We start from the raw sequence: 115,343 nt of genomic DNA, 5'->3' as shown, positions 1-115,343 counted from the left end.
GAATGGCTCTATGCCGCGATGAAGGCGGAGACCGACATGGGCGAGCGCCAGGTCCAGCGGCTGTGCAAGGAATATTTCGCCGGCCCGCCGACGCACCTGCGGCGCAAGTTCCGCGCGATCGGCGCGGCGATGCGCATCTATCAGGGCGCGCCGCTCGGCGACGTGATCGGCCCCTTCGCCGATCAGTCGCACATGATAAACGAGATAAAGCACTTCACCGGCCACACCCCGACGACGTTGCGCGACGATATCGATCCGATCCTGGCGGTGACGCTCGACAATGAGAGCTTCCATTTCCTGCCCGATGTGATCCCGGAAACGGTTGACGTGCGCCGCCGCTGAGACCACATGCCAATCGGATCAACTTCGTCCGATTGGATTCGATGCGTCTCTCCAGCCTTGCCGACTATGCCGTAGTCATGATGGCCGCCGCCGCGCGCCATTGCGGCGCGTCGTGCCGGCTGAACGCGACGTCGCTGGCCGAGGAGACCGGGCTGCCGCTGCCCACCGTGCAGAAGCTGGTGAGCAGGCTTTCGGCCGCCGGGCTGATCGAGAGCGCGCGCGGCACCGGCGGCGGCTTCCGCCTGGCGCGGCCGCCCGTGGCGATCTCGCTGGCCGATATCGTCGAGGCGATCGAGGGGCCGATCGCGATGACCGCCTGCGTCGAGAGCGGCCGCCACGATTGCTCGGTCGAGAGCACGTGCCGGGTCAAGCCGCACTGGAATGCCGTGAACGGCGCGGTAAAGGGCGCGCTCGCGGGGGTCTCCCTCGCCAGTCTGAGTAGGAGTGCCTGATGGCCACCAAGAATGCCGAGGCACTCGCTGCCGCCAACAAGAAATATGAATGGGGCTTCTCCTCGGACGTCGAGCAGGAGTTCGCGCCCAAGGGGCTGAGCGAGGAAACCGTCCGCTTCATCTCCGCCAAGAAGGGCGAGCCGGAATGGATGCTCGACTGGCGGCTGAAGGCGTATCGGATGTGGGAGACGATGGAGTTGCCCGAATGGGCCAAGCTCCAGATCCCCGAGATCGATTACCAGGACGCCTATTATTACGCCGAGCCCAAGGCGAAGAAGGCGATCGGCAGCCTGGACGAGCTCGATCCCGAGATCCTGCGCGTCTATGAGAAGCTGGGCATCCCGATCGAGGAGCAGAAGGTGCTCGCCGGCGTCGAGGGTGCGCGCAAGGTCGCGGTCGACGCGGTGTTCGACAGCGTATCGGTCGCAACCACCTTCCGCGAGGAGCTGAAGGCCGCGGGCGTCATCTTCCTGTCGATCTCGGAAGCGATCCGCGAATATCCCGATCTGGTGAAGAAGTGGCTGGGCAAGGTCGTGCCCCAGCGCGACAATTATTTCTCCGCGCTCAACTCGGCGGTCTTCTCCGACGGGACGTTCGTCTATGTGCCCGAGGGCGTGCGCTGCCCGATGGAGCTTTCCACCTATTTCCGCATCAATGCCGAGAATACCGGCCAGTTCGAGCGCACGCTGATCGTCGCCGACAAGGGCGCATACGTCTCCTATCTCGAAGGCTGCACCGCGCCGATGCGCGACGAGAACCAGCTCCACGCCGCCGTGGTCGAGCTGGTCGCGCTGGACGATGCCGAGATCAAATACTCGACCGTGCAGAACTGGTACCCCGGCGACGAGAACGGCGTCGGCGGCATCTTCAACTTCGTCACCAAGCGCGCCTTGTGCGCCGGCACCAACTCGAAGGTGAGCTGGACCCAGGTGGAGACCGGCAGCGCGATCACTTGGAAATACCCCTCGTGCATCCTCCAGGGCGACGGATCGGTCGGCGAATTCTATTCGGTGGCGGTCACCAACGGCCACCAGCAGGCCGATACCGGCACCAAGATGCTGCATATCGGCAAGAACACGCGCTCGACGATCGTCTCGAAGGGCATTTCGGCGGGCAAGTCGAACAACACGTACCGAGGGCGCGTGCTGGTGAATGCGAACGCGGAGAATGTCCGCAATTTCACCCAGTGCGACAGCCTGCTGCTCGGCGACCAGTGCGGCGCGCACACCGTGCCGTATATCGAGGTCAAGAACCCCTCCGCCCAGATCGAGCATGAGGCCACCACCTCCAAGATCAGCGAGGACCAGCTCTTCTACGCGATGCAGCGCGGCCTCGACCAGGAGGCCGCCGTGGCGCTGATCGTCAACGGCTTCGCCAAGGAGGTGCTCCAGCAACTCCCCATGGAATTCGCCGTCGAGGCGCAGAAGCTGCTGGGGATCAGCCTTGAAGGCTCGGTCGGGTGATCCTCGCCGCGCTCGCCCTTTTCGCGCAGGACGTCCCCGCGCCCGCCCAGGACGTGCCGGAGAACGAGGACATCGTCGTGCGCGCCACCTTCGGCCACACGACGATGCTGTTCGACAAGGGCGCCGACGGCAAGCTGCGCAACTGCCGGATCATGGTCTCCAGCGGCAGCCAGAGGCGCGATACCGCAGCCTGCCAGCAGACGCCGGTCTGCTATGCGAAGACCGCCGACGAAGTGACCGACTGCATCGACTTCACCGTGCTCGACATGGCGGAGGCGAACGGCGTTTCGGCCGCGGCCAGGCCGGCAAGCCCCGGCGCGCCGCAGACCTTCACCCTGCCGAAGCTCACCCAGCCCAAGCCCGCGCTGCTGGCCGGCCAGGCCGGCCCGCTCGAAAATACCGAGGAGAGCAAGGAGACCGAGCGCCAGCGCGTCAAGCTGCCGCCCTTGCCCAGGCCGCCCTCGGACGGCCCCGTCGTGCGCTTCGGCCCCGCGCCGGAGTCGCAGCCATGAGCGCCGGTCAGCGCCGCGCAAGCAATGCGGCGGTAGGAATGGATGCGAGGCGGATATCCGCGCCTCCAGGAGTGATGAAATGATGTTCGGCGTACTCGCATTGCTCGCGGCCCAGGCGGCTCCCGGCGTGCCGATCGACAATTCCGGCCAGATCGGCGTGGCGACCAACCATGCCCGCTGCATCGTCCGCGCGGTGGGAAGGGCCCCGGCGGACGCGGCCGCGCGCGCGGCGAAGGTGCAGGCGGCGGTATCGCAATGCCGCAGCTTCCTCGACGCCGATTATGCCGCCGGCCGGCTGACGCTCAACGGCAAGCCCTATGAGAAGAGCTGGTGGCGCAAGGTGCAGGTGACGCTCGATGCGGTCCAGGCCGGCGTCGCCGCGGCGATCACCTCGCCCGCGCAATACAAGATCAACTGGCAATTGCCGGACGGTTCGGTGGTGGACGCCTATGACGTTCCCAATCCCGTCACGGTGCGCCTCGTCACGGTGGCTCTCTGAACATGCTGAAAATCCAAGACCTTCATGCCGAAATCGACGGCAAGGAAATCCTGAAGGGGCTCAGCCTCGAAGTGAACGCGGGCGAGATCCATGCGATCATGGGGCCGAACGGCGCGGGCAAGTCGACGCTCGGCTATACGCTGGGCGGCCGCCCCGGCTATATGGCGACGGCCGGTTCGGTGACGTTCGAGGGGCAAGACCTGCTTGCGCTGGCGCCGAACGAGCGCGCCGCGGCGGGGCTGTTCCTCGGCTTCCAATATCCGGTCGAGATCCCCGGCATCTCCAATGTCCAGTTCCTGCGTGAGGCGCTCAATTCGCAGCGCCGCGCCCGGGATGAGGCGCCGCTGTCGGGCGGCGAGTTCCTCAAGCTCGCCCGCGCCCAGGCCGATGCGCTGGGCATGGACCAGGAGATGCTCAAGCGCCCGGTCAATGTCGGTTTCTCGGGCGGCGAGAAGAAGCGCAACGAGATGGTCCAGATGGGCATCATCGCGCCGAAGCTCGCGATCCTCGACGAGACCGATTCCGGCCTCGACATCGATGCGCTCAAGGCGGTGGGCGACGGCATCAACCGCATCATGCGCGCGCCCGACAAGGCGGTGATCCTGATTACCCATTACCAGCGGCTGCTCGATTATGTGAAGCCGGACTTCGTGCATGTGCTGGCCGAAGGGCGCATCGTCCGCTCGGGCGGGGCGGAGCTCGCGCTCGAGCTGGAGCGCGAAGGCTATGGAGCGCTGGCGGCATGAGCGGCTTCCGCGCCGGAGGCGCCGCCAATCATCGTAGCGTCGTGGCGTCGTTGCGCGAGGAAGACAGATTCGCGCTACGCCGCGACGGCGCAACGAGGTCGGAATCGTGACGACGCTCGATCTCCCTTCGCCGCGCCTGGAGGAATGGCGCTGGTCGGACATGGCCGCGCTGCGCGCGGCCGCCGAAGCGGAACCGCGTGCTTCCGCGATCGCCCCCGCCGATCTGTTCCTCGATATCGAAGGCCCGCGCCTGCTCTTCGTCGACGGCATGTTCGAGCCCGCGCACAGCCGCCCGGGCCGCGTGCAGGTCGGCCGCATCGTGCCCGAGACCGCGCATCCGCTCGGCAGGCAGGCGGAGGGCGAGGGCTGGTCGCTCCATCTCGGCCGCGAAGAGGCGGTGACGCATATCCAGGTCGTCCATCTCGGATCGGGCGGCGAGAACCATGTCCCCGCGCGGCTGGTGCTGGAGGAGGATGCGGTCGCCTCGGTGGTCGAGACCTATGCGGGCGCTGGCTGGGCGAACCGGCTGACGACCATCCTGCTCGGCAAGGGCGCGCGGCTGATGCGCTCGGTGCGGCTGGTGCAGGACGAAGGCTTCGTCTCGATCCGCGACGAAGCCGAGATCGGCGAGGCGGCGAGCCTGGTGTCGATCTTCCTCGGCGCCGGCGGCATGGGCAGCCGGATCGACGGCGCGCTGACGCTCACCGGCAAGGGCGGCTTCGCCGAGATGGGCGGCGCGCTGCTCACGCGCGGCACGCAGAAGCAGGAAGCCGCCGTCACCGTGCGGCATGAGAATATCGAGGGCACGTCGCGCCAGCTCTGGCGCGCGGTCGCGGCCGATCGCTCGGCGGCGAGCCTTGCCGCCCGCGTCGAGGTCGCGCGCGGCGCGCAGCAGACCGATGGCGAGCAATCGCTGCGCGGCCTGCTCCTCCAGCGTTCGGCGACGGTGAACCTCAAGCCCGAGCTCGAGATCTTCGCCGACGACGTGAAGTGCGCGCACGGCGCCACCGTGGGGGAACTCGACAAGACGGCGATGTTCTACCTCCAGAGCCGCGGCCTCGAAGAGGCCCGCGCCAAGGCGCTGCTCACCCGCGCCTTCGTCGCCGATGCGTTCGCGCGGATCGGCGAGGGAGACGCGAGCCCTTTGGTTCGTCCGGGGGACGAACCTGCTCGCGTCTCGGTGCGCGAGGCGTTCGTGGCGGACGCGGACAAATGGCTGGAGGCTGCGCTGTGAACGGCTTCCAAAATAGGATTTCGCCTGACAGGCTCGCGGCAATGCATTCCATTCGCCCCATTCTTCCCATTCACCCTGTCGCCGGCTCAGGCCGATGCTCGATTCCGTCGCTCCGGGGCGGAAGGTTTTTTCGCAATATACGTGTCAACCGTGTCAACCTGACGGGGGGGGCGGCATGACGACCGCGCTCGATACCCGCCCCCTCGATCTGCTCGCCGATTTCCCCGCGATCCCGGCCGGCTGGGCCTATCTCGATACCGCCGCCACCGCGCAGAAGCCGAAGCCGGTGATCGATGCGATCACGCGCGGCTATGGCGAGACCTATGCCACCGTCCATCGCGGCGTCTATCAGCGCTCGGTGGACATGACCTTCGCGTTCGAGGCCGCGCGCGAGCGCGTCGCGAAGTTCCTCGGCGGCGCCGCGCGCGAGATCATATTCGTCCGTGGCGCGACCGAGGGGATCAACCTCGTCGCCCAATGCTGGGCCGGCACGCACCTGAAGGCCGGCGACCGCATCCTGCTCTCCACGCTGGAGCATCATTCGAACATCGTGCCGTGGCAGATGGTCGCCGAGCGCGTCGGCGCCGCGATCGACGTCGTGCCGCTCACCGCCGATCAGCGCATCGATCTCGACGCGATGGCGGCGATGCTCACGCCCGCGCACAAGCTGGTCGCGCTCGCCCATGTCTCGAACGTGCTCGGCTCGGTGCTCGATGCGCGCCGCGCCGCCGATCTGGCGCATGGCGTCGGCGCGAAGATCCTGCTCGACGGCTGCCAGGCCGTGCCGCGCATAGCCGTCGACATGGCCGCGCTCGATTGCGACTTCTACGTCTTCTCGGGCCACAAGCTCTACGGACCCACCGGCATCGGGGTGCTCTGGGGCCGCTACGAGCTGCTCGACGCGATGCCTCCCTATCAAGGGGGCGGATCGATGATCGATCGCGTCACTTTCGCCAGGACCACCTATGCCCCGCCGCCGGGCCGGTTCGAGGCGGGGACGCCGCACATCGTCGGCGTGGTCGGGCTCCATGCCGCGATCGACTATGTCGACAGCATCGGTCTCGATCGCATCCACGCCCATGAAATGGCGCTGGTCCGCCAGACGCGCGAGGCGCTGTCGAAGCTCAACAGCGTGACGTTGTTCGGCCCCGAGGACAGCGCCGGAATCGTCAGTTTCGCGGTGGAGGGGGTGCATCCGCACGACGTCGCCACCATCTTGGATGAAGGCAATGTGGCGATCCGCGCCGGCCATCACTGCGCGCAGCCGCTGATGGACGCGCTGGGGGTGCCGGCGACGGCACGGGCGAGCTTCGGGGTCTATAATGGCGCGGACGACATCGCCGCGCTGGTCGCAGGTATCGAGCGCGTAACGCGTATTTTCGGGTAGGGATTTTCGGGTGAACGAGGAACGCAAGATCATAGTCGAGGAAGTCGATGCCGTCGCGGCGCCGGCCAAGGCGCGCGTGGAGGATGTCCAGGAGACGTTCGAGCGCAAGCGCGACTATCTCGCCGGTTTCCTGTCGCAAAAGCCCGAGCCGCATCCCGAGGGCGAGCCCGGCGGCGCGCTGTACGAGGGCGTGATCGAGGCGCTCAAGGAAATCTACGATCCCGAGATTCCGGTGAACATCTACGATCTCGGCCTAATCTACGGCGTCGAGGTGACCGCCGAAGGCCATGCCGCGGTGACGATGACGCTCACCACGCCGCATTGCCCGGTGGCGGAATCGATGCCCGGCGAGGTTGAGCTGCGCGTCGGCTCGGTGCCGGGGATCGCCACCGCCGACGTCAATCTCGTCTGGGATCCGCCCTGGGATCCGCAGAAGATGAGCGACGACGCCAAGCTCGAACTGGGGATGCTCTAAATTCCCCTTCCGCTTGCGGGAGGGGCTAGGGGAGGGGATGTCAGGAGCCGTGACCCTTCCTATTTTGTGAACAGGCCCTCCCCCGACCCCTCCCGCAAGCGGGAGGGGGGAGATTTGAAGATGACCGACGTGAAGACCCGCCAACGCCCTGCCGCGCTCACGCTCACGCCGCGCGCCGAGCAGCGCATCGCCGATCTGATGGCGAAGGCGCCCGAGGGCATGATCGGCGTCAAGCTCTCGACGCCGCGCCGCGGCTGTTCGGGGCTGGCCTATTCGGTGGACTATGTCGCCGAGGCCAAGCCGTTCGACGAGCGGATCGAGACGTCCGGCGGCCTGTTCTTCGTCGACGGCGCATCGGTGCTCTATCTGATCGGATCGAAGATGGACTGGGTGGAGGACGATTTCGCCGCCGGCTTCACCTTCGAGAACCCCAACGCCAAGGGCGCCTGCGGCTGCGGCGAGAGCTTCACCGTCTGACACGCCCCATTCCGTCATCCCGGCCTGCGCCGGGATGACGACGGGGGGAAATTGCCGCTAGAGGCAATCCATACACCAACGGAGCCTCCCCATGCCCTATCCGACGCCCTGGACCGCCGATCCCGCCCGCTATGACGGCCGCATGCCCTATCGCCGCACCGGCCGTTCGGGGCTGGATCTTCCGGCGATCAGCCTCGGCCTCTGGCAGAATTTCGGCGGCGAGGACGTGTTCGAGACCGGCCGGGCGATGCTCCGCCGCGCCTTCGATCGCGGCGTCACGCACTTCGATCTCGCGAACAATTACGGCCCGCCTTATGGTTCGGCCGAGGAGAATTTCGGCCGCGTCCTGGCCGCCGATCTCGCGAGCCACCGCGACGAGCTGGTGATCTCCACCAAGGCCGGCTGGGACATGTGGCCGGGGCCCTATGGCGATGTCGGCGGCAGCCGGAAATATCTGATCGCCTCGTGCGACCAGAGCCTCAAGCGGATGGGGCTCGATTATGTCGACATCTTCTATTCGCACCGCGTCGATCCCAAGACCCCGCTCGAGGAGACGATGGGCGCGCTCGCGCATATCCACCAGCAGGGCAAGGCGCTCTATGTCGGCATCTCCAGCTATTCGCCCGAGCTGACCCGCAAGGCCGCGGCGATCCTGGCCGACTACAAGGTGCCGCTGCTCATCCACCAGCCGAGCTATTCGATGCTCAATCGCTGGGTGGAGGCGGAACTGCTCGACACGCTGGGCGATCTCGGCACCGGCTGCATCGCCTTCTCGCCGCTGGCGCAGGGGATGCTGACGTCGAAATACCTCAACGGCGTGCCCGGGGATGCCCGCGCGGCCAAGGGCGGCTCGCTCAACCAGCGGCTGCTCTCGGACGACAATCTCGCCCGCATCCGCGCGCTGAACGACATCGCGGGCAAGCGTGGCCAGACGCTGGCGCAGATGGCGATCGCCTGGGTGCTGCGCGATCCGCGCGTCACCTCGGCGCTGGTCGGCGCGCGCACCGTCGAGCAGCTCGATAATTCGCTCGATGCCGTGAACAACCTCGATTTCAGCGCGGAAGAGCTTGCCGAGATCGATCGCCACGCAACCGAAGGCGCGATCGATCTTTGGAAGGTGTCATCGACCCTCGAGGATCTGCCGCAGAGATGAGCGTGGCCTTCCGTCGCGAGAGCGACGAGGAACATAAGGAACCGAAGTTCGAGCTGCCGCTCCCCGCCGGCCCCAATCTGGTGACCGCGCGCGGGCTGGCGCTGACCGAGGCCAAGGTAATCGAGCTCGAAGCCGCGGTAGCGGCCGAGAGCGAAGAGGAACCGCGCGAGGTTCTCAAGCGCGAGCTGCGCTATTGGAAGACACGCCGCGCGACTGCGCAGATTGCGCCGGAGCCGGAAGACGGCGTGGCCGGGATCGGCTCGCGGGTCCGCATCCGGCTGGCGGGCAAGGAGCGGGTGATCGACATCGTCGGCCATGACGAAGCCGATCCGGCTGCCGATCGCATCGCCTTCTCCGCGCCGCTCGCCCATGCGCTGATCGGCGGCTGGGAAGGCGAGCGCGTCGATTTCGGCGGCAAGGCCGAGGCGATCGAAATCCTCGCCGTGGAGGCTATTCCCCCGGCATGAGCTTCGAATCCGCCCGGACCTGGCTGGCCGAGCACGCGCCCGACCTCGCGATCATCGATCAGGGCGCCAGCACTGCCACCGTCGCCGAGGCGGCGGAGGCGCTCGGCGTCGAGCCGGCGCGGATCGCCAAGACGCTGGCGCTACGGGTCGGCGAGACGGTGCTGCTGGTGGTCGCGCGCGGCGATGCGCGGCTCGACAACGCCAGGTGCAAGGCCGAGTTCGGCGGCCGCCCGCGGATGCTGGATCCCGAGGAGGCGCTGGCGCTGACCGGCCATGCGGTGGGCGGCGTCTGCCCCTTCGGCCTGGCGAACCCGCTGCCGGTCTATTGCGACGTGTCGCTGCGGGCGTTCGGCACGGTCTTTCCCGCAGCGGGCTCACGGACCAGCTCGGTGGAACTGTCGCCCGATCGGCTGGCGGCGCTGGTATCCATGCGCTGGGTGGATGCCTGCAAGCTGCCCTGATCCAATTCCTCTCCCAGCAAAGCTGCGGGAGGAATTAGAGCAGCATCGGCAATTCCCGCGTGTCCTCCCGCACCTCGAAGTTCGACACCGTCACCCCCACCAGCCTGATTCCCTTGGGCGTGGGCAGCACCGATCGGATCAGCATCAGGCTCATCTCGCGCAGCAGACCGTGGGTATCCACCAGCCCCGATACGCTGCGGCTGCGGGTGATCTGCTGGAAGTCGCCATATTTGACCTTCACCGTCACCGTCCGCCCGAATGCCTGCGCCTTCTCGCACCATGCCCACACGTCGTCGGCCATGCGCAGGACGCCGGCCTCGATCTCGGCATCCTCGGTCAGGTCGCGATCGAAGGTCGTCTCCGTGCCCGAGGATTTGCGCACCCGATCGGGCTCGACCGGCCGGTCGTCCTCGCCCCGTGCGATCGCATGATACCACCCCGCCGAACTCCCGAAATGCGTGCGCAGGAACTCCATCGACCTGGCGCGCAGGTCCGCCCCCGTCTCGATCCCCAGCGCCTGCATCTTGCGCGCCGTCACCGGCCCCACGCCGTGGAAGCGCGATACCGGAAGCGTCTCCACCCAGGCCGCGCCCATCTCCGGCGTCACCGCGAACTGGCCGTTGGGCTTGCGTTGATCCGAGGCGAGCTTGGCGAGGAACTTGTTGTACGAAATTCCGGCCGAGGCGGTGAGCCCGGTCTCGGCCAGGATGCGCGCGCGGATCTCCTTCGCGGTGGCCCAGGCGGTGGGCAGGCCGCGCAGGTTCGCGGTCACGTCCAGATAGGCTTCGTCGAGCGACAGCGGCTGGATGAGCGGCGTATAGTCGGCGAAGATCGCATGAATCTGGCGGGAGACCGCGCGATAGACGTCGAAGCGCGGCGGGACGAACACCAGCTCGGGACAGCGCCGCAGCGCCGTCACCGAGGGCAGCGCCGATCGCACGCCGAACTTCCGCGCCTCATAGCTCGCCGCCGCCACCACGCCGCGCGCGGCGCCATAGCCCACCGCCACCGGCTTACCCCGCAGCGAAGGATCGTCGCGCTGCTCCACCGACGCATAGAATGCGTCCATGTCGACATGGATGATTTTCCGCACCACGACGTCCATCGCCGCCTTCTAGCGCGATGCGAACGCATGGGGAACAGAGCATCGCGCGGGTCGCTCAGCGTTGCGCGAGCATCGCGCCCACGGCCCGGCGCGCGAACGGGAGCCGATGCCCCAGCCGCAGCGTCGCGTGCCGCGCCATCCACGCCGCCGCGCCTTCGCTCGTGTAGAGCCGGACCAGCGCGTTGGTGGCGTCGTAGATCGGCCGGCTGGCGAGCCGGTGCCGCAATTCATAGCGGCGGAGCGGCGCGTCGCCGCCGATGTCGGCGCCGGCTTCCTTCGCCCGCACTATCTGCCCGGCCAGCACATGCTGTCCGAGCAGCCCCAGGTTGAAGCCATGCGCCGTCACCGGATGCATGCCCACCGCCGCATCGCCGATCAGTGCCGCGCGCGCCGCCACGAAGCGATGCGACCAGGTCACCGTCAGCGGATAGAGGTGGCGCGTGCCGGTCAGCCGCATCGCGCCGAGCCGCGCGGCGAAGCGTCGGGTCATCTCGCGATTGAACATGCCTTCGGGCAGGGCCGCCAGCGTCTCGGCCTCGTGCGTGGGCAGCGTGATTACCGCGGAGGAGACGCCACCGTTCAGCGGCAGCAGCGCGAGCGTCTGGCGATGATCGAACCATTCGGTCGCGACGCGCCCGTGATCGGCCTCATGCTCCATGCGGCACACCAGCATGGCGCGGCCGAGCGGATGGATATCGGCGCCGATGCCGAGCTTCGCGCGCGTCCCGGACATGCGCGAATCGGCCGCTACCAGCAGCTCGGCCTGCAGATCCGAACCATTGTCCAGCCCGACGCGGACGCCGCGTTCCTCGACATCGATCGATGCCACACCGGTGCCGCCGATCAGCTCGATATCGCCTCGGGCGAAGGCTGCGCGGAAAAGCGCCCTTCGAATGGCGTGATTGGGCACGAGCCAGCCGAGCAGCTCCTCGATCCTCTTGCGCGGTGCGAAGGTGAGGGCGAAGGGGGAGCGCCCGTTCAGCACCCGGGCTTCGCGCAGCGGCGCCGCTTCGGCGGACAATGCGTCCCAGGCGCCAAGATCGCGCAGGATGCGGACGGATCGGTGGGTAAGGGCGATCTCCCGGCCGTCGCAGGCAGGTTCCTCCAGCGCGCGCAGCGGTTGCGGATCGACGATCGTGATCGAAAGCCCGCGCCCGGCGAGCGAAGCGGCCAGGCTGAGGCCCGCCGGACCCGCCCCGGCGATGATTATCCGCATGTCCCGTCCCCGTTCGCGCATATGCGCATATCCTCGACCGGAAGTGCGGCGATGGGAATGCGGTGGATCAAATGCGCGCGGCTTCGCGGCGCGTTCGAATTCGGCGATGGCTGGGAAATGGTGCCCGGGGACGGAGTCGAACCGCCGACACTGCGATTTTCAGTCGCATGCTCTACCAACTGAGCTACCCGGGCGCACCCCGGCGATGGCCGGAGAGGGGGCCTCTTAGTCGTCGCTCGCAGCCGTGTCCAGCCCGCTTTGTTCGTCCAGATCGGCGGGTCCGGCGGGCACGCGATAGCCTTCGCCCAGCCATTGCAGCAGGTCGCGATCCTTGCAGCCGCGGCTGCAAAAGGGCTTGAACTCGGACTGGGGTTGCTTGCCGCAGATCGGGCAGGTGTCACGCTTCAAGATTCTGCTCCTTCGCGGACACGAATCGAGTCGTGCCGCCGGTGCGCCGCGCCAGTGCCTCGCTCCAGCCGGGTTGCTGGGCCATGCGACGGGCGATTCGCATGCTCACCATATGGGTGGCCGGGGGCGGCGGGGGAAGACGTTCCATCCGCCGGAGCTCGGCCCGCGTCTCGGCGCCGATCGGATCGGCGCGCAGCAATTCCGGCAGCGACGGGCGCGTGCGGCGGCGGACGATCTGGAGGAAGCCGAAACCGTTGACGGCGGTCCGCTCGAACGGCTGGGGCAGCGCCGCGTCGATCGCCTCGGCAATCGCGTTGCGCGCGGCCTTGCCGGAAAGCGTGGGGAAATCGATGCCGATCGACCCCGCGATGCCGTGCCGCTCGATCGCGCGGGCGACGGCATGCGCGGCGGCGACCGCGAGCGGCTCGAGCGGGGCGGGTCCGTCGACGTCGAACAAAGTCATCGCGGGCGTGGGCGAGAGGCGCAGCGCGCCGCCCGGAAAGACGATCTCGCCGGTGACCGCTTCCTCCAGCACTTCGGACCAGCCGGCCTCTTCGAGCAGGTCGGGCTCGTGCGCGCGCAGCGTGCGGACGGGCAGGCCGGTGGCGGTGATCCGCCCCAGCAGGTCGAGGCCCGGATCGAGCGCCGCATCGGCCAGAGCTGGCACGGCCTTGGGCAGCTTGGCGCGGCCGGGCTCGGGGATCGCCTCGCGGACGATCTTCACTCGCAGCGCCGCGCCCTGGGTGATGCCCTTGGGCAGCGGATCGCACAAAGCCTCGCCGCCGCCCGCCAGCGCCACCTTGCCGGTATGGCGATCGACGAGGCGCGCGTCGAGGACCGCGCCCGCCCGCGCGCCTGTGCCCTCCAGCTCGATCCGCGCCTTCCAGATATTGCCGCGCGAGACCAGGGCGGCGCGATTCTCGCCGATTCCCGCCTCGTAGAGCCACTCAGCCAAGCTGGTATCCAGCCGCTTCGAGCAGCGCGCGCGTCTCGAACACGGGCAGGCCGACCACGCCCGAATGGCTGCCCGACAGGAAGCGCACGAACGCCTCGGCCTTGCCCTGGATGGCGTATCCGCCCGCCTTGCCCATGCCTTCGCCGCTGGCGACGTACCAGTCGATCTCGGCCTGGCTCAGCCGCTTGAAGGCGACGACGGTATCGGAGACGCGCGTGCGCGCTTTGCCCGCCGCATCGATCACGCAGACCGCCGACAGGCAATGATGCCGCCGGCCGGAGAGCAGGCCGAGCATGCGGCGCAGGTCCGCCTCGTCCTCGGGCTTGGCGAGGATGCGCCGGCCGACCGCGATCGTGGTGTCGCCCGCCAGGACGATCTCGCCCTCGGCACGCGCCACCGCATGTGCCTTTTCGGAGGCGACGCGCAGCACATAGGCACGGGGAAGCTCGCCCGCGCGGACGTCCTCATCGATATCGGGCGCGGCGATGCGATCCGGCGCGGCGCCGATGCGCGCCAGCAGGTCGCGGCGGCGCGGGGAAGTGGAAGCGAGGACCAGCCGCACGCGGGCTGCCGTTTATTTGAAGCGGTAGGTGATACGGCCCTTGGTCAGGTCGTAGGGCGTGAGCTCGACCAGAACCTCGTCGCCCACCAGCACGCGGATGCGATTCTTGCGCATCTTGCCGGCGGTGTGGCCCAGGATCTCGTGATCGTTCTCGAGCCGGACACGGAACATGGCGTTGGGGAGAAGCTCCACAACTTGTCCACGCATTTCAAGCAGTTCTTCTTTGGCCAAAAATATGCCTCTCTTAGGTGAGCGCCCGCGAAGTGGCGGTGCCTTTACTCTGGTGTGATGAAAAAGGGAAGGTGGGCGTTGCCGCCCGCCGATACCAGAGCGCCGGAGGCACGCGGCGGGATCAGAAATTATACCTGGCGATCATCTCGACGCGATCCAGCGTGCCGCTGTCCCCCGAAACCAGGCCGCGCTCGCCGTGCCGCATCTCGATGCCGAGGTCGAGCGGCTTGACCGGCGAATAGAAGAGGTTCGCGGTCGCGCTCCAGGCGCGGTCGGTGGCGGCGGGCGTCGCCAGGCCGTCCGGGAAGCCGATTTTCTGGTAGCTGCCCATCACGGTCGATCGCAGCGTGCCGCTCCAGCCGAGCCGCAGCGCGGCGAAGCCTGCCGTGACGTCCACCGGCTCCAGCCGCAATGCGGATGCCGTGGTCACGAGCATCGCGTCGGGCGCGAGATTGAGCCCGACATAGCGGCCGATGCCGGATCCGCGCGTGACCATGAAGCGCAGGTCGTGCCGCCCGCCGGGGCCGAAGGGCAGCTTTCCGGCGAAGGAGACGCCCCAGGCGGCGGCATCGTCCGAGCCGTTCGCGGCTCCCGCGACCGTCAACTGGCGGACGAGCCCGGCCAGCGACAATTCGCCCGCGCCGGCACGCACGCTGAGCCGCGCGGTCACGTCCGGCAGGCGATCGCTGTCATTCTCGATCAGCGTGGCGTCGCCCTTCGCGCTTGTCACCGTCGCGGCATTCTCGGCAGCGACCGACAGGGTCAGCCGCTTGCCCAGGGCGCGCGTATAGCGGAGCTGCGCCTGGCGGACGAACACCGTGCCCTCGCTCGGCCCGAGATAGTCCGTCGTCTCGGGCAGCGCGGCGACATATTGGAAATTGCTCCATTCCTGCCCGACCAGGAAATCGTCGAACGCCAGATAGCCGCGGCGCAGACCGGGAGCATAGGCGTTGGTCATGCGCTGGTTGCCCGCGCCGGGCGAGGTCTGGAAATCCATTTCGAGCAGGCCCGACAGCGTATGCCCCTCGACCGGCGTGGTCGCATTGACAACGATGCGCGTCTGCTTCGCATGCGCCTCGTAATCGGTGCCGTCGGATCGACCGCCGATCGGGATCGTCGAGGGGACGTAGAAATCGCGGCCGGTCGAATTGGCCGGGATCGCGCCGCCGCTCGTATGGCTGAACGAAGCCACCGACTTGAAGAAGCCGCCGATGCGGATCGTCGTGCCGCCGCTGGAGGCCGGCGCCCTGGCAGGGGCCTGGACTGCGAGTTGCGCCGGGATGGGCGTCGAAGGCGTCGCCGGCAGCGCGGGCGCGTTCTTCTGCCGCTCCGCCGCCAGATCGGCGCGCAATATGGTCATTTCGGCATCGAGCGCGCGTAGCTGGTTCTCCAGAGCGGCGAGGCGCGCCGTGAGGTCCGCTTCGCGCGGCGCCTGCTGCGCCAGCACGGGGGCGGGGCAGCAGGCAAGGATCGTCCCCGCGAGCAGGGCCCGCGCACGATTTGAAACCATGGTATTTTCTCCGCGCGCCCGGCGATCAGAAACTCGCCCAGTCGCCGGCAGCGGCCGGGACGAGGCTGGGCGTGCGGAGTGCCGCTACCGTGGCGGTCGCGGCCGGCTTGCGCGGAGCCTGGCGGCTCGTGCTTGCGACTGCTGCATGCGGGGCGCCCGTGCGGAAGCCCGCTGCCCGCTCGGCCAGGCGATCGACCTCGCCCGAAAGGGTGCGTGCCGCCGCCGAGGTCTGCTCGACCATCGCCGCATTCTGCTGGGTCGAAGTGTCCATCACGCCGACCGCCGTGGCGATCTCTGCGATCGTGTCCGATTGGGCGCGATTGTCCTCCGCCATCGACGCCACCAGCCCATGCACCTGCTCGACGCTGCCGGAAATGCTGGCGAGCGCGCCGTCGACATTGCGCACCGCGTCCACGGCCGCGCCAATGTCGGCTTGGGTGGCGGTGAGCTGGTCGCGGGCGCGGCCGGCCTCTTCCTCGGCGCGCATCGCGAGCGCGGACACCAGATCGGCGACGACTGCGAAGCCACGGCCCGCCTCGCCGGCACGGCCTGCCTCGACCGCCGCATTCATGGCGAGCACGCGCGTCTGGAAGGCGATCTTGTCGAGACCCTCGATCACGCCGTCGATGCCCTGTGCGCTGTCCGAAACGCGATTCATCGCGGCGACGGCGTCGTCGGCGGTGGAGCGGCCGTTGCCGACGATCTCGATCGCCGCATTGGCCTGGCCGACGGTGCGATCCGATGCCTCGGCCGAATTCTGGAGCCGGCCGCGCATCTGGGTGAGCGATGCCGAGGTTTCCTCCAGGCTTGCCGCATTGGCTTCGGTGCGGCGGGCGAGATCCTCGGATGCCTGGGCGATCTCGCTCGCGCCGGTGCGGATCGTGATGGCGGTCTCGGAAAGCGCGCCGATCAGGTCGCGCAGATTGCCGACGGCGGTGTTGTAGTTGGATTTGAGCGCCGAATAGGATTGCGGGAAATCGACGTCGATCTCGGCGGTCAGATCGCCGCCGGAAAGGTTCGCGAGCTTGCCCGACACGGTATCGACCACGAATTGCTGCTCGGCATCCGACTTCGCCTTGGCGGCTTCGGCGCGGTCCTTCGCCACCGCGGCTTCGCGGAACACTTCCAGCGCATCCGCCATCTGGCCGATCTCGTCGCCGCGGTTGAGCCCGGGGATGTCGCTGTCCCTGTCGTCCTGGGCGAGGGCGCGCATCCGGCGGGTGATCGCGGTCAGCGGGCGTGTGATCGACAGGCCGAGGAAATAGGCGAGGGCGTTGACCGCAAGGATCAACGCGAGCGCCATCGTCCCCTGGCGGACGGCTGCGCCATACACCGCGCTTTCGACGTCATCGACATAGACGCCGCTGCCGACCACCCAGCCCCAGGGCGCAAAGCCCTTCACGAACGAGATCTTGGGCTGCGGCTCGGCCTTGCCGGGCTTGGGCCAGCTATAGTTGACGAACCCCTCGCCCTTGGCGCGCACGACATTCACCATCTCGCGAAACAGATGGATGCCGTTCGGATCGGCCTCTTCCGACATGTCCTTGCCGGCGAGCTCCGGCTTCATCGGATGCACCACCATCCGCGGCTGCATGTCGTTGATCCAGAAATACTCTTCACCGGAATAGCGCATCGCGCGGATCGTCTCGATCGCTGCGGCCTGCGCCTTTTCGCGGCTCAGCCGGCCGGCGGCTTCCTCGGCTTGGTAATGGGCGATCACGCTATAGGCGCTCTCGACGGTCTTCTGCGTCTGATTGGCGATGTCGCTGCGCATGACCCTGTCGAGCTGGAATATCGACAAGCACAGCATCAGCACCAGGCCGGCGAACGCCGCCAGGCCGATCAGATTCACCCGAGCCCCAATTTTCAACCGCAAAGGACTTCTCCCACGCCTTATAATCCCATGATCTGGGAGCATTATAGGAGGGGTATGGAAGGGGGATGGCGCGGTGCGGCGGATTTTCGAACAACAGGTATGTCGGGGCGGGCGGAGCGGCACCCGCGGCGATTCCGGGTGATCGGCGAATTATGCGTTCCGTGCAGGCACTTCGCCCTGACAGCTTGGACCAAAAGGCCCGCCGGCATGGAGCCGGCGGGCCGAAGGGTATTCGACTTTAGTCTAGGGGTCAGCCGATATGGCCCGCCGCCAGTGCCGCGAGCAGCAGCAGCGCGACGATGTTGGTGATCTTGATCATCGGATTCACCGCCGGACCGGCGGTGTCCTTATAGGGATCGCCCACCGTGTCGCCGGTCACGGCCGCCTTATGGGCGTCGGAGCCCTTGCCGCCATAATTGCCGTCCTCGATATATTTCTTGGCATTGTCCCAGGCGCCGCCGCCCGAAGTCATCGAGATGGCGACAAACAGCCCGGAGACGATCACGCCGAGCAGCATCGCGCCCAAAGCCGCGAAGCCCTCATGCTGGCCGGCAACCGCGGTGATGATGAAATACACCGCGATCGGGCTCAGCACCGGCAGCAGCGAGGGGATGATCATCTCCTTGATCGCCGCCTTGGTGACGATGTCTACGGTGCGGGCGTAATCCGGGCGGCTGGTGCCGGCCATGATGCCCGGATTGCCCCTGAACTGGGCGCGGACGTCCTCGACCACCGAACCTGCCGCCCGGCCCACGGCAGTCATGCCGAACGCGCCGAACAGATAAGGCAGCAGCGCCCCGAGCAGCAATCCGACGATCACGTAGGGATTGCTGAGCGAGAAATCGACGACGACGTTGGGGAAGAATTCCTTGAGGTCGGTCGTGTACGCCCCGAACAGCACCAAAGCGGCGAGCGCGGCGGAGCCGATCGCATAGCCCTTGGTCACGGCCTTGGTGGTGTTGCCCACCGCATCGAGCGCGTCGGTGCGGTGGCGCACATCGTCGGGCAGGCCCGCCATCTCGGCGATGCCGCCGGCATTGTCGGTCACCGGCCCATAGGCATCCAGCGCGACGACCATGCCGGCCAGCGCCAGCAGCGACGTCGCGGCGAAGGCCACGCCCAATATGCCCGCGATCTGATAGGTGGCGATCACCGCCACCACGATCACCAGGGTCGGCAACGCGGTGGATTCGAGGCTGACCGCCAGGCCCTGGATCACGTTGGTGCCGTGCCCCGTCACCGATGCACGGGCGATCGACTTGACCGGCCGATAATTGGTGCCCGTGTAATATTCGGTGATCCAGACAAGGAGTCCGGTCACCGCCAGGCCGATCATCATGCAGAGGAACAGGCTGAGGCCGGTAATCTGCGGCGTGGCGATCAGGCCAGCCACGGCTTCGGCGGTGAGTCCTTCCTCGCTGGTCAGCGCGCTCGCGTCGCCCAGTCCGCCGATTACCGCGTGCATGTCGCCCAGCACATATTGGGTCGCGAACCAGATCGCCGGGATCGACAGGATCACGGTGGTCCAGAAGCCCTTGTAGAGCGCGCCCATGATCGACTGGCCCTTGCCCAGCCGGACCATATAGGTGCCGATGATCGAAGTGATGATGCACACGCCGCCGACGATCAGCGGCAGCGACATCAGCTTGAGCAGCAGGTCGCCCGGCAGGCTCCCCATCAGCAGCGCGATCGAGACCATGGTGAGGCCGAGCGTCACGACATAGGTCTCGAAAAGATCGGCCGCCATGCCGGCGCAGTCGCCGACATTGTCGCCGACGTTATCGGCGATCACGGCCGGGTTGCGGGGGTCGTCCTCGGGAATGCCCGCCTCGACCTTGCCGACCAGGTCGGCGCCGACGTCTGCGGCCTTGGTGAAGATGCCGCCGCCGAGACGCGCGAAGATCGAGATCAGCGAGGCGCCGAAGGCAAGCGCGGTGAGCGTCTGGACGACCTCGCGCGCATTGGGCGCATAGCCGGCCTGGGCGACCAGATACCAGAACAGCACCGAGATCGAGAGCAGCCCGAGCCCTGCCACCAGCATGCCGGTGATGGCGCCCGAGCGGAAGGCGAGGGTGAGCCCGCCCTGCAGGCTGGTGCGCGCGGCCTCGGCGGTGCGGACGTTGGCGCGCACCGAGATGTTCATGCCGACGAATCCGGCGACGCCCGAGAGCACCGCGCCGATCACGAAGCCGAGCGTGGAAAGCCCGCCCAAAGTGAAGAACAACACGACGGCGACGATCACGCCGACGATGCCGATGGTCATGTACTGCCGGCCCAGATAGGCCTTCGCGCCTTCCTGTATGGCGGCGGCGATATCCTGCATCTTCTCGTTGCCGGCGGGCGCCCTCAGCACCTGCTGGCTGGTCACGAAGCCATAGAGTACGGCGATCAGGCCGCAGACGATGGCGAGATAAACTATCGTCATCTGGTGAAGTCCTTCCCCTTGGAACTTTCGAGGTTCGCGGAAACGTCGGCTTTGCCGCCGATCTGTTGCGCGTCGAGGAAGGTATAGGATTGCGGGGCGAGCGCAAGCAGCGCTTCCCGGGGCGATTCAGCCGTGCTCGAAGCCCAGACGGGCGGGCAGGGGAAGCGCTTCGCCCGCATGCGTCAGCGTGATCCCGGCGCCCGTGGCGAAGGCGCCGATGCGCGCGGCGGGGACCGGCGGCACCATGCCGGGCGCGGCGGCGAAGAGCAGTTCATAATCGTCGCCCGCTGTCACCGCCGCGAGCCGTGCCGGCCGGTCGGTCCCGGCGAATTCAGCATAGGCGGCCGATAGCGGGACGGCGCCGAGGTCGATCGAGACGGCAAGTCCGCTCGCCTTCGCCATCCGGTCGGCATCGATCAGCAGCCCGTCGGAGACGTCCATCATCGCATGGACGACCGGGCCGAGCGCCTGTCCCTCGGCGAGCCGCGGGCGGGGGCGGCGATAGCGGGCAAGAAGCTTGGGCGGGCCTTCGGCGCCCTGTGCGATCTTCAGGCCCGCGCCGGCATCGCCGATCGTACCGGTCACCCACAGGGCGTCGCCCGTTTTCGCGCCGGATCGGGCCGGCGCCGAGCCGCTGGCGCCGAGCGCCGTCAGTGAGAGGATGCGGGGCGCACCGGGCGCGAGGGCAATCGTGTCGCCCCCCAGCAGCGGGCATTCGAATGTCGCCAATGCTGCGCCCAGCCCGTCGAGAAACGCGGCATCCCAGGCGCTATCGCCCGCCAGTGGATAACCGAGCAGCACGCCGCGCGGGCGCGCGCCCTTGGCGGCGAGATCGGACAGGTTCACCGCCAGCAGCTTCCACGCCACGTCCTGCGGCGGATCGCTGGCCAAATAGTGCACGCCCTCGGCAAGCATGTCATGGGTCAGCACGAGATCGCCCAGCACCGCCGCGTCATCCATCAATCCGCGCGCGCCGGAGTGGAGCGGCAGCGCGCGCAAGGCATGGATAAAGGCGGATTCGCGCATCGCGACCGCATAGCAGTGCCGCACCGCCGACGCGAATGCCGGAGCTAGCGTGCTTTCGCCCAGGCCTCCCAGGCCAGGTTGAGCTCCGCCAGGGTGGAGGGCAGGCGATGTCGCTTGCCGTCGCGCCTCAACCAGTCCTCGAAACCCTGGCCACGGCTCAATGCCTTGGCGATCGTATCGAAGATGTGCGGTTCCGCGCTCCGCTCGATCAGGAAATCGGCAAAGCCGCGCGACTGGACGTAGAAGCGGATCGGCGTGGTGGTGCCGGTCAGCTTCTGCGCGTCGGCGCCGGACAACACCATCACGCGACTACCGCCCTCCTGGACGGGCGTTCCCGCCACGGCTTGCCGCGCTTCGGCCGCGCGCAGGACCGGGTGCTCCATCGTCAGATACTCGGCGAGCGGATATAGTCCGTCGGTCCCGCTTCCCGCGACATAGCGCGAGAGCGCCGCCCGGCGCTGCTCCGTGAGTTGGTCATTCTCGACCAGGATCGCCGCCATCTCGTCGATCCAGTCGGGTGCGGCGCTGCCGTAGCGCGTTTCCTCGGAAGCGGGTGCGGGGGTGCGATCGAACATGTCGCGAAACCACATATGACCGAGTTCGTGCGCCAGCGCTCCACGCTCGCGCGCGCCGCCGGGATCGCTCGACCGTTGTGCGAGCGCGCCCGCCACCGCGGCGTCGCGCTGTTCCGGCGACAATTCGGGATGTTGCGCCACGATCTGGGCGCGGATTGCGCCTGCCGCCAGGGTCCGGCGCTGGTCGCCGCTGATCCATGGGAAGGGAATATAGCCATGCGCGCGCAGAAAGTCGCCCTGATCGCGGGTCAGGCTGCCGCCCGCCACGACTGCGATCGGCTTGCCCGGCGGGGCGAAGGCCGCGGCATAGCGGTCGCTCGCCTCATCGATCACCGATGCCAGGGTCGCCGCCTCGCCGGTGGCTGCGATCGCGATGCCGTCACGCGTGGCGACGCAGCTTAGCGCGCCGGCAAATTGTGCCCGCCAACCCGCTTCGTCGCAAAGCCCGGGGCTTGCGGCCGCGGGGGCGGCCGTCACCAGGAAGAGCGCGCCCAGGCCCCGATATCTTCGCATATATGCCCACTCCGCCATGGTTGCGAAGCCGGCATAGGCGTTGACTACAAACGTAGTCAACTACACATGTAGTCGATGTTCTAGCTCCGAGCTTCCTTTGCCACGGCATCGAGGATGCCGTTGACGAACCCCTTCTCGCGCCGGTCGTAGAATGCGTCGGTCACGTCGAGATACTCGCTGATAACCGCGCCCACCGGCACGTCCGGCCGCGCCAGCAGCTCATACGTTCCCGCGCGCAGGATCTGTCGCATCGGCTTGTCGAGCCGCTCCATCGACCAGTCGGCCGTCAGCTTGGACGCCACCAGTCCGTCGATCTCGTCGCGGCGGGCGTCCACGCCCTTCACGATATCGTCGAAAAAGGCGACATCGGCGTCGGCATATTCGACGTCCTCGATCGTTGCGCCCAGCCGGTGCTGATGGAATTCGTTGAGCAGGACGACGATCTGCGTCCCTTCCATCTCCTGCTGGTACAGCGCCTGGACGGCGGCGAGCCGCGCGGCGGCGCGGGCCTTGGAACGGGAACGGGCTTTGGGACTGGCCATGGGTCTTCTTCTTATCGGTTGAGCCGGATCGCGATGGATCGGGCATGTGCGGGGAGTCCCTCGGCCTCGGCCAGCGCGACGGCGGCAGGGCCGATCGCGGCGAGGCCGGCCTGGTCGAGGGACAGGAAGCTGGTGCGCTTCATGAAATCCAATACCGAGAGGCCGGAGGCGAAGCGCGCCCGGCGGCCGGTGGGAAGGACGTGGTTCGGGCCGGCGACATAATCGCCCACGGCCTCGGGCGTGTAGCGGCCGATGAACACCGATCCGGCATGGCGGACCTGCTCGAACAGCGCTTCCGCTGCGTCGCAGGCGAGTTCGAGATGCTCGGGGGCGAGGCGATCGACCAGCGGCACGGCGTCGCTCAGGCCGGGCACGAGGATGATCGCGCCATTGGCATCCCAGCTCGCGCGTGCCGTCTCGGCGGTGGCGAGCTGCGCGATCTGGCGATCGACCGTCTCGGCCACGGCATCGGCGAATGCGGCATCGTCGGTGAACAGGATCGATTGGCTGGTCGGGTCGTGCTCGGCCTGGCTGAGCAGGTCGGCAGCGATCCATTCGGGATCGTTCTTCGCGTCCGCCACCACGACGATTTCGCTCGGCCCGGCGACCATGTCGATGCCCACCACGCCGTAAAGCTGGCGCTTGGCCTCGGCCACCCAGGCATTGCCGGGGCCGGTGACGACATCGACCGGCGCGATGCGATCGGTGCCATAAGCGAGCGCCGCCACCGCCTGCGCGCCGCCGACGCGCCAGATCTCGTCCACGCCGGCCAGATGCGCGGCGGCCAGCACGAGGGGGTTCACTTCGCCCCGGGGCGTCGGCGTCACCATCACCAGCCGGCCCACGCCCGCGGCGCGTGCGGGCAGGGCGTTCATCAGCACCGAGCTGGGATAGGCCGCCCGCCCGCCGGGCACATAGACGCCGGCCGAATCCACTGCCTTCCAGCGCGCGCCCAGGCGGATGCCCTGCGCGTCGATCTCGTCGGTGTCGGCGGGGCGCTGCTTGGCGTGATAGGTCGCGATGCGCTCGGCGGCGAGTTCCAGCGCGTCGCGCAGCTCGGGGGAAAGCCCTTCCCATGCCGCGAGGCAGTCGGCCCGGTCGATCTTCCAGCCGGTCTGATCGAGGTCGTGCTTGTCGAACAGCCGGGTCAGATCCTTGACCGCCGCATCGCCCTCGTCGCGCACGCGGCCAATGATGTGGGTGACGTTGCGCGCGACATCCTCATCCGCCTCGCGCCGCGCATTGACGAGCGCGGTGAAGGCGGTGGCGAAATCGGGCGCGGAGGCATCGAGCCGGATCATAGGGAAAGCCCCTCCCTTTCAAGGGAGGGGATGGGGGTGGGTGCGCGCGTCTGCGCGCCCAAAAGACTCGTTCTCGCGCGGCAGAAAGCGACACCGGGGGCATCGAGCCCCCGCCGCTGCTGGACCCACCCCTTGCCCCTCCCTTGAAAGGGAGGGGTTGAAGAGAAAGCAGCCCTCTTCATGCCACTACCCTCCGGAACGCATCAACCAGCGGCACGACCTGGCTCGCCCGCGTCTTGAACGCGGCGCGGTTGACGATCAGCCGTGAGGTGACCTGCGCGATCACCTCCACCTCGACCAGGCCGTTCTCCTTGAGCGTCTTGCCCGAGGAGACGAGGTCCACGATGCGCGGCGCCAGCCCCAGCACCGGGGCAAGCTCCATCGCGCCGTTCAGCTTGACGCACTCGGCCTGCACCCCGCGTGCCTCGAAATGGGCGCGGGTGATGTGCGGATATTTGGTGGCGATGCGCACATGGCTCCAGCCGCGCGGATCGTCCTTCTCGGCCATGTCGGCGGGCTCGGCCACCGAGATGCGGCAATGGCCGATGCCGAGATCCACCGGCGCATACAGCTCCGAATAGGCGAACTCGGCCAGCACGTCGGACCCGACGATGCCGAGCTGTGCGGCGCCATGCGCGACGAAGGTCGCCACGTCGAAGGCGCGTACCCGGATCAGGTCGATCGCCGGGTTGTTGGTCTTGAAACGCAGGGCGCGCGAATGCTTGTCCGAAAAAGCGGGTTCGGGCACGATTCCGACGCCTGCCAGCAACGGCAGCGCCTCTTCGAGGATCCGGCCTTTCGGCACGGCAAGGATCAGCGGTTCCTGCATGAGTGGCGGGGCTTTACTTGGGGGTGCCCCCGGGCGCAACACGCGCGGCATGGCGGACGAACAGGCGAACCGGCAAAGCTTCGACATCCAGGCGGCCTATTGCACCGCGATGCACGCCCCGATCACCGCGCGTATCTCCTCCGTGCTCGGCCGGACGATGACGCGCTACAGCGAGACCGGCCGCCGCGTGCTCGACTGGCCGGGCGAGCCAGTTGCCGACGCGGTGGTGCTGCGGCTGATCGGTGGGCTCCACGCGCTGCACCGGCGCGGCGTGGGCGAGCTGGCACCGGTGTTCACCGGCGAGGCGACCGACGAGCAAGTGGTCGCGGCGATCCTCGGCAAGGAGCTGGTCGAGCATGACGCCGAGCTGCTGCCCTGGCTCGACGGCCCACCGCAAACCAATGAGGCCGGGCGTTCGGGCGGCCTGATGACCGGCATCCTCCATCTTGCTGCGCGCTACGGACCCCGGTTCGAGGTGCTGGAGATTGGTTCCAGCGCGGGCCTCAACCTGCTGATCGGCCGCTACCGCTTCGATCTGGGCGACGTTCACACTGGCCCCATCGATTCGCCGGTCGAGATCAGGCCCGAATGGCGCGGCCCGCCGCCGCCGGACGTGGCCGTAGAGATCGTTTCCGCGCGCGGCGTGGACATCCAGCCGCTCGATCTCTCGGACACCCGCGATGCCGAGCGGCTCCAGGCCTATTGCTGGGTCGAGAATGTCGAGCGTCAGGCGCGTCTCGAAAAGACCATCGCGATGGTCCGCGCCGAGGGCGTCGATCTGGCGCAGGGCGACGCCGCCGACTGGATCGAGGCGCGCCTCGCCGAGCCGCAGCCCGAAGGTGTGACGCGGGTGCTGATGCACTCGGTCGTCTGGCAATATCTGCCTCCCGCCACCCAGCGCCGGATCGCCGATGCGATGCAGGCAGCGGGCGAACGCGCCACGCCCGGGCGACCGCTCGGCTGGGTGATGATGGAACCCAATCGCGACCTGCATCGTCACGAGGTCCGCGTGCGCGGCTGGCCGGGTGATACGCCAATGCAGCTCGTAGCGCTCACCCAAGCGCATGGCGCCTGGGTGGAGGGGCTTGAGCCTCCCTATGAGACGCGGCCCTATGTGATGCGGGAGGGCTGATGCACACGACCAATTATCGGGACACTTTGGTCACCGTTTCGCCGGACTCGCCGGTCGCTGTCGGTACCATCCCCGAGAAGCCGGCCTCAGTCGCCGGCCTGCAATATGCGATGCTGCACGCCAGCCCCTATGCGATGTCGAGCGACGATCTGCTCCACGCGGTGCATCGTGCCCGTGGCGGCGAGAAGGAGCGCGACGCCTTCTTCGCCAAGCCTCAGGCATGCCTGCGCGCCTCGCCGCTGGTGAAGCAGTTCGGCTGGGGCATCCATCACGATGCCGAGGGACGGATCGCCTTGGTGGGTGCGGAGAGCGATGGGTATCGGCGGCTGCTCGACGACCCCGCGATCCGAAAGACGCCGGGGATGCGCCGCAGCCGCTAATCGTTTCCCAGCCACTCCCGCATCGCCGCCGTCACCGCCTCGGGCTTTTCCCATGGCACGAAGTGCCCGGCATCCGCGATCCGCACGATCGTCAGCCGGGGCACCAGCGCGTCGAGCCCGTCGAGCTGGCACGGCAGCAGCGCCTGGTCCTTCATCCCCCAGATCACCAGCACCGGCTGGGAGACGGGCGGGAAGGGCGCGTCGATCCAGGCTGGGCGTTCCGGGTTCTCGTCCATCGCCGGCACCTGGATGGCGCTGGCGCGATACCAGTTGAGCATCGCCGTCATCGCGCCCGGTTGACCCCATTCGTCGAGATAGGCGGCGCGCTCGGGCGCCAGCAGCGCCGGATCGGCATGCTTCACGAAGCTGGTGTCGAAGAACCCCTCCACGCCGATCGCGGCGATATGCTTTTCGAGATCGGGATTGCGGAAGGCGCGAATATATTGGCTCGCCGCGCGTTGCGCCGGATCGTCGAGCAGCGTGCGCTGGAAGATCAGAGGGTGCGGCGCATTGACGATGATGAGCTGCGCGATCCGCTGCGGGTTCTGCAGCGTCGCCATCCAGGCGATCGCGCCGCCCCAGTCATGGCCGGCCAAGGTGAACCGCCCGATGCCGAGATGGTCGGCGAGCGCGAGCAGGTCCGCCACCGGCTTGTCCGGCGTGTAGTTGCCGACGCCCTCGGGCTTGGAAGAGCGCGCGAACCCGCGCTGATCGGGGGCAATCACATAATGGTCGCGGGCCAGCGCCGGGATCTGGTGCCGCCAGGTGCGGTGCGATTCCGGAAAGCCGTGGAGCAGCAGGATCGGCGGGCTGGCGGGATCGCCGGCGATGGCGACGTCGAGCTCCACGCCGGTAGGCAGGGCTATCCGCTCGAGAGTGAAATCCGCCATCGCTCTCCCTTTCCCGTCGGGCCCGTTCGCGGCCCTTTCCCGAGCTTGGAGCAGGGCCGGCGGTTCGGCAAGCCGGCATCCGGGCGGAGGAGAAAACCCGAACTTGCGGCCATGATAGATTTTCCGCCATCCAATTCCCACTGGAAAAGTAGAGTATCGGTGCCAGCCGTCATTCCGGCCTTTCCAAGGGGCATTCCATGCATTTCCTGAGCTATTTTGCCGCAGCCGTCCTGCCGGTCGCATTGATCGCGGCGGCCCCCGAAGCGGCCCCGCGCCTGCCGGTCTCCTCGTTCGAGGCGCTGCCCAAGCCGCTGCCCCTGCCCTATGACGAGCATGCCAATGCCGACAGCGCCGTCGCGGCGGCAAAGCTCCAGGCCAGGCGTTCGGGGAAGCTCCTGCTCATCGATCTGGGCGGCAATTGGTGCCTCGATTGCCGGCTGCTGGCGGGCACGATGGAGTTGCCTTCGCTGAAGCCCTGGCTCTCGCGGCATTATGAGATCGTCACCGTCGATGTCGGCCGCTTCGACAAGAATCTCCAGATTCCCGCCCATTATGGCATCCGCGACAGGCTGGCCGGCGTTCCTGCGGTGCTGATCGTCGATCCCCGCACCGACAAGCTGGTCAATGCCGGCAGTATCGCCGCCCTGGCCGATGCACGAAGCCTCACGCCCCAGGCATTGGCGGACTGGCTCGCGAAATGGGCGCGCTAACCGTCCTCACGGATAGCTCACCGTCTTCGGCACTTCCGGGATCGGGATGAATTCCTTGTCGTCGCCGGGCACCTTGGGGAAATTGCCTGCCTTCCAGTCTTCCTTGGCCTGGTTGATCCGGTCGCGGTTCGACGAGACGAAGTTCCACCACACATGGCGCGGCGTGGTGAAGGCTTCGCCGCCGCACAGGATCACCCGCCCGCCGCGATCGGAGCGCAGCGTCGCGGAAGTGCCCGGCCGCAGGACGTAGAGCGTGGTTGGCACCAGCGGCAACCCGTCCAGGCTCGCCTCGCCCATCGAGACGTAGAGCGCGCGCTCGTCGGCGCTGGGATCGATCGGGATCGAGCCGCCCGGCTCCAGCGCGATGTCGGCATAGATGGTCTGGGCATAAATAGTGGTCGGCGCGGAGACGCCCCACAGGTCGCCCATGATGACCCGCGCGGTCGCGCCATGCGCCTCGATCACCGGCAGCTCGGCGGCGGGGACATGCTCGAAGGCGGGATCGCTTTCCTCCACGGCCTCGGGCAGCGCGATCCATGTCTGGATGCCCGACAGCTCCGGACCCTTGGCGCGCTCGGACGATGGCGAGCGCTCCGAATGGACGATGCCGCGCCCGGCGGTCATCAGGTTGACCGCGCCCGGCTCGATCGTCGCGAAGGTGCCCAGAGAATCGCGATGATCGATCGCGCCGGCATAGAGATAGGTCACGGTCGCCAGGTTGATGTGCGGGTGCGGCCGCACGTCGATGCCGGTGCCGACGTCCAGATGCGCCGGCCCCATCTGGTCGAAGAACACGAACGGCCCCACCATGGTCCGCGGCCGCGAAGGCAGGGTGCGATGCACCTTGAACCCGCCCAGATCGTGCGTGGTCGGTTCGATCGTCTGGATCACCAGGTCTTCGCGCATCGGCTTTCTCCGTTTTCGCAGCCGGAATAGCGCGCCGGCCGAGGTGCGGACAATCACTCTATGGGGTGGTTTCCGGAAACGGACCTATTCCGCGTCGAGCTCGGGATAATGGCGGAAGATGCCGCTGGTGTTGAACGCGAGGCGGCGGTCGCTGGCGAGATAGGCGCGGATGCCCGGCAGTTCCGCCACTCGGCCATGGATCGCGATCAGCCCGGGGAAACCCTTCTCCAGCGCCTTCATCCGCCGGGGGAACATGTAGCGCAGCCCCTCGACGATCTGGAACAGGCTGGTGTCGCCATAGCTCCAGCGGTCTCCCACCAGCCAGTCGCGGCCGTTCGCCCGGATCGCATCCTCGAACCAGCCGAGGAACTTGGGCATCCGCTCCTCGCGGAACTCCTGGGCGAAGCGCGCCGCCTCGGGCTTCTGCTCCTCATAATAGAGGCCGGCGCCCACTGGGTGATGGACCTGGTGCACCTCGGCGATAAGGTCGGTGACGGTCAGCTCGATCTGGTGGAGCCAGAGCCGGTCGGCCTCGTCCGTCGGCGCGAAGCCTTCGCGCTGGCCCAGGAACAGCAGGATCTCGGCGACCTGCGCGATCACCCGGTCTCCGGCGACGAGATAGGGCGGGGCGAAGGGCTTGCGCCGGCGCCGCTCCATGTCGGCCATCAGCGCATTGTCGCCCTCCGTGCGGGCGCGGTCGCGATAGGCGATGCCGGCCGCCTCCAGCGGCAGCCTTACGAACTCGCCCCGGCCCTGGATTCCGGTCCAGTACCAAAGGTCATATGCCATTTCATTCTCCCGGTGCGCTTGCCCTTATCGCCAGGGCGTGGATGCGCTCCGCGAGCAGATCGGCAAGCGCGCGGTTTACCAGCCGTTGCCGTTCGACGCGCGAGACGCCGGCAAAGGCGGCGCTTTCGATCGTGACGGTGAAATGCGATTCGCCGGTACCGTCGTCGCCCAGATGGCCGCGATGCTGGGCGCTGTCGTTGCTGACATCGAGCTGCGTCGGGGCGAGGGAGGCGGTGAGGCGGGCGGCGATCAGATCGGCCAGCGGGCCGGTGGCGAGGTCGGTCATCGCGACTATATAGGGCGATTATTCGAGAGAGTCGCGTGCCCAGCAGTCAGTCAAAGAAGGATCGTCCAAATGCCCGTTTCCACGGTCGCGTGGAGGCGCAGGGGCGCATGTGCGCCGAGCCGGGCTGCGCCGAGCCCGGCGAGTTCCGCGCCCCGCCGCTGGAGGGCACCGGCTTCACCGGCGACGGCCCGCCGCAATTCCGCTGGCTGTGCCTCGATCATGTCCGCGCCTTCAATTCGGGCTACAACTTCTTCGCCGGGATGAGTCCCGACGAGATCCACGATGCCCAGCGCCCGCTCGCCGGCTGGGAGCGCGAGACGCGCGCCTTCAACGCGACCGGCGGCGCGGATCGCCCGCCGCGCTGGGCCGATTTCGCCGATCCGCTCGACGCGATCGGCGCCCGCTTCCGCGACCGGATGAAGGACCGCGCCGAGCGCCAGGACGGCAGGCCGCTCTCGGGCAAGGACCGCGAGGCGCTGAAGACGCTGGAGCTTGAGGTGGATTCCGATCGGATGGCGCTCCGGAAACGCTATTCGGAGCTGGTGCGCCGATACCACCCGGACCGCAACGGCGGCGACCGGAGCCACGAAGCACGGCTCCAGCGCGTGATCGAGGCCTATCAGCAATTGAAGGGCTCGCCGGCGTTCGCTTGACCTTTTTCCTCCCCCGGAGCTTGGCTCCGAGGGAGGAGAACAATCAGTTGGCCGGCGCGACCAGGCCGAAATGGACGCCTTCGGGATCCTCGGCGTTGAGCACCCATTCGCCGCCGGGGACTTCCATCGGTCCCTGATGGACCTTGCCGCCCGTCGCCTCGATCTTCGCCTTGGCGTCGTTGATATCGGGTACGCGGAAATAGAAGCCCCAGCCGGAGCCGGCACCCGGCGGCGTCTGCATCACCGCGCCGATCGCCTCGTCGCTCTCGCCATGGGCGATGAAGCTGTAGTCGCCCATCTCGCCCATCGGCATCGCGCCGACTTTCCGAATGCCGAACTGCTTCTCGTAAAAGGCGAGCGCGGCGTCGGGATCGGGGGTGAGCAGCTCGTTCCAGCTCACATGGCCCAGGTTCATCCGGTCATAGGCATTGCTGGTGCCGTCTTCGGTGGCGCCGCGCATCACATAGAAGGGCACGCCCTGCGGATCGGTGACCATCGCCAGCCGTCCGACATCGGGGATGTCGAAGGCGGGCAGATGGACCTGCCCGCCCGCCGCGACGATAGCGGCGACCGTAGCGTCGACATCGTCGACGGTGAGATAGCCGAGCCAGACCGGCCGGGCGCCGCCGGCGATCATCTCGGCATTCAGCCCCATCACCCCGCCGACATTGCCGTCATGCGCGACGATCATCCGGTAATCCATGCCGCCCGGAGCCGGCTCGGCATCGATGTTCCATCCCACGACATCGTCGTAGAACGCCTTGGCGGCCTTGGGATCCTTGGTCAGCAATTCGTACCAGAGGAAACTTCCGTGCGGATTCGACATGACTTTTCTCCCTTTTAGCCTTCGCCCTGATCGACGATCGGCTCGAACCCGCCCCAGAACATGCGCTTGCCGTCGAAGGGCATGTTCTCGAAATCGGGCTTCATCCGCTCGTCGGCCATCACCTTTTCCCAGCCCGCGTCGCGCGCTTCCTTCGAGGGCCAGGTGATCCACGAGAAGACGATATTCTCGCCCTTCTCGGCCTTGGCAGCCTTGTAGAAATCGGTGGTCTCGCCGTGTGGCAGGTCGCTGCCCCAGGCTTCCACGACGCGGGTTGCGCCATATTCCTGGAACACCGCCGCGGCGTGGAGCGCCATTTCGCGATATTTCTCACGGTTGCCCTCGGGCACGGGCACCACGAAGCCGTCGACATAGGACATCGTCTCTCTCCTCAGTTGCCGTCCGCCGCCGCTTCGATGGCGGCGAGGTCGATTTTGCCCATCTCCATCATCGCCTCGAACGCGCGGCGGGCGCGGCCGGGATCGCTGTCGGTTATCAGTTCCATCAGGCGGCGCGGCGTGACCTGCCACGAAAAGCCCCATCTGTCCTTGCACCAGCCGCACGCGCTCTCGGCGCCGCCATTGCCGGTGATCGCGTTCCACAGCCGGTCGGTCTCCGCCTGGTCGTCGGTGAGGATCTGGAACGAGACCGCCTCGTTGGGCGGGAAGATCGGGCCGCCGTTCATCCCGGCATAGCTCTGGCCGGCGAGGGTGAACTCGACCACCAACGCATCCCCCGCCTTGCCGGCCGGATAGTCGGAAGGCGCGTGGATGATCCGGGTCACCCTGCTGTCGGGCAGCAGCGAGACATAGAAGTTCGCGGCCTCTTCCGCGGCCGTGTCGAACCAGAGGACGGGGGTGATTTTCTGTGCCATGTTCGCCTCCTCTCAGGCGTCGGCCGTGTGGTCCATTGCGACCATCGCGGCGTCGACATCCATGTACATCGGCTCGAAGATATGGCCGTCCGGGTCTTCGAAGCTGCGGCCGTACATGAAGCCCATGTCCTGCTTCTCCCGGATATCGATCCTGCCGCCCGCGGCCGCCGCCTTCGCCATGATCGCATCGACCGCCTCGCGGCTGTCGCGCGAGATGCAGAGCAGCACTTCGCTGGTCGCATGGGCGTCGGCGATCGGCTTCGGGGTGAAGCCTTTAAAGAAGTCGTGCGACAGGAGCATGAACACGATTTCATCGCTGAGCTGCATCGCCGAGGCGACCTCGTTGCTGAAGCGCGCATCCTTCGTGCAGCCGATCGCTTCGTAGAAGGCGGTTGCCCTCGCCACGTCGGCGACGGGCAGGTTGACGAAGATCATCTGGGGCATCGTATCTCTCCTGGTGTTTTGGTCAGTAAGTGAGCGACGGATACCAGTCTGTGCCGCGCCCCTCGGGTGTGGAATCGAGAATCGTCCAGAGCGGCATCAGATCGGGTGCGCCGCGCGGATCCTGGCCGGGATCGGCGCTCTCGCCGCCCATCTCTCCGGCCCAGAACAGTCGGATCGCGCCGTCGTGGCGGGTGAAGACCAGGAACTGGGGCAGGTCGCTGCCGTCGGGGGCGATCGCGTGATAGTCGCGGCTGAACGTCTGGGTTGGGTCGGAATAGAGCGGAATGTGCCGCCAGCCGCGCTCGCGCTTGAACGCCACGAGCTTCCCGATCGGCGAGCGCGCGGTGACCGCGAAGGCGACGCGCTGGAGCAGGTCGGGCACCTCGCCGTCCCAGGCCGAGAGCAGCGAGGTGCACATCGGGCAGGGCCGCTCGCGCTGGGGGCCGAACATATAGGTGTAGACGACCAGCACATCCTTGCCGCCGAACAGTTCGGCAAGGCTGACCGGCCCTTGCTCGCCCTCGAAGCGATAGTCGCCGGTGACGGGCGGGCCGGGCGGCAGCGCGCGACGCTGCTCGGCGACGCGTTCGATATGACGGCGCAGCTCGATCTCCTCGGCGAGCAGTGCGGTGCGCGCGGCGCGATATTCGGAGCTCTCATTGGGCCAGCGCGCCGTCTCGCGCGCGGCCAGCTCTTCGGCCGGGACCAGTGCCATTGGATAAACCTCCGGTTGGGATTGGCGTGCGAATCGCTTTCTTGATCCTGATGCCCCTGATGGTTACAAAAAGCAACTATGGAGTCACAAAAAATAACCAAATCTGATTTCGCCAGGTCGCGGCGCTGGTATCAGGATGCGTGCGGCACCGCGCTCGCGATGGACCTGGTGGGGGAGCGCTGGGCGCTGCTCATCATCCGCGAGCTGCTGCTCGGGCCGCGGCGCTTCGGCGAGATACGCGGGGCGCTGGTGGGCCTCAGCGCAAACGTGCTCACCCAGCGGCTGGAGGGACTGGAGAAGGCGGGCATCCTCGAACGCCGCCATTTGCCTTCGCCTTCGAATGCGCAGGTCTATGCGCTCACCCGCTGGGGCCGGGCGGCGGAGGAGCCGATCTTTGCGCTCAGCCGCTGGGCGGCGGGTTCGCCCGCGCATGACGTGACGCTGCCGCTCAGCAACACGGCCTTCATGCTGTCGCTGCGCACGATGATGGATCGGGAGCGCGCACGGACGCTGCCGCCGGTCGATCTGGGCTTTCGCATCGGCGGTGAGCCGTTCCGCGCGAAGATCGTCGAGGGCAAGCTGGAGATCGAGCGCGTGGATCCCGATGGCGCCGATGTGGTATTCATCGGCCAGCCTTCGCCCATGGCCTCGGTCTTCTACGGCCGCGATCCGCTCGCGGAGTCCCAGCGGCTGGGGAAAGTGGCGGCTGCGGGAGACCTGGCGCTCGGCCAGCGTTTCGTGGATCTGTTCGCGCTTCCGACGTTCCCGGCCTGACAAGCGTATCGCGTGTTGCGACGCGGCGGCGCAACGCCTAGTCGGAAACCGACTCATTTTGATGCGACCGGATTGACCATGGCCGATATTCCCAACACCCAGCCCGACAGCCGGGAAACCACCATCCTCGATGCGCCCGACAAGATGGTGAAGGTGCGCGAGCTGTTCGGGCTCGACACCGATATGGAATGCCCCGCGTTCAGCGAGGCCGATGAGCGCGTGCCCGATCTCGATCCGGCCTATGTGTTCGATCCTGATACGACGTTGGCGATCCTCGCGGGCTTCGCGCATAATCGCCGCGTGATGGTCCAGGGCTATCACGGCACCGGCAAGTCGACCCATATCGAGCAGGTCGCGGCACGCCTCAACTGGCCGTGCATCCGCATCAACCTGGACGCGCATATCAGCCGCATCGACCTGATCGGCCGCGACGCGATCGTGCTCAAGGACGGCCAGCAGATCACCGAGTTCCGCGAGGGGCTTCTGCCCTGGGCGCTCCAGACGCCGACCGCGCTCGTGTTCGACGAATATGACGCGGGGCGTCCGGACGTGATGTTCGTGATCCAGCGCGTGCTGGAGACCGAAGGCAAGCTGACCCTGCTCGACCAGAACCGGGTGATCCGGCCGAACCCCTGGTTCCGCCTGTTCGCCACCGCCAACACGGTGGGCCTAGGCGACACGAGCGGCCTCTATCATGGCACCCAGCAGATCAACCAGGGCCAGATGGACCGCTGGAACATCGTGGTCACGCTCAACTATCTGCCGGCCGCGACCGAGGCGCAGATCGTGCTCGCCAAGTCGGGCGAATATGACAAGCCGGGCGGGCGCGAGACTGTGGAGAACATGGTCCGCGTGGCCGATCTCACCCGGCGCGGTTTCATCAACGGCGACATCTCGACCGTGATGAGCCCGCGCACCGTCATCACCTGGGCGCAGAACGCGCTGATCTTCGGCGATGTCGGCTTCGCGTTCCGCCTGTCGTTCCTCAACAAGTGCGACGAGGCCGAGCGGCCGCAGGTGGCGGAATATTACCAGCGCGTGTTCGGCAAGGATCTGCCCGAGAGCGTGGTGGGCAAGGCCTGACCCTTCAAAAAGCGAAAGGGCGGCCTCCCGTGAAGGAGGCCGCCCCACGCTCGCGCTTGTGCCGTTCGGCTCAGGCGTAGGAGACGGTGGTACGGATGTGACGGCGGCGCAGCGCCATACCGGCCAGGCCGAAGCCGCCGATCATCATGCCCCAGGCCGCCGGCTCGGGAACGCCCGGCGTGCCGGTGCCGAAGGTCAGGTTGTTGAGCGTGTAGGTCTCGGCGACGCCGCCCTGGGTGCCCGCGGTCAGCAGCAGTGCCTGGAAACTATTGTTGCTGATGAAGCCCCAGAACTGACCGGAATAGGTGTTCGGAACTTCCAGGGCCAGGGTCGAGCCAGGCGCGTTGGTGAGCTGGATGCCCAGACCGGGGCCGCCCGGAGACAGATCGAAGAAGCCGCCGAATGCGTTGACGGCGCCACCGAACACGAAGGTTGTCGTCTGCGAGCTCGGAATGAGCTGGTCGTTGAACAGACCGCCGCTGATATTGCCGGCGCTGGAGGCATAGGCCAGGCCCGGAACGAGGGTCGTGTCCTCGAAATCTTCGATGACCGCAGTGCCGCCGAGTGCCCCCAGGAAGGCGGCATAGTTGGTGTAATAGGTGATCTGTGCCTGTGCCGGGGCGGCGACAAGCGTGCTGCTGGCGAGCAATGCCGCCACGATGAACTTACGCATGATGAATCCCCTTAAGAATGATGCAAACACAATAATTTAAGACGAATAGTTGCGACCATCCACGCGACTTGACGACTCGGTACAGAGACTCGCCGCGCCGCACAAAATTGATCCATTCGGGAGGTTTTAACAAGCCATTAACTGACTAAGTATGTGCTAAACAGGGATAATTGCTTGAGACTTGCTCTGTAAGTCCTTCGAGAAATTGCGGTCCTTGACTTCGCCGCGATCGGCCCCATGCAGGGAAAATGGCTCAGGATTCCGCTCTCGATCGTCTTCGCAACGTTCTCGGAGGCACGGCGCGCGCGCTTTCCGGCGATGCCGAGGCCGAACTGAGCTTCACCGCCGATTCGCCGGTGCAATCGGGGCACCAGATTCGCGTGCCGATGCCCTCGCGCACGCTGCCGGCCGATCAGGTGGCCGAGGCGCGGGGCTTCGCTGACAGTTTCGCGCTGCGGATGCGGCATCATGACAATGGCCTGCACCTGCGCGGCGCGCCCAGGGAAGCCGTGGCGCGCGCGGTGTTCGACGCAGTGGAGACCGCGCGCGTCGAGGCGCTCGGTTCGCGCGGCTATGCTGGCATCGTCGACAATCTGGAGCATGCGTTGAATCTCAGGCTGCGCGCCGATCCGATCGCGCGGGCGCGCAATCGCGACGAAGTGCCGCTTTCCACCGCGCTCGCCCTGATGGTCCGCGAGCGGCTGACCGGGCGGGAGTCGCCCGCCGGCGCCGCGATGGGCCTGGCGCTGGTCCGCGACTGGATCGAGGAGCGCGCGGGCGGTGATCTCGATGCGCTGGCGCTGGCGATCGACGACCAGCGGGCATTTGCCACGCTCGCCAATCGCCTGCTTCAGGATCTCGATCTCGTCGAAGGCGAGATGCTCCCCGACGAGAGCGATGAGGGCGGCGGCGAGGACGAAGGCACCGAGGACCAGGACGAGCCCGGCGAGGAAGAGGGCGACAGCGAGGCGCAGCAGGGCGAGGGCCAGGCCGAGGCACGCGGCGAGCAGCGCGAGTCCGAACAGGGCGAGGACGGCGAGCAGCAACAGTCCGACGCGATGGAGGATGGCGACGGCGAGCCTGGCGACGAGGGCGAGGACAGCATGATGCCCGTCCGCCCCAATCGCCCGTGGAGCGATCTGCCGCCGCAATTCGAATACAAGCCCTTCACGACGCAGTTCGACGAAGTCGTCGCGGCGACCGACCTGTGCGATCCCGAGGAGCTGGATCGGCTGCGCTCCTATCTCGACCAGCAGCTCGTCCATTTGCAGGGCGTGGTGACCAAGCTCGCCAATCGCCTCCAGCGCCGGCTGATGGCGCAGCAGAACCGCAGCTGGGACTTCGACCAGGAAGAGGGCATTCTCGACGCCGCCCGGCTGGCGCGGGTGGTGGTCAATCCGATGCTGTCGCTCAGCTACAAGGTCGAGCGCGACACCGATTTCCGCGATACCGTGGTGACGCTGCTGATCGACAATTCGGGATCGATGCGCGGACGGCCGATCTCGATCGCGGCGATCAGCGCTGACATATTGGCGCGCACGCTGGAGCGGGTGGGCGTGAAGACCGAGATCCTCGGCTTCACCACCCGTGCCTGGAAGGGCGGGCAGTCGCGCGAGAAGTGGCTGGCCGAGGGCCGCCCGGCGCAGCCAGGCCGGCTCAACGACATCCGCCACATCGTCTACAAACAGGCCGACGAGCCGTGGCGCCGTGCCAAGAAGGCGCTCGGGCTGATGATGCGCGAGGGGCTGCTCAAGGAGAATATCGACGGCGAGGCGCTCCTCTGGGCGCATAGCCGGCTGATCGCGCGGCCCGAGGATCGCAAGATCCTGATGGTGATCTCCGACGGCGCGCCGGTGGACGATTCCACGCTTTCGGTGAATTCGGGCTCCTATCTGGAGCGGCATCTGCGCCAGGTGATCGGCTGGATCGAGGGGCGCTCGCCGGTCGAGCTGGTGGCGATCGGCATCGGCCATGACGTGACGCGCTATTATGCGCGGGCGGTGACGATCATGGATGCGGACCAGCTTGCCGGCACGATGGTCGAGCAGCTCGCCGCCTTGTTCGACTCTGAATGATGTCCGATCCGCGAGCGGATCGGTGGGAATGATCGAGACGCCGCCCGGCGGCTTCCAGCCTGCGATCAAGCGATCGGTGACGATCGCGGGGCACCAGACCTCGATCGGCCTGGAGCCGATCTTCTGGGAGGCGCTGGAAGCCGAGGCGATCCGGCGCGGGCTGCCGCTCAATGCGCTGGTGGCGGCGATCGACCATGCGCGGATCGGATCGGACGACCCGCCCAACCTCGCCAGCGCGATCCGCATCTGGCTTATGGCGGAGCGCGCGGACTGAAGATCCGTTAGGTTTCGGCCCAGCGGCGCAGCAGATTGTGGTAGACGCCGGTCAGTTGCACCACGGCTTCCCGGTCGGCACCGGTGGCGGTGAGCCGCTGGATCGATGTGTCCATCTCGAACAGCGTCCGGCGCTGGCTGTCGTCGCGCACCAGGCTCTGGATCCAGAAGAACGAGGCCAGCCGCGCGCCGCGGGTCACCGGCGTCACCCGGTGCAGGCTGCTCGAAGGATAGACGATGGCGTCGCCGGCAGACAGGTTCACCTCATGCTCGCCATAGGTGTCGCTGACCACCAGCTCGCCGCCGTCATATTCGTCGGGCTCGTTGAGGAAGACCGTGCACGACACGTCCGAGCGCAGCTGCGATCCGTCCGGCATCCGCATCACGCTGCCGTCGACATGGAAGCCATATTCGCCGCCATCGGCATAACGGTTGAAGCGCGGCGGCAGGATCTTCGCGGGCAGCGCGGCGGCGAAGAACAGCGGATTGCGCTCGAGCGCGGTCAGGAGCGCCTTGCCGAGCTCCGCCTTCAGCGGGGAAGCGTCGGGCAGTTGCTCGTTGTGCTTTACCTGCGCGCCCTGCGCGCCGACGGTTTCGCGTCCGTCCGCCCAGTCGGCCGCGTCCAGCTTGCGCCGGAACTCGGCCACCTGCTCGGAATCCAGAACCTGTGGGATATGCAGCAGCATTGCGAACTCACCAGTTGAAACCAGGCGCGGCGGGAAGTTTCCTCCCCGCCGCACCGGTTTGCCTCATGGGCTTCAGAAGCGGAAGTCCCCGCTGAACAGGAACGTGCGCGGCGTTCCGGGTGTGTAGCGATACCCGCTCTTGTTGATCGCCGAGACATAGTCCTTGTCGAACAGATTGTAGGCATTCACCCGCAGCGTGAGGTGCGAGTTGACTGAGTAGGACGCCAGCGCATCGACGACCGTCCAGCCGTTGGTGAAGGCGGGCGTGCCCACCGCGCCATCGGTGCCGCGACGCATGCTGCTGGCGTAACGCACGCCGCCGCCGAGGTTCAGCCCGAACGGGAGGCGATAGTTGGTCCAGGCGGAGAACGAATCGTCAGGCGTGTAGGTCAGATTCGGCGTTCCGTCGGCCGTCACCGCCGCGCCTTCCTTCACCTTGGTGTTGAGGTGGCTGTAGCCCGCCGAGATCGACCAGTCGGGCGTGATGTTGCCCACGGCGGAGAGCTCGATGCCCTGGACGCGCTTCTCGCCCGTCTGGGTGGGATTGCCGGTGTCGTCGAGGATCTGGCTGTTGATCTCGTTCGACACCTCGGTGCGGAACACAGCGGCTGTCACGAGCAGCTTGCCGCCCATCGCGGCCCACTTCACGCCGCCCTCAATCGTCTTGGCCTTTTGCGGCTTCAGATTGGGGTTGTCGAGGCTGGTCGCGGCCGAGCTGAGCGAGAAGTTCGCGCCGCCCGGGGGCTGCTGCGAGATCGCATAATTGACGTAGAGGCTGACCGGCTGGATCGGCTTGAACACTGCGCCGAGCTTCCAGTTGAACAGCGTGTCGCTGGCGGTCAGGTCCGTGGTGGTGACGGCGCTGCCCACCGGCTGGCCATTGCAGGGGACGGCGCCGCGGCCGGTGCCGTCGTTGCAGATTGCGCTGGCGCTGTAGCTCGTCTCGTAATGATCGATGCGCACGCCGCCCGTCACCAGCAGCTTCTCGTCGAAGAACTTGGCGGTATCGAACAGATATGCCGATTGGGTATCGGTCACGCCGCGGCTGCCGGTGCCGTTGCGCGACAGGCTCAGCGTGCCCGTGTCGTTCCAGTCCGGATCGTAGAGACTGGCAGCCGGCCGGGTGCCCGAGACGGTGACGCCGTAATTATTCTGCTGCTCGCGCGTGATCTCGACGCCGGCGCTCAGATTATGCTCCACGGCGCCGGTGGCGAAATCGGCGCGAAGGTTGAGCTGGTCGGTCAGGATCTCGTTGCGCTGGTCCTTCACCGTCGTGTTGCTGCGCGCCATCGTATAGGTCGACAGGTCGTCGATGTCGGTCCATTTGATGTTGCCGGCCTGCGGATTGGCGACGGTGCCGCCCGTCGACATGAACGCGCTCAGCAGATAGTCCTGCTTGGTCAGCCCCCAGCGCGCGGTGTTGGTCAGCTTCAGATTGTCCGAGAAATCATGCTCGAAGCGCAGCGTCGCCATCTGCGCGGTCACATTGTCGTGATCGTCGCGGGTGCCGTAGAAATTCTTCGAATCCACCGGGTGGCCCGCGAGCTGCTCCAGGCCCGGCTGCGGGGTCCAGCCCGGCAGGCCGATGGTCGGCACGAGCCCGTCGGGGATGTTGTCCTGCTTCATATAGAGCAGGTTGGCATAGACCCGGGTGTCGCCGTTCAGGCCGAAGCCGACCGATGGCGCGATGCCGATGCGCTTGTTGTTGACATGGTCGCGGCCGGGCTGGTCGCTGTCCTGCCACATGACGTTGAGGCGCAGCGCCGCGCCGGGCACGCCGCCGAGCGATTGGTTCAGGTCCGCCGTCGCGCGCTTCTGTCCGTCCACGCCGCCGGAGACGGTGCCCGACACCGCGTTGCCGACAAATGCCCGCTTGCTGACCATGTTGATCGCGCCTGAAGGCGCGGTGCGGCCGTTGTCGGTGCCCGCTGGGCCCTTTTCGACTTCGATCTGCTCGGTGTTGAAAATGTCGCGCGAGATCGAGCCCAGGTCGCGGATGCCGTCCACGAAGATGCTGTTCGAAGTGTCGAAGCCGCGCATGTACACCGAGTCACCGGTGTTGGTGGTGCCGTTCTCGCCGGCGAAGAAGGTGCCGACGCCGGGGCTGTTGCGCAGCGCCTCGGTCAGGGTCGTGGCACCCTGCTGGTTGAACAGCTCCTTGTCGATGATCTGGACCGTCTGCGGCGTATCCACCAGCGGCTGGGTGAACTTGGGCGAGTCGACGTGGCCCTTCTGTCCGGTGACGAGGATCGAATCCTGCGTATCGTCGTCCGCTTCCCGATGCCGGCGATGATCGCGCGGACCATCGGCGTGAACGGCCGGGTTCTGCTGATCCTGCGGATATCGGGAGCCTTCCTGTGCCGATGCCTGCTGCACGCCGAGCGCCGCCAGCGACAGGCCCATCGTGACTTCGATCGACCGTCGCTTGCTCCGGATTCCCCCCTTGCGGCCCATGGTCATCAATTACCCCTTTCTCTCTTGTTGCGATTCGTTCGCAGCGCATATGGGGGTGAATACGACTTTGCAAGTCATTATCAATAACAACGATGGTCAAGCTGATTGACTGTCGTCCGGCACGGGTCACGCTGCCGGAGGCTGCGATCCGCTCAGTCGAGCATTGCCTGCAGCGCGGGGGAGAGGTGTTCGGCAAAGCCGGTGCCGTCGCGCATCACCATATGCGCCGCCAGCCCTTCGCGCTCCGCCAGGGCAATGCCTGCACCCCCCAGCACGCCCAGCGCGGTCGCCCAGGCATCGGCGAGCATCGCCTGCGCGTGCAGCACGCTGACCGACGCGACGCCATTCTCCAGCGGGCGGCCGGTGCGCGGGTCGAGCGTGTGGGCGTAGCTTCTGCCGCCATGGGTGAAGGCGCGGCGATAGTCGCCCGAGGTCGCCACCGACAGGCCGTGGAGCGCGACGCGAATCGGCGCCAGGCGCGCACCGGGGACGGGCTCCAGATCGACCCACCAGGGCTGGCCGTCGGGCCGGATGCCTTCGCCGCGCAACTCGCCGCCGATCTCGACCAGGAAGTCGGGCACGCCCGCGCCGAGCAGCCTCTCGGCGACGGCATCGACGGCGAAGCCCTTGGCGATGCCGGAGAAATCGAGCTGGGCCGGGGTCAGGCGGCGCGCGCGGCGGCCGGCGGGGTCTAACTCGATATGCCCGGCGCCGGAGACGGCGAGCGCCTCGGCGACCGCATGTGCTTCCGGCAGCCACTCGCGCGAGCCGGCGGGGCCGAAGCCCCAGAGATCGGCGAGCAGGCCCATCGCGGGATCGAAGGCGCCGCTACTTGCCCGCGCCAGATCGAGCGCGGCGGAGAGGACGTGGAGGAATTGCGGCGGCAGCGGCTGCCAGCGGCCCATCACGCTGCGGTTGAACCGGCTGATGTCCGAGCCTGGCTCCCAATGGCTCATCTCGGCGACGATGCGGGCCAGCACGGCCTCGATCTCGGCCTGCGCATTCGCGGGCGCATCGACGATGCGGGCGGACCAGCTCGTGCCCATCGTCTCGCCGCCGAGCGACGTGACGGGTGCGCTCAAGCGCCGGCGGTGGAAGGCCGCCGGCGCGAGGCTGTCGGGAATGGCGATCCGCGGTTCGAGGTTCAGGGGGCGAGCACCTCAAGCGTGGTGACATAGCTCACCCGGCGCGGCTGCGGGCCGCTGGGCATGGCGCGGGGGCCGCCCTCGGCACGCGGGCCTTCGCCGGCCGCCCGGCGCGGGCCGCCTTCGCCTTCACCCTCGGCGCGCGGGGCGTTGGGGGTAGCATTGAGCCAGTACATGCCGGGATCGGGCCATTTGATCGAGACCTTGCCCTCGGCATCGGTCTTGAGGTCGATCTGCTTGAGGTTGTCGCGATAACGGATGCCGCCGGGGACGACGGTGACGAACAGGTTCGGCGCCGGCTTGCCGTCGAGCAGGAACTGGAAGGTCGCCGCCTCGCCCGCGATCAGGTCGTTCGGATGGGTGACGGGGACGAGCTCGATACCAGTGCCCGTGGTCTTGAACACGGTGTTGGTCGGCGCGCCCTGGGTCACGAAGATCTCGTTGCGGGTGAGGGCTTCCGAGGTGACGACGTCGGTCGCGCCCGCGGGGATGGCGGCGGCGAGGTTCGCCTTGGTCGTGCCGCGCGGGATCATCTTGGTCTCGCCGTTCAGCGTGTAGCGGCCGAACACGCCCTCATTGACCACGGCGATGCGATAAGTGCCCTGCTGCGTCAGATGCAGGTCGAAGGTCGCGCGGAACTTGCCCACGAAATGGTTCTCGACCTTGCCCTCGGTACCGTCGGGCTGGGTGACGACCGGCACGTTGCGCAGCGGCTGGTGATCGAAATAGAACAGGTCGTTCGACACGGCGGCGTCGACCGTCACCCAATTGTCGGTGCCCGAGACGGTGGTCGAGGACGGCAGCATCCACATGCGGTGGGCGAGCGCGGCGGGGGCGGCGATCGCCGCGACGGCGGCGATGGCGATCAGCGGCTTGCGAAACTTCATTGGAATATATCTCCCCGGTTCAGCGCTTGAGATTGAAGGAAACGGCGCCCAGCTCGGTCGCGCCCTTGCCCGATGCGGTGGCGGCATTGCCGTTCCAGGCGAAGGGCAGGCGGACGACTTCGCGGCCGCCGACTTCGCGGGCGGCCTCGATCACCAGCGTATAATTGCCCGGGGTCAGCGCGGGCATGCCGCCGCGGCCGGCGACCAGGCGCAGCTTCTGCGTGCCCGGCGCGCGGGTGGCGCCGCTGATGCCGTCGGCGGGGAAGGTCATCGTGCGGCCGGCGGCGCGCCACCATTGACGGATGTCGCGCAGCCATTTGGTGCCTTCGCCCTTGGCCTTGTTGACGTCGTACCAGACCGCGATCGTGCGGGGGGCGACGCCCTCCTTCTCCAGCCACACCGCGACATAGGGGCGGTGATATTCGGCGACGTTGAGCTTCGGAATGTCGATCGACAGGTCGAGCGTCTGCGCGCCGGCCGTGGCGGGGAACAGGCTGCCGGCGCCGATCGCGGCGGCGGTTAATCCGGTCAGGCGAAACTGCATGAGAGACCCTTTTCTAGTGAATGAGGAAAATGGCGATCAGCGCCGGGATGATGAGGCCGAGCGCGACGATCGGCCAGGTGCTCTTGCGGTGCTTCGAATGCATCCACAGCAATACCAGGCCGGTCAGCGTGAAGACGATGCAGGCGAACACGAAGATGTCGATGAACAGCTTCCAGGCGCCGCCGGCATTGCGACCCTTGTGGAGGTCGTTCAGGTACGCGATCCAGCCGCGCGAGGTGCTCTCGCTGGTGACGGTGCCGGTCTCGCGGTCGATCGAGATCCAGCCGTCGCCGCCGGGGCGGGGGAGGGCGAGATAGATCTCGTCGGCGGACCATTCGGCGATGCCATCGGCCTTCATCGGCAGCTTGGATTCGATGAACTTCGCGACGGGGGCGGGGAAGGGCTGTTTGCTGTCCGGCTTGTCGTCGGGCTTCACCTGGGCGAGGAGCTGGGGCGGAAGTTGGGTGGCGCGCTCGATCGATTTGGGCGCGGCCTCGATATCGGCGGCGTGATTGAGCGTGAAGCCGGTGATCGCGAACAGCAGCAGCCCGATCAGGCTGATCGCCGAGCTCATCCAATGCCATGTGTGAAGCTGCTTCAGCCAGAAGCTCTTCCGGCTGCGCTTCTTGGTAGCCGGAGGGACGGTGCCGTGCATGGAAATGGGACTGGTCTCGGACGCGGTTGATTGTCAGGGTCGATAACGCGAACGATTCGCAATTGCAACCAATCATGGCCCATCGCCATGCCGATCTTGCCCATCGGAATCTGCCGCGTGCCCGGCTTGAGAGCAAGTCGGCGCCAAGATGTTTTCCGAAGAAGCGCAGCGCCCGAAAGCGATCCAAATATCGCTTCAGTCATCTTGCAATGCAACATGAAATAGCGGGTTTTGTGTGCGGCGCAGCGACGAATGTTTATTGTAGTGATCCAGAAAACATCTCAGGTTCCCTCTCAATAAACATAGGAGAGAAGAATGGCTGGATTATATGCTGGAGTGGCGTCGGTCTGTGCGGTGGGTGTCATGGGCTGTCTGGGCGCCATGTACGCTGTGACCCGGCGTTCGCCGCCTTCGGGGTCCGATCTGGAAGGCTGATCGATTCGGGCGCCGACGCTAGCCGGCGCCCCAAACCCGTTGCGAAGCCAAAGGCCAGCCCGCCGGGCTGGCCTTTGCTTATTCGCGGCCCAGCAGCACCCGCGCCTGGCCCGCGATCTGGGCGAGCATCGCGGCGTTGGGCACGGCGGCCTGGCGCGCGCGCTTCACCAGATTGGCGAACTGGCCGACGCGGCTGCTGTTCTGCTCCAGCCAGGCATCGACGGCGGCCTGGGGATCCTTGTCGTCCACGCGGCCCAGGAACTCCAGGCGGAGCTGCTGGAAGTCGCGGGCGAGGCCGGCGATCAGCAGCCGTTCCCACACATCGCCGGTGGTGATGCGCGCGGCGGTCGACTGTGCCCAGTCGAGGCCGAGCGCCTGGCCGAGCGAAGTGAAGGCGCGGGTGAGCACGGTCTCGTCCACGCCGCTCCGCTGGCCGAGATCGGCAAGGCCGATCGCGCCGTCGAGCTCGAACAGGCGGATCACCTTGGCGACCAGCTCCTTCGGCGCGCCGGCGGCTTCGAGCTTGGCCGAGATGCGGTTGCTCTGGGCACGCACTTCGTCGAGCAGCAGCGCCTTGGCCTGGCGATCGAGATTGTCGATGCCGGGCTTGAGCCGGGCGATGACTTCCGCGGGGCTGGCGCCCGGGCGGCAGACGCGCAGCAGATCGGCGATCTGGCCGCGCGCGGCGACCGCGACCTCATCGAGCAGCGCGAGGCGGGCGCCTTCGCCGATCTCGGCGGTCTCCACCGCTTCCCAGATCTCGGGCAGGCAGAAGAGCCGTTCCGCAACGACGAACATCGCGGCGATGTCGGTCATCGACGCGCCTTCTTCCTCGGCAAGCTCGAAGGGGTGGAGGACGCCGAGGCGATTGATGACGCGGTTGGCGAGCTTGGTCGCGACGATCTCGCCGCGCAGGCGATGCTCGTCGATCGCCGTGCCGAAGCGCGCCTGCATCGCCGCGGGGAAGGCGGCATGGAGGTCGCTTTCCAGCGCGGGATCATGGCCGAGCCCGCCATGCTCGATCGCGTCCTGCAGCGCGAGCTTGCACGAGGCGAGCAGCACCGACAGTTCGGGCCGGGTGAGGCCGCGGCCGTCCTGCGCGCGGCGGAGCATGTCCTCGTTCGAGGCGAGCCCTTCCACCGCGCGATCGAGCCGGCCGGCGCTTTCGAGGATCTCGATCACGCGCACATAGCTGGGCAGCGCCACCGCGCCGTCCGCCTCCATGAAGGAGAGCGCGAGCGTCTGGAGGCGGTTATCCTCCAGCACCAGATGCGCGACGTCGTCGGTCATCTCGGCGAGGAAGCTGTTGCGGTCCTCGAAGGCGAGGCGGCCCTCGATCATCTCGCGGTTGAGCGCGATCTTGATGTTGACCTCATTGTCCGAGCAATCGACGCCCGCCGAATTGTCGATGAAGTCGGTGTTGATGCGGCCGCCATGCGTGGCGAAGGCGATGCGCCCGGCCTGGGTGACGCCCAGGTTCGCGCCTTCGCCGATCGCCTGGGCGCGGACCTCCTCGGCGTTGACGCGCAGGCGATCATTGGCGGGATCGCCGACCTCGACATGGTTTTCGCTCGCCGCCTTCACATAGGTGCCGATGCCGCCGAACCAGAGCAGCCCGACCTGCGCCCTTAGGATCGCGGAGATGAGGCTGGTCGGGTCGATCTCGCTTACCGACAGGCCGAGCACGGCCTGCACCTCGGGGCTGAGCGGGATCGACTTCTCGGTGCGCGGGAAGACGCCGCCGCCCTTGGAGATCAGTGCGGGATTGTAATCCGCCCAGCTCGATCGCGGCAGGGCGAACATGCGGTTACGCTCTTCCCAGCTCTTCGCCGGATCGGGATCGGGATCGAGGAAGATGTGGCGATGGTCGAACGCGGCGACCAGCTTGATCGCCTTGCTCAGCAGCATGCCGTTGCCGAACACGTCGCCCGACATATCGCCGCAGCCGACCACGGTGACGGGCTCGGCCTGGATGTCGGTGCCCATCTCCAGGAAGTGGCGGCGGACCGAGATCCAGGCGCCCTTGGCGGTGATCGCCATCGCCTTGTGGTCATAGCCGTGCGAACCACCCGAAGCGAACGCGTCGCCAAGCCAGAAATTGTGATCGATGGCGATCGCGTTGGCGACGTCGGAGAAGGTCGCGGTGCCCTTGTCGGCGGCGACGACGAAATAGGGATCGTCGCCGTCGAGCACGGTGACGCCCTCGGGATGGACGACCTTGCCCGAGACGATGTTGTCGGTGACCGAGAGCAAAGCGCGGATGAAGATGCGATAGCTCTCGGTGCCCTCCGCGAACCAGGCGTCGCGATCGGTGGCGGGCGAGGGGAGCTGCTTGGGATAGAAGCCGCCCTTGGCGCCGGTCGGCACGATCACCGCGTTCTTGACGCGCTGCGCCTTCATCAGGCCGAGGATCTCGGTACGGAAATCGTCGCGGCGATCGGACCAGCGCAGGCCGCCGCGCGCGACCGGGCCGGCGCGCAGATGGATGCCCTCGACACGCGGGGAATAGATCCAGATCTCGCGCCAGGGCAGCGGCTGGGGCAGGCCCGGCACGAGCTTCGAGTCCATCTTGAACGCGAGGGCTTCCCTGGCGGCCGGGGCATAGGCGTTGGTGCGCAGCGTCGCGGTGACGACGCCGCGCAGCGTGCGCAGGATGCGGTCGTCGTCGATCGCGGAGACGGCGTCGAGGCCGGCATCGATCGCGGCGGTCGCGGCTTCGATCGCCTCGGCATTGCCGGCACGGGCCGGGTCATGCGCCGCGGCGAAGCGCTCGATCAGCGCGGCGGCGACGGCGGGCGCGCGGCGCAGCGCATCGACCACGGTCGCCATGCCGTAATTCATGCCGGTCTGGCGGAGGTAGCGGAACCAGGCGCGGAACAGCACCACCGATTCGGGGCGCATCCCGCTCTCGACGATCAGCCGGTTGAAGCTGTCATTCTCGGCCCCGCCTTCGAGCACCGCGGCGATCGCGTCCTCGATGACGGCGACATCGCCCTTGAGCTGCGGCGCGGCGACCTCGAAATCATGGACGAAGATGCCGCCGGCAAGCTGGGCCGGCACTTCCTCGATCACGCGGAAGCCGAAATTCTCGAACACCGGCACCGCGTCGGACAGCGCCAGCGCGCCGCCCTGGGCATAGAGCTTGATGCGATATTCGCCCGGCTTGCCCTGGGCGGGCGTGATGCGGGCCGAGCGGTCGCCGGGATTCTCCAGCGTGGCGATCCGGACGATGTCGCGCGCGGCCTCTTCGGGCGTGCTGGTCGCGCGATAGGTGGCGGGGAAAGCCTGGGCGAAGCGCAGCGCGAGGCGCGTCGAGGCGGCGCCCACCTGCTCGACCAAGGCGGCCTCGACGGCGGGCACCCAGCCGCGCACCATCCGCTCGAGCTGGTGGTCGAGCGCATCGGCATCGGGCACGGTGCCGCCGTCGCGCAGATCGAGCGTGTAGCGCAGCAGCGCGACCGCGCCGTCCTCGAGCGCGATCGAGGAATTGATGATCCTGGCATTCGAAGCCTCGGCCAGCATCTCGCCGATCGCCTCGCGGCGCCCGGCCGAGACTTCGTCGCGCGGCAACCAGACAAAGGCGAACAGGTGCCGCCCGAGCAGGCTGCGCACCAGCACCAGCTTCGAGCGCGGCCGATCGGCGACCGACATCGAGGTGAGCACGAGGTTTTCGAGCGAGGCGGGATCGAAGGCCGTGGTCAGGTCGTGCGGCAGCGCGGTGAGCGCGTGCGTCATCGCCTTGCCGGTATGGCCCTTGGGATCGAAGCCGAACTTGTCCTCCAGCGCGTTCAGGCGCGCGCGCAGCAGCGGCACTTCTTCGGGCGCGGCGAACAGGGCCGCGCTGGTCCACAGGCCGGCATGGATCGAGAGGCCGGTCACTTCCGCGCCGGTGAGGATCGGCAGCGCGACGATGTCGAGCGGCACGCGGCGATGCACGGTCGAGATCGAATTGGACTTGAGCAGCAGCGGCGCTTCGCCGCCCTTGCGGAAATAGTCGACGGCCGCCTTGCGCGACGCTTCGGCCAGGATCGGCGTCTCCAGCGTGTAGCGCGCCACGCCGAGCTGGTCGCTCGCGCTGCCGTCGGTCCGCCAGTTCTCGTGCGCGAGCAGCGTCATCGCGCCGTCGTGGAACCAGCGCAGCAGCTTGGCGCCTTCCTTCGAATGCACCGCGGCGGCATCGGCGGCCATCGCGGTCTGGAGCGCGCGCCAGTCGTCCACCGCGTCGCGGACCTGCTCCAGCGTACGTTCGAGCTCGGCGATCAGCGCGCGGCGGCCCCGGGCGTCGGCGCGTTCCAGCTCGAGATAGACCATCGATTCGCGGCGACCTTCACCGATCGAGACGAGCTTGCCCTCGGCATCGCGCTCGACGGGGATGACGGGGTGGATGATGCGGAGAATCGCGATGTCGTGCGCGGCGATCGCGCTGGAGATCGAATCGACCAGGAAGGGCATGTCGTCGTTGACGACCGCGAGCCGCATCCGGCGCCCTTCCTCGCCCTGGGAGGTCTCCAGCGTGATGCGGGGCGTGCCCGGCGGACGGGTGGCGGCGGTCTCGGCGACGAAATTCGCCGCCTCCGCGCGCTCGGCCTCGCCGAAATCCTCCAACTCTCCCGGCAACGCTCCTTCGAGCAGCCGCGCCTCGAACGCCTGCGTCAGCGACGTCATCATGTTCTTCATGGAATCGTCGCCTACGCCTGTGAGGTTACGACCTCAAGGCTTGAAGCAGGGGAAAGTAACGAACAAGACCAGTTCAGCCGGCCGCCTGGCGGATCGCGCGCTCGGTGAGCGGGCTGTCTTCCAGCCGGGCGACGATGTCGAGCCCGTCTCCGCCCGCGCGGGCGAGCAGCACGACGAACTCGCCCTTGCCCGCGTCGATCGAGACATGGGCCAGCGGCGCGCGGGTGCGCAGCGTCTGGGCGGCCTGGGCGAAGGCATCGGGCTTGGGGGCGGGGCGGCGCAGCTCGCGCTCGGCCTTGACCACGCCCTTGATCCCACCCTCGGCGATTTCCAGGAACGCGACGAGTCCGCCCCGGGCGATGGCGCGGCGCTTGGCGAAGCTCAGCACCGCCGCGAATTCGGTCAGGCGCGTCTTGTCGTAGTCCGATCCGAAGACGAGCTTGACCGCCGGCGTCATCGGGGCGCGGGCCTGCATCGTCAGCCCGGCATCGGCGAGCAGCTCGGCATAGGCTTCCTCGTCCTGCTCGGCGGCGAGCGCGAAATCATAGGCGCGGTCGAGCGCGCTATAGAGCGCGGCCCGGCTGCGGGTGTCGCTGGCGAGCGCCGCCGCGACCGATTCGCGGGCCGCGACCAGGCGATCGGCCAGGCTGGCATCGATATCGACGATGGTCAGCTCCAGCGGTGCATCGAAGTCCGCGCTCGGGCCGTCGGCCCAGACCGGAGCGGCCGCCGGATTGTGCGGGGCGGAGCGGCGTGATTCCTCGACTTCGGCGTTCAGCCGAGCCTGGGTCTCGGCATCGACCAGCTCCTTCCAGTTGATGACGCCGTAGATGAAGTCGATCCCTTCCTCGTCCGACGAGAAGGGCATCAGGATGCCGCGATAGAGCGTGTTGTGCCCGCGCTGGCCGACGAACTCGGCCTCGAAGCCGATCGGCGCGCGATTGGCGATGATCTGGAGATAATGATCGGTGAGGCGCGACAGCAGCGAGCGGCTGGGCACCTGGCCGACATGGGTGATCGACTGATCGACGCCGCATTCCTCGCGCAGCGCGCGGCCGAGATAGCGGATCGCGGGATCCGCGACGCCCTTGGAGAAATCGAGCAGCACGCTGTTGGGGCCGAAATCGGCGATATTGCCCGGATCGAGATCCTCGATCGAGGGATAGGCGCGGCCGCGCAGCAGCGACACCCAATGGTTGTAGGCGCGCACATGCATGCGGCGTTCGTCGGTGCCGATATCGAGCGGACGATCCGAGACGGCGTTGTCCTGCTCGCTGTCGACGAGCGAATCGATCGGGTCGTTCATGCCGCGAGCCATATCCATGCGCGTGCTCCACTATGGGCGTATGCCCAGTACCAATTGGGCCGGTTTTGCACCCTGCATGGTAAACGAGGCGTAAAAGGCGAACTCCGGTCTGGCCCAGCCCGGCGCATTCGATTCAGGAAAGGCTTTCGCAACGCTTGTCAGCTAGGGATCATGCTGGTAAGCGCGCCGCTCTCTCCGGGCGTCCAGGCGCTTCGGACGGGCCGCTTTAGCTCAGCTGGTAGAGCATCGCATTCGTAATGCGGGGGTCACAGGTTCGAGTCCTGTAAGCGGCACCATCTTCCGGAACTTGCGGGAAAGCTCGATTCCGGCTGACCCCATAGAGAACTGTCTAAGGGCCGATAGCGCTTCAGGCTCGCGAGGCGGCTCTTCCTGCCCGATCACCTTGCTCGAATCGGCCGATCTTCTCCACGATATCTGCTGCCCAAGCCCGGACGTTCGCTCAGACGAACGGGTGGGCCGGCCTGCATTCCAACGCGCGCAGGCCGATGGCAGCCGCGATTACCAGGACCGCGCCCAGCGCCGGGATGACGACCATCATGACCGGCAGGTCGGCGCTGCCGCCGCCGCGGAAATCGGTGGCGGAGAGCATCGCCGCGAGCAGGAGTCCGCCGGCTGCGAAACCGATCTTTCCACTCGCCGCGAAGATGCCGTAGCTCGGGCCGGCCCGCGAGGGCGCCATGCCGTTCACGGTCTCGCTGAATGCCGCCCATTGCACCATGCCGACGCCGCCATTGCCGAGACCGAAAAGCAGGGCGGCGAGCGCCGCCGCCTGGGGGTTTTGGGCGTTGAGCCCGAAGGCGGCCAGCGCCACGATCTGGAGCAGCGCGGCGCCAAGCATGATGGTTGCGCGCGACACCGTCCGGCACAAGGCCAGCCAGACCGGCTGGCCCAGCAGGATTCCCGCGGCGGCCAGGAAAATGACGACCCCGCCCCACCAGGCGGATCGTAGCGCATAGGTGGCAAAATAGGGTTCGAGCTTCGAGAAGGCGGGCGTGAAGGCCGAAGTCGCCACCATCACCAGCAGCAGCAGCCAGAATGACGGCGGCATGGAGGCGCGTAGCGCCGGGGGGCCGGGATCTTCGACCGTTGCGTTCGGCGGCGAGCGATCGTGCAGCACCCATGCCAGCAGCCAGGCGCTGCCGATCGCGGCAATGGCGAAGATCGCGGTCAGGCCAAGAAGGAAGCCGACGCCGCCGGGCCCATCGTGCATCGCCACCAGCGGGCCGACCGTCGCCGCCACCACCAGCGTGGCGGCGCCGCTGAACCAGATCCGCGTCGAAGCGACGCGCAGCCGGCTCGCCGGGTCGGTCGTGGCCAGCGCCATCAGCGCGTTCTGGGGAATGTCGTACGCCGCGAAAGCGAAGCGGAAGGCGATGCCGGAGCCCATCGCATAGCCGAAGCGAAGCTCTGCCGGCATCGATGCGCCGAGAAACACGGCGAGGCCCGCCACCGAACATAGTATCGATCCCGCCAATTGCAGCCGGCTGGCCGAGGTGCCGGTGGCGAGGCGGCGTTGCAGGCCATGGCCCACTCCCAGATCTATTGCGGCGCTGACGAGGAATCCGGTCGCGAGCACGATCCCCATCTGGCGCACCGGAAGCCCGGCGATCTCGGTCAGGAAGAAAGCGAACAGGATCTCGCTCGAATACCAGAACAGGCTCTTGCCGAGATGCGCGAATCCGTAGACGAGAGTTGTCCCCCAGCTGTCTGCCCGGCCCAGTATCGTGCGCGTCCCTATGGTGGCCCGGCTCCTCTGACACCAGTAATGTGACCCGTCGGTTGCACCGGGCCACGCTCAGCGCGAGGCGAAGGGCCCGAAATGCCGGATCACGCGGCGACTGGTGCCGGTATCATCCAGGATGAACACCTCATACTGCCCCCCGCCCGGGGCGACGCGGAGCACGACGTGCCCCGCCATGCTGCTATAGGCCTTTTCCAGCCAGGGCCCGATCGCGACGCGGGTCTCGTCGGCCATGCCGGTCGAGAAGATGCTCCGCTCGCCCGGCCAGATGTCCGGCGAGGCCATGCGGTGGAGCACCTCGCCGCCGGGCTGGTCCGAGACCCAATTCTGCTGGACGATCATGCGCGGCTGCATCGCGCGCAGGAAATTCGCGTTGGTGGCGTCGCGATTGCCGTGATGGTCGAGCGTCATCGCGTCAACCGGGCCGACCGCCGCGCCGAGCGGCGTCTCGACATCGAACCAGCCGGGATTGCCGAAGCCTTCGAGCCCCGTGATGTCGCCGCCGGTGAAATAGTCGAACTTGCCATAGGTTATGCGCAGCGCAAGGCTGAACGGGTTCTCGTTGAAGCCGCAGCCGCCCGCGGCCTTCCAGGGGATATGCGCGGCGGTCCTGTCGCCCTTCCCGGTCCAGAGCAGGCCGTTGGCGGCGACGTTGCGGACCTGGAAACCGGGATAGCGGGCGGCGTCGCGCAACAGGCGGATCTGGCCCGTCTTGCCCGGCTGGATGCTCTCGACCGCCATGCCGTGGCCGGTGCGCCAGTCGACGAAGGCGAGATAGTTGTTGAGCGTGCCCCCGGGCTCGCACTTCCGGAGATCGACCGGGATCCGGTAGTCGGGGGCGGCGCGATCGATCAGCGTGCCGATCGGCAGCGCCTCGGCCACGTCCATGATGCCGGTGAGCTTGTAGGCGCCGGTCTTCGACGGCGGCGAGCTTGGCAGCAGCTTGCCGAAATGGTCCGAATGGAAGTGCGAGATCAGCGCATAGTCGAGCGCCGGCGCGCGGCCCGCGGGCATGAACTGACGGACATAATCGGCGATCCACTGGCCGGCGCGGCGGCTGGCGTCGGGCCGGGGAGGCTGGACCTTGAGCGGCGGCAGCCTGGCGATCTGGGCGCGGTCGACATCGCCGGCGTCGAACAGCATCGTCGTGCCGTCGGGCAGGACGAAGAAGGCCGAATTGCCGCTGCCGGTGCTGATATGATGGATGTCGAGCATCCCCGGCTGCCAGGGCGGCAGCGCATCGCCCGCCTGCGCGTCCGGGGCCGTCGCCGCCGGCCCCTGCGCTGCGCCGGTGAGCGCGAGGCACAGGCTCGCGGCCAGGGTCTGCGCGAACTTCACGCCGGTCTTTCCTTCCACGCCGCGCATCTCAGTAGCGGAACCGCAGGCCGGCGAAATAGCTGCGCCCGGCGCCGACCGAATTATAGACCGAATCCTCGGTGCCGGTGGTCTGGCGGATATAGGAATCGGTCAGGTTGCGCGCCTCGATCGAGGCGCTGAGCTGGCCGAGCAGCTTGATGCTGAGCTTGACGTCGAGCGCATCATAGCCGTCGATCCAGCGATCCCCCACGGAGGTGGTGCCGAAGGTACCGGTGAAGCTGCGCCCGCGCATCCGGTAGTTGACGTTGAGGTCGAACGGGCCGGCGTCGTAGCTCGCCTGCAGGTTGGCGAGCCATTTGGGCTGGTTGCGCAGGCCGTCCACGGCGCGTGTCGTGCCGTCGGTGAAGACGACGTTCCAGGTGCCGTCGAGCCAGGTGAAGTTGGCGCTGAGGCCGAGCCGGTCGAACGGGGCGGGCAGGAAGCCGAAGCGGCGCTTGGCGGCGGTCACCTCCACGCCGGTCACCCGGGCGCTGCCGGTGTTGAGCGGGATCGTGTCGATCGAGGTCAGCTGGCCCGATGCGTCGCGGTTCTCGGTGCGCTCGCTGAAGGTCTCGCCGGCGATGTCCTTGTGGAACAGCGCGATCGAGAGCACGCCGTCGTCGAGATAATATTCGACGCTCGCATCGTAATTGGTCGAGATGCGTGGGCGGAGATGGGGATTGGTGCCGTTGTTCACCTGCACCCCGTTGGAATCGAAGGTGGTGGTGAGGCCCGGCGCGAAATCGGCGAAGTCGGGGCGGCCGAGCGTCTTGGTGAAGGCGGCGCGCAGCTTGAGGCGCCGGGTGGCGTCGAAGGTCGCCTGCACGTTGGGCAGCCAGTTGCCGTAGCTGAAGTCGCGCCGCACCGGCGTCACGACATTGCTGACCAGGTTGGCGGTGTGGGTGGTGTCGTCGGTATGCTCGTAGCGCATGCCCGCGAGCAGATGGAAGCCGGCGCCCGCGAAGGTCAGCTCGGCATGGGCGGCGGCGACGTCCTCGATCAGCGCATAATCGGTGGTCGGCGCGAGATCGGTGCGGACGGTGCCGTTGGCGTGGAGGATATCCCAGAAGCTGTTCCAGTCCATCTTGATCGCGTCGTTGTCCGCCATGGTCGCGCCAGCGGGGGCGATCTGGGCGAGGGTCAGCGTGCCGTAGGAGGCGGGCAGGCTGTAGAAGCGCTGGGTCTGGTCGAAGCCGCGATCGAGCCGGGTCCAGCTCGCGCCGGCCGCGGCGCCCAGGCCGCGGGCGGTGGCGTGGTTGTTCCAGTTGAAGTCGCCACGGACCGAAGTGACCTTGTCCTCGAGGATCTGGTCGCGATTATACGAGGCGCTGCCGCTGCTCGCCGCGGTGTTCCGGAACACCCAATTCGCCGTATTGTCGTAGCGGGCCGCGTCGGCGGGCGTCACGTCGGGCACGTCGCCGTTCAGGTCGTAGCTGCCGTTGAGCCCGGAAAGGCGGATGCCGTCGCCAAGGTTGCGGGTCAGCACGTCGTTGTAGAAGTCGGTGTAGTTGGCGCGCAGCACCAGCACGCCCTTGTCGAGCATGCGATAGTCGAGACCGGCGCCGACCACCTTGGCGCGGCGCTGCATATTGTAGTCATATTCGCGGATCTGGCCTTCGCCGCCGGCGAAATCGGCGGTGCCGGGGCCGGTCTGGGTGATCGTGCGCGCGCCGCCCGAGGCGATATAGGCGTCCTCGCGCTGGAGGTAGAGTTCCTTGGTCTCGTCGAAATAATTGCCGGAGACGAAGGCGTAGAGGCTGTCGGTCGCCTGGAGCTCGACCTTGGCGTAGAGCGCGGTGTTCTCGGTGTAGCGGTCATAGGCGCTGTCGAAATAGAGGTTGCCGCCGACCTGATCATGGCCGCTCGCCTGGGTATAGGTATCGACGCCGCCATAGATGTCCGATCCGGCATAACGTTGGTAATTGCCCCCGATCACCACGCCGAGCCGCCCCTCGGGTCCGAAGGTGAACTTGCCCGCGCCGTAGATGCTGCCCGAGGGCGTGTCGTGGACCTTGCTCTCCTGATCGTAGAAGCCGATCCGGCCGCCGACGGTGAAATACGGCTTCGAGCCGCCGTCGAACGCGCGCAGCGTGCGCAGCGCGATATGGCCGCCGATCGAATTGGCGTCCTGATCGGGCGTCACCGTCTTGTAGACGCTGGTTTCCTTGACGATCGCGGCGGGGAACATGTTGATCTGGGCGCCGCGATTGTTCTGGCTTGAGAACCAGATCGGATTCCCGTCGATCTCCATGCTGTTGTAGCGCGAATCGAAGCCGCGGATCGAGACATAGCCGGCGTCCGACGTGCCGTAGAACGCGTCCGAGCTGACCCCGACGACGCGCTCCAGCGCCTCGGCCAAGGTGGTGTCGGTGGTCTTCTCGATCTCGGTCGCGGTGGTCGAATCGACGACCCCCGTCGCGGTGCGCTTGATCTGCTCGGGCGGCGTCTCGATCGAGCGGCGCGCGGTGACGACGATCTCGCCGACATTGGTCTGGTCGGCGGCCTGCTCGCTGGTCCGGGCAGTTTGTGCATGGGCGGCGGCGGTGCCGAGATCGGCCAGCGCCAGGATGCTCGCCGAACAGGCGAGGCGCTTCGCGAAGCTGCGCATTTGCGGATTCCCCCTTTGTGATTGCCGAGTCGATTGGCCGGTCCGCATTCCGACTAGGCCGCTAGCGTGACAGTTTTATTTAAGTTATCGAACTTATCTTAATTGAGACGGTTGCGCCGGACGAAGAGGTCGGGGAAGGGATGGGCATGGCGTGGATCGGAAACCTCACGGACAGCTATCGCCTCGTGCTCGACACGCTGTGGCGCAACGGTCCGTCGTCGCGGGCGGAAATCGCCGATTCGACCGGCTTCACGCGGCCGGCGATCTCGCTGATGGTGCAGGAACTGACGACGATGGGGCTGCTCGTCGAGCAGCCGGCGCGCAAGGGGGGGCAGCGCGGCCAGCCTTCGCGCCCGCTCACGGTGCGCGCCGATGCCGGATTTGCGGCGGGGGTGAATTTCTCGCACTCCTATCTGGAGATGGCGGTGGTCGATCTTGCCGGCGCGATGCTCGGCTCGACGCGGGCGCGGCTGTCGAATCCGGACCCGGAGGAGATCGGCAGGATCTCGGCCGCGGCGCTCGACAAGCTGGTCGCCGAGCACGAGCTCGAGCGCGGCCGGCTGCTCGGTATCGGCATCTCCTTTCCCGGCGACTTCAAGGCGGACGGCACGCTGGCGCCGCATCACTATTTCCCGGCGCTGGCGGAGCCGGGGCTGGCCGAACGGCTTGAGGCGCGGCTCGGCGCGCCGGTGATCCTGGAGAATGACGGCCGGGTCTGCGCGATCGGCGAGCGGGTTATGGGGGCCGGCACGGCCTATCGTACCTTCATGCTCGTCCATATCGGTCACGGCGTGGGCGGCGGGCTGATCATCGACGGTAAGCCCTATCGCGGCGCGCAGGGCAATTCGGGGATCATGGGCCAATATTATCCCTATGGTGCGCCGCGTCCCTCGGGCCAGGACCTGCTCGAGACGCTCGCCCGCGAAGGATTCGCGGTGGACGATTTCGACGGGCTGGAGAGCCTGGCTCCGGCAAGCGCGCCGGTGGTCGAGGCCTGGGTGGCGCGCGCGGCGGGGCAGTTGCGCGGCGACCTCGCCCGGGTCGGCCGATTCTTCGGGCCGGAGGCGATCATCCTGGCGGGACGGTTGCCGCCGGCGATCATGACCGCGCTGGCGGAGAGGATCGACCTCGACTCCGTGCTGCGCCCGCTCGACGATCTGCCGACCCCGCCGCTCATCGCCTCGTCTCTCGGCTCGGCGGCGGGGATGATCGGGGCGGCGTCGCTGCCCATCTTCCGGGGGCTGCTGCCGCATAGCTGATCGCAGGGTTGCAGTCCTTTCGTCATCCCCGCTTTCGCGGGGGTGACGAATTCCGCCTGATCACATCTTCAGCTTCAGGCCGAACCAGTAGGAGCGGCCGGGCGTGGTCGTGGTGGTCGGCGCGCTGGCGTCGATGCCGGTGTCCTCGATCCAGTAGCTGTTGGTCAGGTTGCGGGCCTCGCCGAACAAAGTGAGGTTGCGCATCACGCGAATGGTCGCCTGGGCATCGAGCCGTTCGTAATGGTCGATCCAGATATCGCCCTCGGGCGTCGCGCCGAAGGTGCCGGTGAAGGTTCGTCCGCGCAGGCGATAGCCGATATTCGCACCGAACCGGCCCTGGTTGTAGGTCAGGATCAGGTTGGCGAGCCATTTGGGCTGGTTGCGCAGGCCGTCGACGGTGCGGGTGCTGCCGTCGGTGAACACGACGTTCCACTTGCCGTCCAGCAGGGTGTAATTGCCGTTGAACCCGAAATTGGCGAGCAGGCCGGGCAGGAAATCGAACCGCTCCTTGACGATGCTCGCCTCGAGCCCGTTCAGCCGGGCGCTGCCGGTGTTGAGCGGGATCGTGTCGATCTGGGTGAGCACACCGGCGTCGTCATAGGTGTTGCGGACCTGGCGGAAGGTCTCGTCGTCGAGATCCTTGCGGAACACGCCGAGCGAGACATAGCCGCCCTTGAAATACCATTCGATGCTGGCGTCGTAATTCTTCGCCTTGCGCGGGCCGAGGTCCGGATTCGCGCCGCTGACGATCTTCACCCCCTGCGAATTGAACGAGACGGTGGTGCCGTTGGCGAAATCGGCGAAGTCGGGACGGCCGATCGTCTCGGTATAGGCGGCGCGCAGCTTGAGGCCCGCGATCGGCTGGAAGGCAGCCTGCACGTTGGGCAGGAATTCGGTATAGTCGCTGCGGCGCGCCTGCGGGGTGATCACGCCCGAAATGGTGCTGGCAGTATCGTTGTCGACATTGGTCTTCTCGACGCGGAAGCCGGCGAGCAGGCGGAGGCCGGGCCGGGTGAACACCGCCGAGGCATGGCCGGCGAGAACGTCCTCCTTCAGGCGATAGTCGGTGGTGAGCGCATCGTCGCGCGAATAGGTGCCGTGCGCCATCACCCAGGCGATGTAGGCGGCCTGATCGATGAAGCCGGGATTGGCGCCGTCGAGCGACTGTGCGCCGGCATCGATGTCGACGATGTCGGACAGGCGCAGCGTGGGGCTGGCGGGAATGCCGTAATTGTTCGTCGTCTGGTCGAAATTGCGGTCGAGCCGGCGCCACGAGACGCCGCCCACGAAGCCGAGGCCGCGGGCGCTTTCCTGCGCGTTCCAGTTCAGCTCCGCGCTGGCATTGTAGACATTGTCGCGGTGCGGCAGCGTCTGGAGGAAGGCCGACTTGCCGGTGCGCTGCACCCAGTTGGCCGAGTTCGACGCCGAGGCGAGCGATGCGCTGTCGAGCGTCACGCCGGGCACGTCGCCGTCCAAGTCGTAGGTCCCCGAGAGGCCGCCGATCTGGAACCGCTCCGACCGGAACAGCGCTTCGTCGTGATTGTAGCGGGTATAGGCGGCGCGCAACGCGAGCGATGCGCGATCGGCGAGGCGATAATCGAGGCCCGAGCCGAGCAGGATCGTCTCGCGGTTGAGGCGGTATTGCTCGAAATAGGTCTCGCCGGTGCCCTTGGTGAAGGTGCCGCTGTCGGCGGTGGCGCCGGTCACGCGCGTGCCGGTGATGAAGGTGCCGCCGCGATCGAAAGACTGGGCGAGACTGTCGTCGAAATAGCTGAGCGAGACGAAGCCGTAATATTTGTCTTCCGAGCGGGTCTCGATCTTGCCGTACAGCGCCTTGCGCTTCTGCCGGGTCGGGAAGATGCCGTGGAAGATGTCGCCGTTCGCGACGTTCAGCCCGCCGATCTGGCTGTAGGCGGTGACTTCATTGTAGCGGTCGAAGAAGCCGAACTGCTGATATTCGCCGCCCAGCACCACGCCGAACCGGCGATCGGGTCCGAAGGTGAACTTGCCGGCGCCGTCGATGCGCAAGGACGGGATGCCGCTCGCCGGATAGCCGTCCTGATCCGAGAGGCCATAGGCCGCGCGCAGCTTGAAATAGCTGCCGGTGCCGCCGTCGAAGGCGCGCAGCGTGCGCAGCTCGATATGGGCGCCGATCGAATTGGCGTCCTGATCGGGCAGCACGGTCTTGTAGACGTTGATCTGGTTGATCACCGACGCGGGGAACACGTCGAGCTGGGTGCCGCGATTGTTGCGCGACGAGTTCCAGATGACGTTGCCGTCGACGTCCATCGAATTGTAGCGCGCGTCGAAGCCGCGCACGGTGACGGTGCGCGCCTGCGAGCTGGAGAAGCCGCGGTCCGAGCTTACGCCGGGGAGGCGACCGAGCACCTCGGCGAGCGAGCGATCGGGCATGCGCTCGATCTCGCGCTGGGTGAGCGTGTCGACGATCTGGTCGGCATTGCGCTTGGCGTCGCCCACCGACTGGTTGAGCTCGCGATAGCCGGTGACGACGATCGTCTCGTCGGCCTGGGTCGGCGCATCGGCGGTCGGCACCCCGGTCTGGGCCGAGGCGGCGCAGGGGAGCATTCCCAGGACGAGTGCGGTGCCGGCCAGGGCTGTGGCGCGAGACAGTTTCATTGGCGAATCCCCCTTTGGTGTTCCGTTTCGACTCGCCGACTAGCCGCGCTGGGCGACATTTTAATTACACAAATAAATTTAACTGCGCAGCTTTAACCCTGCGGCACAATTGATAGGTGTGTCGCGATTCATCCGGGAGAAAGGCGCTGACGGCCAAGCTGAACCTGTCCGCGAACGAACGTCGCCTGATCGATCTGGTATGGCGGCGCGGGCCGATCGCGCGCACCGACCTCGCCGGGATCACCGGGCTGACCGGTGCTTCCGTCACGCGGATGGTGCGGACGCTGAACGATCTGGGGCTGGTCGAGGAGACGGTGAACCGCGTCGGCGCGCGCGGCCAGCCGACCCGGCCGGTGCATATCAACCGATCGGGCGCGCAGGCGATCGGCGTCTATTTCTCGCATCGCCATGCCGAGATCGGGCTGATCGACCTGGGCGGCACGATCCTCCATGCCGAGACGCGCGTGCTCGAGAATGCCGATCCTGCCGCGCTCGGCGCGCTGGCCGCGTCGTTCATCGCCGATGTCGAGGCGCGCGGCCTCACCGGGCGGGACCGGCTGCTGGGCGTCGGCGTCGCGGTGCCGGCCGATTTCATCGACGGCGTCCACCAGCTCCACGCCCATGCCTATTTTCCCGAGCTGGCCCGCCGGGACGCGCTGCGCGATTTCGCGGCGGCGGTGCCGGTGCCGGTCTATGTCGAGAACGACGCGGCGAGCGCCGCGCTTGGCGAGCGCATTCTCGGCGCGGCGCAGAACCTCGATTCCTTCATCTTCGTCCATATCGGGCACGGCGTGGGGGGCGGCATCATGATGGACGGCCGGCTGATCCGCGGCGCCCGGGGCAATGCCGGGATGATCGGCATCCAGTTCCCCAACGACCGGCCGCGCCCCTCGGGCCAGGACCTGTTCGCGACGCTGGCGCGCGAGGGGATCGCGGTCGACGACTTCGCCGACCTGGAGGCGCTGAGCGTCCAGAGCTGCGCGCCGTTGCGCGCCTGGATCAAGCGCGCCGGCGGGCAGCTTCGCGAGCAGCTCGGCATCACCGCGCGACTGTTCGATCCCGAGGCGGTGCTGCTCGGCGGTCGGTTGCCGCTGCCCTTGCTCCACGCGCTGCTCGCCGAAGTGAACGTGCCGGGCTTCTGCGACGAAGGCGTGGGGTTGCCCCAGCCGCGCGTGGCGGGATCGATGCTTGGCGTGCGCGCGGGCCTGGTCGGTGCGGCGTCGCTGCCGATCTATCGCGTGCTGCTCGACTGGCGCGAAGATGAGGACGCCGCGCCGGGGCTGCTGCTGGGCTAGCGGCTCCGGCAATTCTCCCGTGCGGTCACCGGATTGCAGCGGACGAAGCCGGCGCCGAAGCGCACCGAATAGCGGGAGAAGCGCGGATCGGGGCCGGGAAAATCGGTCGAGATGAAGGTCGCGCCGCTGTCGAAGGCGGCGTTGCGGCGGGTGGGGTCGTTGCGGCGCGCCTCCTCGGTGTCGGCGTCGGCGCGGGTATAGACGAGCAGCCCTGCGCGGCGCGCCGCGGCGATACGGGGATCGCGCGGATCGGGCAGGATGGCGATGCGGTCATGCGGGCCGGCGCGGAAGGGCGCGCGCTTGACCGGCCTCGCGGCGGTGAAGATCAGGTCGTCGCCGTCGCCGTCGCCGTCGCGGTCGGTCGCGGCGCGATAGCTTCGCGCATGGTCCTCATCGTCGAGCAGCATCACCATGACCTTGCCCCGAAGCGCGCCCAGCGTCGGCCATGCGGCCCCGACATCGCCCGGCCGGAACAGGGCCGGGCCGAAGGCATCGGCCAACTGCCGCTTGAGCCGCTTCCACCCATCCGCGCAAAGTCCCGCGCAGCCGAGCTTCCGCGCGGCCGGATCCTCCTTGACCTCGATCATCAGGATGATCGGCAGATGGCCGGGATGGGCCCCGGACCAATCCGCCACCTGCGCGAGGCAATCCGCCAGGAGCGGGCAGTTGCTGCGCGGATCGTAGGTCGGCTTGTGCAGCACCTTGAAGCCCGGCGCGCGCATCTTGCCGGAAGGATCCCAGAGGGAGTCCGGCGCCTTGCCGTCCCGGGCCAGCGCATCGAGCAGGGGCGGGCGGAGGAAGAGGGTGCCCTCAGGATCGTCATGGACGTCCAGCTCGAGCGCCCGGATGCCCCGGTCGAGCTGCTGGTCGAGAGGCTCGCGCGCATAGTCGATCGCGCGGGCGAGGCGCGGGCCCGTCCAGTAGCTGCCGTCGCTGAAGCCCGAATGCCGGAGATACTCCAGCAGGTCCGCGTCGGGCCGCAGGTGATAGCTGTTGTGCGTGCCGATGATCTGCACCTCGTCGAGCCGCAGCATATCCTCGGGCACAGGCTCCTGGCCGGCGGTCGCGCCGGTCTGCAGCAGGGTCGTCATCGCCAGGGCCATGGCTTTGCGCATCGATGGACTCATCCTCATGCGCTGGCAATATAATTGCTTTATGTAAGTTAAAAGACGGAAAATATTCTCCTGCCGCTACGCGCTTCCGGTCATGCATGGGCGAGCGCACGGGCATCGCGAACTGCCCTGTTCGGGATCGCTGCCGATCCTTCTGCAGTGCCGGCTAGGCCGCAATCGCCCCCTGGTGCTGCTTCGCCAGCTTTTTCCTCGAAAGCTTGGGCGACAGGTGATGCTGTCCGCCGGAGACGGGTTCGCGTTTCAGCCGCACCGTAGCGCGAAGGCCAGGATGATTGTCCTGCAACGTCAGGCTGCCGCCATGCAGGGTCGCGACGGCATTGACGAGAGCGAGACCCAGCCCGCTTCCTTCGTCGGCCCGTGCGCCATCCAGCCGGCCGAACTTCCGCAGCGCCTCCCCGTGTCGGTCCGCCGGGATGCCTTTGCCTTGATCCGCTACGACCAGCGCCACCTCGTCGGTTTCGATGTGGACGGCGAGCGCGATTTGCCGGCCGTCCGCGCCATATTTGAGGGCATTGTCGACGAGGTTCGCCAGTGCGCGCGCGATCAGTCCGCGATCGCCGAGCAGCTGGACTGGGCGAGAAACCCCGCACTCGATCGAGACACCCCTGTCGGTCGCGGAGGGCTGATACATCTCGCAGAGATCCTGAAGCACCTCGACGACGTCGAAGGGGGCGAAATCCTCCCGGCCGATCCCCGCTTCTGCGCGACCGATCTCCAGCGCGGATTCGAGCAGCTGGAGAAGCCCCGCGACCTCGCGTGAGATCGCGTCGAAGCTGGCGAGATTGTCCGTGCCTGGCAGCATCCGCGTCGCGCGCTGCACATGAGCCGATATCCGCATCAGCGGCGAGCGGATATCGTGCGCGAGCGCGTCGGTCAGCAGACGGAGTTCCTCCACGAGCGTTTCGATACGCGCCATCATCGCGTTGAGGGATTCGCGCAGGCGATTGAGCGGGTCGCTGCTGCCATCGGTCGCCAGGCGGCGGGACAGGTTGCCGTCGGCGACGTGCTGCCCCGCGACGGCGATGATCTCCACCATGCGGTTCATCCTTCGGATGATCAGCGTGCTCCCGAGCAGGCCGATGGGCAACGCCAACGCCAGGGCGGCCGCGAGCGCCAGCAGCAATGTCCGCTGCATTGTGGCCCGTCCGTCGAGCAGTCCGCCGAGCAGCAGCCGCTCGCCGGACGGGAACTCGGTCGTGAACGCAAGGAAGGGCTCGTCCTGCTTCCTCCCGTCGCGGTGAAGCGTGATCGGGTTCCAGTCCGCCGGTGTCTTCAGGCCGGCAGGCCATGTCGTGACGTTTCCGGAGATGCGGTGGCCGTCGGGTGCGACCAGCATCAGGGCGCTGTTGTCCGAAGGGCCGTGCCTGGTCTTGGACCGGACGGCTTTCTCCAATTCCTGCGCGCCTCCCTTGGCATAGTGGCGCAGCAGATTGTCCTTCCGGCTCTCCAGCGGCCGGGCGAAGCTGTTCAGCATGAGCCGGTCCGCCTGAACGTAGACGAGCACATAGCCCGGCAATGTGCAGATAAAGATGAGCGCGAAGTTCAATAGCAGGAAATTCGCGGTCGTCGTTCCGAGCCAGCGCCGCATTTCAGCGCATCGTCCCGAACAGATAGCCGACGCCGCGCACGGTGTGGATCAATGGATCGGTACCCTTCACGTCGATCTTCTTGCGGAGATTGCTGACATGGACTTCGACGATGTTCGTGCCGGGGTCGAAATTATATCCCCAGAGTTCCTCGATTATCATCGAGCGGGTGACCACATGACCGTGATTCCGCAAGAGATATCGCAGCAGGCGGAACTCGCGGGGATGCAGGGTGATCTGCTTCCCCGACCGGTCGACGCGCAGCGTCTCCACGTCCAGGGTGAGATCGGCGAGGGAAAGCCTGGTATTCGCGTTTTCCGCGGTGCTCCGGCGATGTAGCGCCTCGATCCGGGCGATGAGCTCCGACAGGTCGAAAGGCTTGACCAGATAATCGTCGGAACCCGCCTTGAAGCCGTTCACGCGCTCGTTGGTGGCCCCGATGGCGGAGAGGATGATGACGGGGGTTCTTACCTGCCGTTCGCGCATCTCCTGCACGACCGCGAGCCCGTCCTTGCCCGGCAGCATGCGATCCAGGATCACCATGGCGTAATTGCCTTGCAGCGTGCGCGCGAGGCCCTTGGCGCCGTCCTGTTCCCAGTCGACGGCGAACCCCGCTTCGCCGAGGCCGGTCATCAGGAAGTCTGCCGTCTCGGCATCGTCCTCGACAACCAGGATCCTGTCGTTGGCGGCCGACTGCACAATGGGTCCCCGTGCTCGCGCGCACTCGATCGGCCAGGCGCTCGGCTGCGGCGCGATCAGCTTCGAATTGCCCATAAGCCGCTAGATCGGTTCCGTTTCGCTTTCGTGACAGGGGCGTCGAGTCTCCGCTCTTTCGAGAGCATTGAGAGTGATTCTCAACGAATGCTGCCAGATTAAATGACCTTAAGGTTCGCTGCTCGTAACAGAAGTGCAACAGGTGAAATCTAGCGGCACAGATAATGCGGCGGAATGGTCATTAATAACAATATTTCAACGACTGATAATATCCGTGCTGCGAATAGAATAACGTTCCGGCGGCGCCGATATGGTATCCGTCAAGGAGTATTATTATAATTTTACTTGGGGGATATCGTTCGCATGAAAAGAAATAATCTCCATCGCATCAAGTCGCTTGGCCTGGTTTCCATGGCGGCACTCGCGCAGGCGGGGCTCACGATGCCCGTATCCGCCAAGGATGCTGGCCCGGCGGCATCTTCCGCGGAAGGGCGCGACGCGGGTCGCGTCACCGGCGTCGTCGTGCGCGCGGACGGAGCATTCGCCAGCGGCGCGCAGGTCCGTATCGACAGCAGCCAGAGCGTCGCCGTGGCGGATTCCTCGGGCCAGTTCTCGTTCGACGACGTGCCCGCCGGCGCGCACACGGTGACCGTCACCTATGTCGGCAGTTCGAGCACGTCGCAGGAGGTCACGATCGTTCCCGGCCGGCCAGCCAGGCTGCGGATCGTCCTGTCGGTGGGCGAACAGGCCGCCGGCAGCGATATCGTGGTGACCGGATCGCGCCCCATCGCCGAGTCGCAGGAGGCGGCGCTCCAGCTCAAGAAGGCGTCGAATTCGATCATCGACGTCCTTTCGTCCGACTCGCTCGGGCAATATTCCGACCAGAACGTCGCCGAAGCCGTGACGCGGCTGCCGGGCATCGCGGCGCAGCGCGACCAGGGGCGCGCGCGCTATGTCTCCATCCAGGGCGCGCCCAATCAGTGGACGACGCTCTCCATCGGCGGCGTCAACGTCGTCAGCCCCGAAGGCCGGCAGGCGCGCTTCGACACCATTCCGTCGGAGCTCGCGAGCCGCATCGTCGTGAAGAAGGAAGTCACGCCCGACATGCCGGGCGAAACCATCGCCGGCAATATCGACATCATTCCCCGCAGCCCGTTCGACTATCCGCACACCAAGATCCTGCTCGACGGCGCCTACGGCTTCAACGAGCTCGGCGAGGGCAAGCAGTATAATGTCGGCGGGGTGTTCTCGACACGCTTCGCGCACGACACGCTCGGCATCCTCCTCACCGCGTCCCGCGAGGCGGGGGATTCGGTGACCGACAATTACGAGATCAGCTGGGCCAGCGTCGCCGACAAGGGCGACGACAAGACCCAGGACTGGGCCAAGAACTATACCGACAAATTCTATCGGGTGCAGCGCTCCACCACCTCCTACAGCGGCAGGCTGGAATGGCGGCCCGACGCGGACAACAAGCTGTCCTTCTCTTCGGTCTTCACCGAATTCGACGACAAGCAGCTGGAGAACAAATACCAGTTCATCTTCAGCGACGCCGCCGCCGGCTATGCGAACGTCGGATTGGGCAACACACCGATGCAGGGCCTCGAGACGGGCGTGGGGATAAAGAGCTCGGAGGATTCCGACAACGACATCCAGCGCATTTTCTCGAACACCCTGTCCGGCGAGCACAACCTGGGCAGCTGGCGGATCAAGTGGTCCGGCAACTTCACGCGCTCCGACAAGATCGCCCGGCCTCCTTTCGGCACCGATTGGGCGAACGCCAAGACCCCCACGGCCCGGCCGAGCATAGCGTACGACTTTTCGGACCCCAGCAATCCCAAGATCAACCTCTTCACCACCGTCGCCAATGCGGACAAGACCTATTCGGCAGGCGCGGCGAAGACATCGATTTCACCCACCGAGCTCGCCCTGACCAGCTTCTCGCGCGAGGACGGGCTCGATCGCACCGATGCCTATACGGGGAAGTTCGACATCGATCGGGACGTCGAGCTGTTCGGGACCAGCACGACATTCCGCTTCGGCGGCGAGTATGACCGGCGGACCAAGACGTCGCGGAACAACCTGACCTATACCGCGGAGCCCGGCGACATCCAGGCGGCGGGTTTCGACGTGCCGACCCAGGGCGACCTCGCGATCGACACGCCCTACAAGGGCGGGCGGGACCTGTCCTACGGCTTCCAGTATTTCTCGAACTCCGCCATCCAGGACTTGATGGACAAGTATATCGCGTCGGGCGCCGCCACGATCGACGAGGATAACATCAAGACCAGCAACTACTGGGTTCGCGAACAGATCTATGCCGGCTACGCGATGGGGACGACCTCGTTCTCCTGGGGCAACATCGTCTACGGCGCCCGGATCGAGCATGTCGAGAACGAAGGCACCGCCATGGTCAACGGCGACAATGGCTATGAGAACGTCTCGACCAGCTCCTCGCAGACGCTCGTCTTCCCCAGCTTCCATGTGAACTGGAACATCCATCACGACATGAAGCTGCGGCTGTCGCTGAACACCGGCGCCGCGCGGCCGGAATATTCGACGCTGCGGCCCAACTTCGAGATCAACGACGAGGAAGAGGCGATCAGCGGCGGTAATCCCGATGCCAAGCCCGAGCGTTCGAAGGGGGTGAACCTCGCCTATGAATGGTACATGCCCTCGACCGGCTTCTTCACCGTCAGCGGCTACTACAAGAAGCTGAGCGACGTGCTGTTCGACTATACCGAGCAGGAATTCGGCTCGGACATCCTCAACAGCGGGGGCATCGATCGCTCGCTTTATGAGTACAGCACCACCATCAATGGCGGCAGCGGGTCCATCAGGGGCGTCGAGATCGGCTATCGGCAGCCGCTGAGCGTGCTGTTCCACGCGATCGGCCTGCATGGCTGGATCGACGGCTTCGGCGTCGAGGCCAACGCCACATTCAACAAGTCCAAGGCCGAAACGCCCGACAAACGCGAAGTCCCCGTCCAGGGCGCGTCCCCACGCCTCTTCAATCTTTCCGGCTATTACGAGAAATACGGGATCTCGGCGCGCGTCAACTACACCTATCGGTCGAAATATCTCGACTCGCTGGGCGATGCGGCGGGCGACGAATATTGGGCGGCGAACGGGCGGCTCGACGCTTCCGTGCAGTATGCCGTCAATCCGCGCCTGCAAGTCTACTTCCAGGCCAACAACCTGACGAACGAACCCGGCATCCGCTATGTCGGAATCTTCGCGCAGCAGGCCGAGCACGAAGTGTTCGGGCGCAAGTTCCTGTGGGGCCTGCGCGCCAACTTCTAGGATCGAGCATGTGGGAAGGCGGCGCCGAAGCGATCTTCGGCGCCGAGCATACAGGCGCTCGCGGGCCGGGCGCGACAACGAGGATATTGGCATGAGCATCACGATCACGCGACGGAACGTCATGGAGGCGATCGGCCTCGCAGCCGCGGCGACGCCCTTCAGCAGCCTGAAGGCGCAGACCACGCCCACGGTCTCCTTCATGGCGATCGGCGACTGGGGCCGGCAGGGCGAGCCGCACCAGCGCGGCGTAGCGGACGAGATGGGCCGGCTCGCCGCGCAGATCGGCAGCCGCTTCACGCTGGCGCTGGGCGACAATTTCTACAATTCGGGCGTCCAGTCGGTCGAGGATCCGCTGTGGAAGGAATCGTTCGAGAACGTCTACACGGCGCCGTCGCTTCAGCATCGCTGGTACGCCATTCTCGGCAACCACGATTACAAGGGCAATCCGCAGGCGCAGATCGACTATTCGCGCACGAGCCCCCGCTGGACGATGCCGGGCCGCTACTATGTCATCCCCGGCGCGAGCATCAGCGTGCCCAATGCCGACATCTTCATGATCGACACCGCGCCGCTGGTTTCGCAATACCGCAAGGAGCCCGCGGCGACGGCGGAGCATCATGTCCACGATCAGAACGCGGACGCGCAATATGCGTGGCTGGACAAGGCGCTCGGTCAGTCGAAGGCGGACTGGAAGCTGGTCTTCGGCCATCACCCGGTCTTCTCGGGCGGCCAGCATGGCGACAGCGACGACCTGATCGTCAATCTCCTTCCCATCCTGAAGCGGCATGGCGTGCAGGCCTATGTCTGCGGCCACGATCACGACATGCAGCACATCCACAAGGCCGGGATGCACTTCATCGCCACCGGCTGCGGTTCGACCGTCCGGCCCGTCAACCAGGTCGAGGGCACCAGGTTCGCGATGTCGCGGTCGGGGCTCTCGCTGTGGCGGCTCGGCGCGGAACAGCTCGATTTCGCCTTTTACGATTGGGGGGCATCGAAGGTGTACGAGGCGTCGATCCTGCGCGACGGCGGGGAGGTGGCGCCGGCGAAGCCGAAGTCCAGGCAGGCGAGTGCGGAGGACTGACCCTTAAAGGGGGCGGATCGTCGCATGATCGCCGCTCCACCCATAGGGAAAGTCCGGAAGTTCAAGCCTTCATGAGCTTGGACGGCCTGAGATCTCCGGCGAAAGTGATCGTATCGCTCTCGTCGCGGCTGTCGGTGACATAGAGGCGGTAGCGGCCGTCCGGGCCGACACGGACGATCACATGGCCTTCGGTGCTTTTCACCTGCCGCAGGAAGCGATCGTTGACGGCCCGGCCGGCAGGATCGAGCCGCGTGACGAAAACGTCGCGGGGCGTCCTGCCGCGCCACGCATCGAGCATGCGCTGCAGCGATCCCATGGCGGGATGGGTCGCGTGCCACGCCTGGACGACATAGGCATCGGCATCGAGCGCGCGCGTGAAGCCTGGCCAGCACGCATCGAAATAGCCGTGATGGTCGGCCGAGGCGACATCGACCCTGCCTGCCGCTCGAACGATCGGCGTCTCGACGTCGAGCCACGGCACGGCGCCATCATGCGTGTCGGCGACAAGATCTCCGCCGGCGAAGTAGCGGAAAGGTCCATAGGACAGGACCGTCGCGATCGACATGTGGTTCTCTTCGGGGGAGGCTTCGGTCGTCCAGCTTGATCGCGGCGGCAAAAGATCGCGGGATTGATCGCCGATGCCCGTCCACACGCGACCGTTGCCGCCGACGAACCTGAGGGAGAAGGCCCCCGCCCGACGCGCTTCGACCTGCTCGGCCGATCCGACCGCGACATGCTCGACCCGCCGGCCCGCCTTCACGCGCGCGTTCAGCCAGGCGAGGTGGTTGGCGGCGAACGGAGCCTCGATGAGGGGCAGGGGTGCATAGTCCGGGAACCCGCGATCGATTACAAGGCCGGCCGGCATGCGGGCATCGACCTCGCTCAGGCCGGTGAGGATATAGCCCTCCGAAGCGCGCGGATCGTCGTCCTTCGGCGAGCCCACATGGTCGGGATGGACATGTGTCGCGATCATGTAGTCGAGGGTCGTTCGGTCTGCCGCGCGTGCCTGCCGCAACGCATAGCGCGCGACCCATTCGCCCGCTGATCGGGAAGAATCCGGCCGCAACGGCGTCGATGCGGGCGGTCCGCCGCGCGTCGCGCCGCAATCGATCAGGATCGTCGTGCCGTCCGGTCCAAGGATGAAGGTCGCATTGCCCACCCCCGTGTCGATGTGATGGATGTCGAGTGTCCCCGGCGTCCATGGCGGCAAGGTGCCGAGGGCCGCCGCGACCCGGCGGGGTTCGAGCATCAGCAGGCCCCCGCCCATGAGCCCTCCGATGACGAAGGCGCGCCTTTGCAGCCGCATGGTCAGCATTGCACCCTCGCTATCATGCCGCAGGTTTCGACCTCGCGGAGACGGGCGGGGGGAACGCGATCTACGGTCGCGCTGGTGGCGTGGCGCATTCGAACCTCCTGGCGTCGTTGATATCGCCCGTCCCCTTGTATCGTGCCGCCTGCGGATAGGGGCAGAGGGGGCGGGACATGGTGGTGGCGGGGTCGTTCGGAGCCTTGCCCGATCCGATGAACATTTGCGGTGCCACGCCCTTTTCGACCCATTGCTCGAGCGCGAGCATCAGATCATGCTTCGGATCGGTCGCGTCCGCATCGTCCGTCGGAGAGATCGAGGTGGGGCCGGCTCCACCATAGCAGTGCCCCATGCCGGGGATCATGAAGAGGCGATAGAAGTTATCGACCGGGCCTGATCCGCCATATTCGCGCATGAATGCCGAGACATTCTCGTAATAGGCGATCGAGCCGCCGGCTGGCATCAGGGCGTCGGACCAGCCATGATATTGGATGAGCTTGCCGCCATGGGCGCGAAACGCGCGGAGATCGGGATTGACGGCATCGACGACGGGTGAAGCCTTCCGATCGGAGAGCGCGATATCCTTGTCGAAGTCCAGCGCCCGGAAGTCCCAGTCCATTTGCTCGAAAACGGCCTGGCCGAAATAGGTGTCGCCGAAGGAGAACTCGCCCTGCCGCGAGGGCGTGATGAGGCTGCTCCCGGGAGCGTTCTCGATCCCCGGAGGAAAGCCCGGATATATCTGATGGACGGTCCGTGGATTTCTGGGGCCGTCATAGATACTTCTCAGCGTCGCAACCTGCGAAGTGGTGAGGCAACCGGGGGTGTCTGCGCCCGTGCAGGCAAGCACGGCGGGGTCGAAGCGGCAGAAGCGCGGATCGGAGATCAGTCCGTCCTTGACGCCGTCAATCGCGTCGCATGCCGCGACTGCCGCATTCTGGATCAGCGCCCTCTTGGCGATGGGAATCGCACCGGGGGATTCCGCAAGCTGGGCCTGCCGGTTCCAGACCAGGCCGGCGGCCCAACGGGACCAATTGTTGCCGGGATCGCCGGCGAGGATGCCGTCGAAGGCCTTGGGGAAGCGCTGCGCCACCATCAAGGCTTCGCGGCCGCCGTCGGAGCATCCGACGAAGTAGGACCAGGCGGCGTCGCGGCCATAGAATGCCTTGATCGCCGCCAGCGCGGCGGCTCGGGTCTCGGCAAGCGCGCGATAGCCGTAGTCGATCAGCTTCTCCGGATGTCCGATCGCGAATCCCGCCGATCGCGTGCCTGTGCCGTCGTCGCCGATCCCACCCTGATGGCCGTCATCGGTTGCCGCTGCGGCATAGCCGCGCCGCACGGCGGCGGCCAGCGGACGCCGGTGAATGGCGCCGGCCCACCCGCCGTTTCCGGTCTGCTCATACTTGCCGTTCCAGTGCTCCGCGGGAAGCCATATCTCGATTCCTATTTCGGAATCGCTTGCCGGGCGCGCCACGGCTTTCACCTCGCAATGCGCGGTCAGCGCGACGGCGACAGTGCCTGCAACGGTCGGTTCGGCTTCGGGGAACGCCCCGGCCGGCATCAGGGTCGCCGAGGTGATCTGGACCTTCGGCAGGTGAAGGTCGTTCAGCCTTTCACAGGCCTGCCGGGCGAGATCGGGCTGCGTAAAGGGATAGGCTTGCGCGTTGCCCGGCACCGGTTGCGATGCGGCGGCGCCAAGGCTCAATGCTCCGATGATGGCGGTCCGGCGGATGCGGTCGATCATGCTGTTCGCCTTCAGACGGCCCGAGCGTCGAGGTGGAACGGGCTGAACCGCTCCACCTTTGCTCGGCGCCGCGCAAGCGGGATGCTCAGAAATGCCAATTGAGATTGACGCCGATCGTTCGCGGCCGGACGATCGTGCCCTGCTGCGGGGTGGATCCGTATTCCTGCGCGATCGTCGATGTCAGGAAGGTGTAGCTATTGGTGACATTGTTCGCGAACACGCTGAATTCGTAGCTTTTGTAACGGACGCCGGCGCGCAGATCCAATTGGCTGTAGGACGGAAAAACCTGCCGCACGGCGGTGCTGTTGGTCGCAAACAGACCCAGGCGCCGGCCCGTGTAGCTATAGGCTCCCCCGATGAAGCCCTGGGCCGAACCCAGATCGATCCGTTGTTCCGCCGTCAAGCTCGCCGAGAATTTCGAGCTGTAGGGCAGGAGGGTGCCCGCGGGAGCGAAAGCCGTCGCAGCGGGCAGCGCTTCGGTCAGCTTCGCTTCCCCGACAGCGAAATTGCCGCTGATGTCCAGATGACGGGTCGGGCGGAGGGTCGCTGAGGCTTCCATGCCGGTGCTCTTGGCCTTGCCCGCGTTGGCGGAATAGATCCCGATGGCGCCGCCGCCCAGGAGGAGCGGCGCATTGGCCGTCACCTGCAATGAGGTCCAGTCGATGCGATAGGCCGAAAGATCGAGCGTCAGCTTCCTGTCGAAGAAGTCCCCACGATAGCCCGCTTCATAGCTGACCGTCCGATCCGGCTTGGTCGTATAGGGAATAGGGATCGCGAAGGTCAGGCCGGGGCCGTTGACGACGCCCGGCCTGAAACCCGACGCCACGCGCAGATAGAACAGGCTGTCGGGATTGAACTGATATTTGGCGTCAGCGAGAAACGTGACAGCGCTCTGAGTGCCGCGATAGGATGTCGTGGTCGCGTTAGCCGGCGCCAGGGGGCCGGTCTGGGCGAGGGTGGTCGCCGCCTGAGTCATGGACGAGTAGCGGATGCCGCCCTCGACGGAGAGCTTGCCCGTGAGATGCGCCGACACATTCGCGAAACCGGCATATTCTCGATAGTCGGAGTTCGGCGCCGGGAGCGCGACCCGGACATTCCCCGCGGGAGAAAGCTTGGCAAGGGAAGTCGCGTAGAGATTGGCGTACCAGCTTCCGGCATCCTCACTGGTGAAATAGGCGCCAGCAAGAATGTCGAACATTGCAACCGTTTTGCTCAGTCGTATTTCCTGGGAAAACCTGCGCAGCGGACGGTATGTCTCCTGATATACTCCAGGCGTGCCGAAGTTGGCGAGCGCTGCATTGGAATAGGGCGCATAGCCGGACAAATCCGTCTTCGTGCGATAGGGGTACTGATTATAGGTCGTGATGGACGTCAACGCCGCGCCTGCGACGCTGGTATTCAAGGTGAGCGCATAGTGCGAGACATCGAGCGAGTAGCTGGCGTTGCCCTCCAGGCCGGACTGGCTATACTTCCCCTCCGCGGGGGTGAGCGTACCGTCGCTTTGGATGTTGGCATCGACAAGCCCGGCGCCGTCGCCTTCCGTTCTCTGCCGCATCACGTCCAGCCGCAGGGTCGTCCCGCTATCGACCTGCCACAGCAGCGCCGCTCGTCCGCCGAACGATCGACTGCTGTCGACATCCTTCCGGCCTGTCACGACATTGTCGATATAGCCGGGGTCGCGGCCGTCAAAGGCGCCGACGCGGATCGCCAGATTGTCGGAGAGCGGAACGTTGACCCCGCCGCGGATCATGTACCCGCTATCGCCATTCACGGACCTGACACCCTGCGCGCTCAGATTGCCGCTGAAGGCGCTGGTGGACGGAGCCTTGGTGACGAACTTGATCAGCCCTCCCATTCCGGACGAGCCGTAAAGCGTTCCCTGCGGCCCCTTCAGGAACTCGATCCGCTCCAGCTCGCCCGGATCGATATTGGGAAATACGGAATTTCCGGCTCCGGCGGTGGTGCTGGAGCCGAACGGCGAGTCGTCGATGACGAGGCCGACCGTCGGATTCGTGGTGGAGGAGGTTGCGATGCCGCGGATGTTGACCGCCGTCAGCCCGGGTTCGGCGCCGCGCGGCATCGGGGTGATGTTCAGCCCGGGTACGAAGCGAAAATAATCCCTTATCGTGTTGTTGCCCGTGTCGGAAAGTGACTGTGGCTTCATCACCGTCACCGCCATCGGAACGGCCCCGAGCGTTTCCGTGCGTTTCCGTGCGGTGACGACGATGTCGGCATTCGCGGCCTCCGGCGCATCGGCCGCGCTTGTGGCGGACATGTCCTGCATGGTCGCCCCGGTGGCGCCGACGATCACATAGGTTCCGGCGCCTGTCATCCGGGCAACCAGGCCGGTGTTGGCGAGCATCCGCGCAAGCGCCTGTTCGACCGACATCGCGCCGGAGATCGCCTTGGTGCGGCGGCCTTCGGCGACCCGGCCGGTCACGACGATCTGTATTCTGGCTTGCTGCGCCAGCTGCCGCACGGCGCTGGTCACGTCTTGCGAAGGCACGTTGAAGGTTGCCGTCTGCGCCAAGGCCGGTGAGGTCGGTGCGATTGTGGATGCAATCGCGCTGACGGCCAGCAGACGAAGTGAAGCGTGCATGAAATCCCCCTGGGTTGGTCGAAATGGCAGTTTCGCCTTCACGACGACCCGGGAGAGGGTTTCCGTATTCTATCCGTCTATTTTTTGCCGGCGCCGATCACGATGCCGTCCGCTTCGGTGCGAACATCCGTCCCGAGGCCCGCTGCGACTGCGCGCGCAAAGCCCGCGGCGTCGTCCATGCGGAAGGACCCGTAAAGGCTTTCGCTGCCCAGCGCGGCATTGCCGACGCGCAATTGGAGGCGACTGTGCCGGTTGATCTCGGCGACCGCGCTGTCGAGCGTTTCGCCGTTCAATTCCAGTTGACCGTCCTTCCAGGCGAGCGTCCGCTCGATGTCGGCCGGCGCGACACGGGTCAGCTCCGGCCTGAGACCGCCCGAAGCCGCTTGCGGGAAGCGGGCGCGCTGGCCGGCCACAAGGTCGACACGCCCCGCCGGGGCGTCGATCCGCACCGCGCCCTCGGTGACGAGAACCTCGACGGCCTGCGTCCTGTCGTCCTTCGTCACCTGGAAGGCCGTGCCGATATCGGTGATGACGATGCCGTCCAGCATGACCCGAAACGGGCGCTGCGCATTGTGCGCGGCTCGGAACAGAACCTTTCCGGACCTGAAATGCACATCGCGGTTCTTCGCATCGAAGTCGATCTCGATCCGGCTCTTCGCATCGATCGAAACCGACGAGCCATCGCTGAGCGCCAGCGACCGGACTTCGCCGATCTGGGTTTCATAGGTCTCTTTCGGCGAGCCGATCAGCAGGACGGCGGCCAGCGATGCTGCGAGCGCAAGCGCTCCGCCTCCGAAGATTGCCCGTCGCTTCCATGCCGAGGCTGGCCCGTCATCCTCAGCTTGCTTCTCAATGTCGGGAACGGACTCATGCCAGGGCGGAGCGAAGACGGCCAGCGTAGCCTGCGCGCGCAGCAATGCCCCGGCGTGCCTCGGATCCTGCGCGAACCATTCATCCAGTCCCGGAGGAGCCTGATCCGGCGCGGCATCGAGTTTTGCCGCCCAAGCTGCCGCTTCGGCTTCCAGCTTCTCAACCGATTTTCCGCCGCTGGTCGCCAATCTTCCGTTCTTCCTGTTCGTCTTCGTCGGCACCTCGCAGCGCACGCTGGATCGTGCGGAGCGCCCTTTGGACATCGTTCTCGACTATATGTTCGCTGACACCAAGTCGCTGCGCAATCTCGCGTTGCGATATCCCTTCCATCCGCTTCCAGGTGAAGATGGTTCGACATCGTTCGGGAAGAGTCACCAGCAATGCTTCGACGAGCTTGAGCTGCTCCCGTGCAATGACGGCGGCCTCGACCCCTATCGCCTCGTCCTCGACGATCTGCGTCGCATTTTCCGTATAATCCTCAAGGCGCACGACCCGCGCGCGCCGAAGGCTGTCCCGCCACGCATTCTTGACGATCTGCATGAAATAGGCGCCGGGCCGGTCGATATGATCGACCGACGTGAGCGTGGCCAAGCGGCAATACGCGTCTTGGATCAGGTCATCGACATCGCTCTCGGCAACCCCAAGCCGGCGCAGCGCCGCCCTGACTTTCTGCTCCTGCGGGACCACATGAAGTGAAACCCATCGGACAATATGAGGGGGGCAAACGGTCACGCTTGGGGATTCTCCGACCCCCAGCCACTGGACGGGGATTGCGAAACCACCGTGACAATTCAAATGGGTCTGTCCGACCGTAAGGATTGAGGCGGCAGCACCCGCCCGCCTAGCGGCGATTGCCCCCTAAAGCCTGCCGGACAGCCATCGGCCATCTTCAATCTCTCTCCGGATAGAAATTTCCCAATGGTCTGAGTGCCCATCTTTGTCCTGGAAGCGGCACCATTTCCCGAAATCCGCAGGAAAGCTGGGTTTTGGCAGATCCCATAGAGGACTATCTGAGAACCGGCAGTGCTGGGTCGATCGGCAGCTATACGCCCAATTGTCGCCGGCTGGACTTTCGCATGCCTTGATCCCGGAACCTGCTCTGCGTTCGGCCCAGAGCCGAGCGGTCATGGCCAGGCGCCAAATATGTTCGTGACCAATCGAAGCTCCACGCCAGTCAAGGCGATTCGAGAATCGCCTTGACTACGAGTCCATGGACCTGCGCACCCAGAGCATCGTTCTCCACCGGCAGTTGATCGAGATGAACCTGAAGTCCAGTTTGAAAGCGAGCCCCGGTCCGCTTCGGCAGCACCGGGGTTCGCGTTCGATCAAGATATCCTTTAGAAGCGCAGGCCGATCGCCCCCTTCACGGCATTCGATTGGTTGGAGGAACCGATTCGTCCTTCATAGCCGGCCGACACGGTCAGGCCCTTGGACAGGTGCAGCCTGCCGTTGACCACCACGGTCGCGCTGTTCCGCGAAAGCGGCGCGCCGATCACCTCGAAGCTGCCGCTCGTGCCGGACAGCGTCATTTCGCTGACCGGATCGATCGAGCCCCAGGCATGTTCCCAGCCCAGCTTACCGCCGACCGAGAATGCCCCCGCCGGAGCGGTCTCGAAACGGATGCCGACGCTGGAGATCGCCGTGGTGTCGTTCGCCTTCGCCGAAGCGAGCGCGATGCTGCCGCCGGTCTCGGCGAAGTTTGGACGGGCGATGTTGGTCACCGCCACGTTGCCATAGGGGGCGACCGCGCCATCACCCAGCTTCAGCGGATAGGCCATTTCGCCGAAGCCCTGCACGACATCGACGCCATAGCGCGCCGACAGGCGCTGGGCGGCGCCCGCCACCGGCACGGCGCGAACCGTATCGGCGTCGAAATGGCTGTAGCCGCCGCCCACGCGCAGCTCGACTCCGGCAAAGGCGCCCGAGGCATAGCCCAGCACATGCGTGCCCTTCAGCTTCGCGGTGCTGCCGACCGCAGGCGCCGAGAGATTGTCATGGGTATAGCTGCCGGCAAGGCCGAGGCGCAGCCCCCGCGCGACCGCGATATCGGCGCCGCCCATCAGCCCCTGGGCATTGCTCCGGGTGCGCGCGGACTCCCCGTTGGCATCGATCTGCGACCAGTTGGCCAGGCCCTGCATCCACACGCCCGAATGGGCCGGCGTTTCGACCAGATGATCGATCGCCGCGGTCATCGGCAGGGCCGCATCGTTCAGCATCGCCGTGCGCGCGGAGGCGTGGATCTCGCCCGAAAGCTGATTGAACTGCTCCCGCGCGCTGTCGGCATCCATGAACAGTACCGCGTTGAACAGCGGGTTGCCGACGCCGAGCGCGGTCACCTTTCCGGCGACGTTGCGTTCGTTGCGGTTTCGGGCGACGTCGGTGAAGTCGATATTGTTCCGCACCAGATCGAGCGACACGGTTTTCGCGCTGTAGCTGAGCACCGGCGTGAGGAAGGCGAGGTCGCTCGTCACGTCGCTGAAGGCGCCGGTCACGCCGCCATTCGCGCTGAGCAATGTGTAATGCGTCAGCGGCGCGTAGCTCCCGTTCGCGGCGAGCACCTGGACGGTGCCGCCCTGAAGGGACGCGCTTCCGGTCGCGGCGATCTTGTCGCTCTCACCCGCGGCATCGACGTTGACCTGGTACAGCGAGCCCGCCTCGAACGTCACGTTTCCGGAGACGTGCAGCGTGCCGAGCGGCGCGGGCACTGCCGCCGCGAAAGCCCGGAAGGCCATGATATTCTGCGCCGCGCCCGCGCTTCCGGGGGCGGCGACGCCGCCGGAGCGGACGACCATGCCGCCGACCGTGCCGGTGCCGCTCAGCGTCGCGCCGTCGGAGACGGTCACCAGGCTGGCGAGGGTGCCGCGCACGCCGAGCGTGCCAGCATTCACCAGCACGTCGCCTGCGAGCGAGCTGTCGCCGAGCAGGTTGAGCGTGCCGCTGCCGGACTTGACGAGCGTGCCGGTGCCGATGAGGCTTCCGTCATAGCCGTAATCCGTATCCTGATCGACGGTGAGTGTGCCGCCGCCGAAATTCAGGCTGCCGCCGTTGCCGGTAAGGCCGGAGACCGACTGGTCGGTCGAGCCGAGGTAGAAAGAGCCGCCGTCGATCTGCAGCGTGGTCGTCGTCGGCAGCAGCGAGGAGATCGTCACGGTGCCGCCCTCGACAACCGTCGACCCGGTATAGCTATAGTCGCCGGCAAGCGTCAGGGCGCCGTCGCCCTGCTTGACGAGCGAGCCGTTGCCCGAGAGCGCGCCGGTATAGACATAGCTGCCCGCCTGGTTGAAGGTCAGCGTGCCGTCATTGGTGGTGTCGGCGAGCAGGTCGCCCGACGTCGTGCCATCGCCGACCTGCAACGCCGCGCCCTGCTCGATCAGCACGCTGCCGTTCAGCGCGCCGGTCAGCAGGATCGTGCCGGCGGTGATGTCGGCGCTTCCGGCAAAGCCGGCCGACTGCCCCGAAAGTCGCAGCGTGCCCGTGCCCGTCTTCACGAAGCTGCCGGTGCCGCTGATCGCGCCGGAGAAATCCGCGCCCTGCCCCTCGGCCTCGCCGATCCGCAGCGTGGTGCCGTCGCGGGTGGCGAAATCGCCCCACAGGGTTTCGCCGGTGCCGATCAGGCTGCCCTGCTCGATCAGCGTTCCGCCCTGCGCGCCGAAATGGCCGGTGACGGTGAGCGCGCCGGCGCCGGACTTGACCAGCTGGCCGGCCAGTCCGGCCCCCTGCGCGTCGACCATGCTGCCGGCATAGGTGCCGTCCGCCGCCTGGTCGAATTCCAGCGTCGCGCCCTGCGCGGCGGAGATGTCGCCCCGGATGGTGTCGGAAGAGCCGATCAGGCGGCCCTGCATCACCGCGGTCACGCCGGCATGGCTGGCGGTGCCGGTGAGGCGCACCGTGCCCGTGCCGGCCTTGTAGACATTGCCGGTGCCCGAGATGCTGCCCGCGAAATCGCCGTCCGCGTCCTGCTGGAAGACGAGGTTCGCATTGTCGGTGATCGCGCCGAGCAGGTTGCCGGTGGTGCCGATCAGCGCGCCGCCCTCGATGCGGGTGCCGCCGCTATGGCTGGCGTCGCCGTCAAGGGTCACGGCGCCGCTGCCGGTCTTCACCAGCGTGCCGGTGCCCGAGATATCGCCCGCATAGACGCCGTTGAAATCCTGCGCGAAGGTGAGCGTGGCATTGTCGGTCACATTGCCCTGGATCGAGACGGTGTCGCCCTGGAGCGTGCCCGCCGCGACGGTGGTGCCGCCGGCATAGCTGTTCGTGCCGGTGAGGGTCAGCGTGCCGGTGCCGGTCTTGACCAGCCCGTCCGCACCGGAAATCGCGCCCGAATAGGCCGTGCTGCCGCCGTCGCCGCCAACTGCCAGCGCCTGGTCGAGGATGACGGCGCCGCTGCCGGAGAGGCTGCCGATGGTCTCGGCGGTCTTCACCCGGAACGTGCCCGCATCGCCGATCGCAACGGCCCCGGTATCGGCGATCGCCCGGCCGCCGTCGACGGCGAGCGTGCCGCTATCGATCCGCGTGGTGCCGGCATAGCTGTTCGTGCCGGAAAGCGTCAGCGTGCCGGTGCCGATCTTGGCCAGCCCGCTCGCGCCGCCGATCGCGCCCGCATAGGCGGTGTCGCTGTTGTCGCCGCCGACCGTCAGCGTCTGCGCGAGGGCGACCGCGCCGTTGCCCGAGAGGCTCCCGATGGTCTCCGCGCTCAGCACTTCGAAGGTGGCGCCGATGCTGATTACCACGGTCCCGGTATCGGCGATCGCCCGGCCGCTATCGATCGCCAGCGTGCCGTTGGCGATCCAGGTAGTGCCCGCATAGGTGTTCACGCCGGAAAGCGTCAGCGTGCCGGTGCCGATCTTGGTCAGCCCGCTCGCGCCGCCGATGGTGCCCGCATAGGCGGTGCTGCTGTTGTCGCCGCCCGCCGACAGCGTATGGTCGAGGACGACCGTGCCGCTGCCGGAGAGGCTGCCGATGACCTCGGTGTTCAGCACCTCGAAGGTGCCGGCATCGCCGATCACCACGGCCCCAGTATCGGCGATCGCCTGGCGGCCGTCGATGGCGAGCGTGCCGCTGTCGATCTGCGTGGTGCCCGTATAGCTGTTCACGCCGGTGAGGGTCAGCGTGCCGGTACCGATCTTGGTCAGCCCGCTCGTGCCGCCGATGGTGCCCGCATAGGCGGTGCTGCTGTTGTCGCCGCCGACCGTCAGCGTTTCGTCGAGGACGACGGCGCCGGTGCCCGAAAGGCTGCCGATGGTCTCCGCGCTCAGCACTTCGAAGGTGCCGGCGCTGCCGATCGCCACGGCTCCGGTATCGGCGATGGCCCGGCCGCCGTCGACGGCGAGCGTGCCGCCCGCGATCGTCGTCGCGCCGGTATAGGTGTTGACGCCCCCAGGATCAAAGTGCCGTCGCCGGTCTTGGTCAGGCCGCCAGCCGGCGAATAGAGGAACGCATAGTTGACGTTGTCGGCGAGATGATCTCGCACATAGGTCGAGAAATCGCCAGTCTGGCTATAGCCCGGCGCGCCCTCATCGACCTTGTAGTCCTCGGCCACGGTCAGGATCGGGCCGGCATAGGTGTCACCCCAGGCCATGTGATTGATGTCGGAGGCGTTGTTCGACACCGTGGAGATCGCATAGTCGCCGGCATCGCCGCCGAACAGCAGGGCGGCCGCCTCCTGGCCGGACAGGACCGCGGGATTGGTATCCCAGGAGGGGCCGTCGTCCACCTGCCACGACCCTGCATATTCGATCGATCCGGCCGCGCCGGAGATCGAGCCGTCGAAGCGGGTGGTGCCGCTGTCGACGTTCACGCTCAGCGTGGAGTTGCCGAGGTCCACCGCGCCGGCGCCGCTCAGCGCGCCGATGTTCTGGCTCGCGCCGAGCTTCAGCGTGCCGCCGGTCATGGTCACGTCGCCGCCGGTCGCCAGGGCGCCCGCGATATCCGCGACGAGCGTGCCGCCGTCGATCGTCGTGCCGCCGGCATAGCTGTTGGCGGAGGCAAGCGTCAGCGTGCCGGTGCCGGTCTTGACCAGCCCGCCCGCACCGGAAATCGCGCCCGAATAGGTGGTGCTGCCATTGTCGCCGCCGGTGGTCAGCGTCTGGTCAAGCACGACATGGCCGCCGCCCGAAAGGCTGCCGACGGTCTCGGCGGCGATGACCTCGAAGGTTCCGGCGCCGCCGACCGCGACCGCGGCCGTGTCCGAAATGGCACGGCCGCCGTCGACGGCGAGCGTGCCGCCATCGACGCGCGTCGTGCCGCCATAGGTATTGCTGCCCCCCAGGATCAGCGTGCCGTCCCCGGTCTTGGTCAGCGAGCCGGCGCCGCTGGACGCGAAGGCGTAATTGACGTTGGTGACGGAGTGATCTCGCACATAGGTCGAGAAATCGCCACTTTCGTTATAGCCCGGCGCGCCCGCATCGGTCTTGTAGTTTTCGGCCACGGCTGTGGCCTGGAACACGCCATAGCCATCGCCCCAGGCCATGTGATTGATGTCGGAGATGTTGTTCGACACCGTGGAGATCGCATAGTCGGACGCATTGCCTCCGAACAGCAGCGCGGCGGCTTCCTGGCCGGAATAGATCGCCGGATTCGTTACCCAGACGGGACCATCGTCGACCGCCCATGAGCCTGCATAGACAATTTCCCCCAGGATATCGCCATCGAACCGGCTGGTGCCGCTCCCGATATCGACGCCGAGGTTCTGGCCGTTCAACTGGATATCGCCGGTTCCGCCCAGCGCGCCGATGCTCTGGCCGGCGCCGAGCTTGAGCGTGCCTCCGTTCACCGCCACGGCGCCGCCCGTCGGCAAAGCGCCGGCAGCGTTGGCCAGCAGCGTCCCGGCGGTGATGGTCGTGCCGCCGGCATAGCTGTTGGCGGCATTCAGCGTCAGCGTCGCAGTGCCGCTCTTGGTCAGGCCGCCATCTCCGGTCACGGTGCCGTCGAAGGTCATGTCATTGGCGGAGTCCGAACCGAAAACGACGTTGCCGCCTGTCAGGGTGACCCCGTCTCCCGCCGCCAGGTTCGGGGAGCCGGGATTGTCCGTCGGCGTGTAGATGGTGTTGCTCTGCGCATGAGCCGCGCCGGCCTGCACGACGCTGAGCAGCGCCGAAGTGGCGAGGAGGCACGAGGCGCCGCGAAACTGGCGGACCTTGCCGGTGATACCTTCGGGCAGGAAAGAAGTTCGGTTCGTCACGAGAAGTCCTCTGGGTAGATCTTGACGGATAACGCACTGGTTTCGGTGGCACCCTGCGCGGTTCCGGAAGCGGATTGCGTGACCCCGGCGATCGCCGAACGGGTTTCCGCGCATGGGCTTTCGGACGAAACAGGCGTCACGGCTGCCATCGCGCCGATCGCAGCCGGTGAATTTCGAGGAATTGTTGCCACTCCCATATATAGTATGGTTTTTATTTCGTTATGGCTTGCTTCGGCGAACTATAGCCAAGCGGATAAATTATCCGTTTACGGTCGCCGGCCTGATGGATTTTAATGCTTGCTTCTCGCACGTGTCGCTCACGGAGCCGCCCGGCCGGAGTCAGGCATTTTCAGCTACGCGCAATCGAAATTATCCAATGATCCGAGTGCCCATTTTCGGTCATCCCGAGCCGCACAGACACTGCCTGAAAGCCGCCGTTCATTGAAATGAACGCTCCGTTGTCTGGTCCTCGTTTGGCTTCCGGTGCCCCAAGCGTGTAGCGCTGCTTCAGTCCGCTATCTCGTCATAGGAGAGATAGAAGACCGGGCCGCCATATTGCGCCATGTGCAGGTCGAACATCGACCGCGAAATGCGCCGCGGCTCGCACACCGAAACGATCCGGTCGCCGTCCAGCATGTGTGGCGTGTCGAAATTCTGGAGATAGATCGCCTCGCCTTCGCGGTTGCCCAATGCCAGCACCGTGAGCGTGAGTGCCACTTCCCCGCCGAAGATGCCGCTGCGCTCCCAGAGCTCGGTCGTCGCATCGACGGTCTCGCTGAACTGGCCATAGACGGTGCGTCCGCGCAGAAACGCCGGCTCGGTGCCGGTTTCCGCGGCGAAGCTGGCGCTGAAATCGAGGAAGCGGGCGCCGGGGCCTACCATGCTCATCGGCGAAGGCGCGTAGCGCAGCCGCGCCCGCAGGACACGATCGATGCGTGCCTCATCGGCGGTGTGCAGCATGTCGCGCATCACGCGCCGCATCCGGGCCGAAGGCACGTCGAGCGCATTCTCCCAGCGCGAAACGGCGGCCTGGCTCACGCCCAGATGATCGGCGAGCGCAGACTGGCTGAACCCCAGCCGCCGGCGCAGCCGCGCCACCAGCGCGGGCCAGCGCCGGGGCGAGGCGTCGCCCGCCGGACCTTCCTGGGGATATACTTTTCCATAAGTTGGTGACTTCGGCGCGTTGTCGTCCTGAAATGGGGAGGTCATGCTGCGGTCCTAGCCGCCGGGAAACCAAACCGGGGGCCGCCACATCATGCATTACGATCATTACATCTCCACGATGCTCGCGCTGTCGATCGGCTTCGCGTCCGCCTCGCCCGCGCTGGCGCAGGACGACAAGCCGGTGCAACAGCCCGATGACGACCAGATCGTCGTCACCGCCACGCGCGGGGGCGCCAGGGCCGACAGCATCGCCGCGCGCACCGACGTCGTCACGCGCGACGATATCGAGCGCAAGGGCTATGTCACCGCCGTCGACGCGCTCAAGGCTATTCCCGGCTTGAGCGTGGTCCAGAGCGGCGGCGCCGGGACGCTGACCTCGGTCTTCGCGCGCGGCACCAATTCGAAGCACACGCTGGCGCTGTATGACGGCATCCGCCTCAACGATGCCTCCTCGCCCAACGGCCAGTTCAACTTCGGCTCGGACGCGCTCGGCGATCTCGAGCGCATCGAGGTGCTGCGCGGCCCCGCCTCGGCGGTCTATGGCTCGGACGCGGTCGGCGGCGTAATCAACTTCATCCCGCGCGTCGGCGGCGAACGGGCGTTCATGCCCTATGGCGAAGTGTCGGGCGGCAACCTCGATACCTATCACGTCCTGGGCGGTGCGCGCGGCAGCGCGGGGCCGGTCCATTACAGCCTCACCGGCGAATATTTCGAGACCGGCGGCTTCAACAACACCGCCAGCCGCATCGCCGACGATCTGGGCGAGCGCGACGGCAGCCGTTTCTTCTCGGCCAGCGGCAATGTCGCGCTCGATGTGGCCGACGGGCTCACGCTGCGCGGCCTCGCGCGCTATCGCAAGGCCAAGGCCGATTATGACGACGCCGCGCTCGACCGCGCCGGACGCGGCGGTCGCGACCGCTATTTCATCTGGCGCGTGGCGCCGCGCTATGTCGCGCTCGACGGCCGCTACCAGGGCGATCTCGAATTCGGCCAGGTCGACAACAAGCGCTCCGAATGGAACCATCCCGACGCGAACAACAGCTTCGGCGGCCCCGACACCAGCGCCACCGGCCTGCGCACCTTCGCGGCCTGGCGCAATCGCTTCGAGTTCAAGCCGGTCGAAGCGGTCAAGGCGACCGTGTCGGCCGGCATCGAATGGCAGAAGGACAAGGTCACCGCGTTCGACGGCTATAGCGATCCGCTCGCCCGCGCGGAGAAGCAGACCGCGCTCTATGGCCTGGCCCAGGCCTCGATCGCCGATCGCGTCGATCTCAGCGGCTCGGTCCGCCACGACGATCCCGAATTCTTCAAGGCGGTGACGACCTGGAACGCGGGCGCGGTGCTGCGCCTGCCGGAGATCGGCGGGCGCGTCTATGTGGCCTATGGCACATCGTTCAAGGCGCCGGCGCTCGCCGAGCGTTACACCACGAGCGCGTACAACGTCGCCAATCCCCTGCTGCGGCCGGAACATGGCAAGTCGTTCGAAGCCGGCCTCGACGCGGGCAGCCGCATCGGCGCCATCGGCTGGGCGAGCGTCAGCGCGACCTATTTCGACACCAAGATCAACGACCTGATCGAATATGATTCCGCCACGCTCACCAACCTCAACGTCGGCCGCGCGAAGATCGACGGCTATGAGCTGAGCTTCAAGGCGCGCGCGGGCACCATCGCCGATCTCGCGGTCAACTATACGCGCACCAACGCCTATAACGGCGCGACCGGCGAGCAGCTGCTCCGCCGGCCGAAGAACGCCTGGTCGGCCAACCTGACCGTGACTCCGATCACGCCGCTGTCGCTCACCGGCGAATATCTGCGGCGCGGCGTGCGCGAGGACGTCGTCTATGAGCCCACCAGCCCCTGGGGGCCGGGCGGCAACTATCTCGGCAACGGCACGGTGCCGGACTACGACATCGTCAACTTCTCGGTCCGCTACAAGCTGATCGATGCGGTCGAGCTGTTCGCCAATCTGCGGAATGCGTTCGACGCCAAATATGAAGAGCCGAACAGCTACGCCAGTGCGCCGCGCACGTGGCTGATCGGCACGCGCGCCCGTTTCTAGCGCCCGCTTCCCCCTCTGGTCGCCTCCATCGGAAAGAAAAAGCCATGCGTAAATTCTTCCCCCTGTTGCTCTCCGCCGCTGCGTTCGTCGCGGGAACGCCGCTCGCCGCGCAGCAATCGTTGCCTGAGCCGCGCGTGCCGATCGCCAATCCGCTGCCGACCGTCGCCGATCTGTTCGCCTGCCTGCGCGGCAAGGGCACGCTCTCCAGCGCGCACCGCGGCGGCGTCGGACCCGGCTATCCTGAGAATGCGCTCGAAACCGCCGCGCACACGCTCGCTTCGGTGCCGATGGTGTTCGAAACCGACGTGCATCGCAGCCGCGACGGTGTGCTTGTGCTGATGCACGACGACACGCTCGATCGCACCAGCAACGGCACCGGCCCGATCCGCGCCCAGGACTGGAGCGCGCTGCGGCAGCTCCAGCTCAAGGACGATGACGGCAAGCTCACGCCCTTCCATATGCCCAGGCTGAGCGATGCCATCGCCTGGACCAGGGACCGCGCGCTGCTGCTCGCGGAAATCAAGGAAAGCGACACGCTCGAACAGATCGTCGGCGAGATCCGGCAGGCGCATGCGCAGCCGCACGTCATGCTGCTGGTCAACAGCCTCGATGATGCCGTGCGGGTCCAGAAGCTCGATCCGACGATCACCATGACGCTCGAAGTGACCGACATGGCCGAGCTCGACCGCTATGTCGCGGCGGGCATCGACTTCAAGCATGTGATCGCCTGGAACGGCATCGGCAAGCGCGACCGGGCGCTGTGGAAGGCGATCCACGATCGCGGGCTGACGCTGGCCTATGGCACGCTCTGGTATGTCGACAGCACGGTCGAGAATCTCGGGCTCAAGGGCATCTATGCCGAGCTGGCGAGCGACGGCGTCGATCTGCTCGCGACCGACCGCGCCGTCGAGGCGGACGCCGAGATCGCTGCGGTTCGCCCGATCGAGCCGGCGCTGCGCCAATGCAAGGCGATCGCGCCGGGCAAGGTACGATGACGCGCCCGGCCGGCGTGCGCTGGCCCGCGGCGATCGTCCTGCTCCACTGGAGCACGGCGGCGCTGGTGCTGGCGACCGCCGGCTACGGCATCTACCTGCTGTCGCCGCCCGACTGGAGCCAGCGCTATCTCGACCGCTATGAGGCCGGGATCGGCTGGCACAAGATTGGCGGACTGACCGTGCTGGCGTTTGCGCTGTGCTGGATCGCCGTGCGCGCTCGCACCCGGCGGCCACCGCTCGCTGCCAAGGGGGCGATGCGCGGTCTGGTGCTCGGCGTCCACGGCTTGTTGCTCGCGCTGGTGATCCTGCTGCCGGTTTGCGGCTATGTCATGGATTCGCTCGCCGGCCATGGCATCGCGTTGCCCGCCGGCGTGACGATTCCGCCCCTGCTGCCGCGCAGCGATGCGGTGAGCATGATGCTCAGCTACGCGCACAAATGGGGCGGCTATGCGCTGCTTGGCCTTGCCGCCTTCCATATCGCCGGGGCGCTGCGCCATGCGCTGCATCCGGGCGACAACACGCTGCGCGCGATGTTGCCGCGCCTGGCCTTCCGCAAGTGAATTGCCGTTGAATCGTCTTGCATTCTCGTATCTTGCCCTGTTCTTCCTTGCTTTCGAAGTGCGCGCCCAAGAGGCGCCGCGTGGCGCCGGCAAGGATCTGGTGTTCGAGCTCGACTATTTCCGCGATGCCGCCCCGGCGACCGCGCTCGACATGGTCCAGCGCATCCCCGGGTTCGTGATCGACGGCGGCGAGGCCGTGCGCGGCTATGCCGGCGCAGCGGGCAATGTGCTGATCGACGGCGCGCGACCCTCCACCAAGAACGACACCATCGACACGGTCCTCCAGGCAATCCCCGCGCGCCAGGTCGCGCGGATCGAGCTGATCCGTGGCGAGCGGGCGGGTATCGACCGGCAGGGCGTGCAGCTACTCGTCAATGTCGTGCGCAAGGCGGCCGGCACCGCGACGCGGACCTACACGCTCTCCGGCTATGCTTATCCCGACGGCATCGTGCGGCCGTCCCTCCGGTTCGAGAACAGCCGCCGCACGCCGGCGGGCGGCTGGGAGGGCTCGATCCAGCTGTCCGCCAACCAGGACGAGAGCGGCACCGGCTCGCGCGTCCGGCGCGCAGCGGACGGCCGGGAGATGAAGCGTGCCCGCGACGCGATCGATTCGCCGATCCGCGGCGCCGTGGGACGGCTGGCGGGCGACCTGCCGCTTGCCGGCGGCACGTTGCGCGGAACGGGTCGCTCACCTGGCAGGACTATCGCACGCACGAGCGCCTGGCGTTCGCGACCGGCCCGGACGCGGGCACGACTGCGCATATCGACGACCGGAACCTCACCACCAGCGGCGAAGTCGGCGTCGAATGGACGCACCTCCTGGCCCCCAGCCTCACCGCCAAGCTGCTCGCGCTGGGCATGCGCAAGCATATCGTCACGCGGTCGGGCAGCGACGAAGGCGGCGGCGCCAGCGACTATCGCGGCGACAGCCTCGCCGACGAGCGGATCGTCCGCGCCGCCTTCGACCGGCCCTCCGCCAGGGGGCTCGGATGGGAGGCGGGCGCCGAGTTCGCCGACAACGCGCTCGGCAGCCGGTCGCGGCTCAACCTCGACGGCACGGCCTTTCCGCTTCCCGGCGCGGATGTGAAGGTGAGCGAGCGGCGCGTAGACCTGTTCGGCCGGCTCAAGGGCGCGCCGGCAGCCGGGCTTCTCGCCGAGGCGACATTGCGTGGCGAAACCTCCACATTGCGCCAACTCGATCGCGAGACCGGACGGGAATATGCGCGCGATTTCGGTTTCCTGAAGCCCAAGCTCACGCTGCAATGGGATGCGGGCCGCCACGGCCAGTTGCGGCTACGCGTCGAGCGCGAGGTGGGGCAGCTCGACTTCAGCGATTTCGCCAGCAGCGCCTCGCTGATCGAAGGGACGATCGACGCGGGCAACGCCGCGCTTCGTCCGCAGACCGAATGGACCTTCGAGGCCGCCTGGGAACGCCGCTTCGGCACGGATGGCTCGGTGACGCTGACGGGCCGTCACCAGTGGATCGACAATGTATTGGACCGGATGCCGGTCGGCGACCTCGACGCTCCGGGCAATATCGGCCGCGGCACGATCGGCGCGGCGGCCGTGCGCATCAGTTGGCCGCTCGACCGGCTGGGTCTTGCCGGCGCGCGCGTGAATTTCGACGGCGAGCGGCGCTGGAGCAGCGTGCGCGATCCCATGACCGGCGAGCAGCGTGCGATCTCCGGCAGTTCGCCCTTTTCGGGAACGCTGCACGCGACGCTCGATCGCCCGCGGCTGAAATCGAGCTGGGCGCTCGACGTCTATTTCAGCGAAACCGCCACCTATCGCCGCATCGACGAGATCCGCGCGACGCGCGACCAGCCCTATGCCAGTCTCAAATGGATCTATCGCCCGACGACGCGGCTGACGGTCGAGACGACCGTCGAGAATCTTCTCTCGCGCAAGCGTGAGCGCGAGCGCACGCTCCATGACGGCCGGCGCGATACCGGGACGATCCTGTATGACGAACAGCGCGTCTATCGCTCGCGCAGCGGATTGTTCCTGTCCTTCCGCTATCAGTGAGTCGGCTTTTCAAGTCCTTGCTCGATAAGCGGCCCTTCCGATTTCAGCTACTTTCAGCCGCGTGCAATCGAAATTCTCCAGTAATTTGAATGCCCATCTTCGTCCCCTATGGGGCACCAGTCCATAATGAGAACGACGCTAGAAAACCGCAGAAATTTACGGTGAAATGCCGGCTGTTCGGTCCCACAAAATCTCATTATGTTCCGTTGTGACCCGCTCAAAGTGGACCACGAATCGGTGGACCACGAACGAGCCAGAAGACGTGGTTCACCATGCTTACGAATTGCATATTCGCGCGTTGAAACCACAAGCGCGCCCTTACAAGGTTCCGGACTCCGACGGACTGTTCCTGTTGGTACAACCGACCGGAGCTCCGCTGTGGCGGTTTCGCTTCAAGGTCTTCGGGACCGAGCGGAAGCTATCGCTTGCACCTTTCCTGCCGTGACGCTCCAGCAGGCGCACGCTCAGCTCATCGACGGGATCGGCCCCGTCCAGGAAAAGCAGCAGAGGCGCCTTGAGGCCGAGCTCGCAGCCAAGACCACCTTCAACTGGTTGCCGACGAGTTCATCAAGATGGAATGGGAGGGGAAGTCTCCCGCTACCGTGAAGAAGCCGAGGTGGTTCCTCGAATTGCTGGGAGCATCGCCGACCGGCCGATCGCATCGCTGACACCGTACGAACTCCTCGACGTGCTGAAGCGGGTAGAGCGTCGTGGCCATCACGAAACCGCGCTTAGGCTTTGGGCATTTGCCGGCCGGGTCTTTCGCTACGGTTTCGCGACACTGCGCACCGACCGAAATCCGGCTGACATCCTGCGTGGGGTGTTGACGGTCCCGAAGGTCAAGCATCATGCCGCGATCGTCGATCCGCAGAAGGTCGGAGAGCTACTGTGAGCGATCGAGGATTATAAGGGGCGGCCCGAGACGCTCTTTGCCCTGCGACTGGCGCCCCACGTTTTCCTGCGACCCGGCGAACTGGAGCGAGATCGACTTCGCGGACAAGGTCTGGCGCGTGCCGGCGGAACTAGGCGAGGATGTCGCGCTTTGCGCGGAGCGAGGGCAGCGGACGTTCGCATCCGGCGACCGGATCATGCTCCTCAAGAATGAGGGCAGCATGGGCGTGAAGAACGGATCGCTCGGGATCGCCCAGAGCGTCACCGACGCGCGCATGGCGGTGATGCTCAATGACGGTCGCGCAGTGGCGCTCGACCTAAAGCACTATAACCAGATCGATCCCGGCTACGCCGCTACGATCCATAAGACGCAGGGCGCCGCCGTCGATCGTGCGCATGTGCTGGCGACGCCGGGCCTCGACCGACACGCCGCGTATGTCGCGCTGTCGCGGCACCGCGACCGTGTCGACCTTCATTATGGCCGCGACGATTTTGACGAAGCCTCGAAGCTCGTGCGTGCGCTCTCACGCGATCGCGCCAAGGGCATGACTTCGGATTACACGCGCGACTTCACCGATCGGCGGCAGATACGGCTGCCTGAGCCTGCGGTTGAGAAAGCGAAGCCCGCTCCGGCACGCGATCCATTCGTCTGTCTCGATCTACGGCCCGTATGCGTTTGCAGCCGAGCTCTGTTGAGCATGGATAAAAATGCCTCATCCGTAAAATAAGCCTGCCGAGCGATAGCGCTCGTAAACGACAGCAGGTGGTGGATATTTGTCGACGAGCATTCGTGGTTCTTGCCCGCCCGACAGATGTCAGTTCATACACATGCCGTTCTGTGGCCGAACTGGCCCGAGGCGTGGGGGAGGGGGAGATCGTAATGCTTGACCGTCGCCTTTTCGTGCAGGGCGCTTTGTGTGCGAGCGCAACGCCTGCCGCGGCCCAGATTACGGCTCGTCAACGCGCACGCAGCCGGAATTCCCGCCACCGGACGCGCACAGTGTCTGGCTCGTCGGCGACGATGCGCCTCGAACTCCAGCACAGATGTCCGCGCGGCTGGCCGAGCTTGTCGGCGCGCCTGGCGCGGCGCGCGACAGCTATCTGAAGGGCGGTGCGGTCGAAGCGCTGGAGACGGCGTTCGCGGCACTGCTCGGCAAGGAGGCCTGCGCCTTCTTCCCGACCGGCACGCTGGCCAACAACGTCGCGGTGCGAGTGCTGTGCGACGACGACCATCATGCCTTCTGCCAGGAGGACAGCCATCTCTACCGCGACGAGAGCGACGCGGCGCAGCGGTTGGCCGGGATCAACCTCGTGCCGCTGGGCGCCGGTCGCGCGGTGCCGACGCAGGACGAACTGACCGCCGCGTTCGATGCGGCGGAAAAGGGGCCTTACCCGCTAAAGGTCGGCGCGATCTCGCTGGAAAGTCCGGTGCGCAGGCTGCACGGCGAGATGATCCCCGCCGCGCGGATTGTCGAGATCGCCGCGCTGGCGAAGCGCCATGGCACGCCGATGCATCTCGACGGCGCGCGGCTGCTGCTCGCGCCGCCCTCGCTGGATGTGAAGGGCTATGTCGCGCCGTTCGAGACGGTTTATGTTTCGCTGTACAAATATCTGGGCGCGCCGTTCGGTGTGGTGCTGGCGGGGCTGGCGGCGACGATCGCCAAAGCGCGCGAATATCGTCACCTCTATGGCGGACTGGTCTATCAGGGCTGGGCGCCGGCGATGTTGGCATTGGACGAACTCCATAGCTTTCGCGCCATCATGGAGCGCGCGCACGGTGCGGCCGACGAACTGATCGCGCTCCTGGAAAAGAGCGGCAAGGTGAAGCGGCGGCCCAACCCCAACACCTCGAACATCCACATGCTCGAAATGCCACATGCGCTCGCCGAGGCGGCATTCGAACGAGGGCGGGTCGCCGGCGTGCGGATCGGACAATGGCAAGAGGGCATCGTACCTCTCTACGTCAACCAGACCATCCTGAGGCGCCCGGTAAAGGCATATGCCGGGCTTTTTCTCGGCTAAAACCATTCACGCGTGCCCAATCTGAAGGCGTTCAAGTCACCGTTCAAGCATTGGCTGAGACGTTGTTGGCGCAAATGGGAGTATAGCCGCAATCTCCGGATCGTACTCTAAAGCTGCTGGCGGTTAGCGTATCGGCTGCAGCCGATACGTGCCCAAAGCCAGCCTCCAGCGACCAAATCGCCGCGCCCAAAAACTGTCATGCGTTCATCTCCGAAATCCTGCCCGCGCGGACGGCGGACATTGGGACTTTGCTGTCGTTCGCAGTGGCCGCGGCGTATGACCGCTGTTGTCAGGAGCGGACATAACGGCTTCGGCTGATCGGTCAGCCGCACGCGAAAGTCTGGCCGTAAGTCGCTTGATCGCTTTTCGGAAGGTCGTGGAAGCGGGCATGGATTGCGATCGTTTAGGCCTCGTTGGGGATGCCGATCTCGTCAGCAAGCTGGACTGGGGTGTGCAATCGGATGGCCGAGACCAGGCCTCACGTCGCTCTGCGACGAGCCAGAGGCGCAGGGGCGGCAGCATTGACCGTCCAGTCGCCTACGATCCGATAACGCCACTGGTTGGCATCGTGGACGGTATGCGTCCGTGCGTTGCGCCAGTGCCGATCGAATCCGAGTGCACGATCGGTGGATGCCGAACCCGTGAGCGCGAACAACTGGTTCGCGGCCTCGATCGCCACGTCTTCAGCCAGAGCCTTCACCCCTGATGCCGCAACCACCGCAGCGGCGGACGCGGATTCGACATTGCCCCGGCGCGCATTGTCCAGTGTGCGTGCCGCATGCGCGAGGAGCGCCTCGAGCGCATGGAGCTGTGCGAGACCCTGGCCGAGATCGGCGAGGACATAGGGATCCTCCTGCGCCAGGGTTACGCGGGCGCCATGGCGGGGCCGCTTGCGGGCGCGAAGCGCCGCGAGAGTGTCGGCCCAGGCGTTTCCGGCGATCCCGACATCGATTGCGGCATGCATGAGCGTCAGGAACGCATGATGCAGGGTCGCGGCCGGTCCCTTCGGCCAGGGCGCGACGATCTGATCGGGGGCGAGGTCGACATCGTTGAAACGGACCGTGCCCGAAAACGTCACGCGCTGGCCGATCGGATCCCAGTCGCGCAGCACCTCGACGCCTGCGGCATGGCGCGAGACGAATGCATAGACCGTGCGATCCTCCTCATCGAGGGCGGCGACCGGGATCCAGTCGGCCATCAGCGCGCCCGTGCAGTAATATTTGGTCCCTCTCAGCCGGTAGGCATCGCCGTTGCGATAGACGCCTGTCTTAATGTCGAGGACCGAACTCGTGCCGCGCTCGGCCTGGGCGTTGCCGAAGCGCGCGCCGTCCAGAAGCTCGGCAAAGAAGAAGCGCTGCTGTTCAGGCGTGCCGCATTCGCGCAGCACATTGGCGCATACGAAATGGTTCTGCGGTACCTGCCCGATCGCCGGGTCCGCCGCGGACAATATCCGGAAGACCTCGGCCACGGTCTCGAACGAAACATCGGCACCGCCCTGTGCAGCCGGGACCGTGATGCCGAGCAGCCCGGCCTCGGACAAGGCATTCATCTCGGCGATCGGCACCAGCTGGTCGCGGTCGCGGTCGATCGCGCCCTCGGCAAGACCCTGTGCTACACGGCGCGCGGCGGCGATCGCTTCCGCGTCGGTTCCGATTGCCGCGGCGCGATCGCGCGGATGCGCGAAACCCGACACCAGGCCGGTCACGGCTCGATCCCGTCGACAAGATAGGCGCGCCCGATCGCTTCGAAGCGCAGATGGTTGTCCTCCTCCGCAGGTCGAGGTTCGCGACGGGCACTTGCGGGGAAGGCTGCCGAAATCGCGTGCAGCAGCGCAACTGCCAGGGCTTCCGCTTCCAGTCCCGGCCCCAGCGCACGAACTGCCTCCAGCCGCGTCTGCAACCGCCCGATCTTGAGGAGCGAACCGGGATCGGCATTGCGCCCGTCCGCACGCAGCTTCGCGGCAAGATCGTGCAGCAGCCGATCCGCCTCGGCCACAGGATCGGCCTGGACGATCGGAATCTCGCTCCGGGCGGGGTTCATATGACCGGCGGCGCGTCGACGACGTTGCGGCGATAGGCGGGCCGTTCGCGCAGACGGGCGTAATACTCCTCGATCGCAGGCAGCGCCGGGCGCTCGATCGGTAGCTGGAACCAGCGGTTGATAATCATGCCCAGCGGAATGTCGCCGATCGTCAGCGTGTCTCCGGCGACATAGGGCCGGCCGCCGATCACGCCCGCCAATCGCTTCAGGATCTTGTCCGATAGTTCGATATGGGCGGCGATCTCGGCATCGGTGCTCGGCTGCCACCGCATCACCAGTTTGGAAAAGAGCGGATTGATCGCGGGTTTGGCGGTCGTGTCCGCCCAATCCATCCAGCGATCCGAGAGCGCACGGGCGGCCGGATCCTCCGGCCACAGGCTGCCCGAGCCATAGCGCGCGGCCAGATACCGGACGATGGCGTTGGATTCCCACAGCACGAGGCCGTCCGACGTCTCGAGGGTCGGCACCAGGCCATTGGGGTTCTTCGCCAGATATTCCGGCGTGTCGACGACACTGAACGACCTGCCTGCATCGACCTGCCGATAATCGACGCCCAGCTCCTCCAGCGCCCAGAACACCTTCTGGGCGCTGGAGGAGCTGCGGCGGGACAGGATCGTGATCGTCGGCGGTGTGTCGATGGTTTGCGGTGCGGATTCAGGCATCGGTTATTCCCAGTTCGGCGAGCAATGCGAGTTTGAGGGCGAGCAGGTCCGGGTCGGCGCGATGGCGCGGGCGCGGCAGCGGCACGATCTGCTGCGAGGCGAAGCCCCCGTCGCGCATCACCAGGATGCGATCGGACAACAGGATGGCTTCCTCGACATCGTGCGTGACGAGCAGGGCGGCGAAGCCGTGATCGCGCTGGAGGCGCGCGAGCAGCACCTGCATGCGGATCCGCGTCAGCGCATCGAGCGCGCCGAACGGCTCGTCGAGCAGCAGCACGCGCGGATTGGAGAGCAGCGCGCGCGCGAACGAGACGCGCTGCGCCTCTCCCCCCGACAGCGTCGCCGGCGAATCGTCGATCCGCTCGCTCAGGGCCACTTCCGCCAGCACGCCGCGCGCGCTCTCGCGTCGTTCGGCTTTGCGCCCCTTCCGGCCGAGCGTGATATTGCGCCAGACATTGCGCCAGGGGATCAGCCGGGCATCCTGGAAGACGAGGTTGAGCGAAGGGTCGCAATGCACCGTCCCGGCGCTCGGGCGATCCAGACCGCCGATCAACCGCAGCAGCGTCGACTTGCCGCACCCGCTCTTGCCGATGATCGATACGAACTCGCCGGGGGCGACGGTCAGATCGATGGCGCCAAGCACCTCTCGCGTGCCGAACTGCCGGCGCAGCCCGCGCACCTCGATGACCGGCGCACGCGTCCCGCCAGGGGCAGATGCGGCGACGATTTCGCCGACGACGCTCATCGGTGCGCCTCGCTTGCATGCCAGCCGATCAGGTTGCGCTCGGCCAGGCGCACGACGACATCGATCAGGATGCCGATGAGCGCGTAGAGAAACAGGCAGGCGACGATCGTCGATATCTGCGAGAAAAGTCGTGCCTGCATCGTGACGAAGCCGATGCCGGAGCGGGCGTTGAACTGCTCCGCGACGATGAGCGACAGCCAGGCCCCGGCCAACGAATAACGGGCGCCGATCAGCAGGCCCGGCAGCGCCCCCGGCAGCGTGATGCTCGTCAGCCGTTGCCATGGGGTCAATTTCTGGACCATCGCCAGCTCGTGCAGCCGCGGATCGATGCCGCGGATCGATTTGTAGAGATTGAGGTAGATCGGGAAGAAGCTGGCGAGGGCGATGAGCGCGACCTTCGGCGCCTCCCCGATGCCGAACCAGATCAGCAGCAGCGGGATCAGCGCGAAGTGGGGCAGCGCCCGGAATGCCTGGAACGTCGCGTCCAGCCCGGTTTCGGCGCGCGACGACAGGCCGACGATCGTGCCGAAGACCATTCCCAGGCCGCCGCCGATCAGGAAGCCGAGCGCGGCACGTTGCAGCGATTTCGCGAGCGACGGCCAGAGCACGTCACGATCGTTGAGGTCGGACAAGGCGCGCACGACGCCGGCCGGCGAACTCGCATAGCTTTCGGGCAGCAACCCGCTCGACACCGCGATCTGCCAGAGCAGGACAAGCGCGACGGGCACCGCCGCGCGCGCAGCCAGCCGGGAATGCGCGCCGGTCATGCCGCCAGCACCTTGTCGAATCTGCCGTCGACACCCTCGGCCGCGTCGATCCACGCGGGGATCAGCTTCTGCGCCAGGAAGGCGTCGGCGATGCGCTGATTATAGGCGCCGATGGCGCCCGTTCCGACCGGCGCGAGCCCCTTGGGCACGGCCTTCCATAACGACGCCGCGACTTGCGGCGTGACGCCCAGTTCCTTGACGGCGTGCGCGACGAACTTGTCGGGATTGGCGGCGGTCCAGCGGGTATGCTGCGAAAGCGCCTTCAGGAAGGTGGCAACGGCGTCCGGCCGATCGCGCACCGTCTCGTCGGTGGCGACATAGTAGAGCGCCGAGTTCGTCAGGCCGCCATTGTTGAAGAGTTCGCGCGCGCCCTGGGTCAGGGCAACCTGCGTGGCCGGAGTGGTGGTCACGATCGCATCGACTTGCCCGTTGAGCAGCGATGTCAGCGCATCGGGGCCGTTGAGCGAGACCGGCACGATATCGCCCTGCTTGAGGCCGGCGCTGCGCAACGCGCTGATCAGCAGCCAGTGCGAATTGGTGCCTTCGACGAACGAGACCTTGCGGCCCTTCAGATCGGCAATCGTCCGAAGCGGCGCATCCTTGCGCACCAGCATGCTGGTGAGCAGCGCGGGCATCGTCGATCCGACGACCTTGACCTTCTGCCCGGCCGATTGGGCGAAGATCGGCTGCACCTCGCCGGTTTCCCCGACATCGACTGCGCGTGCGATCACCGCTTCCAGCACGTCGTTGCCGCTCTCGAACGGGAAGAGCTTGATGGCCGATCCCGTGAACTGGGGATCGATCGCCAGGTCGACGATCGGCCCCTGGGTGCGCAGATAGCCTATGCGGATCTCGCCATTCTTCGCGGTGCCCCCACCCTTGCACGCCTGCAGCATGGCGAGCGCGGCGAAGGACAGGACGAACTGGCGGCGTGTCGGGTCGATCATGGTCGGTTTCCCCTTCAAGGCGGTGCTTCAGAAAGCCTTTGTGATGCCGACGGTGATGTTGGCGCCCATGCCCGGGAAATAGGCGGCGCTGTCGACACCGCGGGCGTTGTAGACGGGCGAGACGAAGGCGGTGTACCGTTTGTCGGTCACATTCTTGCCGTCGACGAACAACTGCCAGCTCTTGTCCTTGCTCGACCAGCCGGCGCGCAGGTCGAGGATGGCATATGGCTTCACCCAGATCGTGTTGGCGAAGTCGGCGGCGTAGCGGTTGAGCAGGATTTCGGTGCCGACACCGGCGAAAAGGCCGGAGTCATGGTCGATCCGCAGCGCGCCCTGATACAGGCCGCGTGGAACCCCCGGCAGGTCGGCCGTCCCGAAGTCGGGCTCGTGGCGGTAATGGAAATCGTTGATCGTCAGCGATTGCTGGGTGCTCAGCGCGAAGCCGCCGGATTTCCATAGCGTGCCCTCGGCTGCCGCTTCGATGCCCTGATGGATCGTCGGGCTCTTGGCGTTGGTCGCGATAATCACCGCCGGGGTCGAGCCCACCGCCGGCGAAACCTGCACGTTGAGCAACTCATCCTTCACCCAGGTACGATACAGCGCCAGGCTCCAGTTGAAGCCGCCCAGCTTCCCGCGCGCGCCCGCCTCGGCCGTGTCCTGCACCTGCTCGCGAATATCGGCATTGTAGGTGTAGAGCCCACCGACAAGCTGTGGCAGCGCGTGGGAGATCGGCGCTTCGACCGAGCGGCTGTAGTTGGCGAACAGTTCGATCCCGCCGCCGGCTTCGAAACGCGCGCCGACACGGGGGGTCAGGTTGAAATATTCCTGATCGCGGAAATCGCGCGTCGGTAGCGTGATATGGCTCGCGCGCGTCTGATCGATCGCGGCCAGGCCGGTGGTCAGCCAGAGCCGATCGGCGAGTTCGAGGTCGTTCTTGATGAGGAAGGTCGCGTCGACGCCTTTGAACGAGACCCGCTGGCGCAACGTCGAGAGGTCGGTGCTGAACTTGCGATTGTGCGAGCCCGGCAACAGCGCCGAAAACAGCACGGCGACTTCGGTCTTGCTCGATCGCCCGAACAACGTGTCCTCGCGATCATAGCGCAGCGAGGCGGCGATATCCTCGATGTTCCAATAGTCGGGGACCGCGATGTTGATGTTGCGAACCTTGTAGCGCTTGTACGCCACGCCGAGCTTGAGCGACGATGCGTCACCCAGCGCCCAGTCGACGGTAGTGCCCAGCAGCAGCGAGTCGGGATTTTTGCGGCTGCCCGTCGTGCTGCTGTTGGCGCGGGGATCCGCTTCGATCTGCGCCCGGGTCAGCGCCGATGTCATCTTGGTGTCCTGGTCGGCGTAGATGAAATAGAGCCGTGCCTTCAGATCGGGCGTGATCCTGTATCCGGCATCGGCGACCAGGCGCAGGCTGCGCGAGTTGCTGTGGCGGCGGAAGCCGTCCATCGCGAAGCGCGTTCCGGAGACATAATAGTCGAAATCGCCCCGCACCGCGCCGGAGCTGATCTGCTGGCGATTATAGCCGAAGGATCCCGCTTCGGCGCGCACCAGCAGCGGCGCGGAATCATAGCCGGTATGCGGCACATAGTTGATCGCACCGCCCTGGGTGGTGGGCGAGTAATCGAACGCGTTCGCGCCGCGATAGACTTCGATATAATTGTTCGCGAGCGCCTCATAATATTCGTAGGGGCTGCCCTCCGCGGTGGTCATCGGCAGGCCGTCGATCAGCATCTGGATGCCGGTGCCCCAGGCGAAGGGGCTGCGGATGATGCCAGATCCGCGCATCGAGAAGCGTGTCGCTTCCCCTCCGGTTGCGGTCTGGGCGAGCAGGCCGGGCTGGAAGCGAAGCGCATCCCCGATATTGGCCGCGCGGCCGTTCTCGACCTGGTCTGCCGAGATGACCGAGGCGTTGCCCGCAATCACATCCACATTGGTGATTCGATTGCGGGCCTGGACGACGATCTCCTCGTTCGAGCCGGCCTGAACTTCCTCCACCGGCAGCGCAGCGTCCTGTGCCCGCGCCTGCGCTATCGGCCACATCGCCGGAACAAGCGCCACTGCGGCTGTCAGTTTCTTCCCCACTTTGCCTCCCGAGCTTTTGGATTCGATCAAGGAGTCCGCCTGCCTGCGATCGATGCGGGCGGCAGCCCAATGGGAGCCGGTTATATCCTATCAGATTAGTAGGAGATTCAAGTTCTGGTTCGCGGCGGCCAAGTTTTTCAATCCATTCAGGACCGATTTCCCCTGTTACCCGACGCGAGCGCAGGCGCCCGGGCGCTTTTCACCGTGCGCTGCTAGTTGGCGCCCAGCTTCGAGGAACCGTATGAGCGACCCCCGTCAGATCATCCTGAATCTCAATCCGATGCCGGGCGGCTTCTCCGCCGGCGGCTGGCGAACGGGCGAGCGCCCGCCCGAATATTATGCGAGCATTGATCATTTCGCCGAAATCGCGCAGATCGCCGAGCGCGGGAAATTCGACGGGTTCTTTCTGGCGGACTTCGCATCGTGGAGCGCGGAGGGCGTACATCGTCCGCCGCGGTTCCTCGATCCGGTCGTGGTGCTTTCCTACCTCTCGGCGCGCACCAGCCATATCGGCCTCATCGCGACCGCTTCGACCAGCTACAACACGCCGTACAACCTGGCGCGCCGGCTGATGTCGCTCGATCATGTCAGCAACGGCCGCTTCGGCTGGAACTTCGTCGTCACCGCCGGAGACGATGCCGCCCGCAATTTCTCGCTCGCCGCTGCGCCGCCCAAGGAGGCACGATATGCGCGCGCCAGGGAGTTCGTCGACGTCGTGCTGGCACTATGGGCCAGCTGGGATCAGGACGCGCTGATCGCCGATGTCGACAGTGGGGTCTATGTGGATGCGGCAAAGGTCCACGCCGTGGATTTTGCCGGCGAGCATTTCCGGATTCCCGGTCCGCTCGTGACGGGCCGGAGCCCACAGGGCGCGCCGATACTCGTGCAGGCTGGCGGATCGCCGATGGGCACCAAGCTGGCCGCACGATACGCCCACGCCGTCTTCACGGTGCAGAATGACATCGACATCTCCCGCGCCTATCGCCGCGAACTGCGCGATCGGGTCGCCGAACAGGGCCGCGATCCTGATACCGTCAAGCTGCTGCCGGGCGTGGTCACCGTCGTCGGCCGAACGGCCGAGGAAGCGCAGGAGCGCGCCGCCTATCTCACCAATCTCGTTCCGCTCGACGTCCGGCTCGGCAGCCTTGCGCACCAGCTCCAGTTGCCGCTGGATGCCCTTTCACGGGATATCGATGGCGAACTGCCCTGGGACTTGGTGCCCCCCGACGCCATTGTCGGCCACGACCATCGCGCAACGCTGCTCAAGAGCGCGCGCGATCGGTCGCTGACGATCCGCCAGTTGATCGACCAGCCATCCTCCACGCACCTGAATGTGACCGGTTCGCCGGAACAGATCGCCGACACGCTGCAGCACTGGTTCGAAACCGACGCGGCCGACGGGTTTAACATCATGCCGGCTGAACTGCCGAAGGGTGTGTCGGATTTCGTCGATCTGGTAGTCCCGATCCTGCAGCGACGCGGTCTTTTCAAGCGGGAGTACAGCAACGTGACGCTGCGCGACCGCTATGCCGGCCAAGCGGAACATGCGTGAAATATGCTTCATGCCGACCTACTGTTCGAACCGGCAGCAAGGCCTGCCCAATGCCGGCCTTTTGTTGTCCGGCGATGGCGCCCTGAAAACGGTCGTTCCGGGACGCCATCACACTCGAAGGCGCTGGTCCATCAGGTCGTTCTGGAAGCGGGGCAGTCGGATCGATGAGGCCTGCCTCGCAGTTCGCGCCAGAAGCCGGTGGGAATGCTCTCGTTCAGCGCCACACGGTCTTCGCCGATCCGGCCCGGCCGGCTGGCCCCCGGATCACTGTCGCGACCGCCGGGTTGGCGAGCACGAACTGCAGGCCCGCCGTCTTCATGCTGATGCCGTGGTGGTCGGCAAAGAGCGGAATTGCCTCCTGATGGAGGTGCCACCCAAATAGTTCGCCGTTCGCGAACATATGGCCGAGCCGTTGTCGTCCATACCGGGAGATGGAACGAGTGGCTTCGATCCGCAGAGCGTTCTAGGTTCTGCCCGCAAGCGGAGGCGGGACACCATGAACGATCGAGGTAACGGGTCACAGCTTCGCCATGAAGTGGCTCTCCTGCCGTCGCGCAAAATCGCCGAGGAAGTGATTCACGCTCTGATCGCTGACGGCTTTGCGCCAGGTGACATAAGTCTGTTCGTGCAAGCTCCGGTCGATGAAACGGCGGAGTCACTGCGCGACGGCCGGATTGATGAGGCCATCGAGGTGGGCGGGGAAAAGGGAGCTGGACTCGGGGCCGTGGCCGGGGGACTCGGCGGCGTCCTGGCTGGATTTGGCCTGCTGGCCATTCCGGGGATCGGCCCGACGCTCGCCGTTGGTCCGCTCGCGGCGGCGCTCACCGGAACTATCTCGGGTAGTGCTTTGGGCGGTCTTGCCGGATCGCTGGTCGGGCTCGGCATTTCCGAAGTGCAGGCGAAAGCTGCCGAGCAGCATCTGAAGGCCGGTCGTGCGATACTTATCGTCCAGTGCGGCGACCGGCGCGAAGAGGCGCTCGCAGTTCTTCGCGCAAAGGGGCACTGTGTGTGAATCCGGGCTAGATCGCCGATGCGGCATTTCTCTTGGCGCATTCACCGGATCGCCCGCCTGTCCGGGCACGCCACGAGTTTATCATGCGCGTGGCGATATCGGCCATCTTAGCGCGCCGCGTCCAGCGCCCGCTCGACTTCGGCGAGATTGCGTAGCGTCGCGACGAGGCTGTCCGGGTTGAGCGAAATCGAGTCGATTCCCTGCTCGACTAGAAAGCGCGCGAACTCCGGATAGTTGCTCGGGGCCTGCCCGCAGATGCCGACCTTCGTTCCGCAGGCATGCGCGCGGCGGACGAAGTCGGCGATCATCCTGGTCACCGCGGGGCTGCGCTCGTCGAACAGCGGCGCCAGCACGTCGGAATCGCGATCGATGCCGAGCATGAGCTGGGTGAGGTCGTTGGAGCCGATCGAGAAGCCGTCGAAATGGGCGGAGAATTCCTCGGTGAGGACGATGTTCGCGGGAATCTCGCACATCATGTAGATCTCAAGACCGTTTTCGCCGCGCACCAGCCCGTTGGCCGCCATTTCCGCGAGGACGAGGCGGGCCTCCTCCGGCGTCCGGCAGAACGGCACCATGACGACGACGTTCTTGAGGCCGATCGTCTCGCGCACGCGCTTCAGCGCCCGGCATTCGAGCGCGAAGCCCTCGCGATACCGCTCGTGATAATAGCGCGAGGCACCGCGGAACCCGAGCATCGGATTCTCCTCGCGCGGCTCGAAATCGGCGCCGCCGAGCAGCCCGGCATATTCATTGGTCTTGAAGTCGCTCAGCCGGACGATCGCTGGATGCGGATGGAATATGCTCGCTATCTTGGCGATGCCGAGCGCGAGCGTGGACACGAAATATTCGCGCGGATCGGCATAATCCTCGGTCAGCGCCGCGATCCGGCGGCGCGCGGCCGGAACGGTCACCCGCTCGGGATGGACGAGCGCCATCGGGTGGACGCGCACCTGGTTGCTCACGATGAACTCCATCCGCGCAAGGCCGACGCCCCGGGCGGGCAGGCGCCACCAGGCGGGCGCCGCATCGGGATCGGCAAGGTTGAGCATCAATTCGGTGCGCGTTTTCGGCAGGGCATCGATCGCGATCTCGGTACTGCTGAACGGTAGCAGCCCCGCGAAGACCCGGCCTTCCTCGCCCTGCGCGCACGAGATCGTGATCTCGTCGCCATCGGCGAGCAGGCGGGTGGCATCGCCGGTGCCGACCACGGCGGGTACGCCGAGTTCGCGGCTGACGATGGCGGCATGGCTGGTCGAGCCGCCATGATCCGTGACGATCCCGGCGGCGCGGCGCATCACCGGCACCCAATCGGGATCGGTCATCTCGGTCACCAGGATCGCGCCATCGGGGAAGCGTTCGATATCGCGCGCGTCGCGGATCAGGCAGACCCGGCCTGAAGCGATGGCCTGGCCCACCGCCGAACCCTTGACCAGGGGCTTGCCGGTGGCGGCGTCGAGCTGCCAGTGCCGGAGCGCCGTTCCGGCCGCCGCCGCATGCACCGTCTCGGGGCGGGCCTGGACGAGGAACAGTTCGTCGGTCTCGCCGTCCTTGGCCCATTCCATGTCCATCGCGCGGCCGTAATGCGCCTCGACCGCGACCGCCCAGCGCGCCAGCGTCACTATCTCGTCGTCGTCCAGGACGAGCGCCTGGCGCTCCACCTTGCTGGTCCTGACGATGCGCGTGCCGCCGCCATGGGCGCCGTAGCGCATCTTGCGGGCCTTGCCGCCGCGCTTGCGCTCGATGATCGGGCGGGCGCCCGGATCCGACAGCAGGGGCTTGAACACGCGATAGAGATCGGGATCGACCGATCCCTGGACCACCGGCTCGCCAAGGCCCCAGGCGGCGCTGATCGAGATCATGCCGGGAAAGCCGGTCTCGGTATCGAGCGAGAACATCACGCCCGATCCGGCCAGATCGGCGCGCACCATGCGCTGGACGCCAATGGACAGCGCGACCGCGAAATGATCGAAGCCCTTGGCTTCGCGGTAGCTGATCGCGCGATCGGTGAAGAGCGATGCGTAGCAGCGGCGGCACGCCGCGATGAGCGCTGTTTCGCCGCGCACGTTGAGGAAGGTCTCCTGCTGCCCGGCGAAGCTGGCGTCGGGCAGATCCTCTGCCGTCGCGCTCGATCGGACCGCCACCGCGATGCCGTCGCGGCCGACGCGCCGGCAAAGGTCGCGATAGCCCTGACGCACCGCCTGCTCGACGCGGGCGGGGAGATCGGCATTCCCGATCAGCGCGCGTATCGCTTCCCCAGTGTCGTGGAGCGACGTGCTGCCGGCGCGATAGCCATGGATCGCGGCGCGCATCGCCGGATCCAGCCCCGACTCGGCGATCAAGGCGCGATAGGCGGCGGCGGTGACCGCGAAGCCCTCCGGGATGCGCACGCCAGACGGCCCCAGGTGCCGCACCATCTCGCCGAGGGACGCATTCTTGCCGCCGACCTGGGCGACGTCGCCGATCCCCATCGCGTCGAACGGCAATATCAGGGGATCGGGAGCAGCGGCGGCTGGAACGGGGCCGGGCGAGGCGATTCGGGCTGCGTGCGTCATGGGGCGCAGCATGAAGGCTCGGCCAGTCGTGGCGATACGCAATGTCCGCAGGCTCGAGCCGATGTTGCGCGCTCCGGCGGCTCGCCCTCGTCGCAGCGGTCGAGGTGCCTGCGATTACGGCATCCGGGAGATGAGGGCCGCTGGGGCGAGAACTACGTAGGTGTGCCTATTCAGCGGCGGGTCGCATCGCCTTTATCAATACCATCACAATGTTGGAGCAAGCGAACATCCGCGAAACGGGAGCCAAGGCCGAGCGATCGCTATCGGCACGCCCGATGGAGGGGGGGCAGGGCGGCCCGGGTGTGGATCATGCATCCGGCAAGCCCTGGCATTCCGAATCCGAGGAACGCGTGCTCGCGATGCTCGATGCATCGCGAACTGGCTTCACGCCTGAAGAGGCCGCGCAGCGGCTGGCGCGATATGGCCCGAACGCGTTGCCGGGGGCGACGCGCCATCACCCGGTCCTGCGCTTCCTGAAGCAGTTCCGCAGCGCGCTCATCTACTTCCTCCTGGCGGGCGCGGCGGCGGCGATGCTGCTCGGCCATGGGATCGATGCGGCCGTCATCCTGGTGGTCGTGCTGGTCAACGCGATCGTCGGCTTCGCCCAGGAGGGCAAGGCCGAGCAGGCGCTGGACGCGATCCGCGACATGATCGCCCCGCATGCCGTGGCGCTGCGCGACGGCGTGCGCACCCAGGTCGCGGTGCGCGATCTCGTCCCCGGCGACATCGTCCTGCTGGAGGCGGGCGATCGCGTGCCCGCCGACCTGCGCCTGCTGCGCGCGCGCGGCCTGCTGATCGACGAAGCGGCCCTGACCGGTGAATCGGTGGCCTCCGAGAAGAACGAAGCCGTCGTCCCGGCCGAGGCGTCGCTCGGCGACCGCTCGAACATGGCCTTTTCCGGCACGCTGGTCGCGGCGGGGCAGGCGACCGGCCTGGTCGTCGCCACCGGCACCGCGACCGAGATCGGCCGGATCAGCCGGCTGCTCCAGTCGGTCGAGATGCTGACGACGCCGCTGCTTCGCCAGATCGAGCGCTTCGCCCGCCGCTTCACCGCGATCGTCCTTATCGGGTCGGTCGCGCTCTTCGCCTTCGCCGTGCTGGCCCGTGGCTTCGTCTGGGACGAGGCGCTGATCGCAGTGGTGGCGCTTGCGGTCGGGGTGATTCCGGAAGGGCTGCCCGCGGTCATCACCATCACGCTCGCCATCGGCGTCCGCCGGATGGCGAGCCGCAACGCGGTGATCCGCAAGCTCCCCGCGGTCGAGACGCTGGGCGCCACCTCGGTCATCTGCTCCGACAAGACCGGAACCCTCACCCGCAACGAGATGACCGCGCGGCAGGTCGTCACGACCGCGCACCGGCTGATGGTCGGAGGCTCGGGCTATCGTCCCGAAGGGGAGATCATCGCCGAGGGCACCGACGACGATGCCGAGGCGCTGGCCGCGGCGATGCCCGTGCTGCGATGCGGCCTGCTTTGCAACGATGCGCATCTGCGCGAATCTGCCGGCCAGTGGCATGTGGACGGTGATCCGATGGAAGGCGCGCTGGTGGCGCTGGCGATGAAGGCCAAGCTCGATCCGGCCGATGTACGTGCCGAATGGCCGCGGATCGACGAGATCCCGTTCGATGCGGCGCACCGCTTCATGGCCTCGCTGCACCGCTCGCCGACGGGCGAGGCGTTCGCGTTCGTCAAGGGCGCACCCGAAGCGCTGTTCGGCATGGCGGCCGCCCCCGATCTCGATTTCTGGAACGCGCGCATCGCCGAGGCGGCCGGCGAAGGCGAGCGGGTGCTCGCCTTCGGGATGAAGCGGCTTCCTGCCGGCACCGAGCACCTGGGCTTCGCCGATGTGGCCGGCGGCGTCGAACTGCTCGGCATCATCGGCTTCATCGATCCGCCGCGGCCCGAGGCGACTGCGGCGATCGCCGAATGTCGTTCGGCCGGGATCGAAGTGAAGATGATAACCGGCGATCACGTGACCACGGCGCTCGCCATCGCCCGCCAACTCGGCCTAGCCGACGATCCGCAGGCGATCACCGGCGCGGAACTCGACGGGCTGTCCGACGCCGAACTCGCGGTGCTGGTCCGGCGCGTCTCGGTCTTCGCGCGCACCAGCCCGGAGCACAAGCTCAGGATCGTGCGTGCGCTCCAGGCGGACGGGGCGATCGTCGCGATGACCGGCGACGGGGTGAACGACGCGCCGTCGCTCAAGCAGGCCGATGTCGGCACCGCGATGGGCCGCAAGGGTACCGAGGCCGCCAAGGAAGCCGCCGAGATGGTGCTGCTCGACGACAATTTCGCGTCGATCGTCAGTGCCGTCCATGAAGGGCGCACGGTCTATGACAATATCCGCAAGGTGACTTCGTGGACGATCCCGACCAACGGGGGCGAGACGCTGGTGGTGGTGCTTGCGATCTTCGCCGGCTTCGCGCTGCCGATGACGGCCACGCAGATTCTCTGGGTCAACCTGATCCTGGAGGGAACGCTGGGCCTGGCGCTCGCCTTCGAGCCTTCCGAGCCCGGGGTGATGCGCCGCCGGCCGCGGCGTCCCGATGCGCCGCTGCTTTCGTCTTTCCTGCTGTGGCGGGTGGTGCTCGTCTCGGTGCTGCTCGCGGGCGCGGCGCTCGGCGTGTTCTTCTACGCGCTGGACGCGGGCCGCGACATCGCGACCGCGCGCACGATGGTCGTCAACATGCTGGTCGTCGGCGAGATCTTCTACCTCTTCAACGTGCGCTATCTGCACAAGGGATCGATCAGCTGGCGCGGCGCGCTCGGCACGCCGGCGGTGCTCGCGGCGATCGGCGTGGTCGTCGCGGGCCAGCTCGCCTTCACCTATGCGCCGTTCATGAACGAGATTTTCGCGAGCCGTCCGCTGAGCCTTGCCGACGGCGCGCTGATCGTCGGGATCGGCATCGCGCTGATGGTGCTGCTCGAAGGCGAGAAGCTGCTGATGCGGCGGATCGGCTGGTTCGAGGAGCTTTCGGAATGACCCCGGGGACAGGGAGACGCATGATGACCGAGGCCGGCTGGATGAATGGACTGCCCGCGACGATCCTGCTCGCGACCGACTTCAGCGCGCGTTGCGACCGCGCGCTCGATCGCTCGGTGCAGCTTGCCGGGCAATGGGGAGCGCGGCTGGTCGTGGTGCATGCCGTGGAGGCGGGCGAGGCGCAGGATATACCGGGCCGATCGGACCTGCCTTCCTGGCGGCGCCCGCCCGGCCCCGAGCGGGTGGCACGGGATCGTCTGCAGGAGGATCTGGACGGCTTGCCTGGGACGATCGACTTTCACGTCGAGACCGGCCGGCCCGCGGAAATCGTTCTCGCCGCCGCGGCGCGCGAAGGGGCGGGGCTTATCGTCACCGGCGTCGCGCGCGACGAACCGCTCGGCCGCATGCTGTTCGGCGACACGGTCGACCGGCTGATGCGCAAATCGTCCATCCCGCTGCTGATCGCCCGAAGCCGGGCGCGTGCGCCGTATCGCAATATCGTCGTCGCGACCGACTTCTCGTCGTCCTCGCGGCATGCGCTGCAGGCGGCGACCCGCTTCTTCCCCGATGCGGACTTCACGCTGTTCAACGGCTATGACGTACCCTTTGCGAGCTATCTGAGCGCGGACGAGGTCAAGACCGGCTTCCGGCGCATGGAGCAGGAAGTCGCCGACCGTTTCCTCGCCGAAGCCGACATCGCCGATGCCGTGCGGAAACGGATCAACCGGCTGATCGAGCACGGCGCGCCGGAGACGCTGCTCCACGACTATGTGCGCGACCACCGCGTCGATCTCACCGTCGTCGGGAGCCATGGCGGCGGGGCGATCTACGAACTGCTGATCGGCAGCACCGCACGCAGGATGATCGACGCAGTGCCGGGTGACGTCCTGCTCGTGCGTGATCCCCGCGCCGCCTGACATGACAGGGTCGCCGCGATGACGGCGCTGGTCTGGTGTGCCATCGGCCTCGTCCTGCTGATCGTCGGGGCCGAGCTTGTGGTGCGGGGCGGCACGCGCGTCGCCGCGCGGCTCGGTGTCCCGCCGCTCGTCGTCGGCCTCACCATCGTCGCGATCGGCACCAGCACGCCCGAACTCGCGGTCGGGATCGACGCGGCGTTGCGGGGCGAGAGCGATCTTGCGGTCGGCAACATCGCCGGCACCAACATCGTCAACATCCTGCTGATCCTGGGAATGAGCGCGCTCATCCGGCCGCTGGCGATCCGGATGCAGACAATCCGGCTCGATCTGCCGATGATGGTCATCGCGTCGCTGATGCTGATGGCGATGGCCTGGGACGGCACCCTCACGCGGACAGAGGGGATCATCCTGACCGCATCCGGCCTGGCGTATACCGCGACGCTCCTCCGCGTCGCACGCCGCGAGGGCCACAGCGTCAAGGCGGCCTTCACCGACGAATTCGGGGTGGAGCCGGATCCGACACCCGTCCCCGAGACGCTGCTGAGCCTCGGCGGACTCGTGGCCGGAATCGTCGTGATCGTGATCGGTGCGGACTGGCTGGTGGACGGCGCGGTGGCGCTGGCGCGGCAATGGGGAGTCTCCGACGCCTTTATCGGCCTCACCATCGTCGCCATCGGCACGTCTGCGCCGGAGCTGGCCACGACGATCGTCTCGACGTTCCGCAACGCGCGCGACATCGCGATCGGCAACCTGCTCGGCAGCAGCGTCTACAACATCCTGTTCATCCTGGGCGTCACCTGCATCGTGCCGGATTCGGGAATCCAGGTGGGGCGGGCGCTGATCCTCATCGATATCCCGTTGATGACCGCGGTGGCGCTCCTCTGCGTGCCGGTATTCATCAGCGGCCGCCGGGTCACTCGCCTCGAAGGTGCGTTGTTCGTCTCGGCCTATGCCGCCTATCTGGCCTATCTGATCGCGGCCCGGACATGACGGGATTCCGCCGGCGGCTCAGACGGGTTCGAGTTCCTCGCACGATGAGATCTCGAACGCGAGCGGCGTGCCGTCACGCTCGGTGACGGTGACATATTCGCCGATCCGCAGCGGATGCGCCTCAAGGTGGAACAACGGCTCGTCATCGGCATCGCCCGGCGCATAGGAAAAGGCCCAGCCCTTGTTTTTGTGGACGAGAAGCCGTTGAGCTCGGGCTCATCGGGCCAGGAGCGCAGCACCGTCGCGCGCTCGGGCGCGGCGCGCACCGCTGCGCTGTCGATGATCTGCTGTTCGTCGAGTGGCACGCGCAGCAGATAGCAACGCTCGCGCGAACCTTCCGGAAATTCGCGCGTGCGCGCGAGGTCGAGGCGGATCATGTACCAAGGCATTCTGCAGTTCTTCTGCGAAGCCGTCCGGAGCGGAATTGGTGATGTTACTTAGCGCGAGGTCCAGAAAACCCTGCGCATTTCCATGCGCTGTGACAATTCGGCGATCGAGATGGGGAGTCTACCTACAGACCGATGCCGTGGTTCAGGGGAACGTGATCGACGGACGCACGAACGATTCCGTCCCGCTGCATGCGACGGAAGTGCAGTTTGGGGGAAAACGCCGCGATGCTGATGGGATCGTTTTCAGGCGAACGGTGACGAAGCAGGGATGCTGATGGAATGATGGCTCGCAAGAGTGAGTCCGGATCCGTGCCTGGCAAGGTGACCGAGGAACAGGTTCCCGTCACCGACCACACGCTGTTCCTTCGTCCCGAACCTGACCGGGTGGTCCTTCGGCCCTTCGTCCCGGCAGAAAATGGTGGCGGTGATTCACCTGCCCGGACCCGCGTCGGGCGCATTCTGGAGCGAGTTCTCGGCCTCGCCGAGGAGGATTTGCGAAGCGAGCTCGACCGGGTCATCTCCAGCCTTGCAGGCCGTCACCACGATGTCGAGCGCGTGCTCCGGCGGCGCTTCTATGACATGGTCGAGCCGGTTGTCGGGCCTCGCAGCGTCAGCTCCGATCAGGCGCTGCTCGTCGCGGCCTATTTCGTCGAAGAATATTCCTTCGAAGCGGTGGCGCTGTTCAATCCAAGCATCGTCGCGCATCCCGATCAGTCGGGGCTAGAGGCCGGCGCCGTGCGCTTCATCCTCTCGTTGCGCGGCGTCGGCGAGGGCCATGTCTCCTCGATCATCTTCCGGACCGGCGAGTTCACCTGTCCGGAAGGATTCGTCGTCAATCCGGCGAGCCCATGGGCGATCTCGCCCACCATCGAACACATCCCCGGCGGCGCGGCAGACGACCCCGGACTCAGGCTGGTCTATGCCGGATGCCAGGATCTGTCGCAGGTCGTCATCTTCCCCATCAGCTTCCATCAGCGGCATGGGATCGAGGATCTGAGGCTCGTCCGGTTTACCGAAGAAGACGGGCACTCCGTCTATCTGGGCACCTACACCGCCTTTGGCGGCGATACGGTGCGGCAGGAATTGCTGCGAACGGCTGACTTCGTGACATTCGAACTGAATGCATTGCGCGGGAAGCTCAGCGCTACCAAGGGCATGGCGCTGTTTCCGCGAAGAATCTCAGGTCACTACGCCATGCTCGGCAGGCACGACCATGAGAATATCTGGCTGCTCAAATCGAACGATCTCTATAATTGGGACAGCGGCGATATCATCGTTTCACCACGCTGGCCGTGGGAGTTCGTGCAGATGGGCAATTGTGGTTCCCCGATCGAAGTCGATGAGGGGTGGTTGTTCATTACCCATGGTGTCGGCGCGGTTCGGAACTATTGTCTTGGTGCGTGTCTGCTCGACAAGGCGAATCCATCGAAGGTGATCGCGCGCTCGACGCGCCCGCTGATACGTCCGAGTCCGGCCACCCGCGATGGCTATGTGCCCAATGTCGCCTATAGCTGCGGCGCAATGGTCGTCGAACGGACGCTTCTGTTGCCCTACGGCGTCGCCGACTCCTTCACGGCCTTTGCGACGATGCCGTTGGAGCGACTGTTCGGCACGATGGAATAGACGCCGATTGATTTGCTGCCCATTCTTCGCCCTTCCGACCGGTTCAAGCGCTAACTGCAGGTTAGGCCTTTGGTTTACCGAGTGACCGGAGCCTGATAGGGTAATTTCGGCATGGCGCGTCGTATCACCACCATGCGCTGCAGCGCTCCCGGGCCGCAGCTTGAGCGGCTCCTGAGGTCGTTCTGCTCGGCTGCGACGGCATGGGTCTTCGTGCTGACCGTGCTGTTCTGTGCGGTGATGCCGGCGGGGTTGCCGCATACGACGTCGCAGGGATCAGCTTTCAATCCGGCCACGACAAGCGTCGCCCTTCGCGCGAATGGGCCGGAACGATTCGTCGTAAAGCAAGGGATCGCGCGCGATCCGGCCGAACGCTGGCATGACCCTCCTGTTATGCTCTTTTCCGGATTCGCGGTGGCGACCGGCCCATTGCCGATCTTGCCGGTATTGGTGCAGCCCGGCGGCACCGGAGTCGAAGCATCGATCCTCCATGCCCAGGCGTTGGCGAGACTGCGCCACGCACGCGAGCCTCCGATCGTCTGACCTGCCCGGCGCGTCTATGCGTGCCTTTGGACCTGCGGCGGCAGGTCGCGTCTCGGTCTGTCGTCGCTTGCTTCTCGCCCTGATGAGAGCGGCCGCAGACATGCGTGCGGCCCATGGAGGGTTCCATGAAGAAGAGAATGAACAAGCGACCGCCCTGGTGGTTCGCCCTGGCTCTCTGGGCCGGGATTGCGGGTGCCGCCGGCGTGTTGGCCGCAGTCGCTGGATCCGCTTCGTCCTGATCCGTCGCGGGAGCCGGCTGCTTCCTTGGCGGCCGGCTTTCCCGGCACAATCGAACTGGAGATTCGATGCCGCATCATACGCCGCTGATCGCCACCATTGTCGCGGGGCTGTTCGTTGCCTTCGTGCTCGGGGCACTCGCGCATCGACTGAAAGTGTCGCCTATCGCAGGTTATCTGCTCGCCGGGGTAATGGTAGGCCCCTTCACCCCCGGATTCGTCGCCCACGCCGGAATCGCGAACGAACTGGCGGAGATCGGCGTGATCCTGCTGATGTTCGGCGTCGGGCTGCACTTCTCGTTGCGCGACCTGCTTTCCGTCCGCAAGATCGCCGTTCCGGGCGCGATCGTGCAGATCGCCGCAGCCACCCTGCTGGGCATGGGCCTGGCTTGGCTGGTCGGCTGGGGCCTGCTCGCCGGCTTCGTCTTCGGTCTGTCCCTGTCGGTGGCGAGCACGGTCGTACTGCTGCGCGCGCTCCAGGGCCACGATATCGTACAGACGGAGAGAGGGCGGATCGCGGTGGGCTGGCTCATCGTCGAGGATCTGGCGATGGTGCTTGCGCTTGTGTTGCTGCCGGTGCTGGCGGGCATCATGGCAGGTGCCGGACAGGGAGGTGCGGCGATCCTGCAACCGCTCCTGTTCACCTTTCTCAAGGTCGCGGGCTTTATCGCACTGATGCTGATCGTCGGCCGTCGCGTGATCCCCTGGACCCTGCAATGGGTGGTAAGCACGGGCTCGCGCGAACTGTTCCGTCTGGCAGTGCTGGTGATTGCCCTGGGCGTTGCCTTCGGCGCGGCGCTCGCGTTCGACGTATCCTTCGCACTGGGCGCCTTCTTCGCGGGCATGATCCTTGGCGAGACACCGCTCAGCCGACGTGCGACCGAAGAGACGCTGCCGCTGCGCGACGCCTTCGCCGTTCTCTTCTTCGTGTCGGTGGGGATGCTGTTCAATCCGGCCGTGATCGTTCAGCAGCCGCTCGTGCTCCTGGCAACGGTGGTAATCATCCTTTTCGGCAAGTCGCTGGCGGCATATGGCATCGTCCGCGCCTTCGGCTATCCGCGGCAGACGGGCCTCACCGTGGCTGCCAGCCTGGCGCAGATCGGCGAGTTCTCCTTCATCCTCGCGGGGCTCGGAGCCGAGCTGGGAATACTGCCCTCGACGGCTCACGACGTGGTCCTGGCGGGCGCGATGATTTCCATCTTCGTCAATCCCTTCCTCTTCGCCTGGATCGCCGGACGGCATGAGGAGCATGAGCCGGAGCGAGGCTTGATCAAGCCTGTGGATCTGCCCCCTGGGCATATCATCCTGGTCGGCTACGGCCGCGTCGGCAGCATGATCGCCGGCGAGCTGAAGCGCCGGAACAAGGCCTTCGTCGTGATCGAGGACCAGGGGGATACGGTGCGGCTGGCCCGCGAAGACGGGATGAACGTTATCGAGGGTAATGCGCTCGAGGCGCGCACTCTGGTTGCTGCCGGCATCGGGACGGCGAGCAAGCTGCTGATCGCGATTCCCGCCGGATTCGAGGGAGGTGCCATTCTACAGCATGCGCGCATCCTCAACCCGGAGCTCCCCGTGATCGCACGCGCGCATTCGATGGAGGAAGTCGCGCGTCTCGAAAGCGTCGGCGTCGATCACGTCGTGATGGGCGAGCGCGAAACGGCCAACAGAATGCTGGAGCTTTCGGCGACAATGGCACCTGCCAGCAACGCCGCCTAGCGTCTCGTTTACTCTGATTAGGCCGGTACTGTCTGCAACGGGCAGCCGTTGGATCGGATCAACGTCCTGCTGAGCGGTGGCCGCGAATCCAGGAGAACCGATATCATTTCGATAGCGACCTAAGGCGGCCTTGCCGGTTCTGCGCGGGCCTTTGCCCTGTCGATGCTTCGACAGACCGCGTCCGCCTTCGTCGCTCGCCGGCCCGATGCTGGACCTCAGGCCGGCCGGAGCGCTGGGGCGTTGACGGTCCCGAAGGTCAAGCATCACGCCGCGATCGTCGACCCCAAGAAGGTCGGAGAGCTACTGTGAGCGATCGAGGATTATAAGGGGCGGCCCGAGACGCTCTTTGCCCTGCGACTGGCACCCCATGTCTTCCTGCGACCCGGCGAACTGCGCCAGGCGAAATGAAGCGAGATCGAC

At 66.5% G+C, this 115,343-nt stretch carries 97 protein-coding genes, 2 tRNA genes and 2 pseudogenes (2 of these 101 cut by a window edge); 44 read left to right on the top strand and 57 right to left on the bottom strand.

Going from position 1 to position 115,343, the window contains the following annotated elements:
• From HB724_RS01625 to HB724_RS01565, 13 genes are all read left to right on the top strand, one after another.
• A protein-coding gene (locus HB724_RS01625; protein ID WP_256731239.1) for a helix-turn-helix domain-containing protein crosses the window boundary here: on the top strand, positions 1-342 show its final stretch. Its footprint begins 561 nt before the window's first position; the window shows 342 of its 903 coding nt (coding positions 562-903); its start codon lies beyond the left edge, outside the window; the stop codon is at positions 340-342.
• Between the two features lie 41 nt (positions 343-383).
• Entirely contained in the window at positions 384-794 is a 411-nt protein-coding gene (locus HB724_RS01620; RefSeq protein ID WP_213979147.1) for an SUF system Fe-S cluster assembly regulator, read from the top strand.
• Positions 794-2,257, top strand: coding sequence for a Fe-S cluster assembly protein SufB (sufB, locus tag HB724_RS01615; protein ID WP_213979146.1), 1,464 nt, complete (start codon positions 794-796; stop codon positions 2,255-2,257). Before HB724_RS01620 ends, sufB begins: the two co-directional genes overlap by 1 nt.
• Positions 2,254-2,769, top strand: a complete 516-nt coding sequence (locus tag HB724_RS01610; protein ID WP_213979145.1) for a hypothetical protein — start codon at positions 2,254-2,256, stop codon at positions 2,767-2,769. The genes sufB and HB724_RS01610 overlap by 4 nt, the downstream gene beginning before the upstream one ends.
• 79 nt (positions 2,770-2,848) lie before the next feature.
• Positions 2,849-3,268 carry a hypothetical protein gene (locus tag HB724_RS01605; RefSeq protein ID WP_256731238.1) on the top strand — a complete coding sequence of 140 codons (420 nt, stop codon included), beginning with the start codon at positions 2,849-2,851 and terminating at the stop codon, positions 3,266-3,268.
• Between the two features lie 2 nt (positions 3,269-3,270).
• Positions 3,271-4,014, top strand: coding sequence for a Fe-S cluster assembly ATPase SufC (gene sufC, locus HB724_RS01600; RefSeq protein ID WP_213979144.1), 744 nt, complete (start codon positions 3,271-3,273; stop codon positions 4,012-4,014).
• A 106-nt stretch (positions 4,015-4,120) separates the two neighbouring features.
• Positions 4,121-5,248 carry a SufD family Fe-S cluster assembly protein gene (locus HB724_RS01595; RefSeq protein WP_213979143.1) on the top strand — a complete coding sequence of 376 codons (1,128 nt, stop codon included), beginning with the start codon at positions 4,121-4,123 and terminating at the stop codon, positions 5,246-5,248.
• Between the two features lie 175 nt (positions 5,249-5,423).
• Positions 5,424-6,635, top strand: a complete 1,212-nt coding sequence (locus HB724_RS01590) for a cysteine desulfurase (RefSeq protein WP_213979142.1) — start codon at positions 5,424-5,426, stop codon at positions 6,633-6,635.
• Between the two features lie 10 nt (positions 6,636-6,645).
• The gene (locus HB724_RS01585) at positions 6,646-7,110 is read left to right on the top strand and encodes an SUF system Fe-S cluster assembly protein (RefSeq protein ID WP_213979141.1); all 465 of its coding nucleotides are present in this window, start codon (positions 6,646-6,648) and stop codon (positions 7,108-7,110) included.
• A 120-nt stretch (positions 7,111-7,230) separates the two neighbouring features.
• Complete coding sequence (locus tag HB724_RS01580) at positions 7,231-7,587, top strand: iron-sulfur cluster assembly accessory protein (RefSeq protein WP_213979140.1); 357 nt, start codon at positions 7,231-7,233, stop codon at positions 7,585-7,587.
• Between the two features lie 91 nt (positions 7,588-7,678).
• The gene (mgrA, locus tag HB724_RS01575) at positions 7,679-8,740 is read left to right on the top strand and encodes an L-glyceraldehyde 3-phosphate reductase (RefSeq protein ID WP_213979139.1); all 1,062 of its coding nucleotides are present in this window, start codon (positions 7,679-7,681) and stop codon (positions 8,738-8,740) included.
• Positions 8,737-9,207, top strand: coding sequence for a GreA/GreB family elongation factor (locus HB724_RS01570; RefSeq protein ID WP_213979138.1), 471 nt, complete (start codon positions 8,737-8,739; stop codon positions 9,205-9,207). The genes mgrA and HB724_RS01570 overlap by 4 nt, the downstream gene beginning before the upstream one ends.
• Positions 9,204-9,668 (top strand): YbaK/EbsC family protein, encoded by a 465-nt coding sequence (locus tag HB724_RS01565; RefSeq protein WP_213979137.1) that lies wholly within the window; start codon positions 9,204-9,206, stop codon positions 9,666-9,668. The genes HB724_RS01570 and HB724_RS01565 overlap by 4 nt, the downstream gene beginning before the upstream one ends.
• 34 nt (positions 9,669-9,702) lie before the next feature.
• Here the strand turns inward: HB724_RS01565 and dinB are convergent, their stop codons facing one another.
• The 15 genes from dinB to hisG form a co-directional block, all read right to left on the bottom strand.
• Complete coding sequence (dinB, locus tag HB724_RS01560; RefSeq protein ID WP_213979136.1) at positions 9,703-10,773, bottom strand: DNA polymerase IV; 1,071 nt, start codon at positions 10,771-10,773, stop codon at positions 9,703-9,705.
• Positions 10,774-10,828: 55 nt separating this feature from the next.
• The gene (gene ubiM, locus HB724_RS01555) at positions 10,829-11,989 is read right to left on the bottom strand and encodes a 5-demethoxyubiquinol-8 5-hydroxylase UbiM (RefSeq protein ID WP_213979135.1); all 1,161 of its coding nucleotides are present in this window, start codon (positions 11,987-11,989) and stop codon (positions 10,829-10,831) included.
• A 118-nt stretch (positions 11,990-12,107) separates the two neighbouring features.
• Positions 12,108-12,183 (bottom strand) — tRNA-Phe (locus HB724_RS01550).
• A 31-nt stretch (positions 12,184-12,214) separates the two neighbouring features.
• On the bottom strand, positions 12,215-12,397 hold the full coding sequence (gene yacG, locus HB724_RS01545) for a DNA gyrase inhibitor YacG (RefSeq protein ID WP_213979134.1): 183 nt from the start codon (positions 12,395-12,397) through the stop codon (positions 12,215-12,217).
• Entirely contained in the window at positions 12,387-13,352 is a 966-nt protein-coding gene (locus HB724_RS01540) for a ribonuclease (RefSeq protein WP_213979133.1), read from the bottom strand. Before HB724_RS01540 ends, yacG begins: the two co-directional genes overlap by 11 nt.
• Positions 13,345-13,914, bottom strand: a complete 570-nt coding sequence (locus tag HB724_RS01535; protein WP_213979132.1) for a Maf family nucleotide pyrophosphatase — start codon at positions 13,912-13,914, stop codon at positions 13,345-13,347. Before HB724_RS01535 ends, HB724_RS01540 begins: the two co-directional genes overlap by 8 nt.
• A gap of 12 nt (positions 13,915-13,926) precedes the next feature.
• Positions 13,927-14,145 (bottom strand): translation initiation factor IF-1, encoded by a 219-nt coding sequence (infA, locus tag HB724_RS01530; protein WP_003049127.1) that lies wholly within the window; start codon positions 14,143-14,145, stop codon positions 13,927-13,929.
• A gap of 121 nt (positions 14,146-14,266) precedes the next feature.
• Complete coding sequence (locus HB724_RS01525) at positions 14,267-15,655, bottom strand: DcaP family trimeric outer membrane transporter (protein WP_213979131.1); 1,389 nt, start codon at positions 15,653-15,655, stop codon at positions 14,267-14,269.
• 25 nt (positions 15,656-15,680) lie between these two features.
• Entirely contained in the window at positions 15,681-17,573 is a 1,893-nt protein-coding gene (locus HB724_RS01520) for a cache domain-containing protein (protein ID WP_256731237.1), read from the bottom strand.
• A 208-nt stretch (positions 17,574-17,781) separates the two neighbouring features.
• Positions 17,782-19,956, bottom strand: a complete 2,175-nt coding sequence (locus HB724_RS01515) for a sodium-translocating pyrophosphatase (RefSeq protein ID WP_213979130.1) — start codon at positions 19,954-19,956, stop codon at positions 17,782-17,784.
• A 126-nt stretch (positions 19,957-20,082) separates the two neighbouring features.
• Positions 20,083-20,982, bottom strand: coding sequence for a thiamine-phosphate kinase (thiL, locus tag HB724_RS01510; RefSeq protein ID WP_213979129.1), 900 nt, complete (start codon positions 20,980-20,982; stop codon positions 20,083-20,085).
• 44 nt (positions 20,983-21,026) lie between these two features.
• Entirely contained in the window at positions 21,027-22,070 is a 1,044-nt protein-coding gene (locus tag HB724_RS01505; protein WP_213979128.1) for a hypothetical protein, read from the bottom strand.
• An 80-nt stretch (positions 22,071-22,150) separates the two neighbouring features.
• A complete protein-coding gene (gene nusB / locus HB724_RS01500) occupies positions 22,151-22,612 on the bottom strand; it encodes a transcription antitermination factor NusB (protein WP_213979127.1) in 462 nt (153 codons plus the stop codon).
• Positions 22,613-22,623: 11 nt separating this feature from the next.
• Complete coding sequence (hisD, locus tag HB724_RS01495; protein ID WP_213979126.1) at positions 22,624-23,913, bottom strand: histidinol dehydrogenase; 1,290 nt, start codon at positions 23,911-23,913, stop codon at positions 22,624-22,626.
• Between the two features lie 178 nt (positions 23,914-24,091).
• The gene (gene hisG / locus HB724_RS01490) at positions 24,092-24,742 is read right to left on the bottom strand and encodes an ATP phosphoribosyltransferase (protein ID WP_213979125.1); all 651 of its coding nucleotides are present in this window, start codon (positions 24,740-24,742) and stop codon (positions 24,092-24,094) included.
• 49 nt (positions 24,743-24,791) lie between these two features.
• Between hisG and HB724_RS01485 the strand changes: the two genes are divergently transcribed.
• Both HB724_RS01485 and HB724_RS01480 read left to right on the top strand, forming a co-directional pair.
• Entirely contained in the window at positions 24,792-25,874 is a 1,083-nt protein-coding gene (locus tag HB724_RS01485; protein WP_213979124.1) for a DUF2332 domain-containing protein, read from the top strand.
• Complete coding sequence (locus HB724_RS01480) at positions 25,874-26,254, top strand: DUF6157 family protein (RefSeq protein ID WP_213979123.1); 381 nt, start codon at positions 25,874-25,876, stop codon at positions 26,252-26,254. Before HB724_RS01485 ends, HB724_RS01480 begins: the two co-directional genes overlap by 1 nt.
• Here the strand turns inward: HB724_RS01480 and HB724_RS01475 are convergent.
• Positions 26,251-27,144, bottom strand: coding sequence for an alpha/beta hydrolase (locus HB724_RS01475; RefSeq protein WP_213979122.1), 894 nt, complete (start codon positions 27,142-27,144; stop codon positions 26,251-26,253). The genes HB724_RS01480 and HB724_RS01475 overlap by 4 nt on opposite strands.
• 197 nt (positions 27,145-27,341) lie before the next feature.
• Between HB724_RS01475 and HB724_RS01470 the strand changes: the two genes are divergently transcribed.
• Entirely contained in the window at positions 27,342-27,854 is a 513-nt protein-coding gene (locus HB724_RS01470; RefSeq protein ID WP_213979121.1) for a thioredoxin family protein, read from the top strand.
• 6 nt (positions 27,855-27,860) lie between these two features.
• Here the strand turns inward: HB724_RS01470 and HB724_RS01465 are convergent, their stop codons facing one another.
• From HB724_RS01465 to HB724_RS01455, 3 genes are all read right to left on the bottom strand, one after another.
• Positions 27,861-28,760 (bottom strand): pirin family protein, encoded by a 900-nt coding sequence (locus HB724_RS01465; RefSeq protein WP_213979120.1) that lies wholly within the window; start codon positions 28,758-28,760, stop codon positions 27,861-27,863.
• 84 nt (positions 28,761-28,844) lie between these two features.
• Positions 28,845-29,549 carry a glutathione S-transferase gene (locus HB724_RS01460; protein ID WP_213979119.1) on the bottom strand — a complete coding sequence of 235 codons (705 nt, stop codon included), beginning with the start codon at positions 29,547-29,549 and terminating at the stop codon, positions 28,845-28,847.
• Between the two features lies 1 nt (position 29,550).
• Complete coding sequence (locus HB724_RS01455; protein WP_213979118.1) at positions 29,551-29,835, bottom strand: BolA family protein; 285 nt, start codon at positions 29,833-29,835, stop codon at positions 29,551-29,553.
• Between the two features lie 107 nt (positions 29,836-29,942).
• On the opposite strand from HB724_RS01455, the gene HB724_RS01450 reads away from it, so the two are divergent.
• Complete coding sequence (locus tag HB724_RS01450) at positions 29,943-30,488, top strand: J domain-containing protein (protein ID WP_213979117.1); 546 nt, start codon at positions 29,943-29,945, stop codon at positions 30,486-30,488.
• A 43-nt stretch (positions 30,489-30,531) separates the two neighbouring features.
• On the opposite strand, the gene HB724_RS01445 is transcribed toward HB724_RS01450, so the two are convergent.
• The 5 genes from HB724_RS01445 to HB724_RS01425 are packed head-to-tail and all read right to left on the bottom strand — an operon-like array spanning position 30,532 to position 33,344.
• Positions 30,532-31,314, bottom strand: a complete 783-nt coding sequence (locus HB724_RS01445) for a VOC family protein (RefSeq protein WP_213979116.1) — start codon at positions 31,312-31,314, stop codon at positions 30,532-30,534.
• 14 nt (positions 31,315-31,328) lie between these two features.
• Positions 31,329-31,691: a DUF1428 domain-containing protein gene (locus tag HB724_RS01440; RefSeq protein ID WP_213979115.1), complete on the bottom strand. Its 363-nt coding sequence runs from the start codon at positions 31,689-31,691 to the stop codon at positions 31,329-31,331.
• Between the two features lie 11 nt (positions 31,692-31,702).
• Entirely contained in the window at positions 31,703-32,185 is a 483-nt protein-coding gene (locus HB724_RS01435) for a VOC family protein (protein ID WP_213979114.1), read from the bottom strand.
• A gap of 12 nt (positions 32,186-32,197) precedes the next feature.
• The gene (locus HB724_RS01430; RefSeq protein WP_213979113.1) at positions 32,198-32,629 is read right to left on the bottom strand and encodes a VOC family protein; all 432 of its coding nucleotides are present in this window, start codon (positions 32,627-32,629) and stop codon (positions 32,198-32,200) included.
• A 22-nt stretch (positions 32,630-32,651) separates the two neighbouring features.
• Positions 32,652-33,344 (bottom strand): DUF899 family protein, encoded by a 693-nt coding sequence (locus HB724_RS01425; protein WP_213979112.1) that lies wholly within the window; start codon positions 33,342-33,344, stop codon positions 32,652-32,654.
• Positions 33,345-33,422: 78 nt separating this feature from the next.
• On the opposite strand from HB724_RS01425, the gene HB724_RS01420 reads away from it, so the two are divergent.
• Positions 33,423-34,118: a helix-turn-helix domain-containing protein gene (locus tag HB724_RS01420; protein WP_213979111.1), complete on the top strand. Its 696-nt coding sequence runs from the start codon at positions 33,423-33,425 to the stop codon at positions 34,116-34,118.
• A gap of 78 nt (positions 34,119-34,196) precedes the next feature.
• Positions 34,197-35,201, top strand: a complete 1,005-nt coding sequence (gene cobS, locus HB724_RS01415) for a cobaltochelatase subunit CobS (RefSeq protein ID WP_213979110.1) — start codon at positions 34,197-34,199, stop codon at positions 35,199-35,201.
• A gap of 70 nt (positions 35,202-35,271) precedes the next feature.
• Here cobS and HB724_RS20330 read toward each other — a convergent pair whose 3' ends face one another.
• The gene (locus HB724_RS20330; protein WP_256731236.1) at positions 35,272-35,874 is read right to left on the bottom strand and encodes a PEPxxWA-CTERM sorting domain-containing protein; all 603 of its coding nucleotides are present in this window, start codon (positions 35,872-35,874) and stop codon (positions 35,272-35,274) included.
• Positions 35,875-36,122: 248 nt separating this feature from the next.
• Here HB724_RS20330 and cobT point away from each other — a divergent pair, with 248 nt between their 5' ends.
• Together cobT and HB724_RS01400 are read left to right on the top strand one after the other, a co-directional pair.
• The gene (cobT, locus tag HB724_RS01405) at positions 36,123-37,949 is read left to right on the top strand and encodes a cobaltochelatase subunit CobT (RefSeq protein ID WP_213979109.1); all 1,827 of its coding nucleotides are present in this window, start codon (positions 36,123-36,125) and stop codon (positions 37,947-37,949) included.
• 28 nt (positions 37,950-37,977) lie between these two features.
• Positions 37,978-38,223, top strand: a complete 246-nt coding sequence (locus HB724_RS01400) for a ribbon-helix-helix domain-containing protein (protein ID WP_213979108.1) — start codon at positions 37,978-37,980, stop codon at positions 38,221-38,223.
• Between the two features lie 7 nt (positions 38,224-38,230).
• Here HB724_RS01400 and HB724_RS01395 read toward each other — a convergent pair whose 3' ends face one another.
• The 8 genes from HB724_RS01395 to HB724_RS01360 form a co-directional block, all read right to left on the bottom strand.
• A complete protein-coding gene (locus HB724_RS01395; protein ID WP_213979107.1) occupies positions 38,231-38,908 on the bottom strand; it encodes a Fe2+-dependent dioxygenase in 678 nt (225 codons plus the stop codon).
• Between the two features lie 72 nt (positions 38,909-38,980).
• A complete protein-coding gene (locus HB724_RS01390; RefSeq protein WP_213979106.1) occupies positions 38,981-41,368 on the bottom strand; it encodes a catecholate siderophore receptor Fiu in 2,388 nt (795 codons plus the stop codon).
• Positions 41,369-41,514: 146 nt separating this feature from the next.
• A complete protein-coding gene (locus HB724_RS01385; RefSeq protein ID WP_213979212.1) occupies positions 41,515-42,408 on the bottom strand; it encodes an FAD:protein FMN transferase in 894 nt (297 codons plus the stop codon).
• 98 nt (positions 42,409-42,506) lie between these two features.
• Positions 42,507-43,394 carry a DUF4198 domain-containing protein gene (locus tag HB724_RS01380; RefSeq protein ID WP_213979105.1) on the bottom strand — a complete coding sequence of 296 codons (888 nt, stop codon included), beginning with the start codon at positions 43,392-43,394 and terminating at the stop codon, positions 42,507-42,509.
• A 19-nt stretch (positions 43,395-43,413) separates the two neighbouring features.
• Positions 43,414-43,938, bottom strand: coding sequence for a DUF2271 domain-containing protein (locus tag HB724_RS01375; RefSeq protein WP_213979104.1), 525 nt, complete (start codon positions 43,936-43,938; stop codon positions 43,414-43,416).
• A 13-nt stretch (positions 43,939-43,951) separates the two neighbouring features.
• Positions 43,952-44,593: a PepSY-associated TM helix domain-containing protein gene (locus tag HB724_RS01370; RefSeq protein WP_213979103.1), complete on the bottom strand. Its 642-nt coding sequence runs from the start codon at positions 44,591-44,593 to the stop codon at positions 43,952-43,954.
• Positions 44,594-45,106: 513 nt separating this feature from the next.
• Positions 45,107-49,705, bottom strand: coding sequence for an NAD-glutamate dehydrogenase domain-containing protein (locus HB724_RS01365; protein ID WP_213979102.1), 4,599 nt, complete (start codon positions 49,703-49,705; stop codon positions 45,107-45,109).
• Positions 49,706-49,778: 73 nt separating this feature from the next.
• Positions 49,779-51,029: a hypothetical protein gene (locus HB724_RS01360; protein ID WP_213979101.1), complete on the bottom strand. Its 1,251-nt coding sequence runs from the start codon at positions 51,027-51,029 to the stop codon at positions 49,779-49,781.
• Between the two features lie 202 nt (positions 51,030-51,231).
• On the opposite strand from HB724_RS01360, the gene HB724_RS01355 reads away from it, so the two are divergent.
• Positions 51,232-51,307, top strand: a tRNA-Thr gene (locus tag HB724_RS01355).
• A gap of 164 nt (positions 51,308-51,471) precedes the next feature.
• Here the strand turns inward: HB724_RS01355 and HB724_RS01350 are convergent.
• From HB724_RS01350 to HB724_RS01340, 3 genes are all read right to left on the bottom strand, one after another.
• A complete protein-coding gene (locus HB724_RS01350; protein WP_218625034.1) occupies positions 51,472-52,752 on the bottom strand; it encodes an MFS transporter in 1,281 nt (426 codons plus the stop codon).
• 75 nt (positions 52,753-52,827) lie between these two features.
• A complete protein-coding gene (locus HB724_RS01345; protein ID WP_346344645.1) occupies positions 52,828-54,129 on the bottom strand; it encodes a metallohydrolase in 1,302 nt (433 codons plus the stop codon).
• 10 nt (positions 54,130-54,139) lie between these two features.
• Positions 54,140-56,737: a TonB-dependent receptor gene (locus HB724_RS01340; RefSeq protein WP_213979100.1), complete on the bottom strand. Its 2,598-nt coding sequence runs from the start codon at positions 56,735-56,737 to the stop codon at positions 54,140-54,142.
• Between the two features lie 146 nt (positions 56,738-56,883).
• Here HB724_RS01340 and HB724_RS01335 point away from each other — a divergent pair, with 146 nt between their 5' ends.
• The gene (locus HB724_RS01335) at positions 56,884-57,996 is read left to right on the top strand and encodes an ROK family transcriptional regulator (RefSeq protein ID WP_213979099.1); all 1,113 of its coding nucleotides are present in this window, start codon (positions 56,884-56,886) and stop codon (positions 57,994-57,996) included.
• A gap of 60 nt (positions 57,997-58,056) precedes the next feature.
• Here the strand turns inward: HB724_RS01335 and HB724_RS01330 are convergent, their stop codons facing one another.
• Positions 58,057-60,633 (bottom strand): TonB-dependent receptor, encoded by a 2,577-nt coding sequence (locus tag HB724_RS01330; protein WP_213979098.1) that lies wholly within the window; start codon positions 60,631-60,633, stop codon positions 58,057-58,059.
• Between the two features lie 116 nt (positions 60,634-60,749).
• Between HB724_RS01330 and HB724_RS01325 the strand changes: the two genes are divergently transcribed.
• Positions 60,750-61,928: an ROK family transcriptional regulator gene (locus tag HB724_RS01325; RefSeq protein ID WP_213979097.1), complete on the top strand. Its 1,179-nt coding sequence runs from the start codon at positions 60,750-60,752 to the stop codon at positions 61,926-61,928.
• Here HB724_RS01325 and HB724_RS01320 read toward each other — a convergent pair.
• From HB724_RS01320 to HB724_RS01310, 3 genes are all read right to left on the bottom strand, one after another.
• Positions 61,925-63,043, bottom strand: a complete 1,119-nt coding sequence (locus HB724_RS01320) for a phosphatidylinositol-specific phospholipase C domain-containing protein (protein ID WP_213979096.1) — start codon at positions 63,041-63,043, stop codon at positions 61,925-61,927. The genes HB724_RS01325 and HB724_RS01320 overlap by 4 nt on opposite strands.
• A 163-nt stretch (positions 63,044-63,206) precedes the next feature.
• Positions 63,207-64,649 (bottom strand): HAMP domain-containing sensor histidine kinase, encoded by a 1,443-nt coding sequence (locus HB724_RS01315; protein ID WP_213979095.1) that lies wholly within the window; start codon positions 64,647-64,649, stop codon positions 63,207-63,209.
• 1 nt (position 64,650) lies between these two features.
• Positions 64,651-65,421: a response regulator transcription factor gene (locus HB724_RS01310; protein ID WP_213979094.1), complete on the bottom strand. Its 771-nt coding sequence runs from the start codon at positions 65,419-65,421 to the stop codon at positions 64,651-64,653.
• Between the two features lie 303 nt (positions 65,422-65,724).
• Between HB724_RS01310 and HB724_RS01305 the strand changes: the two genes are divergently transcribed.
• Positions 65,725-68,664, top strand: coding sequence for a TonB-dependent receptor (locus HB724_RS01305; protein WP_213979093.1), 2,940 nt, complete (start codon positions 65,725-65,727; stop codon positions 68,662-68,664).
• A gap of 91 nt (positions 68,665-68,755) precedes the next feature.
• Positions 68,756-69,748, top strand: a complete 993-nt coding sequence (locus tag HB724_RS01300; RefSeq protein WP_213979092.1) for a tartrate-resistant acid phosphatase type 5 family protein — start codon at positions 68,756-68,758, stop codon at positions 69,746-69,748.
• A 61-nt stretch (positions 69,749-69,809) separates the two neighbouring features.
• Here HB724_RS01300 and HB724_RS01295 read toward each other — a convergent pair whose 3' ends face one another.
• The 8 genes from HB724_RS01295 to HB724_RS01260 form a co-directional block, all read right to left on the bottom strand.
• Complete coding sequence (locus HB724_RS01295; protein ID WP_213979091.1) at positions 69,810-70,997, bottom strand: MBL fold metallo-hydrolase; 1,188 nt, start codon at positions 70,995-70,997, stop codon at positions 69,810-69,812.
• A 127-nt stretch (positions 70,998-71,124) separates the two neighbouring features.
• The gene (locus HB724_RS01290) at positions 71,125-72,795 is read right to left on the bottom strand and encodes a tannase/feruloyl esterase family alpha/beta hydrolase (RefSeq protein WP_213979090.1); all 1,671 of its coding nucleotides are present in this window, start codon (positions 72,793-72,795) and stop codon (positions 71,125-71,127) included.
• 85 nt (positions 72,796-72,880) lie between these two features.
• Entirely contained in the window at positions 72,881-75,394 is a 2,514-nt protein-coding gene (locus HB724_RS01285) for a TonB-dependent receptor (RefSeq protein WP_213979089.1), read from the bottom strand.
• A gap of 77 nt (positions 75,395-75,471) precedes the next feature.
• Positions 75,472-76,452, bottom strand: coding sequence for a FecR domain-containing protein (locus tag HB724_RS01280; protein ID WP_213979088.1), 981 nt, complete (start codon positions 76,450-76,452; stop codon positions 75,472-75,474).
• Complete coding sequence (locus HB724_RS01275) at positions 76,424-76,951, bottom strand: sigma-70 family RNA polymerase sigma factor (RefSeq protein ID WP_346344644.1); 528 nt, start codon at positions 76,949-76,951, stop codon at positions 76,424-76,426. The genes HB724_RS01280 and HB724_RS01275 overlap by 29 nt, the downstream gene beginning before the upstream one ends.
• Before the next feature lie 650 nt (positions 76,952-77,601).
• Complete coding sequence (locus HB724_RS01270) at positions 77,602-81,552, bottom strand: autotransporter-associated beta strand repeat-containing protein (protein ID WP_213979086.1); 3,951 nt, start codon at positions 81,550-81,552, stop codon at positions 77,602-77,604.
• Entirely contained in the window at positions 81,516-83,444 is a 1,929-nt protein-coding gene (locus HB724_RS01265; RefSeq protein ID WP_213979085.1) for an autotransporter-associated beta strand repeat-containing protein, read from the bottom strand. Before HB724_RS01265 ends, HB724_RS01270 begins: the two co-directional genes overlap by 37 nt.
• Before the next feature lie 507 nt (positions 83,445-83,951).
• The gene (locus HB724_RS01260; protein WP_213979084.1) at positions 83,952-84,653 is read right to left on the bottom strand and encodes a helix-turn-helix transcriptional regulator; all 702 of its coding nucleotides are present in this window, start codon (positions 84,651-84,653) and stop codon (positions 83,952-83,954) included.
• A gap of 46 nt (positions 84,654-84,699) precedes the next feature.
• Here HB724_RS01260 and HB724_RS01255 point away from each other — a divergent pair, with 46 nt between their 5' ends.
• From HB724_RS01255 to HB724_RS01225, 8 genes and pseudogenes are all read left to right on the top strand, one after another.
• Positions 84,700-86,667 carry a TonB-dependent receptor gene (locus HB724_RS01255; protein ID WP_213979083.1) on the top strand — a complete coding sequence of 656 codons (1,968 nt, stop codon included), beginning with the start codon at positions 84,700-84,702 and terminating at the stop codon, positions 86,665-86,667.
• A gap of 44 nt (positions 86,668-86,711) precedes the next feature.
• A complete protein-coding gene (locus tag HB724_RS01250; RefSeq protein ID WP_213979082.1) occupies positions 86,712-87,662 on the top strand; it encodes a glycerophosphodiester phosphodiesterase family protein in 951 nt (316 codons plus the stop codon).
• Positions 87,659-88,222, top strand: coding sequence for a cytochrome b/b6 domain-containing protein (locus HB724_RS01245; RefSeq protein ID WP_213979081.1), 564 nt, complete (start codon positions 87,659-87,661; stop codon positions 88,220-88,222). Before HB724_RS01250 ends, HB724_RS01245 begins: the two co-directional genes overlap by 4 nt.
• A complete protein-coding gene (locus HB724_RS20670) occupies positions 88,223-90,247 on the top strand; it encodes a TonB-dependent receptor (protein WP_213979209.1) in 2,025 nt (674 codons plus the stop codon).
• 166 nt (positions 90,248-90,413) lie between these two features.
• Positions 90,414-90,692 (top strand): Arm DNA-binding domain-containing protein, encoded by a 279-nt coding sequence (locus HB724_RS20665; RefSeq protein WP_346344643.1) that lies wholly within the window; start codon positions 90,414-90,416, stop codon positions 90,690-90,692.
• Between the two features lie 132 nt (positions 90,693-90,824).
• Positions 90,825-91,139 carry a hypothetical protein gene (locus tag HB724_RS01235; protein WP_213979080.1) on the top strand — a complete coding sequence of 105 codons (315 nt, stop codon included), beginning with the start codon at positions 90,825-90,827 and terminating at the stop codon, positions 91,137-91,139.
• A gap of 103 nt (positions 91,140-91,242) precedes the next feature.
• Positions 91,243-91,704 (top strand): annotated as a pseudogene (locus HB724_RS01230) (Ti-type conjugative transfer relaxase TraA); the annotation flags it as partial.
• A gap of 478 nt (positions 91,705-92,182) precedes the next feature.
• The gene (locus HB724_RS01225) at positions 92,183-93,160 is read left to right on the top strand and encodes a beta-eliminating lyase-related protein (RefSeq protein WP_213979078.1); all 978 of its coding nucleotides are present in this window, start codon (positions 92,183-92,185) and stop codon (positions 93,158-93,160) included.
• Between the two features lie 478 nt (positions 93,161-93,638).
• On the opposite strand, the gene HB724_RS01220 is transcribed toward HB724_RS01225, so the two are convergent.
• The 7 genes from HB724_RS01220 to HB724_RS01190 are packed head-to-tail and all read right to left on the bottom strand — an operon-like array spanning position 93,639 to position 100,412.
• Positions 93,639-94,865, bottom strand: a complete 1,227-nt coding sequence (locus HB724_RS01220; protein ID WP_213979077.1) for an SfnB family sulfur acquisition oxidoreductase — start codon at positions 94,863-94,865, stop codon at positions 93,639-93,641.
• Positions 94,862-95,200: a hypothetical protein gene (locus HB724_RS01215; protein ID WP_213979076.1), complete on the bottom strand. Its 339-nt coding sequence runs from the start codon at positions 95,198-95,200 to the stop codon at positions 94,862-94,864. The genes HB724_RS01220 and HB724_RS01215 overlap by 4 nt, the downstream gene beginning before the upstream one ends.
• Positions 95,197-95,862 carry a glutathione S-transferase family protein gene (locus HB724_RS01210; RefSeq protein WP_213979075.1) on the bottom strand — a complete coding sequence of 222 codons (666 nt, stop codon included), beginning with the start codon at positions 95,860-95,862 and terminating at the stop codon, positions 95,197-95,199. The genes HB724_RS01215 and HB724_RS01210 overlap by 4 nt, the downstream gene beginning before the upstream one ends.
• Positions 95,855-96,607 carry an ABC transporter ATP-binding protein gene (locus HB724_RS01205; RefSeq protein ID WP_213979074.1) on the bottom strand — a complete coding sequence of 251 codons (753 nt, stop codon included), beginning with the start codon at positions 96,605-96,607 and terminating at the stop codon, positions 95,855-95,857. The genes HB724_RS01210 and HB724_RS01205 overlap by 8 nt, the downstream gene beginning before the upstream one ends.
• Positions 96,604-97,374 (bottom strand): ABC transporter permease, encoded by a 771-nt coding sequence (locus HB724_RS01200; RefSeq protein WP_213979073.1) that lies wholly within the window; start codon positions 97,372-97,374, stop codon positions 96,604-96,606. Before HB724_RS01200 ends, HB724_RS01205 begins: the two co-directional genes overlap by 4 nt.
• A complete protein-coding gene (locus tag HB724_RS01195; protein ID WP_213979072.1) occupies positions 97,371-98,321 on the bottom strand; it encodes an aliphatic sulfonate ABC transporter substrate-binding protein in 951 nt (316 codons plus the stop codon). Before HB724_RS01195 ends, HB724_RS01200 begins: the two co-directional genes overlap by 4 nt.
• A 27-nt stretch (positions 98,322-98,348) precedes the next feature.
• On the bottom strand, positions 98,349-100,412 hold the full coding sequence (locus HB724_RS01190; protein WP_213979071.1) for a TonB-dependent receptor: 2,064 nt from the start codon (positions 100,410-100,412) through the stop codon (positions 98,349-98,351).
• Positions 100,413-100,653: 241 nt separating this feature from the next.
• On the opposite strand from HB724_RS01190, the gene HB724_RS01185 reads away from it, so the two are divergent.
• The gene (locus HB724_RS01185; protein WP_213979070.1) at positions 100,654-101,964 is read left to right on the top strand and encodes an NtaA/DmoA family FMN-dependent monooxygenase; all 1,311 of its coding nucleotides are present in this window, start codon (positions 100,654-100,656) and stop codon (positions 101,962-101,964) included.
• Between the two features lie 214 nt (positions 101,965-102,178).
• On the opposite strand, the gene HB724_RS20325 is transcribed toward HB724_RS01185, so the two are convergent.
• A complete protein-coding gene (locus HB724_RS20325; RefSeq protein WP_256731235.1) occupies positions 102,179-102,364 on the bottom strand; it encodes a hypothetical protein in 186 nt (61 codons plus the stop codon).
• 96 nt (positions 102,365-102,460) lie between these two features.
• Between HB724_RS20325 and HB724_RS01175 the strand changes: the two genes are divergently transcribed.
• Positions 102,461-102,976, top strand: a complete 516-nt coding sequence (locus tag HB724_RS01175) for a hypothetical protein (protein WP_213979069.1) — start codon at positions 102,461-102,463, stop codon at positions 102,974-102,976.
• 107 nt (positions 102,977-103,083) lie between these two features.
• Here the strand turns inward: HB724_RS01175 and ppsA are convergent, their stop codons facing one another.
• Positions 103,084-105,528 carry a phosphoenolpyruvate synthase gene (gene ppsA / locus HB724_RS01170; RefSeq protein ID WP_213979068.1) on the bottom strand — a complete coding sequence of 815 codons (2,445 nt, stop codon included), beginning with the start codon at positions 105,526-105,528 and terminating at the stop codon, positions 103,084-103,086.
• Positions 105,529-105,830: 302 nt separating this feature from the next.
• On the opposite strand from ppsA, the gene HB724_RS01165 reads away from it, so the two are divergent.
• The 8 genes and pseudogenes from HB724_RS01165 to HB724_RS20315 form a co-directional block, all read left to right on the top strand.
• Positions 105,831-108,512 (top strand): HAD-IC family P-type ATPase, encoded by a 2,682-nt coding sequence (locus tag HB724_RS01165; protein ID WP_346344642.1) that lies wholly within the window; start codon positions 105,831-105,833, stop codon positions 108,510-108,512.
• Between the two features lie 23 nt (positions 108,513-108,535).
• Positions 108,536-109,429, top strand: a complete 894-nt coding sequence (locus tag HB724_RS01160) for a universal stress protein (protein ID WP_213979067.1) — start codon at positions 108,536-108,538, stop codon at positions 109,427-109,429.
• A gap of 18 nt (positions 109,430-109,447) precedes the next feature.
• Positions 109,448-110,419 carry a calcium/sodium antiporter gene (locus HB724_RS01155; protein ID WP_213979066.1) on the top strand — a complete coding sequence of 324 codons (972 nt, stop codon included), beginning with the start codon at positions 109,448-109,450 and terminating at the stop codon, positions 110,417-110,419.
• A 114-nt stretch (positions 110,420-110,533) separates the two neighbouring features.
• On the top strand, positions 110,534-110,737 hold the full coding sequence (locus tag HB724_RS20320) for a hypothetical protein (RefSeq protein ID WP_256731234.1): 204 nt from the start codon (positions 110,534-110,536) through the stop codon (positions 110,735-110,737).
• A 350-nt stretch (positions 110,738-111,087) separates the two neighbouring features.
• A complete protein-coding gene (locus HB724_RS01140; RefSeq protein ID WP_256731233.1) occupies positions 111,088-112,431 on the top strand; it encodes a glycoside hydrolase family 130 protein in 1,344 nt (447 codons plus the stop codon).
• Between the two features lie 111 nt (positions 112,432-112,542).
• Complete coding sequence (locus HB724_RS01135) at positions 112,543-112,971, top strand: hypothetical protein (protein WP_213979064.1); 429 nt, start codon at positions 112,543-112,545, stop codon at positions 112,969-112,971.
• Between the two features lie 305 nt (positions 112,972-113,276).
• Entirely contained in the window at positions 113,277-114,923 is a 1,647-nt protein-coding gene (gene ybaL / locus HB724_RS01130) for a YbaL family putative K(+) efflux transporter (RefSeq protein ID WP_213979063.1), read from the top strand.
• A gap of 234 nt (positions 114,924-115,157) precedes the next feature.
• Positions 115,158-115,343, top strand: a pseudogene (locus HB724_RS20315) (tyrosine-type recombinase/integrase); its annotated part runs 75 nt beyond the window's last position; the annotation flags it as partial.

It is taken from the genome of Sphingomonas sp. dw_22 (assembly GCF_018449795.1).
In the GTDB taxonomy this organism is placed as follows: domain Bacteria; phylum Pseudomonadota; class Alphaproteobacteria; order Sphingomonadales; family Sphingomonadaceae; genus Sphingomonas.
This window is presented reverse-complemented; position numbering and strand designations above follow the sequence as displayed.

Excerpts from the sequence above, each read along its gene's own strand:
- HB724_RS01470 (WP_213979121.1), top strand. The coding sequence starts at position 27,342 with ATGCATTTCCTGAGCTATTTTGCCGCAGCCGTCCTGCCGGTCGCATTG.
- HB724_RS01250 (WP_213979082.1), top strand. The coding sequence starts at position 86,712 with ATGCGTAAATTCTTCCCCCTGTTGCTCTCCGCCGCTGCGTTCGTCGCG.
- cobT (WP_213979109.1), top strand. The coding sequence starts at position 36,123 with ATGGCTCAGGATTCCGCTCTCGATCGTCTTCGCAACGTTCTCGGAGGC.
- HB724_RS01420 (WP_213979111.1), top strand. The coding sequence starts at position 33,423 with ATGGAGTCACAAAAAATAACCAAATCTGATTTCGCCAGGTCGCGGCGC.
- HB724_RS01290 (WP_213979090.1), bottom strand. The coding sequence starts at position 72,795 with ATGATCGACCGCATCCGCCGGACCGCCATCATCGGAGCATTGAGCCTT.
- cobS (WP_213979110.1), top strand. The coding sequence starts at position 34,197 with ATGGCCGATATTCCCAACACCCAGCCCGACAGCCGGGAAACCACCATC.
- HB724_RS01210 (WP_213979075.1), bottom strand. The coding sequence starts at position 95,862 with ATGCCTGAATCCGCACCGCAAACCATCGACACACCGCCGACGATCACG.
- HB724_RS01605 (WP_256731238.1), top strand. The coding sequence starts at position 2,849 with ATGATGTTCGGCGTACTCGCATTGCTCGCGGCCCAGGCGGCTCCCGGC.
- HB724_RS01215 (WP_213979076.1), bottom strand. The coding sequence starts at position 95,200 with ATGAACCCCGCCCGGAGCGAGATTCCGATCGTCCAGGCCGATCCTGTG.
- HB724_RS01445 (WP_213979116.1), bottom strand. The coding sequence starts at position 31,314 with ATGTCGAATCCGCACGGAAGTTTCCTCTGGTACGAATTGCTGACCAAG.
- HB724_RS01255 (WP_213979083.1), top strand. The coding sequence starts at position 84,700 with ATGCATTACGATCATTACATCTCCACGATGCTCGCGCTGTCGATCGGC.
- HB724_RS01565 (WP_213979137.1), top strand. The coding sequence starts at position 9,204 with ATGAGCTTCGAATCCGCCCGGACCTGGCTGGCCGAGCACGCGCCCGAC.
- dinB (WP_213979136.1), bottom strand. The coding sequence starts at position 10,773 with ATGGACGTCGTGGTGCGGAAAATCATCCATGTCGACATGGACGCATTC.
- ppsA (WP_213979068.1), bottom strand. The coding sequence starts at position 105,528 with ATGACGCACGCAGCCCGAATCGCCTCGCCCGGCCCCGTTCCAGCCGCC.
- HB724_RS01390 (WP_213979106.1), bottom strand. The coding sequence starts at position 41,368 with ATGACCATGGGCCGCAAGGGGGGAATCCGGAGCAAGCGACGGTCGATC.
- HB724_RS01385 (WP_213979212.1), bottom strand. The coding sequence starts at position 42,408 with ATGGGCACGAGCTGGTCCGCCCGCATCGTCGATGCGCCCGCGAATGCG.
- HB724_RS01430 (WP_213979113.1), bottom strand. The coding sequence starts at position 32,629 with ATGCCCCAGATGATCTTCGTCAACCTGCCCGTCGCCGACGTGGCGAGG.
- HB724_RS01520 (WP_256731237.1), bottom strand. The coding sequence starts at position 17,573 with ATGCTCCCAGATCATGGGATTATAAGGCGTGGGAGAAGTCCTTTGCGG.
- ubiM (WP_213979135.1), bottom strand. The coding sequence starts at position 11,989 with ATGCGGATAATCATCGCCGGGGCGGGTCCGGCGGGCCTCAGCCTGGCC.
- HB724_RS20665 (WP_346344643.1), top strand. The coding sequence starts at position 90,414 with ATGCCGGCTGTTCGGTCCCACAAAATCTCATTATGTTCCGTTGTGACC.
- HB724_RS01515 (WP_213979130.1), bottom strand. The coding sequence starts at position 19,956 with ATGACGATAGTTTATCTCGCCATCGTCTGCGGCCTGATCGCCGTACTC.
- HB724_RS01570 (WP_213979138.1), top strand. The coding sequence starts at position 8,737 with ATGAGCGTGGCCTTCCGTCGCGAGAGCGACGAGGAACATAAGGAACCG.
- HB724_RS01310 (WP_213979094.1), bottom strand. The coding sequence starts at position 65,421 with ATGGGCAATTCGAAGCTGATCGCGCCGCAGCCGAGCGCCTGGCCGATC.
- hisD (WP_213979126.1), bottom strand. The coding sequence starts at position 23,913 with ATGATCCGGCTCGATGCCTCCGCGCCCGATTTCGCCACCGCCTTCACC.
- HB724_RS01160 (WP_213979067.1), top strand. The coding sequence starts at position 108,536 with ATGACCGAGGCCGGCTGGATGAATGGACTGCCCGCGACGATCCTGCTC.
- HB724_RS01455 (WP_213979118.1), bottom strand. The coding sequence starts at position 29,835 with ATGACCGACCTCGCCACCGGCCCGCTGGCCGATCTGATCGCCGCCCGC.
- mgrA (WP_213979139.1), top strand. The coding sequence starts at position 7,679 with ATGCCCTATCCGACGCCCTGGACCGCCGATCCCGCCCGCTATGACGGC.
- HB724_RS01380 (WP_213979105.1), bottom strand. The coding sequence starts at position 43,394 with ATGAAGTTTCGCAAGCCGCTGATCGCCATCGCCGCCGTCGCGGCGATC.
- HB724_RS01435 (WP_213979114.1), bottom strand. The coding sequence starts at position 32,185 with ATGGCACAGAAAATCACCCCCGTCCTCTGGTTCGACACGGCCGCGGAA.
- HB724_RS01365 (WP_213979102.1), bottom strand. The coding sequence starts at position 49,705 with ATGAAGAACATGATGACGTCGCTGACGCAGGCGTTCGAGGCGCGGCTG.
- HB724_RS01475 (WP_213979122.1), bottom strand. The coding sequence starts at position 27,144 with ATGGCGGATTTCACTCTCGAGCGGATAGCCCTGCCTACCGGCGTGGAG.
- HB724_RS01340 (WP_213979100.1), bottom strand. The coding sequence starts at position 56,737 with ATGCGCAGCTTCGCGAAGCGCCTCGCCTGTTCGGCGAGCATCCTGGCG.
- sufC (WP_213979144.1), top strand. The coding sequence starts at position 3,271 with ATGCTGAAAATCCAAGACCTTCATGCCGAAATCGACGGCAAGGAAATC.
- HB724_RS20330 (WP_256731236.1), bottom strand. The coding sequence starts at position 35,874 with ATGCGTAAGTTCATCGTGGCGGCATTGCTCGCCAGCAGCACGCTTGTC.
- HB724_RS01440 (WP_213979115.1), bottom strand. The coding sequence starts at position 31,691 with ATGTCCTATGTCGACGGCTTCGTGGTGCCCGTGCCCGAGGGCAACCGT.
- HB724_RS01465 (WP_213979120.1), bottom strand. The coding sequence starts at position 28,760 with ATGCGCGAAGACCTGGTGATCCAGACGATCGAACCGACCACGCACGAT.
- HB724_RS01525 (WP_213979131.1), bottom strand. The coding sequence starts at position 15,655 with ATGGTTTCAAATCGTGCGCGGGCCCTGCTCGCGGGGACGATCCTTGCC.
- HB724_RS01245 (WP_213979081.1), top strand. The coding sequence starts at position 87,659 with ATGACGCGCCCGGCCGGCGTGCGCTGGCCCGCGGCGATCGTCCTGCTC.
- HB724_RS01135 (WP_213979064.1), top strand. The coding sequence starts at position 112,543 with ATGGCGCGTCGTATCACCACCATGCGCTGCAGCGCTCCCGGGCCGCAG.
- HB724_RS01205 (WP_213979074.1), bottom strand. The coding sequence starts at position 96,607 with ATGAGCGTCGTCGGCGAAATCGTCGCCGCATCTGCCCCTGGCGGGACG.
- ybaL (WP_213979063.1), top strand. The coding sequence starts at position 113,277 with ATGCCGCATCATACGCCGCTGATCGCCACCATTGTCGCGGGGCTGTTC.
- HB724_RS01505 (WP_213979128.1), bottom strand. The coding sequence starts at position 22,070 with ATGCGAAGATATCGGGGCCTGGGCGCGCTCTTCCTGGTGACGGCCGCC.
- HB724_RS01400 (WP_213979108.1), top strand. The coding sequence starts at position 37,978 with ATGATCGAGACGCCGCCCGGCGGCTTCCAGCCTGCGATCAAGCGATCG.
- HB724_RS20320 (WP_256731234.1), top strand. The coding sequence starts at position 110,534 with ATGCGCCTCAAGGTGGAACAACGGCTCGTCATCGGCATCGCCCGGCGC.
- HB724_RS01200 (WP_213979073.1), bottom strand. The coding sequence starts at position 97,374 with ATGACCGGCGCGCATTCCCGGCTGGCTGCGCGCGCGGCGGTGCCCGTC.
- HB724_RS01485 (WP_213979124.1), top strand. The coding sequence starts at position 24,792 with ATGGCGGACGAACAGGCGAACCGGCAAAGCTTCGACATCCAGGCGGCC.
- HB724_RS01370 (WP_213979103.1), bottom strand. The coding sequence starts at position 44,593 with ATGCACGGCACCGTCCCTCCGGCTACCAAGAAGCGCAGCCGGAAGAGC.
- nusB (WP_213979127.1), bottom strand. The coding sequence starts at position 22,612 with ATGGCCAGTCCCAAAGCCCGTTCCCGTTCCAAGGCCCGCGCCGCCGCG.
- thiL (WP_213979129.1), bottom strand. The coding sequence starts at position 20,982 with ATGCGCGAATCCGCCTTTATCCATGCCTTGCGCGCGCTGCCGCTCCAC.
- HB724_RS01460 (WP_213979119.1), bottom strand. The coding sequence starts at position 29,549 with ATGGCATATGACCTTTGGTACTGGACCGGAATCCAGGGCCGGGGCGAG.
- HB724_RS01395 (WP_213979107.1), bottom strand. The coding sequence starts at position 38,908 with ATGCTGCTGCATATCCCACAGGTTCTGGATTCCGAGCAGGTGGCCGAG.
- HB724_RS01305 (WP_213979093.1), top strand. The coding sequence starts at position 65,725 with ATGAAAAGAAATAATCTCCATCGCATCAAGTCGCTTGGCCTGGTTTCC.
- HB724_RS01300 (WP_213979092.1), top strand. The coding sequence starts at position 68,756 with ATGAGCATCACGATCACGCGACGGAACGTCATGGAGGCGATCGGCCTC.
- HB724_RS20325 (WP_256731235.1), bottom strand. The coding sequence starts at position 102,364 with ATGTTCGCGAACGGCGAACTATTTGGGTGGCACCTCCATCAGGAGGCA.
- HB724_RS01590 (WP_213979142.1), top strand. The coding sequence starts at position 5,424 with ATGACGACCGCGCTCGATACCCGCCCCCTCGATCTGCTCGCCGATTTC.
- HB724_RS01195 (WP_213979072.1), bottom strand. The coding sequence starts at position 98,321 with ATGATCGACCCGACACGCCGCCAGTTCGTCCTGTCCTTCGCCGCGCTC.
- HB724_RS01315 (WP_213979095.1), bottom strand. The coding sequence starts at position 64,649 with ATGCGGCGCTGGCTCGGAACGACGACCGCGAATTTCCTGCTATTGAAC.
- HB724_RS01175 (WP_213979069.1), top strand. The coding sequence starts at position 102,461 with ATGAACGATCGAGGTAACGGGTCACAGCTTCGCCATGAAGTGGCTCTC.
- HB724_RS01320 (WP_213979096.1), bottom strand. The coding sequence starts at position 63,043 with ATGCGCAAAGCCATGGCCCTGGCGATGACGACCCTGCTGCAGACCGGC.
- HB724_RS01295 (WP_213979091.1), bottom strand. The coding sequence starts at position 70,997 with ATGCTCGAACCCCGCCGGGTCGCGGCGGCCCTCGGCACCTTGCCGCCA.
- sufB (WP_213979146.1), top strand. The coding sequence starts at position 794 with ATGGCCACCAAGAATGCCGAGGCACTCGCTGCCGCCAACAAGAAATAT.
- HB724_RS01450 (WP_213979117.1), top strand. The coding sequence starts at position 29,943 with ATGTGCGCCGAGCCGGGCTGCGCCGAGCCCGGCGAGTTCCGCGCCCCG.
- HB724_RS01425 (WP_213979112.1), bottom strand. The coding sequence starts at position 33,344 with ATGGCACTGGTCCCGGCCGAAGAGCTGGCCGCGCGCGAGACGGCGCGC.
- HB724_RS01360 (WP_213979101.1), bottom strand. The coding sequence starts at position 51,029 with ATGGATATGGCTCGCGGCATGAACGACCCGATCGATTCGCTCGTCGAC.
- HB724_RS01140 (WP_256731233.1), top strand. The coding sequence starts at position 111,088 with ATGATGGCTCGCAAGAGTGAGTCCGGATCCGTGCCTGGCAAGGTGACC.
- HB724_RS01260 (WP_213979084.1), bottom strand. The coding sequence starts at position 84,653 with ATGACCTCCCCATTTCAGGACGACAACGCGCCGAAGTCACCAACTTAT.
- HB724_RS01225 (WP_213979078.1), top strand. The coding sequence starts at position 92,183 with ATGTCCGCGCGGCTGGCCGAGCTTGTCGGCGCGCCTGGCGCGGCGCGC.
- hisG (WP_213979125.1), bottom strand. The coding sequence starts at position 24,742 with ATGCAGGAACCGCTGATCCTTGCCGTGCCGAAAGGCCGGATCCTCGAA.
- HB724_RS01580 (WP_213979140.1), top strand. The coding sequence starts at position 7,231 with ATGACCGACGTGAAGACCCGCCAACGCCCTGCCGCGCTCACGCTCACG.
- HB724_RS01620 (WP_213979147.1), top strand. The coding sequence starts at position 384 with ATGCGTCTCTCCAGCCTTGCCGACTATGCCGTAGTCATGATGGCCGCC.
- HB724_RS01480 (WP_213979123.1), top strand. The coding sequence starts at position 25,874 with ATGCACACGACCAATTATCGGGACACTTTGGTCACCGTTTCGCCGGAC.
- HB724_RS01235 (WP_213979080.1), top strand. The coding sequence starts at position 90,825 with ATGGGAGGGGAAGTCTCCCGCTACCGTGAAGAAGCCGAGGTGGTTCCT.
- HB724_RS01335 (WP_213979099.1), top strand. The coding sequence starts at position 56,884 with ATGGCGTGGATCGGAAACCTCACGGACAGCTATCGCCTCGTGCTCGAC.
- HB724_RS01330 (WP_213979098.1), bottom strand. The coding sequence starts at position 60,633 with ATGAAACTGTCTCGCGCCACAGCCCTGGCCGGCACCGCACTCGTCCTG.
- HB724_RS01375 (WP_213979104.1), bottom strand. The coding sequence starts at position 43,938 with ATGCAGTTTCGCCTGACCGGATTAACCGCCGCCGCGATCGGCGCCGGC.
- HB724_RS01285 (WP_213979089.1), bottom strand. The coding sequence starts at position 75,394 with ATGCACGCTTCACTTCGTCTGCTGGCCGTCAGCGCGATTGCATCCACA.
- HB724_RS01185 (WP_213979070.1), top strand. The coding sequence starts at position 100,654 with ATGAGCGACCCCCGTCAGATCATCCTGAATCTCAATCCGATGCCGGGC.
- HB724_RS01155 (WP_213979066.1), top strand. The coding sequence starts at position 109,448 with ATGACGGCGCTGGTCTGGTGTGCCATCGGCCTCGTCCTGCTGATCGTC.